Origin of the sequence: Paenarthrobacter sp. R1 (assembly GCF_030264015.1) — a bacterium.
In the GTDB taxonomy this organism is placed as follows: Bacteria; Actinomycetota; Actinomycetes; order Actinomycetales; family Micrococcaceae; genus Arthrobacter; species Arthrobacter ureafaciens.
This window is the reverse complement of the sequence record NZ_CP127115.1, coordinates 4,509,986-4,625,328: the sequence shown is the minus strand read 5'-3', so window position 1 is coordinate 4,625,328 and position 115,343 is coordinate 4,509,986. Positions and strand designations below refer to the sequence as shown.

Below are 115,343 nucleotides of genomic sequence, written 5' to 3'. Positions count from 1 at the left end.
GACGGGCGTATCAGTTGTGCTCACGACGGCAGTCACTCTGTTCTATGCTCTCGGGGTTTGCGCAGCGGCAGCGTCCTGATTCGCGGAATGAACCGCGGGCGCGCGAGCCGCTGGAGGCCTCCAAATATCATACCGTGGCCGGAAGCGGGCCCATGTCCGCAAAATACGCCAATGTTTCTGACTCTTCACTACCGGCTGACGCCATGGTGATTCATAAAAGCTGTTTTTCTGTCCAGTTAGTGGGATTTCCTGAGCTTTGGACCACATTTAGGGCTAAGCTGTGAAGCAGATCAGCGCGCGTCGATCTTCCGGGAAACCGTATTCTCGGACTGTCCGTGTGTCTGGAAGAAAGATCAACGTTTCAATGGTGAACGGCTGGTAGACACATTGCAGCGGGCGCCATCTGAGCTTCCTGCGCGGTCGTGTATCCGCTATCCCGCCGTCAGCACAGAGAGGGGCTCGGTTTTCGTGCCACATTTGGAAGAGCAAGAACTGTCCTGGACCGATCTGGACCAGAAGGCTGTTGACACCGTTCGCGTGTTGGCTGCCGACGCTGTGGAGAAGGTCGGGAACGGCCACCCGGGTACGGCCATGAGCCTGGCGCCCGCGGCTTACCTGCTTTTCCAGAAGCTGATGCGCCACGACCCCAAGAACCCTGAGTGGATTGGCCGCGACCGGTTCATCCTCTCCCCCGGCCACACTTCGCTGACGCTCTACATCCAGTTGTTCCTCTCGGGTTACGGCCTGGAACTGAAGGACCTTGAGGCGTTGCGTACCTGGGGCTCCCTGACCCCGGGCCACCCCGAGTACAAGCACACCGCAGGCGTGGAAATCACCACCGGCCCGCTGGGCCAGGGCCTCGCGTCCTCGGTCGGGTTCGCTTACTCCCAGCGCCGCCAGCGCGGCCTGTTCGACGCCGATGCTCCCGCCGGCGAGTCGCCGTTCGACCACACCATCTGGGTCATCGCTTCCGACGGCGACCTGCAGGAAGGCGTGACCTCCGAGGCTTCCTCGCTGGCCGGCCACCAGGAACTGGGCAACCTCGTAGTGATCTACGACGAGAACCACATCTCGATCGAAGACGACACCGACGTTGCGTTCACCGAGGACGTTCTGAAGCGTTACGAAGCTTACGGCTGGCACACCCAGCGCGTGGACTGGACCAAGACCGGCGAGTACGTCGAAGATGTCCAGGAACTCTACTCGGCCCTGCTGAAGGCCACGGCAGAGACCACCAAGCCGTCCATCATCTCGCTGCGCACCATCATCGGTTACCCGGCCCCGAAGAAGCAGAACACCGGCAAGATCCACGGTTCGGCCCTCGGTGCCGAAGAGGTTGCCGCTCTTAAGACCGTTCTTGGCTTTGATCCTGCGAAGTCCTTCGAGGTCGATGAAGAGGTTCTCGCCCACGCCCGCAAGGTTGTTGAGCGTGGTTCCGAAGAGCGCGCTGCCTGGCAGAGCAAGTTCGAGGCATGGCAGGCGTCCAACCCGGATGGTGCCGCACTCCTGGAGCGCATCGAGGCAAAGAAGCTGCCCGTGGGCATCGACGCAGCCCTGCCGGTGTTCGAGGCGGGCAAGGACGTTTCCACCCGTGCAGCTTCGGGCAAGGTCCTGAACGCGATCGGCCCGGTCCTCCCGGAACTCTGGGGCGGTTCTGCCGACCTCGCCGAGTCCAACAACACCACGATCGAGGGCTCGCCGTCGTTCATCCCCACCTCGCGTTCCACCGACGCCTGGAAGGGCAACCCCTACGGCCGTGTGCTGCACTTCGGTATCCGCGAGCACGCTGCTGCCTCGATTGTGAACGGCATCGCCCTGCATGGCCGCACCCGTGCGTTCTCCGGCACGTTCCTGATCTTCTCCGACTACCAGCGCCCGGCCATCCGCCTCGGCGCGCTGATGGGTGTTCCCTCGCTGTACGTGTGGACGCACGACTCCATCGGCCTGGGCGAAGACGGCCCCACCCACCAGCCTGTGGAGCAGCTCGCTTCGCTGCGCGCCATCCCGGGCCTGGATGTTGTCCGCCCGGGCGACGCCAACGAGGTTGCCGCAGCCTGGAAGGTCATGCTCGAGAACCACGAGAACCCGGCAGGCATCGTCCTTACCCGCCAGAACATCCCCACGTACGCACGTGGTGAAGGTGAAGCCAGCGGTGACACGTTCGCGTCCACCGCCGGCGTGGCAAAGGGCGGCTACGTCCTGGCCGAAGCCTCCAAGGGCGGCGAAACTGTTGACGCCCAGGTGATCCTGATCGGCACCGGTTCCGAGGTCCAGCTCGCCGTCGCAGCCCGCGAAGCCCTCCAGTCCGAAGGCATCGCCACCCGCGTTGTCTCCATGCCGTGCGTTGAGTGGTTCAACAAGCAGGACGAGGCATACCGCGAGTCCGTCCTTCCGTCCGACGTGAAGGCACGCGTTTCCGTCGAAGCCGGCCTTGCCCAGGGATGGCGCGAATTCGTTGGGGACGCCGGCCGTTCCATCAGCCTTGAGCACTTCGGCGCCTCCGCCGACTACAAGCGGCTCTTCACGGAGTTCGGCATCACCGCCGAAGCCGTTGCAGCCGCTGCCAAAGACTCGCTCGCAGCCGTCAACGCATAACTGACTGCGAACTTCGAAGGAGATAAAAGACATGACCAGCACTCCCACGCAGCAACTCTCCGACGCCGGCGTTTCCATCTGGCTCGATGACCTCTCCCGCACCCGCCTGGACACTGGCACGCTGCAGAAGCTCATCGACGAGAAGAACGTCGTTGGCGTAACCACCAACCCGTCCATCTTCCATGCCGCGATCACCGCCGGCACGGACTACGATGCGACCATCGCAGCGAAGGCTGCAGAGGGTGCCAGCGTTGAAGAAACAATCTTCGCCATCACCACCACCGACGTCGCCGACGCCTGCGACCTCTTCGCACCTGTCGCTGCCGCCACCAACGGTGTCGACGGCCGCGTTTCCATCGAGGTGGACCCCCGCCTCGCTTGGGACACGGAAGGCACGATCGCCGAAGCGAAGCAGCTGTACGCCACGGTGAATAAGGACAACGTCCACATCAAAATCCCCGCCACGCTCGAGGGCCTCGAGGCCATCACGGCCGTCCTGGCCGAGGGCATCAGCGTCAACGTGACCCTGATCTTCTCCCTGGAGCGTTACCGGGCCGTCATCAACGCTTTCCAGTCCGGCTTGGAGCAGGCGAAGGAAAACGGACACGACCTCTCCAAGATCCACTCTGTGGCATCCTTCTTCGTCTCCCGCGTGGACACCGAGATCGACAAGCGCCTGGACGCCATCGGCACCGAAGAGGCCAAGGCACTCAAGGGCAAGGCCGGCGTGGCCAACGCCCGTCTTGCCTACCAGGTCTACGAAGAGCTGTTCTCCACCGAACGCTGGGCAGTTCTGGCCGAGGCCGGAGCCCTTCCCCAGCGTCCGCTGTGGGCCTCCACAGGCGTCAAGGATCCGGCCTACCCGGATACCCTCTACGTCACCGAGCTTGTTGCCCCCGGGGTCGTCAACACCATGCCGGAGAAGACCCTCGACGCAACCTTCGACCACGGCGTGGTTACCGGGGACACCGTGACCGGTACCTACGAAGAGGCCAACAGCACCCTTGATGCCCTCGAGAAGCTCGGCGTTTCCTACAACGACGTCGTGGCCCTCCTTGAGTCCGAAGGTCTGGATAAGTTCGTGGCCAGCTGGAAGGAACTGCTGGCCGACGTCGAAGGCGCACTTGCAACTGCACGGAAGGCTTCCTAACCAACAATGAGCACAATCAGCTTTGACGCCAGCGGTGCCGCACAGCAGGCAATCGCCAAGCACATTGACAGCCTGGTCGAAGACCGGATTGCCACGCGGATTTTCGCGAAGGACCACACGTTGTGGGGCCCGGACGCGGAGTCGGAGTCGGCTATCCGCCTGGGATGGGTTGAGGCTCCGGCCGTATCCCAGCCCCTGGTAGGCCAGATCCTGGAACTGCGTGATGCCCTCCGCGCCGAAGGCGTCTCCCATATTGTCCTTTGCGGCATGGGCGGTTCCTCTCTGGCGCCGGAGGTCATTGCCGGCACCGCTGGCGTCGAGCTGACTGTTCTCGACAGCACCGACCCCGAGCAGGTTGGTGCTGCCCTTACAGACCGGTTGGCGGAAACGGCGATCGTCGTTTCTTCCAAGTCCGGTTCCACTGTTGAGACCGATTCCCAGCGACGGGTCTTCGAAAAGGCGTTCAACGACGCCGGCCTGGACGCCAAGAGCCGGATCATCATTGTGACGGACCCCGGTTCACCCTTGGACAAGGCCTCGCGGGAGGCGGGTTACCGTGCGGTGTTCAACGCGGATCCGAACGTTGGCGGACGTTTCTCGGCCCTGACGGCCTTCGGCCTCGTGCCCTGCGGCCTCGCCGGCGTCGACATCCAGGCCTTCCTCGACGAAGCCGAAGAAGCCGCTGAAGTGCTCAACGAGGACTCCGCGGACAACATCGGCCTGTCCCTGGGCGTCGCTCTGGGTGGAACCACTCCCCTGCGCAACAAGATTGTCATTGCTGAGGACGGCTCCGGCATTGTCGGTTTCGCGGACTGGGCAGAGCAGCTTATCGCCGAATCAACCGGCAAGCTCGGCACCGGCGTACTTCCCGTAGTGGCGGGTTCGGACTCCCCGGAAGCCCGGGGTGGCGCTGAGGACGTCCTGGTCGTCAGGCTTGTGGATGCCGATGCCGATGTTGAACTGCGTGAGAACGAGGTCGCCATTGCCGGCGGCCTGGCGACCCAGATGTTTGTTTGGGAATTTGCCACCGCCGTCGCCGGCCGCCTTTTGGGCATCAACCCGTTTGACCAGCCCGACGTCGAAGCAGCCAAGGTGGCTGCCCGCGGCTTGCTGGACGCCCGCCCGGAGCCGACGCCGGCTGCTTTCACCGATGGTGCCGTTGAGGTCCGCGGCGGTGAGTGGTTGGGCCAGGCGGCTACCGTCAGCGAGGCCGTGCAGGCGCTGCTGAACCAGCTGGGACCTGATGGGTACCTGAGCGTTCAGGCCTACCTTGACCGCATCAGCCACGCGCCCCTCGAAGGCATCCGTGAGGAGCTTGCCGCTGTGAGCGGACGTCCGGTGACCTTTGGGTGGGGACCCAGGTTCCTGCACTCCACCGGCCAGTTCCATAAGGGCGGCCCCGCGATCGGCGTGTTCCTGCAGGTCACTGCGGCATCCTCCACCGATCTTGAAATTCCTGAGCGCCCGTTTACCTTCGGGGAACTTATCTCCGCCCAGGCATCGGGCGATGCCCAGGTCCTCGAAGGACACGGCCGGCCCGTCCTTCGCTTGCACCTCACAGAGCGTGCAGCAGGCGTGGCACAACTCCAGGACGTCGTCGCTGCTTTGGCCGGCCAGGCCAGCGCACTCGAAAGCTAAGGCACAAAAGCAAACATGCCAGAAACTGAAAACGGCAGGAAGAACGCCGGCCTGCGCAATCCGTTGCGTGATCCGCGGGACCGCCGCCTGAACCGCATTGCCGGGCCGTCGTCGTTGGTGTTCTTCGGGGTTACCGGTGACTTGGCCCGGAAGAAATTGATGCCGGCCGTCTATGACTTGGCCAACCGTGGGTTGTTGCCTCCGAGTTTTGCGTTGGTGGGTTTCGGTCGTCGGGATTGGGATGATGCTGACTTCGCGGCCGAGGTGAAGGAAAACGTCAGGGCCCACGCGCGGACGAAGTTTGACGAGGCGGTGTGGGAGCAGCTTGCTTCCGGTATCCGTTTCGTCAAGGGTGAGTTCGACGACGACGACGCGTTCGAGCGCCTCGGGGATGTCCTGGACGAGCTCGATCAGACCCGGGGTACCCGCGGCAACCATGGCTTCTATCTCTCGATCCCGCCGAAGGCCTTCGAGCAGGTCTGCCGGCAGCTGTCCAAGCACGGGTTGGCGCAGGCCAGGCCCGGGCAGTGGCGGCGTGTAGTCATCGAGAAGCCGTTCGGTCATGACCTCGAATCGGCGCGGGCGCTCAATGACATTGTGGAGTCGGTGTTCCCGCCGGATGCGGTGTTCCGGATCGATCACTACCTGGGCAAGGAAACAGTCCAGAACATCCTGGCGTTGCGTTTTGCGAACCAGTTGTTCGAGCCGTTGTGGAACGCGAACTACGTTGACCACGTGCAGATCACCATGGCCGAGGACATCGGCACCGGCGGCCGCGCAGGCTATTACGACGGTGTGGGCGCGGCCCGTGACGTGATCCAGAACCACCTCCTGCAGCTCCTGGCCTTGACTGCGATGGAAGAACCTATCTCGTTCAATGCCGATGATTTGCGGGCGGAGAAGGAAAAGGTCCTCGCTGCGGTGAAGTTGCCCGAGGACCTGTCCACGCATTCGGCGCGGGGACAGTTCACCGGTGGTTGGCAGGGCGGTGAGGAAGTCCTGGGCTATCTGGATGAGGACGGCATCCCCGCCGATTCCAAGACCGAAACGTATGCCGCGATCCGGGTGGACATCAATACGCGGCGGTGGGCCGGTGTGCCTTTCTACTTGCGCGCAGGCAAGCGCCTGGGCCGACGCGTGACGGAGATCGCCGTGGTCTTCAAACGCGCCCCGAACCTGCTCTTCCGTGACCACGCCGAGGACGACTTCGGGCAGAACGCTGTGGTGATCCGGGTCCAGCCTGATGAGGGTGCCACGATTCGTTTCGGGTCCAAGGTCCCGGGCACGCAGATGGAAGTGCGTGACGTGACCATGGACTTCGGCTACGGGCATTCCTTCACCGAGTCGTCCCCCGAGGCGTATGAGCGGCTGATCCTGGACGTGCTGCTCGGTGAGCCGCCGTTGTTCCCCCGGCACCAGGAAGTGGAGTTGTCCTGGAAGATCCTTGACCCGTTCGAGGAGTACTGGGCCGGGCTGGACGAACAACCGCAACCTTACGCACCGGGCAGTTGGGGACCGGCTTCGGCCGATGAGCTCCTGGCCCGTGACGGACGAACCTGGAGAAGGCCATGATCGTAGATCTTCCCGATACAACCACCTCGAAGATTTCCAAGAAGATCACCTCGTTGCGTGAGCAGGGCGGGGTGATCGCGCTGGGCCGGGTGCTGACGCTGGTGGTGGTGACCAAGTCCGGGCAGGAAGAAGAAGCCATCGAGGCCGCGAACGAAGCTTCCCGGGAGCACCCCTGCCGGATCATCGTGCTGGCCGACGCCGGAGCGCAGGCCCCGGACCGGTTGGACGCGCAGATCCGTGTCGGTGGCGACGCGGGCGCCTCGGAAGTGATCGTGCTGCGCGGGTACGGTCAGATGGCCCACGAAAGCGAGTCCCTGGTGGCTGCGCTGCTGCTCCCGGACGCCCCGATCGTGGCCTGGTGGCCGAACGGGGCACCCGAAAGCGCGTGTGAGACCTCCATCGGAGCGATCGCGCACCGCCGGATCACCGACTCCGCAAACGAACCGGACCCCGCCCAGGCCCTGGAGAACATCCGCCGAACCTACAAGGCCGGCGACACCGACCTCGCCTGGACCCGACTGACCAACTGGCGCATCCAACTCGCTGCGGTGCTGGACCAGGTGGACAGCGATCCCGTGTCGGCCATCGCCGTTGAAGGCGCGTCGGATTCACCCAGCACGCTCCTGCTGGCGGCGTGGTTGACCTTGGCGCTGCAGGCACCGGTCACTATTGTGGCCGACCCCGCAGGAACGGGCATTCGGCGGGTGCGGTTGACGCGGGCCAGCGGCGACGTGCAGTTGTTCCGGCCGGGCCTGTCCGTGGCGGAACTGACCCAGCCGGGACAGCCTGCCCAGCGCATTGCCCTTCCGCGCCGCAGCCTCAAGGACTGCCTCGCAGAAGAACTCCGCCGGCTCGACCCCGACGAAGTCTTCGAAGAAGTGATTACGATGGGACTTCCACTTACCAGTCAAAGGAGAGTCCAGACCAGTGCGCGCTGAGCCAAGAGTTAGCATCCACCCCGACTCCAAGGTTCTGATGGCAGCCATTGCGGCACGCCTCATCACCAAGCTTGTGGACGTCCAGGACAAGCACGGCGAAGCTACGGTGGTCCTCACCGGCGGAACCGTCGGTATCGGCACGCTGAAGGCCGTGGCGGAGTCGGCCGCGGCTCCGGCAGTCGACTGGTCCCGGGTGAATTTCTGGTGGGGGGATGAACGTTTTGTGCCCGCCGACAGCGAGGACAGGAACACGCGTCAGGCCTACCAGGCTCTGTTGGCACATCTGCCCGTAGATCCGAACCGGGTCCACGAACCTGGCTCGTCTGACGATTTTGCGACTGCCGACGAAGCTGCCCAGGATTACGCAACCAAGCTCAAGGAAGCAGCGGAAGCCGAGCACGCAGCCGACATGTCAGATGATCGTCCGGAAGAGCCCGCAGCACTCCCCCGCTTCGACGTCTTGCTGCTGGGTGTCGGTCCGGATGCGCATGTGGCTTCCCTCTTCCCGGAACAGGGTGCAATCAGGGAGAAGAGCCGAACGGTAGTGGGGGTCGAGAACTCGCCGAAGCCGCCGCCGTCGCGTATTTCGCTGACGCTCCCCGCCATCAACACCGCCCAGGAAATCTGGATGGTGGTTGCGGGCGAGGACAAGGCCGGCGCGGTAGGCCTGGCCCTGGCCGGTGCCAATCCAGTACAGGTGCCCGCAGCAGGCCCCGTGGGCCAAGCAAGGACACTGTGGCTTATCGATGAGAATGCGGCTTCACGCGTCCCCCAGCAGCTGGTCCGGAAGGACCCCGCGGGCGCGTAGGCGTTCAAGCGCTCCTGCCAAGACCTTTTCCGCGTCTTGGCTGGAGCGTCTTTCTTTAACGTAGTCCAGGTGCGACTTGAAAATCTCGTCCTCGGAACGTGCCGAAGCCGGGTGCAGCGGATCCCTGGAGGCGGGTAGCCCGCACTTCGGGCAATCCCAGCTCACTGGTATCTGATCTTCGGGCAGCTTAAGAAAAACAAGCCGCGTCTCGTGTCCCTTGGCGCACCAATAGGGAACACGAATACGCGGCAGTTGTTCTCCATCACTATGATCACTGTGATTTCTGGGAGGCGACCCCTGGGCTACGCCCACCCGGGTGCCCCGGTAACCTTGCGTGCCATGAACCATTTCGATCCCCTAGCGACTCGGTGATCGGCCTGAAAGGCCAGTAGGCCTTTCAGGCCGACACGCTCAGTCTAATGCCAGGGCGCGGACGGCGGCACCCTTCGGATGAAGGCTAGGAATCCCCACCGGAGGTGAAGCGCATGATCAGGCCCAGCCCGATGATCACCACACCCCACGTAACACCCAGGATGATGGTAAACCTGTTCAGGTTCCGCTCAGCGACGCCGGACGAACTCAGCCCGGAACTCATGCCACCGCCGAACATATCCGACAAGCCGCCACCGCGGCCCTTGTGCAGGAGGATGAGCAAGGTCAGCAGGAGGCTGGTGATGCCCAGCAGGATCTGCAGGATGACTTGAAGAACGTCCACGACGGCCTTTCGAAGAAACGGAAAACGGGAGCCCGACTAGCCCTTGGCGACGTGGCTCTCGAACCTGACAATGTTAGCAAACTCGGCCGGGTCAAGGCTGGCGCCACCCACAAGCAGGCCATCGACGTCGGTCTCGGCCATGATGGCCGCAGCGTTGTTGGCCTTGACCGATCCGCCATAGAGCAGCCGGGTCTTCCCTGCCACATCGGCGTCGAACAGTTCCGCAAGTTCAGCGCGGATGGCTGCGCACATCTCCTGTGCATCGTCCGGGCCAGCCACTTCGCCGGTGCCGATGGCCCACACGGGCTCGTACGCAACCACAAGCTGAGCTGCCTGCTCTGCCGTGAGGCCCTCGACCCCGGCCCGCAGCTGGGCCAGCGTGTGGTCCACATGGGTGCCCGCTTGGCGCACCTCGAGGCCTTCACCAACGCACAAGACGGGGGTGACCTCGTGGCGGAACGCGGCCTTGACCTTGGCGTTCAGGACCTCGTCGGATTCGTTGTGGATGGTGCGGCGTTCGCTGTGCCCAACCAGGACATAGGCGCAACCCAGTTTGTTCAGGAATTGACCGGAGATGTCTCCCGTGTACGCGCCGGAATCAAACTGGGAAAGGTCCTGGCCGCCGTAGACGACGTCCAGTTCGTCGCCCTGGACGAGCGTCTGCACACCGCGAAGGTCTGTGAACGGAGGGAAGACGGCAACTTCAACACGGTTGTAGTCATGTTTGGCGTCCGAAAGCGTCCACGCCAGCTTCTGCAACAAGGTGATGCCCTGGACATGGTCCATGTTCATCTTCCAGTTGCCGGCGATGAAGGGTTTGCGGACGAAGTTGCCGTTGGCAGAAGTAGTCACGTGAACTCCAAGATTGCTTGTGAAAAGTGAACGGCCGGCGGAACGCAGGGGCGTCCCGCCGGCCGGATTGCTGATTTAGCGGTCCAGGACGCTGAGGCCCGGAAGTTCCTTGCCCTCGAGGTACTCAAGGCTGGCACCGCCGCCGGTGGAGATGTGGCCGAACTGCGAGTCCTCGAACCCGAGGGTACGAACGGCCGCAGCCGAATCGCCGCCGCCAACCACCGTGAAAGCCACGGTGTCCGTCAGGGCCTGGGCGATGGCACGTGTGCCGCCGGAGAAGGCCTCGAACTCGAAAACGCCCATGGGGCCGTTCCAGAAAACGGTCTTGGCACCCTCGATCTGGGCAGCAAAGGCGGAAGCTGATTCCGGACCAATGTCCAGGCCGATACCGCTCTTGCCGAAAGAGCTTTCCTCAATGGCGTCGGCCTTCACTACCTCGTGCTCCGCGTCTGCGGCGAACTTGGAAGCGACCACGACGTCGGTCGGGATGACGAATGACGTACCGGCGTCGGCAGCGCGCTTGAGGTAGTCCTGCACAACGGGAATCTGGTCCTCTTCCAGCAGGCTGCCCGCCACCTTGTGGCCGGCCGCTGCCAGGAAGGTGAACAGCATGCCGCCACCAACGAGGATGGTGTCCGCCTTGCCCAGGAGGTTGTCAATAACCGCGAGCTTGTCCGAGACCTTGGAACCGCCGAGCACCACCACATACGGCCGCTGCGTGTCCGTGGTGAGCTTCCGGAGGACCTCAACCTCGGTGTGGACGAGGTCGCCCAGGTAAGCGGGCAAGCGGGTAGCGACGTCGTAGACGCTGGCGTGCTTGCGGTGGACGGCGCCGAAAGCGTCATCCACGAATGCTCCATTGTCCCCGGTCAGCGCTACAAGCTCGTCAGCAAAGGAGCCACGTTCGGCGTCGTCCTTGCTGGTTTCGCGTGCGTCGAAACGGACGTTCTCCAGGATGAGCACCTCACCATCCTGCAACGCCGCAGCGAGGGCCTTGGCGGACTCTCCGACGGTATCTTCGGCCAACTGGACCTTGAAGTCGGCGAGCTCAGCAAGACGGGCTGCAGCAGGCTTGAGGGAGTACTTTTCCTCGGGAGTTCCCTTGGGGCGTCCGAGGTGGGCGGTTACGAGCACGCGGGCACCGGCGTCCGAGAGCTTCTTAAGGACCGGAAGGGAAGCCTTGATGCGGCCGTCATCGGTCACTGTAGAGCCGTCGAGCGGCACATTCAGGTCACTTCGAACCAGAATGTACCGCCCGCGGACACCTTCAGCGATGAGTTCGTTGAGGGTGTGAGATGTCATGTGTCTACCCTAGCCCAGCTTGGATGCAACGAGCTCCGTGAGGTCTACGAGGCGGTTGGAGTAGCCCCATTCGTTGTCATACCAGGAAACAACCTTGACCTGGTTGCCGATGACCTTGGTCAGGCCCGAGTCAAAGATGGACGACGCCGGATCCCCCACGATGTCAGAGGAAACAATCGGGGCGTCTGTGTAGGTGAGGATGCCGGCCCACTGGTCGGACTCGGCAGCAGCCTTTACAGCCGCGTTGACTTCCTCAACCGTCACTTCGCGGGACACGGTCACAGTCAGGTCTGTAGCCGAACCGGTGGGGACGGGCACGCGGATGGCGTAGCCGTCAAGCTTGCCCTTGAGTTCGGGAAGCACCAGGCCGATGGCCTTCGCAGCGCCGGTGGACGTGGGCACCATGTTGATGGCAGCTGCACGTGCACGACGCAGGTCCTTGTGCGGGCCGTCCTGAAGGTTCTGGTCTGCCGTGTACGCGTGCACGGTGGTCATCAGGCCACGCTCGATGCCGAAGGCGTCGTTGACAACCTTGGCCAAGGGGCCGAGGCAGTTGGTGGTGCATGATGCGTTGGAAATGATGTTGTGTGCGGCGGGGTCGTAGAGGTCGTCGTTCACGCCCATGACGATCGTGATGTCCTCGTCGCTGGCAGGCGCCGAAATAAGAACCTTCTTGGCGCCGGCGTCGATGTGCTTCTGCGCTGCCGAAGCTGCGGTGAAGAAGCCTGTGGACTCGATGACGATGTCAACGCCGAGGTCGGCCCAGGGAAGGTTGGCGGGATCACGCTCTGCCAGAACCTTGATGGACTTGCCGTCAACGACGATGTTGCCGTCCACAACTTCCACGGACTGGGTCAGACGGCCTCCGACGGAGTCGTACTTCAGGAGGTGCGCCAGGGTCTCAGGGTTGGTGAGATCGTTGACTGCCACGATCTCAAGGTCTGCGCCCTGTGCCAGCGCGGCGCGGAAGTAGTTACGGCCGATGCGGCCGAAGCCGTTGATACCAATACGGGTGGTCACTGTTTGTCAATCTCCTTGGTGCTCTTGCAAGCACGCCTCGTGAGTTGGATTTGGGTCCAACCAACAGACCCCGCACGTCATTGGGCAGAGGTGATTATCAGATCGGAGGGCGACCAGCCACGTTGCTGAAGGCTAACCGCCTTCCGTGATCCATCTTACGTTTAACTGAGCCTGCCCCCGCAACTGCGGAGGCAGGCATTTCAGCATTTGGGCCTATTTCACTGAAATGTGACTTTTGTTACACCTCAATGAACGCGGCCTCACCAACTAGAGAACGATGAGCCCCGTGGCGTTGGCGCGGGCTGCTTCGAAGCGCTTGGCTACGTCCGCCCAGTTGACGATGTTCCAGAAAGCCTTCACGTAGTCAGCCTTGACGTTGACGTAGTCCAGGTAGAAAGCGTGCTCCCACATGTCGAGCATGAGCAGCGGGGTGGTGCCCACGGCAACGTTGCCCTGCTGATCGTAGAGCTGTTCGATCACGAGGTTGCCGCCAATGGGCTCGTAGGCAAGGAAGGCCCAGCCGGACCCCTGCAGGGCAAGTGCTGCAGCAGTGAACTGAGCGCGGAAGGCATCGAACGAGCCAAAGGCATCCTCGATGGCTGCCGAGAGCTCGCCTTCGGGCTTGTCGCCACCGTCCGGGGAGATGTTGTTCCAGAACACGGAGTGGTTGATGTGGCCGCCGGTGTGGAACGCCAGGTCCTTGGAGAGGCGGTTGATGTTGGCGAAATCACCCTTTTCGCGGGCTTCCGCCAGCTGTGCGAGGGCGTTGTTGGCGCCGGCAACGTAGGCGGCATGGTGCTTGCTGTGGTGCAGCTCCATGATCTTCGCCGAAATGTGCGGCTCCAGTGCTGCGTAGTCGTAGCCGAGCTCGGGCAGGACGTACTCTGTCACGAAATCCTCCAATGTAGTGGACCGAAGTCCGGTTGGTAACTCTCGTTCTGTTCATCCGGCCGATGAACCGGCCGGAAACCCTTGGGCGGAGAAGCCTCCTGTTGAGTCTACGGGCGACAACCCGACTGGCCCCCGGAGTATTTCCCCCGCACCCTGTCGATTCTATGGGCGGCGGCTATTCGTCCATCATTTCCGGAGTCACATTTGCCTCTGTACCCGGGATGCCCAAGTCGAGAGCGCGTTTGTCCGCCATGGCCAGCAGACGCCGGATGCGTCCGGCGATCGCGTCTTTGGTCATAGGCGGATCGGCAAGCCGGCCCAGCTCATCCAGGCTTGCCTGCTTGTGGGCAACCCGCAGCTCCCCCGCGTATTTCAGGTGCTCGGGAACGTCGTCGCCGAGGATCTCCAAGGCCCTGTCGACCCTGGCGCCGGCAGCAACGGCCGCTTGGGCGGAGCGGCGCAGGTTGGCGTCGTCGAAGTTGGCCAACCTGTTGGCCGTGGCGCGCACTTCCTTCCGCATGCGCCGTTCTTCCCACACCATCAGTGCATCGTGGGCGCCCATCCGGGTCAGCAACGCGGCGATGGTGTCGCCGTCGCGGATGACCACACGGTCAACTCCCCGTACCTCGCGTGCTTTGGCCTGGATGCCAAGGCGGCGTGCTGCGCCGACCAGTGCCAATGCGGACTCGGGACCCGGGCACGTCACCTCCAAGGAGGAGGACCGTCCCGGTTCCGTGAGCGAGCCGTGGGCGAGGAAGGCCCCGCGCCACACGGCCTCCGCATCCGCCGCCGAACCGTTGACGACCACCGACGGCAGCCCCCGCACAGGCCGGCCCCGGCCGTCCAGGAGGCCGGTTTGCCGGGCCAGCGCCTCGCCGTCGCGGACCACGCGCACGACGTAGCGGCTGCCGCGGCGGAGGCCACCGCCGGAGACGACGATGATTTCGCTTTGGTGGCCGTAAACCTCGGCAATGGCCGCCCGAAGCCGCCGGGCGGTGGAAGCCAGGTCCACCTCGGCCTCGATGACGATCCGGCCCGAAATAATGTGCAGGCCGCCCGCAAACCGGAGCATGGCCGAGACTTCGGCCTTGCGGACTGAGGACTTCTTGATGTCCAGCCGGGACAGTTCGTCCTTGACCGACGCGGTAAGTGCCATCGCGTATGTATTCCTAACTGTTCCCAAAGATATCGTGGTACGCCGCCGCCAGGAGCAGTGGGTCATGGACGGGCCTGCGTCTCGACGCCCCTACTCTACCCAAGACGACTTCGGCCCCGATCATCCCGGCGGCCTTCTCGAAGGCTTTGAGGTCCTGTACGGCGGCCGGGTCGGCAAGCACAACGTCCACGCTGAATTCCGGGGCGTAGCGCCGCAGGACATCCAAATGGTCGGCGGCGGTCATGCCTGAGGTTTCCTTGGTCTCGACGTCGAGATTCATGGTGAGGCAGCGTTTTGCGGTTGTCTCCCCCAATGCCTGGCGAAGTTCGGGCAACAGGAGGTGCGGCAGTACCGAGGTGTACCAGGAGCCGGGGCCCAGGATGACCCAGTCGGCCAGCTCAATGGCGGTCAGCGCTTCGGTGCAGGCCGGTGCGTCCTCGGGAAGGAGCCGGACCTCCTCGAGCTTTCCGGCTACCGCGCATTTGGCCTGGCCGCGCACCGTCTGCAGCTCATGACCGCCTCCGGGAAGTTCCACCCGGGCTTGCCCTTCGATGGTCAGCGGCACGCTGGACATGGGCAGGACCTGTCCGCGGGCACCCAGCAGCGCGCCGGCCCACTTGAGGCCTGCCACAGTATCGCCCAGCAGTTCCCACAGCGTCACGATCAGCAGGTTGCCCATGGCGTGATTGTCCAGTGAACCACCTTTGGCGGTTCCCGCGTTGAACCGGTGCTGCATGACATCGCGCCAGGTGCGGCCCCAATCGGTGTCATCACAGAGCGCACTGAGTGCCATCCGCAGGTCCCCGGGCGGGAGGACGCCGTACTCGTCCCGCAGGCGCCCGGAAGAACCGCCGTCGTCCGCTACCGTGACGATCGCCGTCAGCTCGGAGGTCAGAAGGCGCAGGGCGGACAGGGAAGCGGCCAGCCCATGGCCGCCACCGAGGGCGACGACGGAGGGGGTCTTGTCCTGCTGGCTGCCGGGAACGCCTTTGGGCGGGATCAGCGGCAGCGGACCGGTGAGGACGCCCATTACTCGCGACCCAGGTCTCGGTGAGTGGTTGTCACGGTCACCCGCGGGTACTGCGCGAGCCGCTTGGAAAGCTCGACGGCGACAGCCACCGAGCGGTGCTTGCCGCCGGTACAGCCCACGGCCAGCGTGGCGTAGTGCTTGTTCTCCTGGCGGTAACCGTCAAGTACCGGCTCCAGGGCGCTGACATAGCGGTCGACGAACTCGTGGACACCGTCGGCTGCCAGCACGTAGTCGCTGACGTCCTGGTCCAATCCCGTATGCGGGCGCAATTGCGGAACCCAATGCGGGTTAGGAATGAAGCGGGCATCGGCAACGAAGTTCGCATCCACGGGAAGCCCGTACTTGAAGCCAAAGCTCATGACGTTCAGCCGGAGGGTGACCGGGCCGGTGTCGCTGAACAGTTCGGTGATCGCCGTAGCCAGGCCATGGACGTTGTAATCGCTGGTATCCAGGACGATGTCGGCGTGTTCCTTGAGTTCCCGGAGGACCTCACGCTCCACTCCGATGCCGTCCAGGATGCGTCCCCCGCCCTGCAGCGGATGCGGCCTGCGGCCCTGCTCGAACCGGCGCACCAGGACTTCGTCCCTGGCGTCGAGGAACAGGACACGGAACGTCACGCCGCTGGCACTCAGGGCACCCAAGGCGGTCTGGATGTCCGTGAAGAGGTCCTTGCTCCGGACATCAACGACGACGGCCAGTTTGGGGATCGATTTGGGGGCATGGGAAACGATCTCGGCGAGCGTGCCCAGCATCTGCGGGGGAAGGTTGTCCACCACATACCAACCGTGGTCCTCCAGCGCGTCCGACGCGGTGCTTCGGCCTGCCCCGGACATGCCCGTCACCACCAGCAGTTCGGCCTCCGGCGGCTTGACGGGGGTCATCCCGTCCTGCTCCGCGCCCGATCCTGCCGTTGCCTCGTCCATCCGTCGTCCCCGTTTCCCTGAAAGTGGTGTGTCCCACAAAGCGCCTGTTTAAGGTAGGCATATGCGCCGGCGGCATCGCGAACGCGGCCACCGGTCAAGTTCTTACCCTAACTAAGATTCCAGGATTTCGCCGGTGGTCATGTTGATGGCCGGTGCGGCGTCCTCTGTATTCTCTGCGGAACCGAGGTGCCGGACAACAGCGGCAGCCAGGGCGGGCCCGATCCCCTTGGCCGACGTCAGTTCTTCGACGGAAGCGGCCTTGATCTTCTTCAAGGACCCGAAATGCGCCACGAGGGCCTTCCGCTTGGCTTCTCCCAGGCCGGGAACACCATCCAGTGCCGAGACCGTCATGGCCTTGCCGCGCTTTTGCCGGTGGAACGTGATGGCGAAGCGGTGTGCCTCATCGCGGATACGTTGCAGCAGGTAGAGGCCTTGGGACGTGCGCGGAAGGATCACCGGAAAATCACTGTCCGGCAGCCACACCTCTTCAAGCCTTTTGGCCAAGCCCACCACGTAGACGTCGTCAATCCCCAGCTCGGCCAAGGCCCGCGCAGCGGCGTTCACCTGCGGTTGTCCGCCGTCCACCACCACCAGGTTGGGCGGGTAGGCGAACTTGGCTTTCGGCGCCGGTTGGGACGGGTCCGACGGCGACTCTTCGGTAGCGCCCGTCACCGCCTTTTGGAGCGGGTTGACGATCTCACCGGACACGGGCACCTGCTCGGCCTTGTCGTTGAGATAGTGCCTGAACCTGCGGGTGAGGACGTCGTGCATTGCCGCGGTGTCGTCCGCGGCAGCCGCTCCGGTAATGGAGAACTTGCGGTAGTCGGACTTCTTGGGCAGGCCGTCCTCGACCACCACCATGGATGCAACCACATTGGTGCCCTGGACGTGGGAGATGTCGAAGCATTCGATCCGAAGCAGCGGAACAGGCAGTTCCAGTGCTTCCTGGAGTTCCTGCAGGGCGAGGGAACGCACCGTGATGTCCCCTGCCCGGCGGGTCTTGTGCAGCTTCAGGGCCTGTTCCGCGTTTTCCTTGACGGTGGACATCAAGGCGGCCTTGTCCCCCCGCTGCGGCACCCGGATGTCCACCTTGGCGCCACGCAGGCCGGCCAGCCATTCGGAAAGTTCGTCATGGTTGCTCGGGATTTCAGGAACCAGGACCTCGCGCGGAATGCGGCCCTGGACTTCGCTGTCCTCGCCGTAAACCTGCTGGAGCAAGTGCTCAATGAGCTCGGGAGTGGTGGCGTCTTCCACTTTCTCCACCACCCAGCCACGCTGGCCGCGGACCCGCCCGCCGCGCACGTGGAAGACCTGGACGGACGCTTCGAGTTCGTCATCGTGCAGGGCGAAGACATCGGCGTCCGTGTCTTCGGACAGGACCACTGCGTTGCGTTCAAAGACCTTGCGAAGGGCGATGATGTCGTCCCGGAGGCGCGCTGCCCTCTCATAGTCGAGTTCGGCAACCGCGGCGGCCATGTCCTTCTCGAGCTTGTTGATGAACCGTTTGGCTTCCCCGCCCATGAAGGAGCAAAAGTCCTCGGCCAGGCCCCGGTGTTCCTCCGGGCTCACCCGGCCCACGCACGGCGCGGCACATTTGTCGATGTACCCCAGGAGGCACGGCCTGCCGCTGGCCTGGGCGCGTTTGAAAACGCCTGCGCTGCAACTGCGGACCGGGAAGACCCGGAGCAGGGTGTCCATGGTCTCGCGGATGGCGCCTGCGGTGTAGGGGCCAAAGTAGCGTGTTCCCTTTTTCCTCTCGCCACGCATGACCTGGACCCTGGGGTACTTCTCCCCCATGGTCACTGCGAGGTACGGGTACGTTTTGTCGTCCCGGAACACCACGTTGAAGCGCGGCTTGAACTCTTTGATCCACGTGTACTCGAGTTGCAGCGACTCCAGCTCGCTGCCCACCACCGTCCATTCGACGCTGCTCGCGGCGTGCACCATGGCGTGCGTCTTGGGCAGCAGGCCCGCCGGATTGGCGAAATACGAATTCAGCCTGGAACGGAGGTTCTTTGCCTTGCCCACGTAAATGACGCGGCCGTGCGGGTCGCGGAAGCGGTATACGCCGGGGTTGGTGGGGATTTCGCCTGTTTTAGGGCGGTAACTTGCTGGATGTGCCACGTTTCAAGTCTAGTGATCGGGGCGGACAGCATACGCCGCCGCCGTGCAGCATGGTCAGTGCAGAGGATGGGCGGCGCACTGGATGGCGGGTACCCGGGCGGGCTACTCCACCGCCTTGCTCTGGTTATAGCTGGTGGAGCGCTCCTGCCCGCTGAGCGCCGCAATGGCATCCATGATGCGGTCAGTAACTTCGCGCCGGGCCGGCAGTGAATGGTCAGGGCCGGTCTTTTCGAAGTACAGCGGTTCGCCCACCTTCATGGTGAAGTGCTGGGGGCGCACAGCGTTCCTGCCTGCCGGCTGCAGCTTCTCAGTGCCGATGAGTCCCACCGGAATGACAGGTGCGCCAGTGGTCAACGCCAACCAGCCCACTCCGGTCCGTCCGCGGTACAGGATCCCGTCCCGGGATCGGGTTCCCTCAGGGTAGATGCCAATGCCCTTGCCATCCTCGAGGATATCCAGCAGGGTCTTCAACGCCTGGACGCTGGCTGCCTGTTCGCCGCGTTCGACGGGGATGGAACCCACAGCTTCGAAGAAGGACTTCATGACGGCGCCCTTGACGCCCTTGGTGGTGAAGTATTCGGCTTTGGCGAAGAAAGCTACCGGCCGAGGCATGAGCGCCTGGACAATGACGCTGTCCAGGAAGGAAAGATGGTTGGGTGCGACGATGAAGGGGCCTTCTTTGGGCACATTCTCAAGGCCGATGACCGTTGGCCGGCACGTGGTGGAAATCAGTCCACGGGTAGTCCACCGGATCGCATCAAATACTGCCATCGTTATGTACCTCGCTCAGGGCCGCCGCTCGGACAGCATCAAGTTCTTCAATTTTGCTTCGCAGTTCCAGCGTCGTGGCTACCACGGCCACAGCCCCGGCTTCCTCAAGTTCGCCGTCGGGAGCGAATCCCCACCTGACACCAATGCAGTCCAGGCCGTTCGCCATGGCCCCGGCGACATCCTGGTGCCTGTCGCCGACCATGACCGCCGGCTGGCTGTGCAGTGAGGCCAACGCGGCCCCAACGATGCCAACCTTGCCGGGGGCGGCATTCGTACCGAGTGATTCGTCGTCCGGAGCTCCGTGAATGGCAACGAAGAAGTCTGCGATGTTGTGGTGCTCAAGAACCAGCCGCGCAATCCCTTGCGGTTTCTGTGTTGCCACAGCGGTAGGCCGGCCCGACTCGGCGTAGAACTCCAAGAGATCGAAGATGCCGGGGTAGAGCTTGCTCTGGGCAATTCCGGCTTCCCGGTAATGGCTCCGGTAGCGGTGGATGGTCTCATCCACCAGGGCCGCGGGCACCTGCGCAAGATTCAGCAACGCGTCGCTGAGCTTGGGTCCGACCATCGAATTCAGCACGGCCTGGTCCGGAACCGGTAGTCCCATTTCCCGCAGGGCAGTCGAGATGCCTCCCGTGATACCGCCTGCTGGATCGACAAGGGTGCCGTCCAGATCGAAAATTACGGGCACCTTTGTATGAGTCACCGGCTTAGTTTCCCACACGTAGCGGCATGCCTGAAACTCGCATGCCGCTACGGGAATACTTCGACCGCAGTAAAGGGCCGTTAACCGAGAATCTCGGCCAAGAACTTTGCCGTGTGGCTCTCGGTCGACTTGGCCACCTGCTCGGGCGTGCCTGTGGCCACCACCCGGCCGCCTCCGGAGCCACCGTTTGGACCGAGGTCAACGATCCAGTCGGCGGACTTGATCACGTCCAGGTTGTGTTCGATGGTGATCACCGTGTTGCCCTTGTCCACCAAGCCCTGAAGGACCATGAGGAGCTTCCGGATGTCCTCGAAGTGCAGGCCGGTGGTGGGTTCATCCAACACGTAGATGCTGCGCCCGTTGGAGCGTTTCTGGAGCTCGGCTGCCAGCTTCACGCGTTGCGCTTCGCCGCCCGACAAGGTGGTGGCCGGCTGGCCAAGGCGAACATACCCGAGGCCGACGTCCACCAAGGTCTTCAAATGCCGGGCGATCGGAGTGAACGCCGCAAAGAACTCGGCAGCTTCCTCGATCGGCATGTTGAGGACATCGGCGATGGTCTTGCCCTTGTAGTGCACTTCCAGCGTTTCCCGGTTGTAGCGGGCACCATGGCAGACCTCGCAGGGCACATACACGTCCGGCAGGAAGTTCATTTCGATCTTCAACGTGCCGTCTCCCGAGCAGGCTTCGCAGCGGCCGCCCTTGACGTTGAAGGAGAACCGTCCTGGCAGGTAGCCACGAACCTTGGCTTCCGTTGTTTCCGCAAAGAGCTTCCGGATGTTGTCGAAGACCCCGGTGTAGGTTGCCGGGTTGGACCGGGGGGTCCGGCCGATGGGGCTCTGGTCGACGTGGACCACCTTGTCCAGGTGCTCCAGGCCGTTCACTGTCCGGTGCCTTCCGGCTACCTGCTTGGCACCATTGAGCTTGTTCGCGAGGACCTTGTAAAGGATCTCGTTGACCAGAGTGGACTTTCCGGAGCCGCTGACGCCCGTCACGGCAGTAAACAGACCCAGCGGGAAGGTCGCGTCCACGTTGTTCAAGTTGTTTTCGCGTGCCCCAACGACCTTCAGCTCACGCTTCTTGTCGTACTTGCGGCGCTTGGCGGGGACGTCGATCTTCCGGCGCCCGGACAGGTAATCACCGGTCAGGGATTTCGTGTTCGCCAACAGTTCCTTGTAGGTGCCCGAGTGGACCACCTGACCACCGTGCTCACCTGCGCCCGGACCGATGTCCACTACCCAGTCGGCCTCATGGATGGTGTCTTCATCGTGTTCCACCACAATGAGGGTGTTGCCCAGGTCCCGCAGCCGGGTCAAGGTCTCAATGAGGCGCCTGTTGTCGCGCTGGTGGAGGCCGATGGAAGGCTCATCCAGTACGTAGAGGACGCCCACCAATCCCGAACCGATCTGCGTGGCCAGGCGGATACGCTGGGCCTCTCCGCCGGACAAGGTGCCGGACGGGCGCTCCAGGTTCAGGTACTCCAAGCCGACGTCCAGGAGGAACGTCAGGCGGGCCTGGATCTCCTTGAGGACCTGGTGTGCAATCTGCGCTTCACGGCCGGTGAGCGTCAGGTTGCCGAGGAAGGAAGCGCACTCCCGCATGGGCAGCGCAGCGACTTCGGCGATGGATTTGCCGTTGATGAGCACCGAGAGGGATGCCGGGTTGAGGCGGGCACCGTTGCACTCGGGGCAGGGAATCTGGCGCATGTACTCTTCGTACCGGTCCCGCGCCCAATCGGAGTCCGTCTCGCCGTGCTTGCGGTGCACATACTGGATGGCGCCCTCGAAGCCGGTGCTGTACTTGCGCTCACGGCCAAAGCGGTTCCGGTACTGCACAACCACTTTGTGGTCCTTGCCGTGCAAGACCGTGTTGCGGACGTCCTTCGGCAGTTTTTCCCAGGCCGTATTCATGGAGAAGCCGAGCTCCGAGGCAAGACCTTCCAGGAGCCGGTTCCAGTACTCCGTGGTGGCACTGCCCATCGACCACGGCGCAATGGCGCCCTCGGCCAAGGAGAGTTCCGGGTTGGGAACGATCAGTTCCTCGTCCACCTCAAGCTTGGTACCGATACCGCTGCAGGCAGAACAGGCGCCGAAAGGGTTGTTGAAGGAGAAGGAGCGGGGTTCGATCTCGTCAATGGCCAGTGGATGTTCGTTGGGGCATGCCAGGTTCTCGGAGAAAGCGCGAATCCGTGCGGGGTCCTCGGCGTCGAGGTCAACGAACTCGACCAGTACGCGGCCCTCGGCCAGGCCCAGGGCGGTTTCCACGGAGTCGGTGAGGCGCTGGCCAATATCTTCCTTGACCACCAGGCGGTCCACCACAACCTCAATGGTGTGCTTGAACTGCTTTCCCAGCTTGGGAGCTTCACTGAGCTGGACCAGTTCACCATCCACCCGGGCGCGGGAGTAGCCCTTGGCCGTGAGCTCCTTGAAGAGATCCACGAATTCGCCCTTGCGGCCGCGGACCACCGGGGCGAGGACCTGGAAGCGCGTGCCCTTGTCGAGCTCGAGCAGCTGATCGACAATCTGCTGCGGAGTCTGCCGCGTGATGGGCTCACCACAGACCGGGCAGTGCGGACGTCCCACACGGGCCCACAAGAGGCGCATGTAGTCGTAAATCTCGGTGATGGTGCCAACGGTTGAGCGCGGGTTCTTGCTGGTGGACTTCTGGTCGATGGAGACCGCGGGCGAGAGGCCTTCGATGAAGTCGACGTCGGGCTTATCCACCTGTCCCAGGAACTGGCGCGCATAGGCGGACAGCGACTCGACGTAGCGGCGCTGGCCCTCAGCAAAGATGGTGTCGAAGGCAAGGGACGACTTACCGGATCCGGAGAGCCCGGTGAAGACGATCATCGCATCCCTGGGAAGATCGAGGTCGACATTGCGGAGGTTGTGCTCACGCGCACCCTTGACCACCAGGCGCGACAGATCCGGGCGCACGGGCTTGGCGTCAGGTGCGACGGAAACACTGTTCAGGTCATGGACGGCTGTATCTTCAGCTAAGGCTTTGGGCACCCAACAATGCTAGTCGAAAACGTCTTCGAATTTCCATGTCGTTGCTCACACCCTACCCGGCGGTATCAGTCGGCATCATAGGCTGCGGCCAGAAGCTGCACCGCCTCCGCGAACGATGCCCCCTGGGCCTTCGCGGCTGCCGCATATTGGGCGGCGACTTCGGCCAAAGCGCCCCACCGGTCGTCGCGGGCGCAGATCACGGTCCCATTGCGGCCCCTGGTGGCAACGACGCCGGCGGCTTCGAGTTCCTTGTAGGCCCGGGCAACAGTGTGGGGCGCAACATCAAGGACCCCGGCAAGGTTCCGCACCGGGGGAAGCTTGGCACCCACGGCCAGGACGCCGGAGTCGGCCAGTTCGATGATCCGCAGCCTCAACTGCTCGAACAGGGCAACCCCGCTGTTGGTGTTCGGACGCCAGTTTCCAGGAAACTCACCGTTGCCGGTCATTGCGGGCACCGGCAGGGCGGCACCTGGGCGGCGGTGCCTTGATCAGCGAAACGTCCTTGGTCCATGCCGAAAATTAGACCAGCGTCGAAGTGCCGGGACAAGCTGTGACGGCTCGCGGGAAAGCGTACGGCGCTGTTGCCTGTCACGGATTCCTCTGTGCCACGGCGAAGATCCGCCTGAACGGAAACACGGTGCCATGCTTCGATGGAGGGTAGGCCTGACGCAGCATAGCGGCGTATTCGTGCTCGAATTCGGCTCCCTCGGCCGGAGACAGGGCTGCCAGTACCGGCCGGAGTCCAGTGCCCCGCACCCAATCAAGGACAGGGTCCCCGCCCGGGAGCACCTGCAGGTAGGTCGTTTCCCAAGCGTCAGCCGTGCAACCGGCGTCGAGCATGATGTTCAGGTAGTCAGCAGGGCTGCCGACGGCGTCGTGCCGCAGTACCCCGGCCAGGCGCGGCGCCCAGGCGGGCGAGTCGGCGAGTTCACGCATCAGGGTGTGAGACGGCGAGGTGAAATTGCCGGGGACCTGCAAGGCAAACCAGGCCCCTGGCTGCAAAGCGCGCAACCAGGAAGCCAGCATTTCCTGATGGCCGGGGACCCATTGGAGTGCTGCATTGGTGACGACGACGTCCACGTCCGGCTCCGGCTGCCAATCGGCAATATCGCCGTGCTGGAAGCCGAGGCGGCCGGGCTCGACCAGCGCGGCAGCTTTGGACAGCATTTCGGCAGACGAATCGATCCCCGTCACCCGTGCTTCCGGCCAACGCCTTCCCAAGGTGGCGGTAAGGTTGCCGGGCCCGCATCCAAGGTCCACCACCCGGGTGGGGTCATCGGCCCGGATCCGGGCAACGAGGTCATGGAAGGGACGGTCACGATGGTCACCGAACTGGACGTATCTACTGGGATCCCACTTCATTCGACAACCCTTCAGGCAAGCTCCGGACCGGGTACTGCTGACCTGAGCGAGCCTAGTGCGTCCGGGCACTAAGCTGGAAACCAATGAAACTTCCAGAGCAGCTTCCAGCTTCCACCGGCGCCGGGCCCCTCGACCCTGACGAGATCTACACGCGGTTTGTCGAATGGACGGAGAGCCGCGGGTTGCAGCTCTATCCCGCTCAGGACGAGGCCATCATGGAACTCGCCGCAGGCAACAACGTCATCCTGGCGACGCCCACGGGTTCAGGAAAGTCGCTGGTGGCGATCGCGGCCCACTTCGAGGCCATGGCCCGGGGCCAACGAAGCTACTACACCGCTCCCATCAAAGCGCTTGTCTCCGAGAAATTCTTTGCCCTCTGCGAGATTTTCGGCGCGGAGAACGTCGGCATGATCACCGGCGATTCCGGGGTCAACCAGGACGCCCCCATCATTTGCTGCACGGCCGAAATCCTGGCCAACACCGCGCTGCGCGAGGGGGCGGCTGCGGAACTTGGCTCAGTGGTGATGGACGAGTTCCACTTCTACTCCGACCCGCAACGCGGCTGGGCGTGGCAGGTGCCGCTGCTGGAACTGCCGCAGGCACAGTTCCTGCTGATGTCCGCCACCTTGGGCGACGTCACCCGGTTCGAGCGCGGCCTGACGGAGTTGACCGGGCGGCCCACAACCACCGTGAGCTCGGCGGAGCGGCCCATCCCGCTGCATTACTACTACCACGTCACCCCCGTCCACGAGACCTTGGAGGAGTTGCTCTCCACCAAGCAGGTGCCGGTCTATGTGGTGCACTTCAGCCAGGCGGAAGCGATCGAGCGCGCGCAGAACCTGATGAGCATCAACATGTGCAGCCGCGAAGAAAAGGACCGCATCGCCGAGCTGATCGCGAACTTCCGGTTCGCGGCCGGCTTCGGGAAGACCTTGAACCGCCTTGTCCGCCACGGAATCGGGGTGCACCACGCGGGAATGCTCCCCAAGTACCGCCGGCTCGTGGAGCAGTTGGCCCAGGCCGGACTCTTGAAAGTCATCTGCGGCACGGACACCCTGGGCGTCGGTATCAACGTCCCTATCCGCACGGTGCTGCTCACCGCTTTGAGCAAGTACGACGGCGTTCGCACCAGGCTGCTTAACTCCCGCGAGTTCCACCAGATTGCCGGCCGTGCGGGCCGGGCCGGGTACGACACCGCCGGGACAGTGGTGGTGCAGGCTCCGGACCACGTTGTCGAGAACACAAAGGCCATGGCCAAGGCGACCGCGAAGTTCGGCAACGACCAGAAGAAGCTCCGCCAAGTGGTGAAGAAGAAGCCGCCTGAAGGTTTTGTCTCCTGGGGGGAACCGACATTCAACAAACTGGTGGAATCGACGCCGGAACCGCTGAGCTCGAGCTTTACGGTCACCCACGCAATGCTGTTGAACCTGCTGGAACGGCCGGGCGACCCCTTCCTGGCGACGCGCCGGTTGCTGACGGAGAACCACGAAACCAGGGCATCCCAGCTCAAGCTCATGAAGAAGGCTTTGGGTATCTACCGCGAACTGCTGGCGGCAGGTGTCGTTGAGCGCGTTCCTCCCGGGGAACAGGACGCTGAGGGCCGTTCCGTGCGGCTGACGGTCCATCTGCAGCCCAACTTTGCCCTCAACCAGCCTCTCTCCCCCTTCGCGCTGGCTGCCTTGGAGCTGCTCGATCCGGAGTCGCCGTCGTACGCCTTGGACGTCGTCTCGGTCATCGAGGCCACGCTTGAGAAGCCGCGCCAGATCCTTTCTGCCCAGCAGAAGAAGGCCCGCGGCGAGGCCGTCGCAGCCATGAAGGCGGATGGCATCGAGTACGACCAACGCATGGCCATGCTGGAGGAAGTCACGTACCCGATGCCCCTTGCCGGAATTCTGGGCGAGGCCTTTGAGGTCTACCGCAAGGCGGCACCGTGGGTGGGTGACTTCGAGTTGGCGCCCAAGTCGGTCATTCGCGATATGTACGAGCGCGCCATGAATTTCGGCGAGTTCGTCCAGTTCTATGGCCTGGCACGTTCCGAAGGGATCGTCCTGCGGTACCTCGCCGACGGCTTCCGGGCCCTGCGGCAGACCGTACCCCAGGACGTGCTGCGGGAGGACCTCGAAGACCTCATCGCATGGTTGGGGGAACTGGTCCGCCAGGTGGACTCGAGCCTCCTTGACGAATGGGAGGAACTGACGGCCGGGCTGGCTCCGACGCCGCATGATGCTCCCCCGCCGCCTCCGCCGTCGTTGACATCCAACGCCAGGGCATTCCGGGTGATGGTGCGCAACGAAATGTTCCGCAGGGTGGAGCTGTTTGCTGACGAAGACTCGGCCGCCTTGGGCGAACTCGACGGCGAGGGCGGTTGGGACGGCGATCGCTGGGAAGAAGTCCTGGACGACTACTTCGACGAACACGACGACATTGGAACAGGTCCCGATGCCCGCGGACCCGGGTTGCTGATCATCACCGAGGAACCCGGGAAGTGGCTCGTCCGCCAAATCTTTGACGACCCCGCCCGCAACCACGACTGGGGTATCTCGGCGGAAGTCGACCTCCAGGCCTCCGATGAAACGGGAACCGCCGTGGTCCGCGTGACCGACGCCGGCCGCTTGTAGCGGGTCATAGCGAAGAGGCGCGAATGCATCCTGTTCCCAACCTGGCCGACAGCCTCCGTACACTGGAGGCCGTCAAGGACGTGCCTGTTGCGGAATGGTCCGGGCCGCGCCTGTGGTGGCGCGGGCCCTTGGATGTGGAGGGCCTCGCCATTGGGTCGGTCCAGGCTGCGGCGACCGCCCTCAACGCCTTGACAGGCACGTCGGCCTATTCGGTCCCGTCAGCGGGGACCGCAGCCGCCTTTGACTCGCTGCGGCACTTGCGGATCGCCGGAAAGCAGCCGGAAGGTTTCGCGCCCCTCTCCGGCTTCCGTCCGACGTCGGACGGTTGGGTCAGGTTGCATGCCAACTATCCGCACCACGCGGCCAGGCTTTTGCAGGCCCTTTGCGTTTCCTCAACCGCCGACGTCGGCCCCGCCTTGAGGGAGCTGACAGCGTCGGAAGCGGAATCAGTGATTACCGCCAAAGGCGGCGTTGCCGCGGCTGTTCGAACCCGAGCGGAATGGACCCGCTCCCCCATGCACCAGGCGGCAAGCCGCGGTCCCTGGATCGCGCTGAGGGAGTCCGGGGGATCCTCAGGGGAACGCCGCTGGGTGCCGGGGGGCGATGCCGCCCGTCCGTTGAAGGGCTTGAGGGTCCTCGACCTGACACGGGTCATAGCGGGACCAACGGCCACCCGGCTCCTCGCCGCGCTGGGGGCGGACGTCCTCCGGATCGACCCGCCCGGACTTCCCGAACTTCCCGATGCGTTCCTCGATTGCGGATTCGACAAACGAAGCGTCGTGGCGGACTTCTCGGTGCCTTCGGTTCTGGACGAGGTGCGCGCTGTGGTGGCACGGGCCGACGTCGTGGTCACAGGCTACCGATCCGGAAGCCTGGAGCGCTTCGGACTGGGAACGGGTGATCTGGCACGGGACAATGGTGGACTGGTGGTGGCGACGCTTAACGCCTGGGGTGCCGGTCCGTGGCAGGAGCGCCGGGGTTTCGACAGTATTGTCCAAGCCGCCTGTGGCATCGCTGCTGACTACGGAAGCGACGGCGACGCCGGATGGCGGCCGGGTGCGCTTCCGGTCCAGGCGTTGGACCACGCAACGGGCTACGGCCTGGCAGCGGCCATTCTGGGATTGCTTGCCGAACGGACCCGCACGGGCCGGGGCGGTGTGGCCACGATGTCGCTGGTCCGCACCGCTGAGGAGCTTTTCGGGGCCGGACTCCTTCCGGCCCAGGTTCCCGGCCACAAGCCGGCGTCACTGCCGGAGCCACTGCCGGAACCTGGATACCACGGGATGGAGAGCGTCCACGGCCATCTCCGGTTCGTCGGTCCGCCGCTGCTGGCCGACGGTGTTCCTGTCAGTTACACCCGCGCGCCTGTGGCCTATGGCTCGTCACAGCTCTTGTGGGGCAAGGCCTGAGCTTTGCGGCATCAGGCACCCGGGGCCGGGCGCTAGTAAGCTCGGAACCATGAGTGTAATCCGCCCCGCAACCGCTGATGATGTCCCCGCGATCCTTGGCATGATCCATGACCTCGCCATCTACGAAAAAGAACCGGACGCCGTCAAGAACACGCCCGAAAAACTCACCGAGGTCCTCTTCGGAGACAACCCCGGGGTGTTCGCAAACATGGCAGAGAACGCGGCCGGCGAGGTCCAGGGATTTGCCCTGTGGTTCTTGAACTATTCGACGTGGGAGGGCGTCCACGGCATCTATCTCGAGGACCTCTATGTCCGGCCCGAAGCCCGTGGCGAGGGCCACGGAAAGGCGCTGCTGCAGTACCTGGCCGCTACCGCCGTCGAACGCGGATACGCACGCGTGGAGTGGAGCGTCCTGGACTGGAATGAACCGTCCATCAAGTTCTACAAGAAGCTGGGCGCGCTACCCATGGAGGAGTGGTCCACGTTCCGCCTGACGGGCGAAGCCCTTCATACTTTCGGATCGGCAGCCGGGGCGCCGGACAGGGCGTTGGCGCGTGGCTGAACTGCACAGCATCCGCGCAAGGCACGAGTTCCGGGGCCTCCGCACCGTGGAACACTTCTTCACGGTGCCCCTTGACCATGGCCCGGTGGAGGCTTGGGCGGGCCATAACGGCCGCGAGGCAATCCCTGGCGAAGAGTCCATCACGGTCTTCGCCCGCGAGTACACCTCCACGGAACACTCGGCGGAGGACGCGGCACGCTTGCCCTGGCTTTTGTACCTTCAGGGTGGACCGGGCGGACGCGGCAACCGGGTAACCTCCCTGTCCGGCTGGATGAAGGCTGCGGCCAAGGATTTTCGCATCCTGATGCTGGACCAGCGCGGTACCGGCCTGTCCACGCCCATTGAATTCCAATCGTTGGCACGTCGCGGAGACGCAGAGCGGCAGGCCGAGTACCTGGCGCACTTCCGGGCTGACTCGATCGTGGCCGATGCCGAGATGATTCGCCGGATCCTCGGGGCGGAACCTTGGACGGTGCTGGGCCAAAGCTTCGGCGGATTCTGCGCACTCACTTACCTGTCCTTTGCACCGGAGGGACTTCGTGATGTCCTTATCACCGGCGGCCTCGCTCCCCTCCAAGGGCCGGCCGAACGGGTGTACCGTGCTACCTTCCGTCGCGTTGCCGCGCGCAACGCCGAATACTTCGCCTGGTACCCCGAAGACCGCGGGCGTATTACCCGGATCATGCGCCATCTGGCGGACCAACCAGAGCATCTGGCCAGCGGCGAGCGGCTCACCCCGGAAAGGTTCCAGATGGTGGGCTCATTCCTCGGTGGCAACACGCGGGTAGATGCCCTGCATTACCTCCTGGAGGACGCGTTCATCGAAACAGCCACGGGACCCCGTCTGTCAGAAGCGTTCCTTGAGCAGGTCCGTTCGCTTGTGAGCCGTGCCGGCAACCCGCTGTACGCCGTACTGCACGAGTCCATCTACGCGCAGGGCGAGGCCACCAAGTGGGCAGCCTGGCGGGTCCTGGAGGAGTACCCGGAGTTCGAATCCTCCGCGGACGAACCCCTTCTCACCGGCGAAATGGTCTATCCCTGGTACTTCGTGCAGGATCCTGCGCTTGTGCCTTTCCAACCGGTCGCGGAGTTGCTTGCCAGCAAGGCGGACTGGGGTCCCCTCTATGACACGCAGAGGCTCGCGACGAACACTGTTCCTGTAGCCGCCGCGGTGTATCAGGACGACATTTACGTGGACCACGCATTATCCATGGAGACTGCGTCGGCGGTACGGGGCCTCCAGCCTTGGGTGACCGATGCCTTCCACCACGACGGTATCGGCGAAGACGGCGAAGGCATATTCCGGCGCCTGTTGGGGCTGGTCCGTCCCGGCAGCTGATAAGCCGCGGAGTTGCTTCACCTAGGCGGAGGTGGCCGACTTCCGACGGGTCGCAGCGGTGACCGCGAACGCGAGCACCGCTGCGGCCAGCACGCCCCCGGCTGTATTGAGGCCCTGATACCCGGCCGAGGCCAGGACCAGGCCTGACGTCGCGCCGCCCAAAGCCCCGGCAGCACCCATGAGAGTGTCAGAGACACCCTGTACGGTTACCCGTTGGCTTTCCGGGACGCTTTCGGCAAGGAGCGTGGAGCCTGCGATCGTGGCACCCGACCAGCCAAGCCCCAGCAGGATCAGGCCTACGGTCACCAGCGACGGCTCATGCTGGCCCAATCCGGCGACGACGACGGCGACGAGCAGCAGCCCGTGTCCCGCGATGATGCTCGCATAGCGGCCCGCTTTGTCAGTAAGCCAACCCCAGACCGGGGACAACGCGAACATACCGGCAATGTGGAGGGAAATAGTCAACCCGATCACTACCAGGGCGTCGGTGCTGTCGCTCACCGAGGCGTGCTGGTGCCCGGACGCAGTGGAGGTTCCTGCGATGAGTTGCTGCAAGTGCAGGGGCGTCATGGACATGACGGCGACCATGACGCCGTGGGCAGTAACCACTGCGCAGAGTGCCAAAAGGGCCGGTCGCGACGCGCGGATTGCGGCCAATCCCGAACGGACGGTACCCCGGGCCGGGGGAAGGGCGCTTTTTGACCCTTCCGAGGCCAGGCGGCGGGAAAGGAGCAGCGGGTCCGGCCTGAGGCCAAAGAAGAGCAGCGCGGCTGCGAGGAACAAGCCCGCTGCGGAGAAGACGAAAGGGCCGGCAATTGGTGGCATCCCCAGCGCGGTTCCCACCACTGCGCCGGGCTGGATGAGGTTGGGCCCGGCCACTGCACCGATGGTAATCGCCCACACCACAGTGGAGAGCGACCTTCCGCGATGCTCCGCGTCCGCAAGATCGACGGCGGCAAACCTGGCCTGGAGGTTGGCGGCGGTGCCGAGGCCGAGGAAAGCCCCGCCCAGAAGGAGCAGCAGGAACGATCCCGCCACCACTGAAGCCATCATCAGCAGCGCACCGGCCAGTGCAGCAACCAGCCCGGCGACCAACCCCGTCCTTCTCCCCCGCTGCTCTGCGAGCCTGGCAAGTGGCAAGGCGAACACAGCGGCTGAAAGGGTGAGGATGGTGGTGACGGACCCGGCCCAGACTTGCGAGCCGGAAAGGTCGACGGCCAGCAGGGAGCCGATGGACAACGTAGCGCCGTTTCCGATGCCGCTCAAGAGCTGGGCACCGCTGAGCAGGGCAACAGAACGGCGCTGGACCCGTTGCGGATCCAGCGCCGTTGATGAAGTGGTAGTCACCCCAAGAGACTACAGCCAAGCCATGCCTAGTCGGCTTGGCTCATGGACTTCTTTGCATCCTCTTCCAACCGGGCGTCGATCTTTGCCCGCCGTGCCGCCGGGCTGAGCAGGCTGGCGACGACGGCGACGACGATGGTTCCGACGATCACTGCCAGGGAAACGAAGGTCGGAATCTCCGGAGCCCACTCGATGTGCCGGCCGCCGTTGATGAAGGGAAGCTCGTTAACGTGCATGGCGTGCAGGACAAGCTTGACGCCGATGAAAGCGAGAATCACAGACAAAGCGTGCTTCAGGTAGACCAGGCGGGTCATCAGGCCGCCGAGCAGGAAGTACAGCTGGCGCAGGCCCATCAGGGCGAAGATGTTGGCGGTAAACACGATGAAGGCGCTCTGCGTCAGGCCGAAGATTGCCGGAATTGAATCAACGGCAAACAGCAGGTCCGTCATGCCGATCGTGATGAACACGATCAGCATGGGCGTGAAGACCTTCTTGCCGTCCACGGTGGTCCGGAGCTTGCCGCCGTCGAACTTCTCGGACATCGGCAGGACCTTGCGGAGGCGGGCAATCAGCGGGTTCTCGACGTCCTCTTCATCCTCGCCGGAATCCGTCGCTTGCTTCCAGGCCGTCCAGAGAAGGAATGCGCCAAAGATGTAGAAGACCCAGCTGAACTGTTCGATGACCACGGCGCCCAGGGCAATGAAGATACCCCGCAGGACAAGCGCGATGATGATGCCCACCATCAGTACTTCCTGCTGGTACTTCCTGGGTACGGAGAACCTGGCCATGATGATGATGAACACGAAGAGGTTGTCGATGCTGAGACTGTACTCAGTGACCCAACCTGCGACGAACTGGCCGCCGTATTCGGGGCCGGTGAAGTAGAACATGGCACCGGCAAAGACCAAAGCCAAAGCCACATAGAAGGCGACCCACAGGCCGGCTTCCTTCATGGACGGTTCGTGGGGACGCTTGACCACCAAAAGCAGGTCTATGGCCAAGATGATTCCGAGGGCGACGAACGAGCCGACCTCGAACCAGACAGGGAGCTCCATTAAAGAAGGCCTTTCGCAGGGTACGGGAAAATGGTGTAAGTCTCTCCGGCCTGCCGATGCGCTCCAAGGCGCGATGTGGCGGCCCGCTAGGCCCGGCGAGGCATCTGTGCCTTGCGTGTTGACGGACGTAGCGCTTGGGATACTCCCCTACGTTGAGCCAACTTTACCCTAGGCGTGGCCGGCCGACTGCATCTGGCGTAACTCGCGCTTCAACTCCTTGACTTCGTCCCGGATCCGGGCTGCGACTTCGAACTGAAGCTCAGCAGCGGCACCGTGCATTTGTTCCGTGAGCTGTTCGATCAGCCCCACCAGGTCTTCGGCAGGCGCTGCCGCAAGACCGTCCTGGCGGACGGTGTCGGCAGCCTTCGTCGAGGATTTGCCCCGCTTGCCGCCCTTAGCGAGCCTGTTGTTGTTCAGCAGCTCCTGGGTGTCGGCGTCTTCCTTGGCCAGCTGGTCGGTGATATCCGCGATCCTCTTGCGGAGCGGCTGGGGATCGACGCCGTGATCCTTGTTGTACTTCACCTGGATGGCCCTGCGGCGGTTTGTCTCATCGATGGCCTGTGCCATCGAATCAGTGATCTTGTCCGCGTACATGTGCACCTGGCCTGAGACGTTACGCGCCGCACGGCCGATGGTCTGGATCAGGGAGGTGGAGGACCGCAGGAAGCCTTCCTTGTCCGCATCGAGGATGCTCACCAACGACACTTCCGGCAGGTCCAGGCCTTCGCGGAGGAGGTTGATGCCCACCAGGACATCGAAGACACCCATCCTCAGCTCGCGCAGCAGTTCCACGCGGCGCAGGGTATCGACGTCCGAGTGCAGGTACTCCACTTTGACGCCGTGGCCCATGAGGTAGTCCGTCAGGTCCTCGGCCATCCTCTTGGTGAGCGTGGTCACCAGGACGCGCTCGTCCTTGGCGGTTCGAATCCTGATCTCGTCCAGGAGATCGTCAATCTGGCCCTTGGTCGGTTTGACCACCACCTCGGGGTCCACCAGGCCCGTAGGCCGGATGATCTGCTGGACGTACCCGTCCGCCTTGCCGAGCTCGTACTTACCCGGCGTTGCTGACAAGTAGACGGTCTGGCCGATGCGTTCGAGGAACTCGTCCCACTTCAGCGGCCGGTTGTCCATGGCCGAAGGCAAACGGAAACCGAAGTCCACCAGGTTGCGCTTACGGGACATGTCGCCCTCGTACATGGCACCGATCTGGGGGATGGTCACGTGGGACTCATCAACCACCAGCAGGAAGTCATCCGGGAAGTAGTCCAGCAAGCAGTGCGGAGCCGTGCCCGGTTCACGCCCATCAATATGCGCGGAATAGTTTTCGATGCCGTTGCAGAAGCCCATCTGCTGCATCATTTCGAGGTCGTAGGTGGTCCGCATCCGCAGCCTCTGGGCCTCAACAAGCTTGTTTTGGCTTTCAAGGACCTTCAGGCGGTCGGCGAGTTCGTCTTCGATCCTCTTGATGGCCCGGGACATCCGTTCGGGACCGGCAACGTAGTGCGAGGCAGGGAAGACATACATTTCCTCCTCGTCGCGAATAACCTCACCGGTGAGCGGGTGGAGGGTCTGGATGTTCTCGATCTCGTCGCCGAAGAATTCGATCCGCAGCGCCAGTTCCTCGTACATGGGAATGATCTCCACGGTGTCGCCGCGGACCCGGAAGGTCCCGCGGTGGAAGTCCATGTCGTTCCGTGTGTACTGCATCGAGACGAACTTGCGGAGGAGGTGGTCGCGGTTCATCTCAGCGCCCTTGCGCAGCGTGACCATGCCCGCAATGTATTCCTCGGGAGTTCCCAGACCGTAGATGCAGGAAACCGTGGCAACCACAATCACGTCCCTGCGGGTCAGCAGCGCGTTGGTGGCCGAGTGGCGGAGCCTTTCAACTTCCTCGTTAATGGAGGAGTCCTTTTCGATGAAGGTATCCGTCTGCGCTACGTAGGCCTCCGGCTGGTAGTAGTCGTAGTAGGAAACGAAGTACTCCACCGCGTTGTTGGGCAGGAGCTCACGGAACTCGTTGGCCAACTGTGCTGCCAGCGTCTTGTTCTGGACAAGGACCAGCGTGGGTCGCTGTACCTTCTCGATGAGCCAGGCAGTGGTGGCGCTCTTGCCTGTACCGGTGGCCCCCAGGAGGACAACATCCTTTTCGCCGTTGTTGATGCGCTCCGTAAGCTCGGCAATCGCCGCCGGTTGATCGCCGGCAGGCTTATACTCACTGACTACTTCAAACGGTGCGACGACGCGGTTGATTTCCTGGGCAAGGCTCATGAATTCAATCTACCCCCGCCTGCGGACACCTGCTGTCCGGAATAGGCATCTTCAGCCAAGGGAGAACCGTCACATTGCACTCTTCGCAGGCTAGTGGGAATACGGCTCCGGAAGCCAGCCCGTCCGGGCGGCCCACTCCTCCATCAGGGGCCAGGCTACGTCAGTGAACCAAGGTTCCTTCGCTTCCGCGTACCCGTCCGTGCCTGAATCCCCGGCGTACTCGTTAGCGAGCTTGAGTTTGTGGGCTTCATAGAGGGCGCGCCCCTCGGGATCCGCCCTGAGCCAGTCACGGAACATGAGCGCGTAGCGCCACCCCGGTGAGCCGGCGACCCGGACGTGGAGGTTGACCGGCCGTCCGGGGTCGGCATTCGCGTGGAACCGCTTTTGCCAGCCGGCGGGGTCGGGATGGGACGGTTTGGGGGTATCCCCTGTGACGCCGGGAACGGCCGGAAATCCGACGGCGGCAAGGAGCGGTGCGATGCGGTCTGCCGTCTGCAGATCCTTCACCGCAAGTTGCAGGTCAATGACGTCCTTCGCAGGCAGCCCGGGTATGGCGGTGGATCCAACGTGGTCGACGGCAAGGGCATCCAGTACCGCTGCCTTGATGCGGCCGATAAGGCGGTCCGCAGCCGCGCTCCAGTCGGACTGCGGCGCTGCAATAACCGGTCCGGCAGTGCGGGGCGCACGTGTCCCCTGGGTGAGATGGGCGGCGAAGGGCACGAGCCGTTCGTTCCAGAGGGAATCGACTTTGGTGAGCAGCTCTTCCCGGCTGCCGGCGTTGTCAAGGACGACGTCGGCAGCCGCCAGCCGATCATCACGGCCGGCCTGCGCAGCCATCCGGGAGCGGGCGTCCGCGGGCGTCATCGCCCGGTCATCGACCATGCGCTGCACCCTGAGGTCCTCCGGCGCGTCCACCACGACGACCAGGTGGAAGGCACTCCCCTGCCGGGTCTCAACAAGCAGGGGGATGTCCTGCACCACGATGCCCCCCTGGGTCACGCCGGCCAGCATCTCGGCTGCGGCGGCACGGACCAAGGGGTGGATGATGCCGTTGAGCACCTCCCGCCTGGACGGGTCCTGGAACACAATCGCGCCCAGCGCGGGGCGGTCAAGGGTGCCGTCGCTCCGGATCACGTCCGGACCGAAGGCGTCGGCCACCTGGGCCAGGCCGGGCGTGCCGGGTTCCACCACTTGCCGCGCGAGGACATCGGCGTCGATGAGTACTGCTCCCAATTCGCGCAACCGCGACGCCACCAACGACTTCCCTGAGGCGATACCGCCCGTCAACCCGATCTTCAGCACCCCTCCACACTAGACTGAAGCGGTGGAAACCCAGGACGACAGCCGAGCAACCAGCTACACAACCCTGCCGGCCGGGTCCGATTTCCGCCACGAACTCGAGATCCGCCGCTCCCGTTTCATTACGGTGCTCCGCCGTTCGCCGGATGAGGACACTGCCCGGTCCCTGGTGGCCGATCTCCGCCGGGAATTCCACGATGCCCGGCACCATTGCTCCGCCTTCGTCATCGGCCCGGACCGTATGATCCAACGGTCGTCCGATGACGGTGAGCCCTCCGGCACGGCCGGAATTCCCATGCTTGAGGCGCTCATCAAGCGCGAGACGGCGGACGGGGTCACCGACCTGAGCGACGTCAGTGCCGTCGTCGTGCGTTATTTCGGTGGAATCCTGCTGGGAGCGGGCGGCTTGGTCAGGGCCTATTCCGAATCGGTTTCCAAAGCCCTGGACCTTGCTCCCTTGGTGGAACGGAAACGCCTGCGCCTCTGTGACATCGGCGTGCCGCACGCGGACGCCGGACGACTGGAAAACGAACTTCGCAGCGGGGGCTTCGTCATGGCGGAAACGCTGTACGAAGCCCGGCAGGCCGTACTCAGGGTTGCCCTGCCTGACGAGCCCGCCGTACTGGAAGAAGCCCAGGACCGGGTTGCGGCCTTGACGGCGGGTGCCTCGGTGCTGAATCCGCAGGGAACTGAATGGGTTGACGTTCCCCGCTAGGTTCCTGCCTGCCCGCCGGTGCGGAACGGCCGTTGTGCCGCACCACCGTCCGGACGCAGAAGGACCCCCACCGAATGCGGTGGGGGTCCTTCTTGGGCTATTCAGCTCAACCCCGAAGGGCGGGCCGAATTAGTTGCCGGTGAGCTTCTCGCGCAGTGCAGCGAGGGCCTCGTCGGAAGCCAGCGTGCCTGCGTTGGACTCGGCAGCAGCCGGCTCCGAGGAGTAGCTGGTAGCGCCGGAGTCGCCTTCGCCGGACGTTGCAGCAGCGGCGTCGTCAGCAGCGTGCTGTGCAACCTGCTTCTTGTGTGCTTCCCAGCGGGTCTGGGCGTCAGCGTACTGCTGCTCCCAGGCTTCGCGCTGTGCTTCGTAACCCTCGAGCCATTCGTTCGACTCGGGGTCGAAGCCCTCGGGGTACTTGTAGTTGCCCTCTTCGTCGTACTCTGCGGCCATGCCGTACAGAGCGGGATCGAACTCGGTGCTGTCAGCGTCAACGCCCTCGTTGGCCTGCTTGAGGGAGAGGGAGATGCGGCGACGCTCGAGGTCGATGTCGATGACCTTGACGAACAGTTCGTCGCCAACGGAGACAACCTGCTCGGCGAGCTCCACGTGGCGGACAGCCAGCTCGGAGATGTGCACGAGGCCTTCGATGCCGTCTTCGACGCGAACGAACGCACCGAACGGAACCAGCTTGGTGACCTTACCCGGAACAACCTGGCCGAGGGCGTGGGTGCGGGCGAAGGTCTGCCACGGATCTTCCTGCGTAGCCTTGAGCGACAGGGAGACACGCTCGCGGTCCAGATCCACTTCGAGGACCTCGACGGTGACTTCCTGGCCAACCTCGACAACCTCGGACGGGTGGTCGATGTGCTTCCAGGAGAGCTCGGAAACGTGGACGAGGCCGTCTACGCCGCCAAGGTCCACGAAGGCACCGAAGTTGACGATGGAGGAAACGACGCCCGGACGAACCTGGCCCTTTTCCAGCTTGTTGAGGAACGTGGAGCGGACCTCGGACTGGGTCTGCTCGAGCCATGCACGGCGGGAAAGAACAACGTTGTTGCGGTTCTTGTCCAGCTCGATGATCTTGGCTTCGATCTGCTGACCGATGTACGGAGCGAGGTCGCGGACGCGACGCATCTCGACGAGGGATGCCGGCAGGAAGCCGCGCAGTCCGATGTCCAGGATGAGGCCACCCTTGACAACCTCGATGACGGTACCGGTAACGACACCGTCTTCTTCCTTGACCTTCTCGATGTCGCCCCAGGCGCGCTCGTACTGTGCGCGCTTCTTGGAGAGGATCAGACGGCCTTCTTTGTCTTCCTTGGTGAGAACCAGGGCTTCGACCTGATCGCCAACGGCGACAACTTCGCCGGGGTCAACGTCGTGCTTGATGGAAAGCTCGCGGGAAGGGATGACACCTTCGGTCTTGTAACCGATGTCGAGCAGGACTTCGTCGCGGTCGACCTTGACGACAGTACCTTCGACGAGGTCTCCGTCGTTGAAGTACTTGATGGTGGCGTCGACTGCTGCGAGGAAGTCCTCAGCGGTGCCGATGTCGTTGATCGCGACGACGGGGGCACCGGGCTTCTCGGTGGAGGTGATGGTCATGTAGTAGGGGCTCCGTTGTGGATAGTATGTCGGTCAGGCAAACCGCTGCCGCCCGGCTCCGGACGGCAGAACACGGCAAAGTGCCGGGTCATCCTGATTTGTGGATTGTTACAAAATGGCTGCGCGCACGTAGTACACGCCCGTTTATTGTAGTTGATTCTGCAAAGCAGGGTCAAAAGGACGTGTGCGCTTCCCCTAGAAGTGCGTCAGGCAGTGCGCCGGCCGTTCAACCGCGAACAACTGCTGGGCCCGGAAAGCTGCCTTGGGGCTCAGTTCCTTGACGCGGCCGGCCGCAGCCAGCGTGACAGGTGAAACGGCGCCGAGGTAGATCGAAGCCAGGTCGGCCACGTCCAGTTCGAGGTCCGCCTCACGTGCGGTGACCTTGCGTACGGTTGCCGCCGGTTCGCCGTCGGAATCAAGCTCCCAGGTACCGTGCGCATGTCCGAGTGCATCCGCAACCCGCAGGACGAGCTTGTCCGCCGCTGCGTACTGCCGCGCCGACAACGCGGCGGGCACGTCCAGGATGCGCAGCCACAGCATGTCACGGACATCGGAGTCCACCAGGCAGCGGGGATCCTCCATGGCCCATGCCAAAGGATCATGGACCGGTGCTTCCGCCCACATCAGCACATCAACAAGGTCGATGCTCCCCAGGAAGCGCCACAGGTCAAGGTAGGCCGCGTCACTGCCGGCGACGAGATCCACGATTTCCATGGTGTAGGGCTTGGTGTCCCAGCCCTTGAAACGGTAGGAGACGTAGCCGTCAGGAGCGCCGTCGGCACCGTAGTGGAGGGCGCACCGCACAGCGGTGTCCGGTTTGCCGTCATGCCCGATGGAGCCCGACGCCAGGAGGCGGTAATACTCCTGGCGCCCGATGGACCCCGGCGTGGCACGCTGCACACGGTCGAAAATTTGCGGAGCAAGCTCCAGCAGGACAGCAGGATCAGCAACCTCCACCGTCCCCGTCATGCTGCCCCGAAGCCGGAAGCGGGCGCCGGAATCCACCGTGATGTTCCGCTCGTAGGTGGCCACGCCGAAACCGAAGCGTCCGTAGATGCTGCCTTCGGAAGCGGTCAGGGCTGCGATCGCGATGCCGTCGTCCTTTGCGGCTTCCAGGTCCGCGGTGATCATTCCGCGCAGGATGCCTTGGCGCCGGTGGGTTCCCCGGACGGTGACGGCCGTTACCAGGCTTGCCTCCAGTTGCCTGCCAAAGCCGATGTTCAGTGGCTTCCGCATGGTGGCATACGTGGCGACAGGGACGTCTGCGGCGAGGGAATGCGGGGGCACGTCGCCGTTGACGTAAATGCCTGTCAGGGTGCGCTGGTCCGCCTTGTAGGCCGCCAGCGTTTTCCGGATGTAGTCTTCGTCCCGCCGGTTTTGGTGGAACCCGTGGGAGACCGCCTGCACCCATGCGGCGCTACGGTCGAAATCGGCGCTGCCCTGCGTGGCGGCAGCGAATTGGTGGACGGTGTATTTTCCTGGTTTTTCTTCCTTGGGATCAGCCACGCACCCGAGCCTAGCCAGAGCCGAAGGGGCGCGCCAGCCTTCCGGCGGCGCGCCCCTTGGCCGGACCTCTTGGTGGGACGTGCTTAGTGGCCTGCCTCGTACCAGCTGGCACCGATGCCGATCTGGACATCAAGGGGAACCGACAGATCCGCCGCCGCGCCCATCTGCTCGGCTACGAGCTTCTCCACGGCTTCCCGTTCGCCGGGGGCAACTTCCAGCACCAGCTCGTCATGAACCTGCAGCAGCATGCGCGACTTCAGGCCCTGGCCGGCGAGTTCCGCGGCCACGCCGAGCATTGCCCGCTTGATGATGTCTGCTGCCGACCCCTGGATTGGAGAGTTCAAGGCAATGCGTTCGGCCGCTTCGCGGGCCTGACGGTTGGTGCTTGTCAGGTCCGGAAGGTAGCGCCGCCGACCCTCGATGGTTGCCGTGTAGCCGTCCACGCGGGCCTGGTCCACAACGCCCCTCAGGTAATCGCGGACACCGCCGAAGCGGTCGAAGTAGTCCTTCATGAGGGTCCGGGCCTCGTCCACGGAAATCTCCAGTTGCTTGGACAAGCCAAAGGAAGTGAGTCCGTAGGCAAGCCCGTAGGACATCGCCTTGACCTTGGAACGCATGGCGCTCGTGACTTCCGCAGGAGCCACGTTGAAGATTCGTGAACCGACAAAGCGGTGCAGGTCCTCGCCGTCCCGGTACGCCTGGATCAAAGCTTCGTCCCCGGACAAATGCGCCATGATGCGCATCTCAATCTGGGAGTAGTCGGCGGACAGCAGGCATTCGTAGCCGTCGCTGACAACGAAGATGCTGCGCACGCGCCGGCCTTCTTCGCTGCGGACAGGGATGTTCTGCAGATTGGGGTTGTTGGAGGAGATGCGGCCCGTTGCTGCGATGTTCTGGGCATAGGTGGTGTGGATCCTGCCATCCTCCGCCACGGACTTCTTCAGCGTCTCCACCATCTGGGCGAGCTTGGACGATTCACGGTGCGCCATGAGCTGGACCAGGAATTCGTGCCCGGTCTTCTCCAACAGGGCCTTCAGCGAAGCGGCATCGGTGGTGTACCCCGACTTGATCTTCTTGGTCTTGGGCAGCCCGAGTTCCTCGAACAGGACTGTTTGCAGCTGCTTGGGCGAACCAAGGTTGACTTCATGTCCGATCGCCGCGAAGGCCTGTTCCTGGGCGTTCTCGATCACCTTGGTGAGATCGGCGAGCTGCTCATTCATCCGGTCCATGGAGACGTAGATGCCGGTGAGCTCCATCTGCGCCAGGACGCGGGCCACGGGAAGTTCCAGCGTGGTCAGGAGGGCATCGGCCTTCCGCTCGGCAAGTTCCTTCTCGAAGTGCTTGCTGAGGGCATGCACGACGGCGGCATGCTGGACCAGCGCTGCGGCGGCAGCCTGGTCGCCGGCGAGGTCCAGCTCCAGTTGGCCGGAAGGCGCAGCCACGGGGCCTAGGGTGATCTTCAGGTGGACCTGGGCCAGCTCGGCGAGATCGTAGCTGCGGCGGTCCGGCTGGATGAGGTAGCCGGAGATGGAGGTGTCATCCACCACTCCCTCCAGTCCCAGTCCCCTGTTGTGCAGTGCTTTCAGCGCGGCTTTGAACTCGTGGACCACCTTGGCTTCCTCAGGGTCCTGCAGCCACGTTGCAAGCACTGATTCGGCGGCGGCGTCCAAGGAGGTCAGCTCGATGAAGGCGGCACCGTTGTTGCGGACTACGGCAACCGCAGCAGCGTCCTCGCCGATGCGGCCCGGAATCTGCTGGATTGCGAGGGCGGAGCGGACACCCGATCCGGCCGCAAAGAACTCTTCCAAAGCGGCCGCGTCGGTGAGCGTGTTGAATTCGGGAGCCTCGATGGTGTCCGGCGCTGCACCTGCGGTGTCGTCGCCGTAGAGGTCGAAAAGGCGGGTGCGGAGCGTGCGGAACTCGAGTTCCTCGAACAGCTCCTCAATGGCTTGCCGGTCCGGGCGCGGCTCATGGAGGTCCGCCAGTGATACGGGCAGTTCCAGATCCGTGAGCAACTGGTTGAGCCTGCGGTTGCGCTTGACGTTCTCGACGTTCTCCTTGAGGGCGCCGCCAACCTTGCCGCCGATGGAATCGAGGTTCTCGAGGATTCCCTCCAGGCCGCCGTAGAGGTTGATCCATTTTGCCGCCGTCTTGGGGCCGACGCCGGGCACGCCCGGAAGGTTGTCCGCGGATTCGCCCACCAGCGCGGCGAGGTCAGAGTAGAAAGCCGGTTTGACGAAGTACTTTTCCTCGATGGCTGCAGCATCGAGTTTGGGAATGTTGCTGACTCCCTGCTTGGGATAAAGCACGAAGACGTTGTCATTGATCAACTGGAAGGAATCCCGGTCTCCGGAGACCAGGAGCACCTCGAAACCCTCGGTGTCGGCCTGGGCGGCGAGGGTTGCGAGGATGTCGTCGGCTTCGTAGCCGGGCAGGGCTATGGTCTTGATTCCCCATGCTCCCATCACCCGGGCGATGAGGCCGATCTGGCCTTGGAATTCGGGCGGTGTGGCGTTGCGTCCACCCTTGTATTCGCTGTATTCGGCCTTCCGGAACGTGGTGTCGTCGGAGACATCGAACGCCACTGCCACGTGCGTGGGCTTCTGGTCCTTGATGAGGTTGATCAGCATGGACGTGAATCCGTGGACTGCGTTGGTGTGCTGCCCCCGGGCGGTGGAGAAGTTCTCCGCAGGGAGCGCGTAGAAGGCGCGGAAGGCCATGGAGTGGCCATCCAGGACCAGCAGCCTGGGCCGCTCCTCCCCCGTGATGTTCGCTCGGGATGCGGAAGAGGGGGCTGCCGTGGCGATGGCAGAAGCTTGGGCCGTTGGAACCTGGTCCGGTTTGGTTGTTTCACTCACAGGTGCCAGCCTAGTTGGCATGATGGACAATTTCACGCCGAACCAGTTTGTGGATGAGCTCAGGCAAGCAGGCGTACCGGAAGAATTCCACGAGTGGCTATCGGCCGGCGGCGTGGGCGCACTGGTGGTCAAAATGGGCATCCGCTTCAGCGAACTGGGCGCCGAACGCAGCGTCGCCACCATGCCGGTGGAGGGCAACACCCAGGTAGCCGGCATCCTTCATGGCGGGGCGCACGCAGTCCTCGCCGAGACCTTGGGTTCCTTCGCGGCATCCGTTCACGCAGGTCCAGGCCGCCATGCAGTGGGCATCGAGCTCAGCGCAACCCATCACCGCTCCATTGCTGCCGGAACCGTCACAGGAACCTGCACGGCAATCCACCTTGGCGGCACGCTGGCAACGCACGAGATTGTGATCACTGACGAGCAGGGTCGGAGGCTCTCCACCGCGCGGATCACCAACATGATCCGCGATAACCGTCACTGACCGCTTGTCGGGCGGAGCCGGCGGGCAAAGTGCCGGCAAGGCGTCAGCCGCGCTTTTCCGGCATCCTCTTTTCCGGCATCCTGTAGTGCAGTTCGGCCGCGGCCCCGCCAAGGATCTTCGATGAGACCAACTCCAGCGGCGCCGTCGGGCCGTTAAGCGGCAGCAGCCGCTTACCCGCTCCCAGCACCACCGGAATGATCGTGACGATCATCTCGTCCAGCAGCCCCGCGTTGGCAAATTGGGCTACCAGGTCCCCGCCGCCGACCAGCCACACGTTCTTGTCCCCGGCATCCGCCAACAGGTCCGGGGCGAATTCGCGGACGTCGCCACGGACGAATGTCACGTCGGCGCCTGCCGGGGCGGAATATTCGTGATGGGTAAAAACCCAGCACGGGATGTTCGGGTAAGGCCACTTCCCGGCCTCGTGCGCCATGAGCCATCGGTAGGTGTCCCCACCCATCGCAATGCACCCGACGCCGGAGAAGAAGGACTCATAGCTTCCGCTTACACCTTCCACCTTGTCGAATTGGAGCAACCAGCCCAGATCGTCATCCGGGGAAGCGATGAAGCCGTCAATGGTGGACGCCACGTAGTACTGGAAGATCGACATGGCCCCAGACTAGCCAAAACCCACCGACAATTCAGTCCGCGCTTGCGTTGCCGTATTCCACCCGCACGCTCCCGTCGTCCCTCAGCACCACCACGCGGCCTTGGGCCAGGGTCCACCGATCGTTGAGCAGGAAGATCCGCCCACCGCTGACCACGAGCAGCCGCAAGCCGGAATAGCGGTACAGCGGAGCCGCATCCGTTCCAGCTGACTCCTCACGGACGTTGGGTGCAGTGACGCCCAGGCGCTCTTTGCTGTAGACCACTGCGGTGGGCAAAAGCCCGGAGCGCTCCTGGTAGTCGAAGGCGGCGCCGCGGCCCAGTGCCTGGGCGTAGTCGGAGGTGCCCCAGAACAGCAGGAGGGTGACAAGGACAAAAACGAGGGACCGTTCCAAGGCGCGTGGCGTGACCCGCAGTGTGCGGACGGCAGGAGCCGCTGCACGCCGTCGGACACTCAGGCCCCAGGCCCCGACTATCAGGCCTGCAGCAATCAGGAACGGCACGTACAGCAAAGTCCGGCCCGGCTGGGTAACAACGACCACCCACATCACGGCAGCAAACGCGAATCCCAGCACCAAGACCACCAGCGCTGTGCGGTGCAACAGCGTCCTGTGCCTTGAGGCGTCCAGAAGCCGGGAAACAGCCCGGTCCAGCATCAGCCACAGCAAGCCGATCACCGCGAGCCATGCCAAGGGCTGGAAGAGCGACTGGATGCTCCGAAGAATGAAATCCTGCACGGTGTAGCCAAAGAGGCTGACGTCGAGGCCCATTGCCTTTGCCTGCGCGTCGGTACGTGCCCAGCCGAAATAGACCAGCAGTGCCGTGGCCACCGTCAAGGGCGGACCAATCACGGACAAAACGTCCAGGGTCCGCTGCCACCGGGTGTTGACGAGGCTGCGATCGTCCTCCTCCGGAGCTCCTGCCGCCGTTTGTCCGCTCACGGCAACGCCGTGGGTGACGCTTCACTGGGAGCGGTACTGGGCGAAGGGGCCGGTTGTGTCCCGCCGGGCTGTGTCCCGCCCGGTTGCGTCCCACCCGGCTGGGGCGACGGCGTTTGGCTTGGCCCGGTGGAAGGCGGAGGTGACGAGGGCGCGGTGTCCTCATAGTAGAAGGTCACTGTTCCACTGATATCCACTGTGTCAGTGATGGAAATCCGGAGGGTGTCCCGCCCGTTGGCCGGAGGAATCCTGAGGTACATCGTCTGGTAGTCGCCTCCACCGGACACAATTTCCGGGAAGGCGGGTTCTCCGTCAAAGAGGATGTCGCCTACGCGGACGTAGTAGCCGTCCAGCCGCACGATTGTGCCGCCCGAACGTGGTCCGGAGGCCCGGAGTTGGCCCGGCACCGCCGTCAGGTCCTCGTTCACTACTGTCAGGCCGCTAAGGTGGCGCGGGCACGCCTCGCCGGGAGGCGAGGTGGCCTTGATGGGCAGGCCCGGGCTGGCCCGGTGCTGCGCAATGACTGCGGCGGATGTTGCTGCAACCGTGGACTCCAGGCACTGCGTCTGCGGGATGCGCGGAGTCGCCGCGACCGCCACTGACGCTTGAAGCCAATCCTGCTCGGAACCGCTCTGCACTGCGCGGCATACGGCCGCTGCCGCTTGCCAGACAGTCACGTCTGCCGCCCCTTGGACGCTGTCCGGCCGGACGCTTTCAGCCAGGGCGTCGCACTGGAACTGCTGCAGCAGCAGGTAACGCTGTCCCGCCGTCGGGTCATTGGGTCCGACCGGTCCGACCGGCACCCAGCGGACCACCGGCGCCTCAGCTTGCGGGGCCGCGGGACCGGCCGGGCCGGCGGGCTGCGCCGCTGTAGGTTCGACGGCGGGAGGCTGGGTGGTTGCCGCAGCAGAGGTTGGTTCCGGCGCCGGGTTGGGTGAGGGGCTGTTGAAGTCGGAACCGGGGGGAAGGCAGGCAGAAAGGCCCAGCATCAGGACCGGCGCCAAGGCCAGTCCGATGAGGTGGCTTAGGGATCGGCTCTTCATGACAGCCCCGCATCTGCCGGATCACCAGGGTGCAGTGATGTAATTTCACTGCCGATTATTCTCCCGAATGGGCTTTACTGCCAGAGAGCGGGCTACTTTCCGAAGTAAGGAACGATCAGGTAGATCCCGAACAGCACAGCCAGCCCGCAGATGCCGAAGCAAACGTAGGCAAGGCTTTTGAAGAGTGCCGGCGACTTCTGCTGTACGTCGCCTGCTATCGCGGTCAGCCGGACACCCAGCGAGTAGAGGACCACGACCGTCACCGCGGACACGAGTGTCACCCCGGCAACCAGCAGCAATTCCAACCACTTCATCGCTGTGCACCTTTGTTCTTGTTGGACTTGGACTTTTTCTTCTTGCGGAACACAACCGCGTGGCCGGCTTCATCCACCTCGACGGCGTTGTGGTGGCCGACGTGCTCCCTGCGGGAGACCACGAACATGAAGAGAATGGCGGCGGTGCCTACGACGGCCGCAATGACCAGGCCAACGACGCCGGTATTGACCAGAAGCGCCGTCAGCCCACCGACGATCGCGGATGCCGGCAAAGTGAAGAGCCAGCCCAAGGCGATCTTGCCAGCGGTACCCCAACGGACCGAGGTGCCTTTGCGTCCCAGGCCGGAGCCGATGACCGAGCCGGAGGCCACCTGCGTGGTGGAGAGTGCGAAGCCGAGGTGCGAGGAGGCAAGAATGGCCGTCGCGGTGCTGGTTTCGGCCGAGAATCCCTGGGCGGGCTTTACTTCCGTCAGGCCCGAGCCCATGGTGCGGATGATGCGCCAACCGCCGGCGTACGTACCAATGGCAATGGCGAACGCACAGGCTGCGATGACCCAGAACTGTGGGCCGGAGCCGGGAGTCTGGGTGCCGGCGGCGATGAGTACGAGGGTGATGATGCCCATGGTCTTCTGTGCGTCGTTGGTTCCGTGGGCCAAGGCCACGAGGCTCGATGTGAAGATCTGGCCGGTCCTGAAGCCCCCACGCTTCTGGGTCAGCTTGTCCCCGGTTTCGGGATCGTGCCGCGAGGTCAGCGCGTAGGCGAGCCTGGTACAGATGTAGGCCACGGCTCCTGCGATCAGCGGAGCGAAGAGGGCGGGAAGGATCACCTTCAAAAGCACTGTTTCGAAGTTAATGGAGTGGAGGCCGATACCCGCCACTGCCGCACCGATCAAACCACCGAACAGGGCGTGCGAGGAACTTGATGGAAGGCCCTTGAGCCAGGTGATCATGTTCCAGAGGACGGCGCCCATGAGCCCGGCAAAGATGATGTCCGGAGTGATATGGATACCGTCGGCGCCTTCCCGGATCAGGCCCCCGGAAATGGTCTTTGCCACCTCCGTGGAGAGGAACGCGCCCACCAGGTTCAGCACGGCGGCCAGCGCTACCGCAGTCTTGGGTTTGATCGCCCCCGTAGCAATGGGAGTTGCCATCGCATTGGCTGTGTCGTGAAACCCGTTGGTGAAGTCAAAGAAGAGGGCCAACGCTATGACAAGCGCGACCATGAAGGTGATTTCCACCTGTTGCCCAATCTGCAGAGTCGACGTTCAGCAGTTTCACTTCCCCATACCTGCCAAGCACAGCATAGTTCAGCAGCTGTTCAACTGGCTGGACTTGCCGGCTTCATCGTGCGGGCTGAAACCTTAAGAATCCTACGTGCCAGCCACCCTCCGGCCAAACGTGCGCCCCGGCGTGATCAGCCCAGGAAGGCCCTGACGGCAGCAAGGTGGCTGCGCGACAGGCCCTGGCGGGGATCCGGTGAGATACACAACACGCGGTCTTCCTGGTAGTCGGCCCAGGATTGTGCGTCCGCGTCCCGGCCCAGTTGATCGTCAAGCCACACGAACCGGTCCGAGCCCGAAGACGCGAGATCCTTCTGCAGGGCAGTAAGCTTCCACCATTCGGGGCCTTCGTCCCAGCCTTGGCTGGACAGCACGGGCCAGTCCTGCCCCTTCAAACCTATGGCCGGACAGAGGAACTCCGGGGCAAGCCGCTCCCACGTGGTGAGCCACACGAAGCGCGCGGCAGGGTGGGCGGCCAGGTCGTTCAGGGCCTCGACGACTTCCGGCGCGAAGGCGACCTCCAGGATGCCGGCGTCCGCGATGCACCAGTCACCGCCCCAGTCGGTGGTGCCGACAGGGCTGAACGGGTTCACCACGCCGTCGACGTCCAAGTAGATGGATACCGGCCTGACGGACGATGCCATCCGCGTTCTCCCTTCCCCAAAGGTTAAGGTCAGCCTACGGCACAGCCGGCAGGAGGACCGGCGCAAATCATTTCCTTGACGCTCGTCAACTCAGTGATATTCTGGATGCATGGAAAACCCCGCCGCGCAATCGGCCGCCCCTGCTTCCGAATCCCCGGGTTCACGGAACATACGTCCCATCGAGGACACCGTCCATACCGATTTCCGGCACGCCATGTCCTACGGCAGCTACCTGGACCTTGACCGGCTGCTCAGCTCCCAGCACCCGGTGAGCAAGCCCGAACACCATGACGAACTGCTGTTCATCATCCAGCACCAGACCAGCGAGCTGTGGCTCAAGCTGATTCTTCACGAACTCCTTGAAGCGCGCCGCTTGTTCGACCAGGACAACCTCGGAAAGGCCTTGAAGTGCATCGCCCGGGTCAAGGCGATCCAACGGACCATGACCGAACAATGGTCTGTACTGGGGACACTGACGCCCCGGGAATATGCGCAGTTCCGCGGTTTCCTGGGCAACTCCTCCGGTTTCCAGTCCTATCAATACCGCGGCGTGGAATTCCTGTTGGGCAACAAGAACCGCGGCATGCTTCGGGTTTTTGAAAGCGACCCCGAAGCCCACGCGCTGCTGAGTACGCTCTTGTCCGAGCCCACCCTTTACGACTCTTTCCTGGCTGTCCTTGCCCGCGCCGACTACGACATCCCTGCCGACGTGCTGCACCGCGACACCTCGGAACCGTGGGTCTTCCACAAGGAACTGGTGCCGGTGTTCCAAAAGATCTATGAATCCGATGACACACCCTGGGGTTTGTACGAAGCCTGCGAGGACCTGGTGGACGTGGAGGACAACTTCCAGGCGTGGCGATTCCGTCACCTCCGCACCGTGCAGCGGACCATCGGCTTCAAGGTGGGTACCGGTGGATCGTCAGGGGTCGACTTCCTCAAACGTGCACTGGACCTGACGTTCTTCCCGGAGCTTTATGCCGTCCGGACGGAGATCGGCAGTTGAACCGTTCCTGACAGCGGCTCCATTTCCGGACGCCACAGCCTCCCTACGCGCAGCCCCCTACCCACCTCCGCAGGAGAACCCATGACCACCGCACACCAAACCCTTCGGCCCACCTCGGCGCAACTCGACGCCGCTGATCCGCTCGCCGCACAGCGGGCCGCTTTCTACACGCCCGACGACGGCCAACTCACCGCGTACCTGGACGGAAACTCGCTGGGCAGGCCGCTGGACATCACAGTGGCCTCGCTGCAGTCATTCGTGCAGGACGCGTGGGGCAGCCGGCTGATCCGCGGCTGGGACGAGCAGTGGATGGACGAACCAACGCGGGTCGGCGACCGCATCGGCGAGGTGACACTGGGTGCCGCCGCAGGACAGGTAACTGTTGGGGACTCTACGTCGGTGATGCTGTACAAACTGATTCGCGCCGCTGTTGATTCACAGCCAGGCAGGGACGAAATCATCATTGACCGGGATAACTTTCCCACCGATCGTTTCATCATCGAGGGTATCGCCAAGGAACGCGGCGCCAGCATCAGGTGGATTGCCGCGAACCCGGCCGCGGGGGTTCGTCCGCACGACCTCGACGGGCTGCTGGGCGAGCGGACCGCCGTCGTGGTTCTGAGCCATGTGGCCTACCGCTCCGGGTTCCTTGCAGACGTCAAGGCGATCACGGCCAAGGTGCACGATGCCGGGGCCCTGATGCTGTGGGACCTGTGCCATTCGGTGGGTTCGGTGCCCATGGAACTGGACGCCTGGAACGTCGACCTCGCCGTGGGCTGCACGTACAAGTACCTCAACGGCGGTCCGGGTTCTCCTGCGTTCGCCTATGTGAATAGCGCCTGCCAAGATATCCTCCAACAACCGATCTGGGGGTGGATGGGGGCTGCCGATCCCTTCGGCATGACTGACGCCTACCAGCCTGCACAGGGCATCCGCCGCTTCATCACAGGCACTCCCCCGGTACTTGCCATGCAGCCCCTCAAGGACATGGTGGAGCTCATCGCCTCCGTGGGCATGGATGCTGTTCGGGAGAAGTCCACTAAGCTCACCGAACATGCCATGAACCTCGCCGATGAAATGCTGGTGCCCCTGGGCGTTGCCATCGCCAGCCCCCGGGACCCTGCCGAGCGTGGTTCGCACGTCACGGTGGACCATCCACTCTTTGCGGACGTCACTGCGAAGCTCTGGGAACGCGGGGTAATCCCCGACTTCCGCCCGCCGCACGGCCTGCGGATCGGGCTCTCGCCGCTGAGCACCAGCTACGCGGAAGTGGAGCTTGGAATCACGGCAATCCGTGATGTCCTCCTGGAACTGCAGTGAGCGCTGTCCTTGACGATATGGACTCCCGCCCCGGGAGTACTACGTCACTGCTGCGGACCGTCGTCGGCTTGTACATGCGCGAGGCGGGCGGTTGGATGGCCACCAAGGACATCGTTGCCTTGATGGAAGCGTTGGGTACGTCAGGGACGGTCACCCGGACGGCCCTCGGGCGCCTCCGGAAGAAAGGTGTCTTGGTTCCGGACACCCGCTCCGGCCTGGCGGGATTCACCCTCACCCCCGGTGCCGCGTCCATGCTGGCCCGTGGTGACAGGAGAATCTTCACGCCACGGACCATGGCCCCGACCGATCCTTGGTGCCTGGTGTCCTTCTCGATACCTGAAACTGAACGGGACAAGCGCCACCAACTCCGCCGCAGGCTGTATTGGATAGGGTGCGGGACAGTTGCAGCCGGACTTTGGATTTGTCCGGACACGCTCCGCGGTGAAGTGGAAGAAATCCTGGCTGATCTTCAACTGCGCAGCATGGCCACGATCTTCGTGACGCAGCCTCCCTTGCCGGGAGGAGGGCTGAAAGAAACTGCCGCGAAGTGGTGGGACCTGGATGCACTGGCACAGCTGCACCGCGATTTCATCAGGGAGCATTCCTCCGCAGTCGCCTCACCCGAAGGCTCGGCGGGCGCCGGGCCTTCGGCTGAGGCCTTCGCCACCTATGTCAGGAGCATCGACCGTTGGCGGATCATCCCGTACCTGGATCCCGGATTGCCCGCCTCTTTCCTGCCCGATGATTGGCCGGGGATCGATGCCGCCGGGCTGTTCTCCAAGATTGTGGAGCTCTACGCCGTGCCGAGTGCCGAATTCGTCGGTAACCTCGTGGGTGTCAGCGTCACATGACCAGATTCATGCCGCATTGGCGGTGCACCAGCGTTGGTGTACCGCCCCAGCTCCCCGCCCCGCGGCCCGATCGGAAGGATTGCCCTTGCCTTTCCCCCTGCAGCACCCCGCCCGGCAGTCCCCTCCCACCTCTGGGGTAATACTGTGAGCCCGGCAGTACTGGGCCTCCACATAGGTGGTTCCAGGACACACGCGCTACGACACGAGCCCGGGAGCACGGGGCCGTCCCGGAGTGAACCGGACGCCCCGGAGATCACCGAAACCAGCGCCAACCTGTCCTCCGTGGGCCACCACGGCGTGGATGCGGTCCTACGCCGGATAGCCGCCGCCGTCGGAAAGGATGTCCGGGCCGTCTGCGCCGGAGCAGCGGGAGCCGATACTCCAGCCAGTAGGGCCGTGCTGTCCGCCTTGCTAGCCGAGCACTTTCCCGGCGCCGTGATCGACGTCGTCCATGACACCCGCATCATCCTCGCAGCAGCAGGCCTCGACGCAGGGGCGGTCCTGGTGGCCGGTACGGGCTCGGTTGCCTGGGGCCGGAACCGGGAGGGAAGGGAAGCCCGCAGCGGCGGCTACGGCTACCTGTTGGGCGATGAGGGCGGGGGCTATTCGGTGGTCCGGGACGCAGTCCGCGAGGCATTGCGTGAGCATTACGCCGGGCTGGAACCGGGTCCCCTGGTACAGGCAGTGCTGACTGCAACACAGAGCGCGGACGCGCTCCAGTTGATGGACCGCTTCTACGCCAAACCTGAACCGGATTACTGGGCGTCGATGGCACCACTGGTTCTGGACCTGGCAGTATCCGGGGACCCCGCGGCCCTGCGTATCCAGGCCGAAGCGGCGCACTCGCTGGCCAGCATGGCACGCCAGGTCCTCGGGGAACTTGGCTTGGACTTGCCGCTGGTGATGGCAGGTGGACTCCTGGTTAATCAGAGGCAACTGGCCGATGCAGTGGCACGCAAGCTCTCCCTGGACGATCCTTCCGCGGTACGGATCCTGGATCGCTCCCCTGTCCAGGGAGCAGTGACGCTGGCCGAAGGTCTACTGGGTACTTAGTGCCGGTATCCGGAGTAATCTGGATGCATGCCTTTCACTAGCGGTGGTCGGTAGCAATGGCGTGGGCAAAGCAGCGGTGGCTGCCCGCCTTGCTGATTCCACTTGCCCTCCTTGCTGCGGTGTTGGTGAGCACGGTGCAAGCCGGCGCAACTCCCACCCTGCCGCCCAAGTCAGCGGAGGAAATCGTGGCCATGATCGCCCGGACCGAGGTCCGCGCGTTCTCGGGCACGGTGTTGCAGAGTTCCAAGCTGGGACTGCCGGACCTGAACGTAGGCGCACTCGGCGGAGGCCAGGAAGAGCCTTCCCTCTTCGAATTCCTCACGGGTTCGCACGAGGCCCGCATCTACGTGGCCGGTCCTTCGAAAGCGCGCCTGCAAGTCCTGGACCGGATGGCTGAGCGCGACGTGGTGGTCAACGGCACGGAGGCCTGGTTCTACAGCTCGGCGGACAACAGCGCCGTTCACACCACGCTGCCCGCACGTCCGGAGGCCGCCACCAGCCCCGCAGCGCCTGACGACAACGCGCGGAACCTCCCCAGCCCCGAAGCACTCGCGGACAGGTTCCTCGAAACCATGGACGACCACACCGAAGTGAGCGTTGGCGAACCTGCAACCGTGGCTGGCCGGGGCGCATACACCCTGATGCTCGTGCCCCGGAGCACGGACACCCTGGTGGATAGGATCGCCATCAACGTCGATTCCGAAACGGGCTTCCCCTTGGGCGTGACAGTGCGGGCGAAAGGGCAGGCAGACCCGACCTTCAGCGCCAGCTTCTCAAGCTTTGATCCGGGCGTTCCGGACCCTGCGTTGTTCACATTCACTCCCCCGCCCGGTGCCACCGTAAAGGAGGCCGCCGTGACGGAAAAGGAAGCACCAACGTGGGCACCTCGTCCGAAAACCTCCGAAAGTTCGGGCCCGGCAGGGCCACGCCACCCAAGCAAAGACGTCTCCGGCCAGGGCTGGGACTCGGTGGTGGTACTGCCCGCAGGTTCGGCCCCACAAGGCCTCGTGACCAATCCGCAGCTTGCCCAGGCCCTGCAGCCGGTTGCCGGAGGACGTGCCCTGACTACCTCCCTTGTGAGCGTGTTGATCCTCGACGACGGCCGCGTGTTCGCCGGAATGGTTCCCTTGGAACGCCTCCAGGACGTTGCCGGTGCGCGCGGGACTGCTGCCGGCTGAGGACGGTTCCATGGCGGAACCCGGGGGCGGCAACAGCACGGCACTGGCCATTCAGACCAGAGGATTGGTAAAGCGGTTCGGCCAACGAGCCGCCGTGGCCGGCACCGATCTGGCCGTTCCCCGCGGTTCCGTGTTTGGCTTTCTTGGCCCGAACGGTTCGGGAAAGACCACCACCATCCGCATGCTGTTGGGCCTGGTGTCACCCGACCAAGGCAGCATCACCGTGTTGGGCAAGGACATGCCGCAGGGGCTTGCCAGCGTACTCCCCGACGTTGGGGCGTTGGTGGAAGGGCCGGGCTTCTATCCTTTCCTGTCCGGAGAGGGGAATCTGCTGCGCTTGGATACTGCCGACCGGCATGCCGAGGCGGCGACCCGGAAGAGGCGGGTTGCCGCAGCACTCGAACGGGTTGGCCTGGAACATGCAGCCCGGAAGAAGGTCCGGGCCTATTCGCTGGGCATGAAGCAGCGGTTGGGCCTGGCGAACGCGCTGCTGCGGGACCGGTCACTGCTGGTCCTCGACGAACCCACTAACGGTTTGGATCCACAAGGAACCCGGGAGGTCCGGCATCTGGTGAGCTCCCTCGCGGCCGACGGGACCACGGTCTTTGTCTCCAGCCATCTCTTGTCCGAGGTGGAACAGATGTGCACCCACGTGGGCATCATGAGCGCCGGCCGGCTGGTTGCCCAGGGGCCGCTGGAGCAGTTGCGCTTTGCCGGACAGTCCCGGGTCACGGTAAAGACGCCCGACGTCGATCAAGCCGTCGGTGTCCTGGCGCGCCTTGGCCTGGTGCCCGGCACGCCGTCGGCAGGAACGGCGATGGCCACCGGGATGGACGGCGTTGCCCCTGAGGAGATTTCGGCTGCCCTGGTCCGGGACGGTGTCAGGGTGCGCGGTTTCTCGGTGGAAAACGCAAGCCTCGAGGAACAGTATGTTGCGCTTACGGGCGCTGGGTTCGATGTCGTCGGTTGAAACCCGGAGGCAGCCCGACGGCGGTTCAGGCGCCTCGGGCGGTCCGGGGCTGGCACTCCTGGGTTCAGAGCTGTCCGTGTTGTTCCGGAGGGTGCGGACGTGGGCCATGCTCCTGGCCCTGGCAGCTGTGCCGATCCTGATTGCCGTCGCCGTGAAGCTTTCCAGCCGGGACGTGCCGCCCGGTCGGGGTCCGCTCTTCCTTGACCGCGTCAGCCAGAACGGACTGTTCGTTGCCTTTACCGCCTTGGTGGTGTGCGTTCCCCTCTTTCTCCCCCTCACGGTAGGTGTCGTAGCGGGAGACACCATCGCCGGAGAAGCCAACCTCGGGACGTTGCGGTATCTCCTGATCGCGCCGGCAGGGCGCGTCCGGCTACTGCTGGTGAAGTACACCGGCGCCGTTGCCTTTTGCTGCGCAGCGACGTTGATCGTGGCCGCGTCAGGTGCCTTGGCCGGCGTCGTACTTTTCCCGGTGGGTCCGGTGACCCTACTGTCGGGTGACACCATCGGTGTGGGAGAGGCCGCGGTGCGCACGCTCCTCATTGCCGCCTACATTACGGTTTCCCTGCTGGGGCTGTCCGCGATCGGCCTCCTGGTGTCGACTTTCACTGATGTCCCGGTTGGCGCGATGGCCGCCACGGTTGTTCTGGCGGTGGTTTCGCAGGTACTGGACAACCTCCCGCAGCTCGATTGGCTGCATCCGTGGTTGTTCAGCCACCACTGGCTTGGCTTCGCCGATCTGCTGCGGCAACCCATGTCCTGGAACTCCTTTGGGGAGAACGCGCTTCTCCAAGCGGGGTACGTGGCGGTTTGCGGTGCCCTGGCGTACGCGAAATTCTCCAATAAGGACGTTCTGTCTTAGCTTTGACGTAGGCTCATTCCATGGCCAGATTCTTTGACGTCCACCCAGTTGACCCACAGCCGCGCGCCATCAGCCAGGTTGTGAACATGGTCCAAAACGGCGGCCTCATCGCCTACCCCACTGATTCCTGCTATGCCTTGGGAGCCCGGATAGGAAACCGGGAGGCGCTGGACCGGATCCGCACCATCCGGCACCTTGATGACAAACACCACTTCACCCTGGTCTGCAAGGACTTTGCGCAAATGGGGCAGTTCGTCATGTTGGACAATGACGTCTTCCGGAGCATCAAGGCCGTCACCCCCGGTAGCTATACGTTCATTCTCCCGGCTACCCGGGAAGTTCCCAAGCGCCTCCTGCATCCCAAGAAGAAGACGGTAGGGGTGCGAATTCCGGACCATAAGGTGGTTCAGGCCATCCTCGCTGAGCTCGGGGAGCCGCTGCTGTCCAGCACGCTTCTCCTGCCCGACCAGGAAGAACCACTGACCCAGGGATGGGAAATCAAGGAGCGCCTGGACAACGAGGTGGATGCAGTCATCGATTCCGGCGATACGGGGTCGGAACCGACCACCGTCATCGACTTCTCCAGCGGTTTCGCCGAGGTTGTCCGCCGCGGAACCGGCGATCCGTCGCGTTTCGAATAGCCCCCGGGTTATCCAAAGCGGAACCGGCAGCCCGCGTTGAGCACCACTTGGGCGAGGCTGGTGATCTCCAAAGCTACGGCCGACGGTGCTTCCGCCAAAGGCGCCGGCGGATACGCCACGGCGATAGTGATCTGCCTGTTGGCGTCAGCGCTGCTCAGCGACATCACTCCGTACCCAGGCACATCGCCCGCATGGCCGTAGTAATTTCCGTTGGTGCAGGGATCCTGCCACTGGTCCAGGCCTAGTCCGTACTCTGCCAGGACGCTCCCTTTCATCAGGATAAGGCTGGAGGGTGCCACGAGCTTGCCGCCGAGGAGGCCCGAGTAGAAAGCGTTGATGTCCCCCACCGTGCCAAACAACTGCGCACCGCGGGACCCCAGCGCTCCGGTCTCCATCACATCAACGGTTTTCCCATTGAGCTGTACGTAGCCGTGCACCACCCCGGGCGGTATGGGTTCAGGGCCGTAGACAGCCACCGTGCGAAGGCCGAGCGGATCGAGGATGTCCCGGGCCAGAACTTCGGAGTACCCAGTGCCCCGCAAAACCTCCACAACCCGGCGCAGCAGCAAGTCCGTACGCCCGCTGTCCGGGTCCGCGAGCAACCCGCGGATGGTCGCGGCCGCACCGCCAGGAGGGATGTCCGCAGGCGCGAGGTAAGCGGAGGCCGGGGCGTCCAGAACCAGGATCCCTTCCTCAGCGAGCTTCAGCACGGAAACCGCGAGCATGCTGCGGGACACCCCACCCATCACCATGGGATCATCGGGCCCGGCCGGTGTGCCTGTTGCAGCGTTCCTCAAGCCCGCCGCGTGCTTCCAGACCTGGGCACCGGACCTCGCCTCCACGATGACAGCCGGGGCGCCGAGCGCGATCATCTCACGGCTGAAAAGTTCAATGCTGGACTGCAACTCACGGAAAGCCGCCGATGCTGTCATTGCGTCAGTAGGTACTGCCGGCGACCAGGACGCCTCAGGAGGGTCCGACGTCGGACCTGACCGGGTAGGCGACGGTCCAGTTGCAGTAGTTGCCGGCGAGGGGACGTCAGGCGGCGGCTGATCCGGCCAACCGGTGCAGGCGGTCAGCAGGCCGAGTCCAAGAAGTGCAGCCGAAAGACGCGCCCCCACGCAGCGGCGGGGGCCAGGCCGTGCCGCAACTACCGCTGGAGTCAGCCCCCTTCTCACTGTCCGACCCCGCCTACTCCTCCGGCTTGCGGGCCCGGCTGGGTTGCACGCGCATCGGCTCGCCCGGCATCTTGGGAAATTCCGGGGGGAACGGCATTTCGCCCTGGCCGTCCTTGACGTCACGCTCCCACCACTGCAGCAGGACATCGATGTTCCCGGGGGCGTCGTGCATGGTGGCCCACGGGTCCCCTGACTTCTCCAGCCGTTCCGGGACAGTCCGGATGGTGTACTTGGCGGGGTCGGCATCCTCCAGTTCGTCCCACCTCAGGGGGCAGGAAACCTGTGCCTGGGGAACCGCCCTCGGGCTGTAAGCCCCGGCAATGGTGCGGTCCCGGTTCGCTTGGTTGAAGTCCACGAAGATCCGGGTTCCGCGCTCTTCCTTCCACCACGCCGTAGTGACCTTGTCCGGCATCCGGCGCTCCAGCTCGCGTCCGGCGGCAATCACGGCATGGCGGACTTCGAGGAACTCGTGCTTGGGCTCAATAGGTGCGTACACGTGGAGGCCGCGGTTGCCGGACGTTTTGATAAAGGCGGTCAGTCCTGCCTCGTCAAGGACCTTGCGCAGTTCCTGCGCCGCCGGGATCGCATCGGCAAAGTCCGTGCCGGGCTGGGGGTCCAAATCAATGCGGAGTTGATTGGGGTTGTCCGGGTTATCTGCTTTGGAGGCCCACGGGTGGAAGACGACGGTGTTCATCTGGGCTGCCCACACGGCAGCTGCAGGCTCGTCGATGACCAGTTGCGGATGCGACCGTCCGCTGGGATAGGTCACCATCACCGACCTGACGTAGTCCGGGGCACCCTTGGGCGGGTTCTTGGAAAAGAACATGTCGCCTTCGATGGTTCCGGAATACCGTTGGAGGCTGACGGGACGGTTGCCGTTGGCGGTCACGAAGGCCTCACCCACTGCCACCAGGTAGTTCGCAAGATCAAGTTTGGTGAGACCCGCTTCCGGCCACACCACCCGGCCCGGGCTTGAAACCCGCACCTCCCGTGGGCCATCGGGACCGGGCACTGTGATGGTGGTGGATTCGCTCGCCATGCCCACAAGCTACCGTGTCCGGGCCGTGCGCGTCTGCAGCTCGGAGGCATTTCGCGCAATGCGCCGGAATATGGCCACGCGTCCTTCATGATGGATGCATGCCCCTAACGCCCCGCGCAGTGTCCATCCACGTCGGCGACGCCGAAGTTTCCGGCCTTTCGATCCGCCCCTCCAAGCCCCTCGCCACGATGGTGGTGGCCCATGGAGCGGGTGCCGGGATGGAGCATCCCTTCCTGCAGGGTTTCTCGGAGGCAATGGCCGATGAAGGCGTGGCGACCCTCCGGTTCAACTTTCCCTATCGCGAAGCCGGCAGGCGGTTCCCGGACCGGCCACCGCTGGCCATCGCTGCGTGGACCGCGGCAATGGAGGCAGCAGCCGGACTGTCCGAGGGCGAACCGCTGTGGGCGGCCGGAAAGTCCTTTGGGGGCCGGATGGCGTCCATGGCCGTCGCGGAGGGCATGAAAACGCGCGGTCTGGTGTATCTCGGCTATCCCCTGCACGCCCCCGGGAAGCCCGACAAGTTGCGCGATGAGCACCTGTACGGCATCGCTGTTCCGATGCTCTTCCTCCAAGGCACCCGGGATACCTTTGCAACGCCTGAGCTGTTGGAGTCGGTAGTAGAACGCATTGGACCGACGGCGACGCTCCAGTGGTGTGAGGGCGGGGACCACTCTTTCGCGGTCAAGGGTGCCAAACGGAGTGCGGAGGAGATCGGGGCTTCCTTGGCACCCGCCGTTGCACAGTTTGTGCGGGACAATCCCTGAGCGCTTGGCGGCAGTACCAACCTGCCCTACTTGGGGACGGGTTCATGCCGAAGGTAGGACCGCCGGAAGCGTCCGGTGCCGGAAGTCAGGGCCCTCAACTCCACTGCGTAGCGGAGAAGTTCCTGGTCCGGCACTTCCGCGCTGATCTCGGCGCCCTCGCCGGGAGCTGCGTCAGTGCCCGTCACGCGTCCCCTGCGGCCCGAGAGGTCGCTCATGACCGCGCCCACGTACTCGTCGGGAACATTGACCACCACACTGGAAACGGGTTCCAGCAGCTGGATCCTGGTGGCTGCTGCCGCTTCCCGAAGGGCCAGCGCGCCGGCTGCCTGGAAGGCGGCATCGGAGGAGTCCACGCTGTGGGTTTTTCCGCCGGTTAGCGTCACCTTGATGTCCACCACAGGAAAGCCCTCAGCCACGCCCTTGAGCATCTGGGCCCGAATGCCCTTTTCCACGGAAGCCACGTAGGTGGCGGGGATGACCCCTCCGACGATCTTGTCCACGAACTCGAACCCCGCACCGCGCGGCAACGGTTCCACGTCGATGTCGCAGATGGCGAATTGTCCGTGGCCTCCGGACTGCTTCACGTGGCGTCCATGACCGGATGCGTTGCCGGCGAAAGTCTCCCGCAACGGCGTGATGACATCGACGGTCTGGAGTTTCACGCCCTGGGCACGCAACCTGTCCAGGACCACCTCAGCGTGGGCCTCGCCCATGCACCAAAGAATCAATTGGTGGGTGTCCTGGTTGCGTTCCACCCTCAGGGTGGGGTCTGCCGCCGCGATCTTTCCGATGTTCTTGGCGAGGGCATCCTCATCGCTGCGTGAGGCCCCTTCGACCGCGATGGGCATCAACGGTTCGGGAATGTTCCACGTCTCGATGAGCAAGGGGCTTTCGCGGTCCGACACCGTGTCCCCGGTCTCAGCTCCGGCCAGTTTGCTGATGGCGCAGATATCTCCCGCGATGCAATAAGGAACAGCTTTGAGGCTGGAACCCACGGGCGAGTACAAATGAGTGACGCGTTCGTCGGAATCGTGGTCCTCGTGGCCCCTGTCCGCCAAACCACGACCGCCGATGTGGATCGACGAATCCTCCCGCAGGGTTCCGGAAAACACCCTCACGAGGCAAACCCGGCCGAGGAACGGATCAACCGTCGTCCTCACCACTTCCGCAGCCAACGGCCCGTCAGGGTCGCAGCTCAGCGGTTTCAGGGATGACCCGTCCAGCTTCATGGCCGGCGGCGCGGGACGCGCCGGGGGCGACGGCAGGGCATCGACGAGCAGCGACATCAGCTCCTGCAACCCAAGACCGGTTTCGGCCGAGGTTGGCATGACCGGGAAGAAACGGCCCCGCGAAACCGCTGTCTCCAAATCCTGAATGAGGTCCGACAGAGGGAGTTCTTCGCCGCCCAAGTACCGGTCCATGAGGGTTTCATCCTCACTTTCGGCGATGATGCCCTCAATGAGCGGCCCACGGGCAGCTTCGAGCGCGGACTCAAGCGCCGGGTCTGCGGAGCCCGGGGGGTCGAGGACGCCGGCCACACCGTCAGGAGTGGGCAGGTACATCGGCAGTACGGCCTCTCCGAAAGCGTCCTGGCTGCGTTCGACGGCGGCGTGGAAGTCTGCCCGTGGGTGGTCCAGCCGACTGATGACCACGGCCCGGGGAAGCTGGATCTTCTCGCATTCGCCCCACAGCGCGACGGTCGCGCCGTCGATCCCGTCCACGGCCGAGACAACAAAAAGGGCCGCGTCCGCGGCCCTCAAACCGGCACGCAATTCGCCGGTGAAGTCGGTGTAGCCGGGGGTATCTATCAGGTTGACCTTCACGTCGCCCACGAGGATCGGCGCTACGGAGAGCGTGACGGAGCGCTGTTGGTGGACAGCGGACGGGTCCGAGTCGCTCACAGTGGTTCCATCCGTGATGGACCCCATCCGTGTGATGGCCCCCGTTGCCGCGAGGAGCGCTTCAACGAGCATCGACTTCCCGGCACCCGAATGTCCCACGAGTGCCACGTTCCGGACGTTGGCGGGTTGGCTGGCTGCGAGGGCTGTCCCGTTCTCGGACCGGCGGGGCTCGGGTCCGCCCTGGACTGTGGTTTTGGCCGCTTCGCGCGTACCTTTCGCGGACATGGGCACCTCCTGGGTGGTAGCCAAGTTCGTGTCCGAGCTCAGGCGGTTCGGACATGTACAAGGATTGGACACCCTCAAGCGACCACAGGGCAAGCACTAGGGACGCACAAAATCCAGCATGCCCCACAACAACCAGCCGGACACCAGCACACTTGCCGAGATAACAACCGTAAAGGCGCTCAACCAGACAAACGCCGGTGCTCCCGTGGTTCTGGCCAGGATCCACGCGTCAGAGGACTGGATCCGCGACCTGTGACGGGTGTGCACCCCGGCCAGTTTGAAGAGGTCCCGCACGGCCCCCACGGACAGCGCGATGCCGAGGGCAAGCACGACGTAGTTCACTGTCCCGGGGTCGGCGAACACCAGCAGCAGCTGGGCTACTCCCGCGCTGATGACGGCAACCAGGATGCCTGTCAGGTTACGGAGGAAGATCAAGGAGACCAAGAGGATCACAGCGCCGACGGACATGGCGGCTCCGGCCCGGCCCGCAGAGAAGGCGGCGATCAGGGCCAGCCCCACAACGGCAGGTGCGGGATACCCCCAAAAACCGGACCACGCGGCTCCGAACGCGCTGCGTCCACTGCTGACGAGCCGGCCGGAGTGGTCCAGTCCGATCCGGAGGCTGTGGACGAAGCGGCCTGTCATCAGGGCGGCGTAGGCGTGGCCGAGTTCATGGACAAACGTGACATACAGGCCGAACCAGCGCCACGTGAGACGGGGAAGACTCAGCAGCGTCGCGCCGCCGATAATGGCCAAGAGAACCGGCAACGGCACCGTTGTGGTGTGGACGTCCGTAAAACCACGGACAACGGCCGACCACCATATTCCGGGCACGCTGGAAGAATCGACAGGGGTTTGAGTCACCGTCGCAATGCTACGCAAGAAGTCCGGGAGCTACATGCGGTTCTTGGTCCTGGCCGTGGCGGGCGCGGTCCAAGGGTCCTCCGGCCAGGGATGTTTCGGGTAGCGTCCCCGCATCTCGGCACGGACTTGGGAATACGGACCCGACCAGAACGAGGCCAAATCGTCCGTCACTGCCAGCGGCCTGCCCGCCGGCGACAAGAGATGGAACAGAACCGGTACCCTGCCGTCGACCAACCGTGGCGTGCGGTCCCAACCAAAGCATTCCTGAAGCTTGACTGCCACCACTGGCCTGCCGCCGTCGTCCGCTGCTCTTTCCGCAACCTCCGGGTAGAGGATGCGTACGCGCGAGCCGCTGGGAACCTCCAGCCGCTCCGGAACGAGGGCGTCGAAGTGAACCGCCTCCGGCCACGGCAAAAGGCGCTGCAGCGGTTCTGCCAGGTCGACTGCGTTCAGCGGCTTGCCGCCCGCAAGGGCCTCGAGTTCGGGGGCAAGCCATTCGTCAAGGCGCGCCAAGAGGCCGGCCTCACTGACGTCGGGCCACGGCCCGCCCAACTCCCGGCGCAACAAGGCCAGCCGTCGACGAAGCGAATCAGCCGCTTCCGACCAGCCAAGCATTGCCAGGCCGCCCCTGCCCAAAGCCGTGGCAATGGCTTCCCGCCCCGCTTCGGGAGAAGGCCGGATGGGCGTCGAGGAGACCACGATCGCACCGATGCGCCGCTCCAAACGGGCGCTGAGGCGACCTTGATCAAACCGTGCCTCCACGATTTCCTGCACGAGGCTCGGAGCCGCTGCCCGGGCCAAAGATTCTGACAGCGGAGCAGCCGAACGAATCACGGCCCCGGTCCCGGCAGTATCGCGCCCCTGGGCCCGCGATACTTCCGCAACCGCGAGCCACTCGTGCGCGGCGAGCGGACTTCCCGCCGGCAACCCGGCGCGGGTCCCCGAGGTGAGCTGATAGCTGGAGCCGTGGTCCGATGCCCTCCGGGCGATCCGATCCGGAAACGCCAGGGCGACAACGTATCCGGGCGCCTGGTCCCCAGTCAGCTTGAGGGACGTATCGGACGGAACGACGGCGTTGCCCACGTTGCGGGTCATGGATTCCAGCCGCCGGGCTTCTTCTGAAAAACGCCGCGACGCCGGAAGGGATCCACTGCGCATCGCCCTGAGGAGTTGCACCAGGTCTCCGCCCGGGGCACGCTGATCTCCCGACACGAGGGCCACGGTCTCTGCAGCAAGCTTCCGCCCGACGGTGGAAGACCCGTCCAGCAAAGCCCTGGCCAGCCGGGGGTCCGCGGGTATTCGTGCCAGCACCTTGCCGAGATCTGTTGCCAGTCCAGCATCGGTGAGGGCCCCAAGTTCCCGCAGGACCTCCACCGCGTCATCCATCGAAGCCCGCGGCGGGGCATCGGGTAGGGCAAGGCCTTCTCCCCTGGGCGCACCCCAGCAGGCAAGCTGCAGGGCCGCTGAGGTGAGGTCGGCGACGGCGATCTCCGGGGTCAGGTGCGCTGGAGCGGCTGCATAAGTTTGCTGCCCGTAGCAGCGAACCACTGTACCGGGACCTTGGCGTGCGGCGCGGCCCGCCCGCTGCTCGGCCGACGCCCGCGACGTTGATACAGTGACCAGTCCCGACATGCCGCGCCCCGAATCACGCCGGGGCTCCCGGGAAAGCCCTGAGTCCACCACCAACCGGACTCCCGGTACAGTCAGCGACGACTCCGCGAGGGCGGTGGACACGATGATCCGCGGAGGGTCCCCGGGCCGCCGGCCGGATACGGCCCGGTCCTGCTGATCCGCAGACGCCTGCCCGTGAAGCTCCAACACCTCGGTTCCGGGAACGAGCCCGGAACGAAGCCTCGCCGCCACGTCCGAGACTTCACGGACGCCCGGGAGGAAGACCAGCGCGTCCACCGAGGGATCCCTGCGCAAAGCCCTTGCGTGGGACACCGCAGTTGTCTCCGCAATGTGGTCGAGGAATGCACGGGTTACGCCACGTTCGTCCAGTCGCTGTGACGGCGCTGGAACCCATTCCACCGTCAGGGGGTGGAGCGCCGACGGGCAGTCGACGACGGGCGCCGGCCCGCCGCCGTCGGAGGTTTGCCCGCCGTCGGAGGTTTGCCCGCCGTCGGAGGTTTGCCCCAGCAGGGCCGCGAAACGTTGCGCGTCAAGCGTGGCAGACATCGCCACCAGGATGAGTTCCTCACGCAGCTGCCTCACTTCGGACAACATGCCCAGCAGAAGGTCCGTTTCCAGGCCGCGTTCGTGGACTTCGTCAAGGACCACCGCGTCAACGCCGTCGAGGCCGGGGTCTGCCAGGAGTCGCCGGAGGAGGATGCCCGGGGTGACGAATTCCACTACAGTCCCGGGACCCGTCCGCGACTCGCCACGGACGGTGTAGCCTACCCGGTCTCCGAGCGGACTTCCGTCCAACGTGGCAAGGCGACGGGCGGCGGAGCGGGCAGCAACGCGACGGGGCTGGGTCACCACCACCCGCGGAGCTGTTCGGCCCCGCCGCGCTGCGACGTTGGCCACCAACGGCGGCACAAGAGTTGTCTTGCCGGTTCCCGGGGGTGCCTGCACAACGGCCGTGCCGCCGTCGTGCCCGCTTTCCAAAGCGTCGGCGAGTTTGCCCAGGGAACCGGCGAAGACCAGGCCGCTTCCGATGGCATCCAGTGAAAAAGTCACCAGCCTATTGTTTCAGGAGTTCGGGGGCGTCCCCATGCTGGCTGGCTTGGGTGCTGCGTGCCTCGGCGTTGGATTGCCTCGGCGTTGGATTACCTGGGCGATGGAGTGGCTGGGCGATGGCGTGCCTAGGCGATGGTGGCCGCATCGATGACGAAGCGGTACCGAGCGTCCGAGGCGAGGACGCGCTCGTAGGCTTCGTTGATCTTCTCCGCGGGAATGACTTCGATCTCGGCACCGAGGCCATGCTCGGCACAGAAATTGAGCATTTCCTGGGTTTCGCGGATGCCACCGATCGCAGACCCGGCGAAGGACCTGCGTCCGCCGATCAAGGCGCCCGCGTGGACAGGGAGCGGTTCTGCGGGGGCTCCCACGTTGACCAACGTTCCGTCCAGGGCGAGCAGCTTCAGGTAGGCGCTGATATCAATGGATGCGCTGACGGTGTTGATGATGAGGTCGAAAGTTCCCCCGAGCTTCTCGAAGGTGGCGGGGTCGCTTGTGGCGTAGTAGTCCTTGGCCCCGAGCTTCAAGCCGTCCTCCATCTTCTTGAGGGACTGGGACAGCACCGTGACCTCAGCACCCATGGCGCTGGCTAGCTTGACAGCCATGTGGCCCAAGCCGCCGAGTCCCACCACAGCGACCTTCTTGCCGGGTCCCGCGCCCCAGTGACGCAGGGGTGAATAGGTGGTGATTCCGGCGCACAGCAGCGGGGCTGCGACGTCGAGGTCCAGCGATTCCGGGATGGAAACAACGAAATCTTCGTTCACCACCACGTCGCTGGAGTAGCCGCCCTGGGTGATGGTGCCGTCGAGGTCCACGGATCCGTAGGTGCCGACGTTGCCGTTCAGGCAGTACTGCTCTTCGCCTGCTTCGCAGTTGGCGCATTCCTTGCACGAATTGACCATGCAGCCCACGCCGACGCGGTCGCCGACCTTGTGCTTGGTCACCTCGGAACCTACTTCAGTAACGATCCCGGCTATTTCGTGTCCGGGTGCCAGAGGGTACTGCTGCGGGCCCCATTCGCCGCGGACCGTGTGGATGTCCGAGTGGCAAATGCCAGCGAATTTGATGTCGATGTGGACGTCGTGCGGGCCGACTTCGCGACGCTCAATGGTGGTGAGGGCGAGGTCTCCTGTGGCCGAAGGGGCAGCGTATGCGGTAGCGGTAGGCATGTTTCTCCTGCGTTATAACGATGTGCGGATACCTCCATCTAACCCTGTATTCCGAAGTCGAGGGAGGCACTGTTGAGACTGGGATGGAGAGTCCTACCCAGTACGACGTACCGAATGTGTACCCATCCGAGGGTCCATTTACCGGAGTCTCGGGGAGGTTTCGGCTGGTTTCCTGGCTTGTTTTTCCACATAGGGGCTGAGGGCTGGTTACAGGGTTTGGGTGGGGTGGAAGGCTTGGTTTATGGGTTTGAGCGGGCAGGTTGTGGTTGAACGGGCGGGTAGGCCCGGTGCTGCTGCTGCCAACGGCGGTGGACCTCCCGGCGTCGGTGACCTTCCCAGCAAATACCCTTCCGGCGGCGGTGGGGTCGTTGAGGATGTCATGGAGGCGTTGGAGGACGGGGCGGCGGTGTTGGAGGCTGCCCGTGCCCTGGCGTTACCGGCAGGACGGGTGTTCGATGTTCAGGAAGCAGCAGACTTCGCTGCCCGGGTCGAGGACCTCTCCCGAAGCATCGGCTACCTGCAGATCATCGCAGCCCACGCGGTCGAACGCACCCGCACCGAAGCCAAACACAACCCCGCACAGACCGTCCCGGGCTGGCGGACCGGCTGGACCGAAACCCCACACCCCGCCCACCCGCACACCCCCGGCACCACTGCCCGGGCCGGCCGTCCGGCCTCCGTTGCCGGTGCCGGTGCCGTGCTTGGAGCCGTTGCGGGGTCCGGGCCTGTCACGTCTTCTGTTGCGGGGCCTGGTTCGGTACTCGATGACGGGTACCGCAACGCCGCCGAGTTCCTGCGCGCCAGGCTCCGGATCGATATCCGCGAAGCCCGCCGCCGCCTGACCCAAGCCGCGCTCCTGCTGCCCGGAACCACCCTCACCGGCGAAACCACCACCCCACGCCACGAACACCTCGCCACCGCGTTCGCCGCCACCGACGTGCCCTCCCGCTCAGCGACCATCATCACCACAGCCCTCGAACGCGTCGCCTTCATCGCCCACCCCGACACCCTCACCACCATGGAACACGCCCTGACCCGCACCGCCACCCACAACGACCCCGACTTCCTGGCCAAAACCGCCCAACACTGGATCAACCGCGTCGACCACGACGGACCCGAACCCACCGAAAAAGAACTCCGCACCATCCAAGGAGCCTTCATCCGCAAACCCCGCCGCGGACTCCACCACATCGAAATCTTCGCCACCGACGAACAATACGAAACCCTCATCACCACCATGAACACCGCCACCAACCCACGCCTAACCCCACACAACAACCCCAACACCACCAACAACCCCAACACCACCAACAACCCCGGCCACAACACCCCCACCAGCGCGGGCACTACCGCCATCCACAGCAACACCAACACCGGCCTCCCCAGCGCGGACAGCAGCGCGGGCATTACTGCCAGCCCCAGCAACAGCACCACCACTGCCGGCGTCCCCGCCACGGACCGCGACCAACCCGGCATCACCACCACCAGCACCGTCAGCGCCGCCAGCGTCAGCAACACCAGCACGGTCAGTGCCGTCGGGGTCAGCGGGAGCAGCACACCCGGGCCCGAGCTGGACCGCCGCTCCCGCGCCCAGAAACTCCTCGACGGTCTCATCACCGGCTGTAACTACGCCTTGCGCACCGGCAGACTCCCCGCCAACGGAGGCCTCAAACCCCAACTCACCGTCACCATCGACGCCAACGACCTCTACCCCCGACTCCAAAACCCACCACACCAGCCAACCCAGCCAGACCAGCCAACCCGGCCAGCCCGGCCAGACAAGGGCGGCTCCTCAGCCCGGCCGGGCAGCGCAACAGCAACCTTCACCGGCCCCATCCACGCCAGCACCATCCGCAAAATCGCCTGCGACGCCGACATCCTGCCCGTCCTCCTCGGAACCAACGGACAAGTCCTCGACATCGGCCGCACCACCCGGATCTTCCCACCCCACATCCGCAAAGCCATCGCCGCAAGAGACCAAGGCTGCACCTTCCCCGACTGCACCATCCCCGCACCCTGGTGCGAAGCCCACCACATCACCTACTGGTCACAAGGAGGCACCACCAGCACCAACAACGGCACCCTCCTGTGCTCACACCACCACCACCTCATCCACAAAGAACAATGGAAAATCACCACCCACCAAGGCATCCCATGGTTCACACCACCACCCCACATCGACCCCACCCAAACACCCCAACGAAACCACCACCACACACCCAACCGAACATGACACCCTGTCCAAAACAGGAAACACCCACGGCCACCCCGACACACCCCGGTCACTTGGCGCGCCCCCAGCCACCCCTCCGCGCCTCCAGCAACCCCTCCGCGCCCCCAGCCAGGGAGCCTGGGCGCCTTGGGACAACAAAACAACAGGACCCTCCGCAATCACGAAGGATCCTGTCACTCAGAACCGCTATGCCCTGGTATTCAGTCAGTTGTCCTGCAGTGGGGAAACGGGTGCGCTACGGCTTCCGAACCCAATGGCTCACCTGGCCCCTCACCGCGCCCGGCGGGACTACGTCAGCGGGCTCCCCCTCCAATGACTCCTGCCTCCACGGCTTTGGTCACTGCGTCGGCCTCGGCCTGGGTTAACTTGCCGTCGGTGACGGCTTTGTCGAGCCTGGATTTGAGCTCGGCGGCACGGTCTGACTTCGCCTCCGAACGTATCTCTTCGAGGGCCGCCGTGACCTTCGATTCCTCAACACCCAAGGAGGAAGCCAACGACTTTGCCAGCGCAGCCTCCATCGCTGCCCGGTCCTGCCGTCCGGTTTCGGATCCCTTGGACTGCTCGGTTCCATCCGACGGCGTGCTTCCCTCCGAGGGTTTAGTGTCGTCAGACGGAGCCTGAGCGGGTTTGTTGGCGTCGCGGAACGCCTTCAAGGCGTCGGTGACTTTGGTTTCATCAACCCCCAGCTTGGTAGCCAGTGCAGAAGCCAGGTGGCCTGCATCCCGTCCGGGGCCGCCGTGACGGCCATGTCCCTTGCCCGGTGCCAACCCGTCACCTGACGTTTGGCCTGGCGTTGCCGCCTCACTCGGCGTCGACGTTGCGCCGGGGTCCGGCGTCGTCGTTGCCGAAGCCATGCTCGTAACACCAAGTCCGGTGCCGAGGGCCAATGCTCCCGCCGCTAGACCCAACGTGATTTGCTTGGTTCTTGACATAACTAGTCCTCACTTCGCAACCGCCAGGTTGCGTCACCGTTGTTGCTGGTGGGCAGCCGGGTTGCTGCCCTGACTCAAGAGTGCGGTGACCACCCCGGCGGAGGCTGATGCGAAGCTGTTCATTGGCTGTGAACGTTTGGACAAAGCTGTGAGCCGACCAGCCAGGGCATCACCGGGGAGCGTCGAAGGCGTCGAGCAGGCGTTTCACGGCACCGCCCAGGTTCCATTCAGTGCTGAGCTCCTGTAACTGGTCACGGGAAGCCCCGTTCACCGGTTTCAACTGTGCGCCTACCTCGTCGAGGGAAGGCAGGTCGAGGTCACGGACCACGTTGACCACCGCAGGAGCTACCTCCAGGTAGTCGGCGGCCGCGGCGAGTTTTGCTTTAACGCCGGCGGACAGCCCGCCGTCGGCCGCTTCTGCCGCCTCGAGGAGGCCGGCGAGTGAACCATGTGTGGCGAGCAGCGACGCAGCTGTCTTCTCGCCGATGCCGACCACGCCCGGCAGTCCATCGGACGAATCTCCCCGGAGCGTGGCGAAGTCGGCGTATTGCTGCGGCAGGACGCGATACTTGCGCACGACGTCCACCTCTGTCAGTACCTCAAGGTTCTTCATGCCTCGGGCCGTGTAGATGACACGGATCGACTTCTCGTCATCCACCAATTGAAAAAGGTCCCGGTCCCCCGTCACAACGTCCACCGGCATGGACTGTCGGCCCGCATAGCTTCCGATCACGTCATCGGCCTCGTGATCGTCGACGCCCACCACCGCGATTCCAGCCAGTTCAAGCACGTGGCTGATGAGGGGAATCTGCGCTTGAAGGGCTTCGGGGACAACCTCGACGTCGGGACTTGAACTTACCTCTTCCGCCACTCGGTGGGATTTGTAGCTGGGTATGAGGTCCACCCGCCACTTGGGCCGCCAGTTGTTATCCCAGCACGCGATGAGATGCGTTGCCTGATAATCCGTGGTCAGCCTGGCAATCATGTCCAGAAGGCCGCGGACGGCGTTGACCGGGGTGCCGTCCTTTCGGCGGATGGTGTCCGGAACGCCATAGAAGGCACGGAAGTAGAGCGAGGCAGTGTCCAGGAGCATAAGTCGGGCCATACCTGATCCTGACATGCGGTGACGCTGTTTGGAGTGATTCGGACTTGTTCGGTGATGTGAGCCGGACTACTATGGTATTCGCAATAATCGAACAGCACGTTCTATTATAGAACATCACGGCATCCCCAGGTTGCCCCGTCACAAAGAAGTGAGGAAAGCCCGTGCATTTCCACCACCACGGTTACGTATCCGGCGACCCCAGAGTTGAACCTGCAGCCGGCGTGGGGATCAACCGGCCGGAGGATCTACCCGATGAGGTCGACGTGCTCATAGTTGGGTCAGGCCCCGCAGGGATGCTGACGGCGGCCCAACTGGCCCAGTTTCCTGATATCACAGCGCGCATCGTGGAACGTCGTCCGGGCCGCCTGGCCATCGGGCAAGCTGACGGCATCCAGGCCCGCAGCGTCGAAACCTTCCAGGCTTTCGGTTTCGCTGAGCGGATCATCGCCGAGGCCTACCGCATCACCGAGATGGCGTTCTGGAAGCCGGACCCGGAGGACCACTCCAGAATCGTCCGTAGCGCGCGGGCAGTTGACGACCCCACCGGAATCAGCGAGTTTCCCCACCTGATCGTGAACCAAGCACGCGTGCTGGACTACTTTGCCGAGTTCATGGCCAACTCCCCCGCAAGGATGAAGCCGGACTATGGCTACGAATTCCGCAGCCTTCGGGTTACTGACAACACCGCCTACCCCGTCTCCGTGACCCTCGTTCACAGTGCAGGCCCCTTGGAAGGGCAGGAACGGGTTATCAACGCCAAGTACGTAGTAGGTGCCGATGGTGCCCGGAGCAAGGTCAGGGAGTCCATCGGATGCCACCTGGCCGGGGACCAGGCCAACCACGCGTGGGGCGTCATGGATGTCTTGGCGGTGACAGATTTCCCGGACATCCGCACCAAGTGCGCCATCCAGTCCGGCTCGGGCGGCAGCATCCTGCTCATTCCCCGCGAGGGTGGCCACCTGTTCCGTATGTATGTGGACCTGGGCGAGGTTTCCCCGGAGGACCACGGCGCGGTCCGTAAGACGACCATCGAGGAGATTATCCACAAAGCCAACCAGATCCTGCATCCCTATACCCTGGACGTGCGCAATGTCGCCTGGCACAGCGTTTACGAGGTGGGCCACCGGCTGACGGACAGGTTCGACGACGTTCTGCCGGAGGAGCGCGGCAAGCGTACCCCTCGCGTGTTCATCACCGGCGACGCCTGCCATACCCATTCCGCCAAGGCCGGGCAGGGCATGAACGTCTCCATGCAGGACGGATTCAATCTCGGTTGGAAACTCGGCCACGTACTGGAAGGCCGGAGCCCGGAGTCCCTGCTCGATACCTATTCCGGTGAACGGCAAGTGGTAGCCAAGAACCTCATCGACTTCGACAAGCAATGGTCATCCCTCATGGCCAAAAAGCCCGAGGAATTTGAGGACCCCACGGAACTGGAGAACTTCTACACCAGCACCGCAGAGTTCCCGGCCGGCTTCATGACCCAATACACCCCCTCCATGGTGGTTGCCGAGGCAACCCACCAGGACCTTGCAACTGGCTTTCCGGTCGGCAAGCGCTTCAAGTCCGCCCCCGTGCGACGGGTCTGCGACACCAACCCGATCCATTTGGGCCACCATGCCAAGGCGGATGGGCGCTGGCGCATCTATGTCTTCGCCGACGCGACACCGGCAGGCGCCCCTGGCCCAGTGGCCGACTTTGCCGAGTGGCTCGAGACGGCACCGGACTCACCACTGGCTGCTACGCCGTCGACCCTTGACCGCGATGCCTGGTTCGACGTCAAGGTGATTTATCAGCAAGACCACACGAACGTGGACATCAATGCCGTCCCCGCGGTCTTCAAACCCGCCGTCGGACCGTTCAAACTGACCTATCTGGAGAAGGTCTTCGGCACCGACCCGGCAGCGGACATCTTCGACGAACGCGGACTCAGCCGGGACGGGGTGGTGGTGGTGGTCCGGCCCGACCAGTACGTCGCCAACGTCCTGCCGCTGAGTGCGACGGCGGAACTCGCCGGATTCTTCGCGGGCCTCAGGTCGGCGCCGAAGGCCCATGAGGTGCACGTACCTACGACGGCGGAGGCGCCTGCCGCTGCAAGTACCGCCGCGGCAAGCACCGCCGTGGTGGAGCACGCCTGATCCTCACAGGACCCAGGTACACAGAGCGGGCAAAACGCAGGTAAACAGGGCGGGCCCCGAGGCTCTCCGGCTCGAATGGCCGGCAGATCGCCCCGGGTGCCCGCCCCATCATCGAGCGGGCAAGTACTCCCCCGCGAAAAAACTGCGTACCCGAAGCGGCGACCAGTAACCACACCGCACATATTCGAGTAGCGACTACTCGTGCCCTGCTATGACGGCCCCCAATAGCTTGGACCCCAACGTCACGTTGTCTGGCTCATTGGAGGTTCTTCATGGATCTGCTGCACCTGCACATGGCACCGTCCGCGCGAGGGACCACCATGGCACGGACGGAGATGTGATCTCCATGCCCGCGCACACACGCATTGAACGCTCGCTGGCCGGTGACGCACCCTGGCTCTTCCTGTCTCCCCATCTGGACGATGCGGTCCTTTCCTGCGGGGCTCTGATCGAGGCTCAGGCCGGTGGCAGGGAAATCATCGTGGCTACCTTGTTCACCGAAGCAACCCCTGGCCCGCACACCCGGGCAGCCCGGTCTTTCCTGCGGCAGTGCACGCATTCAAGCGCACTGGACCTGTTTGAAGCCCGCAAGACAGAGGACAACAAGGTCCTGACGGAGATGGGTGCCCGCCCCTTGCACATGGGCGGCGTGGACGCCCTCTTCCGCCGACGCCGGCTCCCGCGGATCGGCAACCCGGCGTGGGGCAGGGTGCGGCCCGGACTTCCCCATCGTTATCCGACCTTCCGGTTCGACGTTGCCCTGGGTCGTATCTCCCACGCAGAGAAGGCCTTGATCAACCGGCTGCAGGGGGACGTCGCCGAGCTCATGGCACTCACAGGCGCCGAACTCCTGTTTTGTCCCGTGGGCGTGGGCAAGCACGTGGACCACCTGATCACTCGGGAAGCCGGTATGGCGCACCAGCAGAACCTGGTGCTGTATTCGGACTTTCCCTACGATCTGGTGTCCGGCCCGGACACTTCGCGGCTGGATCGCCTCGGCTACGTGCCCTGGTCATGGGACCGGGGGCTCGCCTCAAAGCAGGGGCGGATTCGCCAGTATGCCACCCAGGCTGACTCGCTTTTCCCCGGCGGCAAGATTCCACCGCGGGCCGAGACGTACTTTGTTCCTGCCCAAGGCAACTGAGGTTCAGGCGCAGGCAACTGAGGTTCGGGCACAGCTGACTAAGCTGCGGAGAACAGCTAGCACCCCTCTTTGTTGTTGACCGCCTTGTTTCCGGGCCCGTCGCCAAGCCTGAGGCTTCCTGTGTGGCAGTAGAGGTTGTCCGCGACGTTGATATTCTGCAGCTCACCATGGAACGTCAGCCACGGCCCCGGCATCTCCGCGAAAGAGTTTCCCACCACGTGGATGTCCCGGACCGCTGCAAATCCGTCGTAGTAACCGGTCTGGATTCCGTTGGGTGAATTGCGGAAGGTGTTGTTTTCCACCGTGATGTTCCGGATGGAGTGCTTCCCGACAGCCAGCTGCAGACCGGAGCCATGCGGACCGCCGCGGACGTTGTTGTTCCTGTAGACCACGTCGAAGACCTCGGCGCCGATCGTTTGGGCCACCAAGCCGTCGTCGCCATCTGCTCCCTGCCCCTGATCCACGGTGTTGCCTTCCACCACGCCGCCGTGGGAGTCGGTGATGTGGATCCCGTCCAGTTGGTCATAGGAGCCACTGCTGTCCGCTACGGTCTGGTTGTTGCGGACACAAAAATCGCTGCTTGCCACCACGGCGATTGAGTAGGTGAAGGGATTTTGGGTCCGGATCCCCTCCACCAGCGCGTTCCTGGAATGCCGGACGTCCACGAGGAATTCGGAGAGCCGGCCGCGGGTATTCCCGTCGAGCTGGTCCCCGCTGTGGTCCGCGGTCAGCCCGGCGATGGTCACGTTGTTGGCCCCATTGGTGGTGATAAGCGGATGTCCGCCGAAAGGACCCTCGGAAGACAGGAAACCGGGTCCGGCCTTCAGTACTGTGCCGGCGCCCTGTCCCCTGAGGGCAACGTTGGATTTGAGCAGCAATGGCTCAGCAAGCATGAATGTTCCTTCGGGCAGCTGGACAACGGCCTCCGCCGTTCGCCGCAGCGTCAATGGCCTGTTGCAGCGAGCGGGACGTGTCTTCCGGGTCCTTATAGCCATCGACAACATACTGGTTCACCCGGGTGGCCTGGCTTCCGGGCGCAAGGCAGTATTCGGGTCCTGCCGGACCCATGCTTGGCTTGGATGACAGGCCCGCAACTCCCACGCCCGCGACGACCACGACGGCGACCCCGGCGGCTGCCTTGACGGCGGCAGATCTCATGGGGTCATTTTATCCTGCGGTCCGGGCACCCTATGGCGGCAAGGGTCCAACGGTAAGACAATGGGCTCGTGGCCCCTCCTCCCTCCACAGGCAGCGGCGACACCATGAACGATGCCGCCCGCGCGATACAGCGTGTCTATCTGACGCTGACTCTGGGCAACACCATCGCGGCATCCTTCATTTGGGGCATTAACACCCTTTTCCTGCTGGACGCGGGGCTGAGCAACCTGGAGGCCTTCGCCGCGAACGCGTTCTTCACCGCGGGCATGGTCCTGTTCGAGGTACCTACCGGCGTGGTGGCCGACGGCTGGGGCCGGCGTACGTCGTTCCTGCTGGGCACCATGACGCTGGCCGGGTCCACTTACCTGTACTACGTGCTCTGGCAGATCTCCGCACCGTTTTGGATGTGGGCGGTGGTCTCTGTGCTGTTGGGGCTGGGCTTCACGTTCTTCTCAGGCGCAGTGGAAGCCTGGCTGGTGGATGCCCTGCGATATTCGGGGTACGAAGGCGGACTGGAGACTGTCCTGGGCCGCGGTCAGATGGCGCAAGGAATCGCAATGCTGGTTGGCTCCGTGGCGGGAGGGGTTATTGCCCAAGCCACGGACCTTGGCGTGCCGTTCCTGCTCAGGGTCCTGGTGCTCGTGGCCATGTTCGCGGTCGCGTTCCGGTTGATGCACGACGTCGGGTTCTCGCCTGATAGGTCGGCGCGTCCTGTGGAGGCCACCCGCGCAGTGCTGTCGGCCTCGCTCGAAAACGGTTTGAAGAACCGGCCTGTCCGGTACGTGATGCTGGCTGCTCCCTTTACCGCCGGCGTCGGGATTTATGTTTTCTACGCTTTGCAGCCTTTCCTGCTGGAGCTGTTCGGCGACCCCAAGGCTTACTCGGTCGCGGGGCTCGCCGCCGCGATCGTTGCCGGTTCGCAAATTCTGGGTGGCTGGTTGGCGCCGCACCTGAGAGGTCTGTTCCACAAGCGAACCTCGGTGCTGATCCTGACGGGTGTGATCGGCGGTGCCATTCTGCTGGCCTTGGGGTTCACGCGCCTGTTCTGGGTTGCTTTGGTGCTGCTGGCGTTGTGGGCGGTGATGGGTTCGGCGGCCCTTCCAGTGCGGCAGGCGTATGTCAACGACATGATCCCTTCCAAGCAACGCGCCACGGTCTTGAGCTTCGATTCCCTGATGGGTTCCAGCGGCGGCGTGGTGGTCCAACCCCTCCTGGGCCGTAGCGCGGACCTGTACGGCTACCCAGCGTCGCTGGCGATTGCCGGTGTCATCGAGTTGCTGGCCGTCCCGTTCCTTCTCGCTAGTCGCAGGCAGGCGCCCGTTGCCGACGGTGCGACGACGCCGACGACGACGCCGACGTCGGGGCAGGACGGACCGGAGACCACGGGTTAGTTCTTCGTGCGCCCCGATGCGTGCCGGACGCAGAACGGGGTCCAGGGCCGGGCTTCGAGCCTGCCCTCGGGTATTGCTTCCCCGCAGACAGCACAGTGCCCGTAGGTGCCGTCGTCGATGCGGGCCAGCGCCGCCTCAATCTGCTCCAATCCCGCACGGCTTTGCTCCATGAGCGCCCCGGCCTGTGACAGCTCGAACGCTATGGTGCTGCCCTCGGGGTCGTGTTCGTCGTCCACATTGGAGTCCACCCGGGCGGCGCTGACTGAGCGGATGTCGCCGCGAAGCGAATCAAGAAGGGTTCGTTTCTGCTCCCTCTCCTGATTCAGGATCGCGCGGAACCGCTCTGCATCAACCATTGTTCAGAGATCCACCGTGTTGCTCTCGCCAACGCTCATCCGGGAATGTGTCACTTTGGATTTGACCTATTGCAACACAGTGGCCGCGGTACCGCCGGGGCTGGTCCAGTATTCGGCGGAGTCGGAATCCACACGGAGCAGGCAAGCCTCGGGAGTCTCCGGTCCGTCAGGGAACCATGCCTCCGCAGCCTGGCTCCATTGCTCGCGGATCTGGGCCCGGTCCGTCACGACCTCCGCCGTTCCCGCCACAGAGACCCACTCAGTCTTCCGACCAAACGATACGTTGACCCGGGGATCTGCTTTCACGTGGGCCACCTGGGATGTCTCGAGGGACGTCAAGAACAACAGGTCGCCGTCTTCCCGGACTTCCTGGACGGCGAGAGGCCGGCTGACAAGCGCTCCGGACTCGTTGATGGTGGTGAGCATCCCGATCCTGGAGTCGTTGATGATTTCCGTGACCCTGCTGATGTCGTGTTCTTCAGTCATGTTCGCCTCTTTCCTCTGGTCAGGGAAGGTCCCCACGTCAGACTATTAGTAAGTTGCCTTATTTTCTAGCCGGGGGCGGGTCTTCCAGGACCGTGGGGATGTACTCCAGCAACTGGGCCCGGCCATCAAAAGTCCTGCTGTTGACCAACTCAAGGGCAACGTCCGGGTAGCCGTCGTAGATCCTTTCGCTTCCCGTACGGCCCGTGATCACAGGGAAGATGACCAGCCGGAACCGGTCCACGAGCCCGGCTTTCAGTAGGGACCTGGACAGGGAGAGGCTGCCCAGCGTGGACAACGTCCCGGTCCGGGTGCGCTTCATCCCGCGTACGGCTTCCACGGCATCGCCGCGAATCAACTCGCAATGTGGCCAGGCAAGGGGCTCTTGCAGGGTAGAGGAGAAGACGACCTTCCGCATGTCAGCCAAGCCACCCAGGCTGGCGCCTTCATCTTCGGAGAACGCGGCAGAGTCGTCCACCGCCTGCTGGGACAGTCCAGCCATCACCCTGTAGGTATTCGCTCCCATGAGGGTGGTGAAATCCTTCTTTCCCTCTTCTTCGAGCCAGGCAAGGTATTCCGGTCCTTCAAGGCCCCACCAGCCCGGCCAACCCTCGCCGGAGGCGTAGCCGTCCAAACTGATGATCAGGTCCACCATTAACTCTGCGCCGGACTTTTCGTTTGCTTCACTCATAATTGGCTCCTTGTGCATCTGCATGTGCCGTTGCGACCCGCCTTCGCGGCGCCCGCCGATCCGCTGCGACCCGCCTTGCCGGGGCTCACCAATCCAGACGCGGCTACCATCCGGAGGCGGCCATGCTATCGCCATGGCCAAGGGCGCTCAAGGGTCCGCACCTGCACTGCAGGCTATGGTCCGCACCGTCCATCGTTGCTAGCGTGGCGCCATGACTCCGTCCAAGACCCCGGCCGAGATTCTTACGATCGACGATGTGGACGTCCGCATCTCCAGTCCGGACAAGCTGGTCTTCCCGGAGCCCGGCCTGACCAAGTTGGACCTCGTCCGGTACTACTTGTCGGTCGCCGAAGGCGCACTCCGCGGAGCCGGCGGACGGCCCATGGTCCTTAAGCGCTTCCCGAAGGGCATCGACGCGGAGCCGTTCTTCCAGAAGCGCGTACCGGAGAACCACCCACCCTTTATTGACACGGCAACACTGCATTACGCCTCGGGCACGTCTGCCGAGGAAGCGGTGATTCGCGACGCTGCGGGTCTGGCGTGGGTAGTGAACCTTGGATGTCTGGACCTCAATCCCCACCCGGTGCGGGCCGAGGACCTGGACCATCCGGACGAGCTCCGGATTGACCTTGACCCGATGCCGGGCGTGGATTGGAAACAGATAGTGGACGTCGCGTACGTGGCACGGGAGGTGCTGGACGACGTCGGACTGGTGGGCTGGCCCAAGACCAGCGGCTCCCGCGGACTCCACATCCTGGTCCGGATAGTCCCGGACCATGACTACCGGCAGGTCCGGCTGGCTGCCGAGTCCCTGGCCCGGGAAATCGAGAACCGGGCACCGGGGCTGGCCACGGCCCGGTGGTGGAAGGAAGAACGGGGTGAGAGCGTCTTCGTGGACTTCAACCAGAACGCCAAGGACCGCACCGTGGCGTCCGCCTACTCCATCAGGCCCCTGCCGGACGCCAGAGTATCCACGCCACTGACGTGGGAAGAAGTGGCCACCATCCGGCCGGACCAGTTCACTGTCCTCACGGTCCCTGAAAGATTCAAGGACATCGGCGATCCCCACGACGGCATCGATCAGGCTGCAGGGAGCCTCGACGGGCTCCTCGCGCTGGCGGAGGAGTTGGGCCCGGCGGAGAAAGCTCCCCGGGGCGGAGACGGGTCCGGTCGCCGGAAATCGACCATGCCGCTCATCGAAGTGGCCCGGACCAAAACCAAGCCCGAAGCCCTTGATGCCCTGGAGAAGTGGAAAGCCAACCACAAGGACGTTGTTCCGGACCTCCATCCGGCGGACATCCTGGTGGATGGCATGCGCGGCTCTAGCTCGCTCTGGTACCGCGTGCGCGTGAACCTCCAGCACGTAGCCGAGGGTAGGCGACCGGAGCAGGAGAAGCTGATTGCCGACTACGATCCGTGGGCCGGAAAGGAATGGTCCGGCGGGCCGGAGAGGTAAGCCCCGGCCCGCCGGAACCAGGGTCCTAGCGGCGCGGAATGTTGCGGAGGTTGCTGCGGGCCATGCTGACGGCCTCCCCCGCTCCGCGGTTCAGCACCACCTTGGACATGGCCGTAGCAAAACCGATGACCTGTGAGCCGGAGATCTTCGGAGGGATGGACAGCGCCTGCGGATCGGTGATCAGTTCCACGAGTGCAGGGCCGGGATGTGCGAACGCTTCCCGGTAGGCTGACTCAATGTCTGCCGGGTCCATCACCCGCACCGCGTGAAAACCGAGTGCTTTGGCCACAGCGGCATAGTTGGCATCCGGTACGTCCACCCCGAAGTCGGGCAGGCCATCCACCAGCATCTCCAGTTTCACCATGCCCAACGTGGAGTTGTTGAACACGACCACCTTCACGGGCAACTTGTGGGCAGCCACGGTGATGAGTTCACCCAGCAGCATGGACAGTCCCCCGTCGCCGGAGACCGACACCACCTGGCGGCCCGGATAGGCCAATTGCGCTCCAATGGCGTGCGGGAGGGCATTGGCCATGGAACCGTGAAGGAACGACCCAATCAGCCGGCGGGTCCCCAAAGGGTTGATGTAGCGCGCCGTCCACACATTGCACATGCCGGTGTCCGCAGTGAAGATCGCATCCTCGGCGGCCACCTGGTCCAACAACGACGCCGCGTATTCCGGGTGGATGGGCTGCTTCTTCTCCACCTTCCGCGTGTAGGCTCCCACAGCCTTGTTCATCAAGCGGTCGTGCTTCTTGAGCATCTGGTCCAGAAAGCGGCGGCTCGATTTCGGCTTCACCAGGGGCAGGAGCGCAGTGAGGGTGGGGAGCACATCACCCTGGACGGCGATGTCGACGTCGGTCCGCCGCCCCAATCGCTGGGCGGCGCGGTCTACCTGCGCCGTGCGGGTCTCCGGAAGGAACTGGTCATAGGGAAAGTCCGTTCCCAGGAGGACCAGCAGGTCAGCGTCTTCAATGCCTTCGGCCGCGGCTCCGTAGCCGAGCAGTCCCGTCATCCCAATGTCGAACGGGTTGTCGTACTGGACAAAATCCTTGCCGCGCAGGGAATGCCCGATCGGAGCCTTCGCCAACTCAGCCAGGGCAATCAACTCGCTGTGTGCTCCCTCGACGCCCGCGCCGGCAAAAATGGCGACCTTGCCGGCGTCGTTGATGGCATCGGCGAGTTCCTGCACGCTGGCCGGATCCGGAACCAAACTGGCGGGGCGGAACGTCGCCGGAAGTGGCGTTGAAGCCGTGGCTTCCAGGCCCGCAATGTCACCGGGCAGAGTGACGACGGCGACGCCCCTCAACGCGACGGCATTTTGGATGGCGCTATGCATGACGCGCGGCGCCTGGTCGGTGGTGCTCACCAGTTCGGAGTACACCGAGCATTCGTTGAAGAGCCGGTCCGGGTGGGTCTCCTGGAAGAACCCGCTGCCTATTTGCTTGCTTGGGATGTGGGAGGCAATCGCCAGCACCGGGGCGCCGGTACGGTTGGCGTCATAGAGGCCATTGATCAGGTGGAGGTTGCCGGGGCCGCAGGAACCGGCACACACGGCCAGCTTTCCGGTGAGTTGCGCTTCGGCCGCTGCGGCGAACGCGGCAGCTTCTTCATGCCGGACGTGGATCCAATCGATACCCCCTTGGGCGGAGCCGCCGGTCTGCCGGACAGCATCGACGAGGGGGTTGAGGCTGTCGCCCACGATCCCGTAGATACGCTGCACTCCGGCAGCTTGGAGTTGTTCGATGAGTTGGGTTGCAAGCTCTTTGGCCATAGTGCTCCTCCTCGCCAGCGCTACTTCTTCTCGGTCAGGGCCGAGGCTTTATGCGCCGCACGGGCACCGGTCTTGTCCGACTCCACGATGTATTGCGGCTCATCCTCGCTGGCCCGGTGCGTGTTGCCTTCGAGTTCGAAGTCGGACGTCTTCTTCTCGACGATTTTCCCGTGCGTCGCGCCCTGGGACGTGTTCCATTCGACGTGCGTGCCTTTGCTTAGCGTCATGGCTGCTCCTTGCGTCTGGAGGGCAACCGCCCTTTCAGGCGGACCCGGGTGTCCAGCCATAGTAAGCACGTTGGGCCCTTGACACCTTCCCGCAGATGAGCCAGAATAATCGTATACGATTTCATACTCGATGAGGAGTGGGTTTGGAACAGGTCACATCGGACACCCTGGCGGCAGCGCGCAAGGTGATTGCGGTCCACATCAACTACCCCAGCCGGGCTGCGCAGCGTGGGCGGACTCCGGCGCAACCGTCGTACTTCCTGAAGCCGCCGTCGTCGTTGTCCCTGGGTTCCCCCGACGCTCCCGGAACTGTTGAACGCCCTGCCGGCTGTGAGCTGCTCGGTTACGAGGGCGAGATCGCACTGGTGATCGGCAAAGCTGCCCGCCGCGTTGGCTTGGAGGATGCGTGGAGCCACGTTGCCGCCGTCACGGCTTCCAACGACCTCGGCGTGTACGACCTTCGCTACGCGGACAAGGGTTCCAACCTCCGCTCCAAGGGCGGTGACGGCTTCACGCCCGTTGGCCCGGCGCTCATCCCGGCAGACGCCGTCGACCCTTCCAAACTGAGCATCCGCACCTGGCACAACGGTGACCTGGTCCAGGACGACACCACCGAGGACCTCCTCTTCCCCTTCGCGCAGCTCGTCGCGGACCTCTCCCAGCTGCTGACGCTCGAGGAGGGCGACATCATCCTCACCGGCACCCCCGCTGGAGCTTCCGTGGCTGTCCCGGGGGACGTCGTCGAAATTGAGGTCACCGGAGGTGATTTCAGCACCGGCCGCCTCACCACCAAGGTGACGGAAGGTACGACGCCGTTCGCGGACTTTGGTGCCGGCCCCAAGACCGATGACACGCAGCGGGAAGAGGCCTACGGTTCCCGCGAAGCCGCCGGGCTGGCACCGGCGGAGCCGGCGGCTGCCGCGAGTGTGCTGACGCCGGAGTTAAAGGCGAAGCTCGAATCGGTGGCCACCGCTACACTGTCGTCGCAGCTTCGCAAGCGCGGGTTGAACAACGTCAGCATCGACGGCTTGCAGGCCACCCGCCCGGACCGCAAGGTGGTGGGTTTGGCCCGGACGCTGCGCTATGTACCCAACCGTGAGGACCTTTTCAAGACCCACGGCGGTGGCTTCAACGCCCAGAAACGCGCGATCGATTCGGTGAATGAAGGCGAAATCCTGGTCATGGAAGCCCGCGGAGAAAAGGGCACCGGAACAGTGGGGGACATCCTCGCACTGCGGGCCCAGGTCCGTGGAGCCGCGGCGATCATTACCGACGGCGGTGTCCGCGACTATTCTGCCGTGGCGGACCTGGACATGCCGACATACTTCGCGAACCCGCACCCGGCCGTGCTCGGACGGCGCCACATCCCGTGGGACACCGACATCACCATTGCCTGCGGCGGCGCCACTGTGCAGCCGGGCGACATCATCGTTGCCGATTCCGACGGGATCCTGGTCATTCCCCCGGCCATCGCCGAGGAACTCGTGGACGACTGCATCGCCCAGGAAAAGGAAGAAGTCTTCATCTTTGAGATGGTCAAGCAAGGCAACAGCGTGGATGGTCTTTACCCCATGAACAAGGAGTGGCAGGCCCGCTACGCCGAATGGCTGTCCCTGCAAGCCACGGAAGGAGCCCACGGTGACTGAAACCGCCGTCGGGAGCAAATCCCAGCAAGCGTATGAGGCCGTGAAGGCCCGGATCGTCGAGGGCGCCTACACCCCCGGCTACCGGCTGGTGCTGGCCAAGATCGCCGAAGACCTGGGCTTCAGCGTGGTCCCTGTCCGCGAAGCCATCCGCCGGCTGGAGGCCGAAGGCCTGGTGAAGTTCGAACGGAACGTCGGCGCGACGGTCTCCGGGATCGACCCCACCGAGTACCTGTACACGATGCAGACCCTGAGCATCGTGGAAGGTGCGGCCACCGCGTTGTCCGCACCGCTGATTGATCCGGCCACGATCGCCCGCGCCCGTGCAGTGAATGCCGAGATGGGCGAGTGCCTGGAACACTTTGACCCCGTCCGCTTCACCGCCCTGAACCAGGACTTCCACAGCGTCCTGTTCGAGCACTGCCCCAACCCGCACATTCTTGACCTGGTCCACCGCGGCTGGAACCGGCTGGCGTCCCTGCGCTCATCCACGTTCCGGTTCGTGCCCGGCCGGGCCCAGGAATCGGTGCGTGAACACGAGGCCCTGCTCCAACTCATCGAGTCCGGAGCAGACGCCGACACCATCGAGAAAGCTGCCCGCCAACACCGCGCCGCCACCCTCGACGCCTACCTCGCCCACGCCGTATCCAGTTAGGAACTCAACGATGACGACCTCCACCGAAACCACCAAGCACTACGTTCCCGAGGACCTGCCCACCCATATCCAGCACTACATCAACGGCGAGTTCGTTGACTCCGTCTCCGGGAAGACCTTCGACGTGCTGGACCCGGTGTCCAACCAGAACTACGCCACCGCCGCCGCGGGCCAGAATGAAGACATCGACCTCGCCGTCGCCGCAGCGCGCGAAGCGTTCGTCAACGGTCCCTGGCCGAAGATGAAGCCCCGCGAGCGTGCCCGGGTGCTGAACAAGATCGCCGACGCCGTCGAGGCGCAGGAAGCGCGCCTCGCCGAGCTCGAGACGTTCGATACCGGCCTGCCGATCACCCAGGCCAAGGGCCAGGCACTCCGGGCGGCGGAGAACTTCCGCTTCTTCGCGGACCTGATCGTGGCCCAGTTCGACGACGCGATGAAGGTCCCCGGCTCGCAGATCAACTACGTCAACCGCAAGCCGATCGGTGTGGCCGGCCTGATCACGCCGTGGAATACCCCGTTCATGCTCGAGTCGTGGAAGCTCGCTCCGGCCTTGGCCACCGGCAACACCATGGTCCTGAAGCCAGCAGAGTTCACGCCGCTCTCGGCGTCCTTGTGGGCGCAGATTTTCAAGGACGCCGGCCTGCCCGATGGCGTGTTCAACCTGGTCAACGGCCTGGGTGAGGAAGCCGGTGATGCGTTGGTGAAGCACCCGGACGTTCCGCTGATCTCCTTTACCGGCGAGACCACCACCGGCCAGACGATCTTCCGCAACGCTGCAGAGAACCTCAAGGGCCTGTCCATGGAACTCGGCGGCAAGTCCCCGTGCGTCGTCTTCGCCGACGCCGACCTGGACGCCGCGATCGATTCGGCCCTGTTCGGCGTGTTCTCGCTCAACGGCGAACGCTGCACCGCCGGCTCCCGCATCCTGGTGGAACGCGCCATCTACGACGAATTCTGTGAAAAGTACGCCGCCCGGGCCAAGAACATCGTGGTGGGCGATCCCCACGATCCCACGACCCAGGTCGGGGCACTGGTCCACCCCGAGCACTACCGGAAGGTTGCATCGTACGTGGAGATCGGCAAGTCCGAAGGCCGGCTCCTGGCTGGCGGCGGCCGACCCGACCACCTGCCCGAAGGCAACTACATCGCACCCACCGTGTTTGCCGACGTCGCACCTGACGCGCGGATCTTCCAGGAGGAAATCTTCGGTCCCGTCGTGGCCATCACCCCGTTCGAGAACGACGACGAAGCCCTCGCCCTGGCGAACAACACCAAGTACGGCCTGGCCGCCTACATCTGGACCCAGAACCTGACCCGGGCGCACAACTTCTCCCAAAACGTCGAGGCCGGCATGGTGTGGCTCAACAGCCACAACGTCCGCGACCTGCGCACCCCGTTCGGCGGCGTCAAAGCCTCCGGCCTGGGCCACGAGGGCGGCTACCGCTCGATCGACTTCTACACCGACCAGCAAGCCGTGCACATCACCCTCGGCTCCGTCCACACCCCCAAATTCGGCGACACGCCCAAGTCCGGCGCCTAGCACCCAACCAGGTCGCAATAGAGCGCGTTTTCAGCCCTCAAAGCGCGCACAAATGCGACCCAGTTGGGTACCCACAACCATCCTTTCGACGAAGAAAGACCATCATGACTACTCCCTTCACCGGCCCCATCCCCACCCCGACCGTTCCGGCTCCGGACATCGTCCGCTGCGCCTACCTCGAACTCGTGGTCACGGACCTGGAAAAGTCGCGGGCGTTCTACGTGGATCTCCTTGGCCTGCACGTCACCGAGGAAGACGAGAACACCATCTACCTCCGTTCCTTCGAGGAATTCATCCACCACAACCTCGTCCTGCGGAAGGGCCCGGTGGCCGCGGCGGCCGCGTTCGCCTACCGGGTGAAGTCCCCCGCCGAGGTGGATGCCGCCGAGGCCTACTACCGTGAACTCGGCTGCCGGGTGGAACGGCGCAAGGAAGGCTTCACCAAGGGCGTGGGCGATTCCGTCCGCGTGGAGGATCCGCTGGGCTTCCCGTACGAGTTCTTCTTCGAGGTTGACCACGTTGAACGCCTCACCCAGCGCTACGATCTGTACTCCGCGGGCGAACTGGTCCGCCTGGACCACTTCAACCAGGTCACCCCGGATGTTCCGCGCGGCCGCAAGTACCTCGAGGACCTGGGCTTCCGGGTCTCGGAAGACATCAAGGATTCCGACGGCGTCACGTACGCCGCGTGGATGCACCGCAAGCAGACTGTGCATGACACCGCCCTGACCGGTGGCAACGGACCCCGCCTGCACCACATCGCGTTCTCCACCCACGAGAAACACAACATCATCCAGATCTGCGACAAAATGGGTGCCCTGCGCATCAGCGACCGCATCGAACGCGGCCCCGGACGCCACGGCGTCTCCAACGCCTTCTACCTCTACATCCTGGACCCGGACGGCCACCGGGTGGAGATCTACACCCAGGACTACTACACCGGCGACCCGGACAACCCCACCGTCACCTGGGACGTCCACGACAACCAGCGCCGTGACTGGTGGGGCAACCCCGTGGTCCCGTCCTGGTACACCGAGGCCTCCCTGGTCCTGGACCTCGACGGCAACCCCCAGCCGGTCATTGAACGTGAAGAGAAGTCTGAAATGGCAGTCACGGTTGGGGCCGATGGTTTCTCCTACACCCGCCCCGACGAGGCCACCGGAGCCGAAGGATTCAAACTGGGAGCGCAGGTCTGAGGATGTTGGATGCCCGGACAATCGAAGCCATTGCCGACGAGCTCGTCGAGGCGGGCAGGAACCGCAAACCGGTCCCACGCCTGACCGCGCGCTATCCGGAGATGACGGTTGAAGATTCCTACGCCGTGCAGAAGCTGTGGCGGCAACGTAACGAAGAAGCCGGCCGCACGCTGGTGGGGCGAAAGATCGGCCTCACGTCCAAGGCCATGCAGGCCGCCACCGGCATCACCGAACCGGACTACGGAGCGATCTTCGATGACATGGTCTTCGAAACCGGCTGCTCCGTGGAGTGGGACCGGTACACCCACCCGCGGGTGGAGGTGGAACTTGCGTTCGTGCTCAAGGACGGCCTCAAGGGACCCGGCTGCACCATCTTCGATGTCCTCAACGCCACAGACTACGTGGTTCCTGCCCTGGAGATCCTGGACTCCAGGATAGAAATGGAGGGCCGGACCATCGTGGACACGATCTCGGACAACGCTGCCATGGGCGCCATGGTGATCGGCGGGCGCCCCGTGAAGCCCGACGCCGTCGACCTGCGCTGGGTCTCGGCCATCCTCTACAAGAACCAGACCGTGGAAGAAACCGGAGTGGCAGCCGGCGTCCTGGACCACCCGGCCAACGGGGTCCATTGGCTGGCCAACAAGATCGCCGCCCACGGCGACTCCATGAAAGCCGGCGACATCATCCTCGCCGGCTCCTTCACCCGCCCCCTGTGGGTATACAAAGGCGATACCGTCCACGCCGACTACGGACCCTTGGGAGTTGTGACATGCCACTTCAGCTAGACCCCCGGTTCTACACAGTCCTCCGGGAATCGGACCGCCCCCTGGTGGGAATGTGGGTATGCTCCGGCAGCCCGTTGGTGGCCGAAATCTGCGCCGGCTCCGGCCTGGACTGGCTCCTGATAGACGCCGAACACAGCCCCAACGGCCTCGAATCAATCCTCGCCCAGCTCCACGCCACCAGCGGCTACCCGATCCAGGTCATGGTCCGCCCTCCCGTCAACGACACCGTGGTGATCAAGCAATATCTGGACCTTGGCGTGCAGAATCTCATGATTCCCATGGTCAACTCCGCTTTCGAAGCTGCCGCCGCGGTGGTCGCCGTCCGTTACCCGCCGCACGGGGTCCGGGGCGTCGGGTCCGCACTGGCACGCTCGGCGCGCTGGAACCGCATCCCGGACTACCTCGCCACTGCTTCGGACAGCATCAGCCTGACGGTCCAGATCGAATCCGAGGCGGCAGCATCGGCCGTCGAAGAAATCCTCGCCGTGGATGGGGTGGACGGAATCTTCCTTGGCCCCTCCGACCTCGCCGCCTCAATGGGCCTGCTGGGCCAGCAGGAGAATCCCTTGGTAAGGGCCGTCGTCGAGCATTGCCTTGAAGCCGCCAAAGCGGCGGGCAAACCGGCCGGCGTAAACGCCTTCAACGAAGCAACAGCCAGGTCCTACCTCGACGCCGGCGCCTCGTTCGTGCTGGTAGGCGCCGACGTCTCGGTCCTGGCCCGGGCTTCGGAGGGGTTTGCGGAGAAGTTCATCCGCTAGCAGCCGCCGGTGGCGGGGCGCATGCCCCGCCCCCGGACCGGATGCACCTAGGATCGCTGTTCCTCCGGCAAGGTCTCCGGATCAACATTCGGCCGCCACTGGCTGGGCGGGTTGATGACGAACCTGCGGCCGCTGATGTCCGACGGCGTCACCCTCACCAGGATGTCCTTGCTGCCTGGTTGCCACGGGGAAAGTCCCGAGTCCACGGCTTCCTGGATCTCGTACGGGTCCGAAACGAACTCGGCATTGCCCTTGACGATCACGCTCCAGGCAATGGTTCCGTAGCTGTTGAAACCGTCTGCCTCAAGTGCCACGCGCGACCCGCCCCGTAGAGCGGCCTCCTTGGTGCCTTCCCCGATGCGGAAAATGATCGTTCCGTAATTGGAGACGAAGTTAAGGGGGAAGATCTCCGGGTTTCCATCGATGACAAGGCCGATCCTGCAGACCGATGTGGATTGCAGATACTTCCAGCAGTCATGGACGCTGAGCTCTTTGGTGTCTTGTACTGAAGCAGTGTTCTCCATGGCGTTGAGCCTAGTGCTTGAATTCCGGACTGAGTAGGGTTTGACGTCGCGATTCACCTAACGCCGACGGCGGATGGTCACCGATATGGCAACCACCCGCCGTCGTGAGTCCCCTGGAAGCAGGCGACGCTAAGCTGACGTTCCCGCAGCCGGGAACCGCTCCCAGGCCCTGTGCGTGGACAGGAGCTCCTGGAGGGCAGGGATCACAGCGCCCGGATCATCCCCGGCCACGATCCCCGGAGCGTCCTGGGGTATGCCCGCAGCATCGAGGCAGGAGGCTCCTGAACCCCACGCACCGATTGCCTTGCCGTGGCGGAAGGCTTCCGAGGCCATAAGCACGACGCGGGGGTCCACCGTGGCTCCGGGCTCCCCCGCCTTGGCGTCCCGACCGGGCATGGCGTCCGGAGCCGGCGAAGCCCCGCCTACCAGGACGAGGGCGTCGAACTCGGTGGACCGCGCCGTCAGATAGGTCCGCTGGACCGTCAAGGCAGGACCGTCGTCCGCTCGGAGGTGGCCACCCACCGGCGCAACAAGCAACGGTACGATGCCCTCTGATTCCAGCGCTTCACGGGCCGCAGCGACCAGCGAAAGATCGCTGCCTGCGTCGGCCACAATCCCCACTACGCGGCCTGCGACGGGCCATGTGCCGCCCAACTGGGACAGCGCCGGGCTGGGCTCGGAGTCGGGGACATCCACCGTGGCGCCGGGAACCGGCATGCCAAGGCCTTTGGCGACGGCCTCGCACAGTCCGGCGTCGATGTTGGCCAACGCCATCAACTGCCGCTCCCGGACAGCAGCTTCATAGCATTTGCCGAGCTCGAAAGTGTAGGCCTGGATGATGTGGTCCTGCTCCACCGGTGTCATGCTCCGGAAGAACAACCGGGCCTGGCTGTAGTGGTCATCGAAGGATGCAGGGTTGCGGCGCTCCTTGATGGCCTCAGCGATTTCTTCGGGAACCTCCACGAACGCACCGACGTCCTGCCCCGCCATGAACGGGCATCCGCCATCAAGTGAGTTCGGGTGGTAGGGAGCCACGCCGGAGTGGACCGCCGTCTGGTGCATCCCGTCACGGAGCATGTCGTTGACCGGAGCGTGCGGCCGGTTGATGGGAAGTTGCGCGAAGTTCGGCCCACCCAGTCTGGAGATCTGGGTGTCCAGGTAGGAGAAGAGCCGCACTTGGAGCAGCGGATCATTCGTCACATCGATTCCGGGCACCAGGTGTCCCGGGTGGAAGGCGATCTGCTCCGTCTCGGCAAAGTAGTTGGTGGGATTGGCGTTCAGGGTCATCAGGCCGATTGGCTGGACCGGGGCGAGTTCCTCCGGGACGAACTTGGTGGGGTCCAGGAGGTCGATGCCCTCGAACATCTGGTCTTCGGTATCCGGGAATGCCTGGATACCCAATTCCCACTGGGGATACGCACCCGCCTCAATGGCGTCGGCCAGATCCCGGCGATGGAAGTCGGGGTCCATGCCGTTAATGATCTGGGCTTCCTCCCAGACCAGTGAATGGACACCTTGCTTGGGCTTCCAGTGGAACTTGACCAGCGTGGTTTCGCCGTCTGCGTTCACCAGCCGGAAGGTGTGGACACCAAATCCCTCCATGGTCCGGTAGGACCGCGGAATGCCGCGGTCGGACATGTTCCACAAGGTGTGGGCCTGCGCCTCGGTGTGCAGTGAAACGAAGTCCCAGAAGGTGTCATGGGCACTCTGGGCCTGCGGGATCTCCCGGTCCGGGTGGGGCTTGGCAGCATGCACGATGTCCGGGAACTTGATGCCGTCCTGGATGAAGAAAACGGGGATGTTGTTGCCTACGAGGTCGTACGTGCCCTCATCCGTATAGAACTTCGTCGAGAATCCGCGGGTGTCGCGGACAGTATCCGCCGAACCCCGTGAACCCAGTACGGTGGAAAACCGCACAAAGACCGGCGTTTCGACGTCGGCTGCCAGGAAGCCGGCCTTGGTCACCTTCGATGCCGTCCCGTAGGAACGGAAGACGCCGTGTGCGCCGGCTCCACGGGCATGGACTACGCGCTCCGGGATCCGTTCGTGGTCGAAGTGCGTGATTTTTTCTCGCAGGTGGTGGTCCTGCAGCAGGGTGGGCCCGCGTGAACCCGCTTTGAGTGAGTGGTCCGTGTCGGCGAGCCTCAGCCCCTGGGCAGTTGTCAGGTATTGGCCGGACTGGGCCCGGGCGTTTGCCGGCGCACCTGTGGGGCTACCCGTGGGCGAGACAGCCTCGGGCGCCTGCTGGTCGGGCTTGGGCGGCAATGGTTCACGGGGACCGGTTGGCTCTTCCACGCTTGCGGGCTCACTTGACGGAGCGCCGGGAATCCGGACGTTGTCTTCGTTTGGCACGATGGGTTCTCCTTGGGTTTGTGGCAAAGCCGGCAGCCCAGCAAAAAAGCTAAGCTTCCTTACTACCCTAGAGGCCCCCTGCCGGCACCGCAACGGAGCCACGCGGCGCGGAGCGGCCTTGGTGGCCGGTCAGCTCCGCAAATCAGCTCCCCGACAGATCAGTGATGAAGCTGCATCCGCTGGAGCACCGTGGCCGAGATTTCCTCCACCGACATCGTGGCCGAGTTCACGTACGGGATGTTGTTCGCCCGGTACATGTCCTCTGCGTTCCGGAGTTCAAAACTGCATTGCTGCAGCGAGGCATAGTTGCTGCCGGGGCGGCGCTCCTGGCGGATCTGGCTCAGCCGCACGGGTTGGGAGGTGAGGCCAAAGCACTTGTCCGCGAACGCCAGCAACGGTTTGGGCAACGACATCGTGTCGAAGTCTTCCTCCACCAGGGGGAAGTTCGCCGCGAGGATGCCGTGCTGCAATGCCAGATACATGGTGGTGGGGGTCTTGCCGCAGCGCGAAGGCGCTATGAGGATCAGCTCGGCACGCTCCAGCGCCCGCAGGGACTGGCCGTCGTCGTGCTCTATCGCGTACTCGACCGCGGCCATGCGGGACTGGTAGCGAACAGCGTCCCCGACGCCGTGCGCTTGCCCGGGAGCGCCGCTGGCGGCAGTGCCCAACGCGTCTTCCAATTGGCCGATGTGCGCGTCGAAGAGGTCGAAGAAGCGGCCTGCGCTCTGGGCGAGGACAGCACGCACCTCCGGATTGACCGTCGTCGAGAAAACCAGCGGCCGGGTGCCCGAAGCCGCCACCCGGTTGATGCCGTGGACCACCGCGCGGGCCTGTTCAACCGTGGTGATGAACGGGATGGTGCGGCGTTCCAAGCGGTGCGCCGGGAACTGCGTCAACAGCGTATTACCGAGGGTCTCGGCGGTGATGCCGGTGCTGTCGGAGAGAAAGAACACCGTGGGAGCGGGCGCGGAGCCCGCCCCCACGGCATGCGTATCCGTCATCTACAGCGCCGCGCGGTTACCCGTGCGTGCCAAGCGCAGCCACGTTTCCGTGACGGCGTCAGGGTTCAGGGAGATCGAACTGATTCCCTGCGCCAGCAGCCACTCCGCGAAGTCCGGGTGGTCGCTGGGACCCTGGCCGCAGATGCCCACGTACCGCCCCTTGGCCCGGCAGGCGCTGATGGCCATTTCCAGAAGCTTGGTGACAGCGGGGTTCCGCTCATCGAAGCCATCGGCCACCAGGGCTGAGTCGCGGTCCAGGCCCAGGGTGAGCTGGGTGAGGTCGTTGGAACCGATGGAGAACCCGTCGAAGTACTCCAGGAACTCATCGGCCAGCAGCGCGTTGGCGGGAAGTTCGCACATCATCACGATCTCCAGCCCGTTCTCGCCGCGGCGCAGGCCGTTCTCCGCCAGCAGGTCGATGACGCCGCGGGCTTCGTCCAGGGTCCGCACGAACGGAACCATGAGCTTGATGTTGCTCAGGCCCATCTGGTTCCGCACGTACTTGAGGGCCTCGCACTCAAGCTCGAACGCCTGCCGGAACGACTCCGACAAGTACCGGGAAGCGCCCCGGTACCCGATCATCGGGTTCTCTTCCTCGGGTTCGAACGCCGGGCCGCCGATCAGGTTGGCGTACTCGTTGGACTTGAAGTCCGAGAGCCGGATGATCACCGTTTCCGGCGCGAACGCGGCGGCAATCGTGGAGATGCCTTCGGCAAGGCGACGCACGTAGTAGTCCCGCGGTCCGTCGTAGGCCGCGATCTTCTCGCGGATCTGCCTGACGGTGAAATCGTCCAGGGACGCCGGGCGCGGAATGTCGCCGGCAACGGCCAGCAGGGCGTTGGGGTGGATGCCGATCTGGCGGTTGATGATGAATTCCAACCGGGCCAGGCCCACTCCATGGTGCGGGAGCCTGGCGAAGCTGAACGCCTGCTCCGGGGTGCCGACGTTCATCATGATCTTCACCGGTGCCTCGGGCATGGTCTCCAGGGACGTTTCCTGGAGGGTGTACTCGAGCAGCCCCTCGTACACCAGGCCGGCTTCACCTTCGGCGCAGGACACCGTCACCGGCGTTCCGTCCTTGAGGATCTGGGATGCGTACCCGGTTCCAACGACGGCGGGGATGCCCAGTTCGCGGGCGATGATGGCGGCGTGGCACGTGCGCCCGCCACGGTCCGTGACGATCGCGGCGGCTTTCTTCATGATCGGTTCCCAGTCAGGGTCGGTCATGTTCGCCACCAGGACATCGCCCTCCTGGAAGGAAGCCATCTGGTCGATGGAGGACAGGACGCGCACCTGCCCTGCACCGATCCGCTGGCCAATGGCGCGGCCTTCCACCAGCACGGTGGAACGCTCGGCGAGGGTGTAACGGGAGACGGAACCGGCCGCTTTGCGGGACTCCACCGTTTCCGGGCGGGCCTGCAGGATGTAGAGCTCACCGTCCACGCCGTCCTTGCCCCACTCGATGTCCATGGGCCGGCCGTAGTGCGCCTCGATGGCCATGGCGTGCCGGGCCAACTGCTCAACTTCGGCGTCATTCAGGCTGAACTTGCTCCGCAGGTCCGGTTGAACGGGTATGAAGTCCACTGTCCTGCCAACCTCGCGGGATTCGGTGTAGACCATCTGGATGGCCTTGTCACCCAGGCCGCGCTTCAGCACGGCCGGCCGGCCCGCAGCAAGGGCAGGCTTGTACACATAGAACTCATCCGGGTTCACGGCGCCCTGCACCACGGCTTCGCCAAGTCCGTACGACGAGGTAACGAACACGGCGTCATTGAAGCCCGACTCGGTGTCCATGGTGAACATCACGCCGGATGCCCCGACGTCCGAACGGACCATACGCTGCACGCCGGCCGACAACGCCACTTCCGAGTGGGTGAACCCGTGGTGGACGCGGTAGGCAATCGCGCGGTCGTTGTACAGCGAAGCGAAAACATCCTTGATGGCAACTAGGATGTTCTCAATGCCCCGGATATTAAGGAAGGTTTCCTGCTGGCCGGCAAAGGAAGCATCGGGAAGGTCTTCGGCCGTGGCGGACGAGCGCACAGCCCAGGACACATCGTCGCCATGCTCTGCGGTCAGGCGGTGGTATGCGGCGCGGATTTCCTCTTCGAAACCGGCCGGGAACGGTGTTTCACGGATCAAGTCACGGATCTGCTGGCCAACGCGGGCCAAAGCGGCCACGTCGCCGCTGTCCAGCCCCGCAATGATGGCCTCGATCCTGGCATCCAGGCCGGATTCGCTGAGGAAACGCCGGTAAGCGTCCGCCGTCGTGGCAAAACCGTCCGGAACTTTTACTCCCGCCGAGGCGAGGTTGCGAACCATTTCGCCGAGGGAAGCATTTTTGCCGCCAACCTGGTCAAGGTCGGACAAGCCAAGATCAGAAAACCAGAGAACGTCAGTCATAAATGGTGTCCTTCGTTGGGCACGCGCTGACAAGCGCTGAAAAATAGGGTGATGCAAGACTGTGGGGACCAGGCCCCCGGAAGCAAACTCATGTGATCAGCGCAACTTAACGCACACGTCATGAATCGGACATGACTTGTTGCGTCGGGGGCCTGCCGGGTAAAGGGGAAAAGCCCGACGTCGGCACCCGGGGTGGGGTGCCGACGTCGGGCTTTTTGCCGGTATTGCTTCCCGGAATTGTTACGCTCCGGCCCTGACCGCAGCAACGAAGTGTTCCGGCCAGGGTTGGGCCGACGTGGCGCCGGGCGGGACGTGGGCGGTGGTGACGGAGCCGAAGGCGGCAACCTCCCCCGCGTCCCTTGCCGCCCCGGCGGAATGGCCACGGACTTCGAACTCCATGGTCATGGAGGTCCGGCCCAGGGCCGCGATCCGCACTGTTGCGGTCACGCGCTGCCCGAACCACAGTTTCGCTTTGTAGTTGATGACCTGTTGGACCCGGGGTGCGCTGGGAAAGTAGTCCGGGAGGTCAAGATTCCGGAACAGCTCAGCCTCTGCGGACTCCACCCAGCGCAGGATTGCCGAATTGTGTTGGTGGCCGGAGGCATCGGTGTCCACCCATTCGACCATGCGCTCTACCTTTGCCTCCGGTCCCCCGTCCACGTACGTGTCTTCGCGGACCAGGCGCGCGTTATCGGGCACCGATTGCGGCATTTCGGCCGTCCGGGTCCTCTGCGGCCACGGGCTGCTCCGGCTGCGGCTTAGGAATCAGTGCGACAGCGACCGCCGCCAGGACCGCAATACCTGCGAAGATGGCGAAGTTGGCTTCGAAGGGAAGTTTCGACCCGGCAATCCAGCCACCGATCAATGGTCCGGAGATGGCACCGAGGCGGGCGAAGCTGAGGGCCCACCCCGTGGCCGTACCGCGGACCTTCGCCGGGTAGTAGTCGGCGATGTAACCGGTGAGGACCAGCGACGTGGAGATGGAGCCTATGCCGGCGAAGGCCACGAACAGCAGGTTCACCACCATGGTGTTGGGGAACACCAGGAGCATGATGCCCAGGCCGCCGAGGATGTAGAAGACCACCAGGATCAGCTTCTTGCCGTACTTGTCCGCAGCCCGGCCCAGGAGCAGGCCGCCGATTGCCGAGGCGAGGCTGAAGACCAGGAGGAAGGTCAGGGAGGAACCGAGGTCATAGCCGGCCTTCTTCATGATGCTCGGAAGCCAGGTGTTCAGGCCGTAGACCAAAAGCAGGCCACAGAACAGCGAAATCCAGAAGAACACCGTGGAGCGGAGGTACCGCATGGAGAACATGGCGGTGATCGTCTTCCACCACGGATCCGCAGCTTGCGCGGCAGTGGGTGCCACCGGGACGACCGGCTTGTAATCAGTGATGCCCAGCTTGGCGGCCAAGGCCTTTGCCTCGGATCCGCGACCCTTCGACTCCAAGTACTCCAGCGATTCCGGCAGGAACTTCCAGATCACCGGCAGCAGCACCACAGGGGCAGCGCCGATCGCGATGACCATCCGCCAACCACCCATGGGGAGGACCAGGAGCGCGGCAAGCGCAGCGGCCACGATCCCCAGCGAGTAGCCCGAGTACATGAGGCCATAGTTGTAAGAGCGCTTGTTGGGCGCCGAGTATTCGATGGTCAAGGCCGCGGCAACGGGAATCACGCCACCCATGCCGAGCCCGCCGACCAGGCGGAAGAACCCGAAGAGTTCCGGAGTCGGTGCCCAGGCGGCACCTGCCTGGGTGACGGTGAAGATGATCATGGAGGCGAGCAGCATTTTCTTGCGGCCCACCAGATCGCTCAGCGTGCCGATGAACAAGGCGCCGATCAGCATGCCGATCAGGGCGTAGGAACCCAAGCCGCCCAATGCCAGCGGGGAAAGGTTCCATTCCTTGTATTCGGCCAGTGCCGGGAGGACAGCTCCCAGCACGCCGACGTCGTAGCCTTCGGCGAGGATCGCCAGCCAGCAGCAGAAGAGCACTACGCCTGTGGTGCGCTTGGGCACGTTCCAGGTGTTGACGGGTGCGGCGGCCATGGCTACTTCACCAGGACCGATGCTGCAGCGGAAGCGGGCGTCCAGCGGAGGTGGCTGGTGGTTTCTTGGGCATCGGGCTCCTTCAAGAGGGATAGGCGGGGACGTACGGCATCGGTGCGTGAGCTCGGTGGCTTGCGGCGTCCGGCGCGGAATTGCGGAATCCACTGGGCGCCGGGGCCTTGGTATTCCTGCTCGGCTGCTGCGTGCAGGGTCCATTGGGGATCGTACAGGTGCGTGCGGCCAAGGGCGATGAGGTCGGCGCGGCCCGCAAGCAGGATCGAGTTCACGTCGTCGTAGCTGGAGATGGCGCCGACGGCGATCACTGCCACGCCTGCCGGAGCGGCGACTTCCTGCCGGATACGGTCGGCGAACGGGGTCTGGTAGCTGCGTCCGAACGCGGGCTTTTCTTCCTTGGCCACCTGGCCGGTGGAGACGTCAAGGCCGGCGGCTCCGTGCTCTACGAAAGCCTTCGCGATCTGCAGTGAGTCGTCGGAGGTGTTGCCGCCGTCGATCCAGTCCGTGGCGGAGATGCGCACCGTCAGAGGTTTGCTTGCCGGCCACGCGGCGCGGACGGCGTCGAACACTTCCAGGGGGAACCGCAGCCGGTTTTCCAGGCTGCCGCCGTATTCGTCGGTGCGCTGGTTGGAAACGGGCGACAGGAAGGAGGAGAGCAGGTAGCCGTGGGCTGCGTGGATCTCCAGGAGGTCGAAGCCGGCTTCGTCGGCCCGCTGCGTGGCAGCGACGAACTCGGCCTTGATGGCGTCCATCCCGGCACGGTCCAGTTCCACCGGGGTCTGGTTGTCGGGGCCGTACGGCAGGGCGGAAGGCCCGACGGCGGTCCAGTTGCCGGACTCGAGCGGCTGGTCGATGCCCTCCCACATGAGCTTGGTGGAGCCCTTGCGGCCGGAGTGTCCCAGCTGGGCGCCGATTTTGGCGGTGGAGCGGGCGTGGACGAAGTCGACGATTTCCTTCCAGCTGTCCTTCTGTTCGTCGGTGTAGAGGCCGCTGCAGCCCGGGGTGATGCGGCCGGTTTCGGAGACGCACACCATTTCCGTCATGACCAGTCCGGCGCCGCCCAGGGCCTTGGAGCCGAGGTGGACCTTGTGGAAGTCGCCGGGGATGCCGTCCGTGGCGGAGTACATGTCCATCGGGGAGACGACGATGCGGTTCTTCAGTTCCAATTCGCCAATACGGAACGGCTGGAACATGGCAGGGGCGACGTCGGTGAGCCCTTGGGACTCTGCGAAGTTGCGGTCCACGGCGTCGGCAAACTCAGGATCGCGCAGGCGCAGGTTTTCCTGGGTGATGCGCCGGCTGCGGGTGAGCAGGTTGAAGGCGAACTGCGTCGGGTCCTGGTCCTTGTACTGGCCGATGCGTTCGAACCACTCCAGCGAAGCCTGCGCGGCACGCTGCGTGGAAGCGACCACGGGACGCCGCTCGGTTTCGTAGGCCTCCAGTGCCTCTGCCACCGTGGGGTGCTCGTGGAGGCAGGCAGCCAGGGCAAGGGAGTCCTCCATGGCCAGCTTGGTGCCGGAGCCAATGGAGAAGTGCGCCGTGTGGGCGGCGTCGCCCACCAGGACCACGTTGCCCTTGCGCCAGCTCTGGTTGCGGACGGTGTTGAAGTTCAGCCACTTGGAGTTGTTGGAAAGGACCTCGTAGCCGGCGAGTTCCTCGGCGAAGATCTCACGGATCTTGGCGATGGCCTTCTCATCGGAAACACCCGGAGGGAAGACTTCGTTGGCGGTCTCATCGAAGCCCGCGGCGTGCCAGACGTCCTCATGCATCTCGACAATGAACGTGGAGCCTTCGTCGGAGTACGGGTACCCGTGGATCTGCATGACGCCCCACTCGGTCTCCTTCACGAAGAACTTGAAGGCTTCAAACACTTGGTCCGTTCCGAGCCACATGTATTTGTTGGTGCGGGGGTCCAGGTCCGGGCCGAACGCGTCGGCGTACTTGGCGCGGATCTGGGAGTTAACGCCATCGGCGGCCAGGACCAGGTCGTAGTTGGCTTCGAGTTCCTCGATGGCAGGGGCCATGGTGCTGAAGCGGACGTCGACGTCGAGTTCGATGCAGCGGCGCTGGAGCAGTTCCAACAGTTCCTTGCGGCTCATGGCGGCAAAACCCTGGCCGCCGACGGTGATCATCTCGCCGCGGAAGTGGATGTCGATGTCGGACCAGCGGGCGAACCGGCGGCTCATGTACTCGGCCACGACGGGGTCGGCGTTGCCGATTCCGCCCAGGGTTTCATCGGAAAATACGACGCCGAAGCCGAAGGTGTCGGACGCGGCGTTCCGTTCCCAGAGGGTGATGTCGTGGGACGGATCCAGCTGCTTCATCAGTGCTGCGAAGTACAGGCCGCCCGGGCCGCCTCCGACGATTGCGATCTTCATGGTGTTTGCTCCTTCTACGCCTGGCTCTGGCCTGCGGCGGTGAGTTGTTGGGTGTTCCCCGCGGTGGAAACCCCTGAGCCGTCCTCTGCACGGACGCGATCGCGCAACTTGAAGTGCTGCAGTTTTCCGCTGGGGTTCCGCGGGAGTTCGGTCACGAACCGGACGTCGCGCGGGTACTTGTAAGGGGCGATGGTGCGCTTGACGAAGTCCTGGATTTCCTTGCGCTTGCCGGCGTCGCCGGTGACGCCTTCACGCAGCACAACGAACGCGCAGACGATGCTGCCCCGTTGCTCATCCGGGATGCCGATGACTGCGTTCTCCACAACGTCGGGGTGCTGGTCAATGGCTGCTTCAACCTCGGGGCCGCCGATGTTGTACCCGGAGGAGACGATCATGTTGTCCGAGCGCGCCTGGTAGGTGAAGTACCCGTCGTCGTCCATGGAGAACGTATCCCCCGTGACGTTCCAGCCGTTGACCACGTAGTTCAGCTGCCGGGGATCGTCCAGGTACCGGCAACCCGTGGGGCCGATGATGCCAAGGCGACCGGTCTGGCCGGGGCCAAGTTCATTGCCCTCTTGGTCCAGGATGGTGGCCCGGTAGCCGGGCACGGCTTTGCCCGTGGTGCCGGGGCGGATATCGTCCCCGGCCGCGGAGATGAAAACGTGCAGCATTTCCGTGGCGCCGATTCCGTTGACCAGCCGCAGGCCGGTGGCCTCGTGGACGGCTTCCCAGGTTTCCTTGGACAGGTGCTCCCCCGCGGAGACGGCAACCCGGAGGTTCTTCAGAAGGTCGCCGCGGTTCTCCTTGAGGATGGCACGGTACGCGGTGGGGGCGGTGAACAGGACGGTGGCGCCGGCTTCTGCTGCGCGCTCGGCCAGTTCGACGGGCCCGGCTTTCTCGGTCAGCAGGGCCGACGCGCCGAACCGCAGCGGGAAGACCACGAGTCCGCCGAGGCCGAAAGTGAAGGCCAGCGGAGGCGAGCCGGCGAACACGTCATCCTCGGTGGGCTCCAGGATGTACCGGGCGAAGGTGTCCGCGTTGGCCAGGATGTCCCGGTGGAAATGCATGGTCACCTTGGGCACGCCCGTGGTGCCGGACGTCGGTCCCAGCAGGGCAACGTCGTCCGAGGCGGTGTCCACCGCGGTGAACTCCCCGCTCTTGCGCAAGCAGCGGGAGGTGAGGTCGCCGTCGTCGTGCGTTTCCGTGTCAGCACCGTAGGTCAGGATGGTGACGTCCTCCCCTGCCGCGACCGCGAGTTCGTCCACGAACCGGTGATCGGAGATGGCGACCACCGGTTTGGTGAGCCCGATAATCGTGGCCACCTCGGTGGAGCGCAGCATGGGCATGGTGGTGACCACCACGGCGCCGGCCTTCAAGACGCCGAGCCAGGCCGCGACGATCCACGGGTTGTTGGGTCCGCGCAGGAGCACCCGGTTGCCGGGGACCACACCGAGCTCCTCCGTGAGCACCTGGGCCACTTGGTTGGCGTGGGTCTGCAGCTCGCCGTAGGTCCAGACTTCGCCGTCGGGGGTACGGAGCGCCGGCCGCGCGGCACCGTACCGGGCGACGGCGTCGTCGATCAGTACGGCCGCGGCGTTGAGCCGGTCCGGGTAGTTCAGTTCGGGGAGGGTGAATTCGAACGCCGGCCAGGTATCGGCGGACGGCAGGTGGTCGCGGGTGAACGTGTCCACGTGGGCCGATGGCAACATGCTCATGGCCGTTCCTTTCAGTGGTGCGTCGTTGGGGCTTGGGTTGGTGGTGCCGGGGGCTGACTACGCGCCTGCGCGGATCATGCCTTCCTGGGCGACGGTGGCCAGGAGCCGCCCTTGGCGGTCGAAGAACCTGCCCATCGCCAGGCCGCGGTTGCTTTGGCCGGAGACGGCTTCCTGGGCGTAGAGCACCCAGTCGTCCACGCGTCCGTCGCGGTGGAACCACATGGAGTGGTCAAGGCTGGCGGTGGCGAGTCCGGGGCTGGACCAGTTGAGGCCGTTGACCCGGAGAAGCGGTTCCAGGATGGTGTAGTCGCAGACGTACGCGAGGGCGGTGCGCTGGAGGTTCGGGTCGTCGGGCAAGGCATCGAACGCCTTCACCCAGATCGCTTGCTGCGGAGCGGTGCCGCCTTCCAGCTGGACGTACAGCGGACCGGGAATGTGCCGCATGTCGAAGCTGCGCCCGGTTGCCCAGTACTCGGCTGCCTTGCTGTCCACGCCTGCCAGCGCATCTTCGGCTGTGCGCAGCGATTCAGGCTCGACGGCGGCAGGCGCCTCGGGCTGGAACCCGGGTCCGTCTTCGGGGACCTGGAAGGATCCCATGGCGGCATAGACCGGCTTGCCGTTCTGGAAACCCCGCACGGTTCGGGTGGAGTAACCGCGGCCGTCCCGCAGCCGTTCCACCTCGTACCGGACAGTGGAACCGATATCCACGGGCCGCATGAAGTAGCTGTGCATGGAATGCAGCTGCCGGTCAGCGTCCACCGAGCGCATCATCGCTGCTGCGGCCTGGGCAACCATGTCCCCGCCATAGGCTTTGGGCCACGGCACGTACTGGGTGGTTGCCTCGTAGGCTTCATCGAATACCTGCGCGTCCGTAGCGGTGAGGTCTACGGCGCGGAGGAAGGTTTCCGACGTCAGGGTTCCCGTGATCATGGCTATGCCCGGCGGTAGTCGGCGAGGGTCTCGTCCGGGACGTCGTCGAGGTTGACCACGAGGTTTTCCGGAGTGCGGGCGGTCAGCCACACGAGTTCCTCGGTGACAGACATGTTCGCCTCCACGTGGGGCATGAACGGCGGCACGAAGACCCAGTCGCCGGCCTTCATGTCGATGAACTCTGAGTAGTTTTCGCCGAAGTAGATCCGGCCGTGGCCGCGGAGGACGTAGCCGCCAGTTTCCGCTTCGCCGTGGTGGTGCGGGAGGGAACGGTAACCGGGAACGTTGGACACCTGGCCGAACCAGATCTTGGTTGCCGGGGTGTGCTGGATGCTGACGCCCGAAACACGGATGCAGTCACCGGACTGGGCCGTGTTGGTGTCCTCTTCTCCCGCACGGGTGACGACAGGAACTACCTTGCCGTCTGCCTGGGCGTAGATGGAGTTGTCGCCTTCGAGGCGGTAGTCGGTGGTGGCCTGGCTCATGGAGTTCTCCTTCTGGGTTTTTTACAAGCTTCTGGGGTTCAGGCTGTTGGGGTTCACGCTGTCGCAGGGACGGGCGCGTGGATGCGGAAGGTGTTCTCCAGCCGTCCGATCCCGCCGATTTCGGTGACCAGGATGTCCCCGTCCTGCAGGAAGCGCGGCGGGTTCATGCCCATGCCCACTCCCCCGGGTGTCCCGGTGAGGACGAGGTCGCCGGGGCGCAGGACGGTGAATTGGGAAATGTAGGACAGCAGCTGCGCGGGACTGAAGACGAGCGTCCGGGTGTTGCCGTCCTGCACCAGCTCTCCGTTGACGTACCCGCGGACCTGGAATTCTTCGCCGGCCTCGTCCGGGGTGACCATCACGGGCCCCACGGGAGTGGTGGCGTCCCAGGCCTTGCCTTGGAACCACTGCAGCGTCCGGCTCTGCCAATCGCGCATGGACACGTCGTTGGCCACCGTGTACCCGGCGATCGCTTCGCGTGCCTGGTCAACGTCGGCCTGGTACAGCTCCGAACCGACGACGACGGCGAGCTCGGCTTCCCAGTCGACGCGGCCGCTGCCGCGGATCTCCACGGCGTCGTTTGCACCCAGGAGCGTGTCCGCGTACTTGGCGAAGAGCGTGGGGTACTCGGGAAGCTCCCGGCCCATCTCCCGGATGTGGTCGCCATAGTTCAGTCCGCAGCAGATCACCTTGCCGGCATGGGGAAGCAGCGCTGCGAAATCGGGTGCCGTCAGGGCTTCCCCTTCCGCGGATTCCGCTAGGGCCCGCCAGTTTTCGAGGCCAAGGAATGCACCGACGTCACTGGCCGGAAGCGCCACGTAGGTGTCGTCGCCCGTAGCGAGTGCCGCCGTCGTACGTCCGCCGGAGGTTCGCAGGGTGGCAAGTTTCATGGAATGTGTCCCTTCGGGGTTTCGAGACTTGATGTGTCGACTTTTTTACGATCGTCACATATGCTCAACGTAGCACGGCGGAATTGATCTGCACAGGGGCTTTTCAGAATTTTTTGCGGCTGCCACAACGAGGAGGAACAGCATGGCGCACAAGACCATCAATCCGGAGTCATTGCCCAAACCATCGGGCTTCGCCCACGGCATTCTCGCCGGGAACGCCGTCTTCCTGGGCGGCCAGACCGCCCTGGACAAGGACATGAACATCGTCCCCGGCGGCATCGTCGAACAGTTCACCCAGGCGTTTTCGAACGTCCTCACCACCCTGCGGGAAGCCGGAGGACAGCCCGAGGACCTGGTCAACGTCACCATCTACCTCACGGACGTGGACGACTACATGGCCAATGGCCGGGAGATCGGGCGCATTTGGCGGGAAATGGCCGGCTCGCAGTACCCTGCCATGGCAGGCATCGGCGTCACGCGCCTTTGGCAGAAAGAAGCCATGATCGAGATCCAGGCCATCGCCGTCATCGCCGACCGCTGAGGCACTGTACGGAAGGTCCGGCACGACGGAAGATCCCGCACTACAAAGAGGATCCGGCAAGCCCTACGGCTTACCGGTTCCTCTTTGTCGTTATTCAGGCCGCTTCGGCTTCTTCCACGAGGGACATCGCGTAGCTCTCGGCCATCGGCCCGATCAGGCGGTGAACACCGAAGAAGATCCTGCGCGCCTCGGGACCCTGCCATCCAACCGGCAGGTACTCAAGGGGAAGCCCGGGATCCCGGTAGGGCAACCGCCGCCACAAGGTGAGCATAGGCACGTAGTAACGGAAGGCACTCCGGCGCAGCTCCGGCGACGACGCACCGAACGCCGCTCCGGGATCCTCGCCCACCAGCGCGGTCCATTCCTCCAGCGAACCGCCAAAGGTGTCCATGAACTGCGAAATCTGACTGCCCAAGGCCTCAAGATCCCACCATTGGGCCACCTTGGCCCTCATGTCCGATTCCGAGGAGTAGTCACCGGTGAAGAACTCCACATACTTGTCCAGCCCGCGGGCCTCGAGGCGCTGCTGCGCGCTTTCGCGCACCCCGGAAGGAGCAATCCACACTCCGGCTCCCATGGAGCCAAAACCGAGCCTGGTGAGCTCCGCACGCAATTGGTGGCGCCGTTCCCGTTTCGACTCCGGGACGGAGAATATGGCCAGGACCCACGGTGCGCCGGGATTGGCCCGGGCTGGCGCGAAGATGCGCTCGTCGCCTTCGCTGATCAGCTTCAGGGACGCGTCCGACAGCTCGTAACGGGCCAATCCCCCGCCCTTGACGCTGGCCAGCACGCCCTTGGCCTTGAGGCGGGAAACAGCAGAACGGACCGCAGGTGCGTCATGGCCGAGGTCGCCCAGCATCTGGATCAGGACTGAGATTGGCAGTTGCCCGCCTGCGCGGCGCCCGTAGAGACCATAAATGGTCAGGATGAGCTGCTGCTGGGGCAGCGCAGGTGCGGGAACCTCAATCACCGGAGTAGCTTTCGATTCTGTTGGGGCCGTGGTCCTCACCAGCATATTTCACACGCGCCGCTCTTGATGTTCAGTGGCCTTTGAACGCTTCCGCCAACCACCAGGCGCCTCCATCGGAAGCAATTTTGGCGTCGATCACCAAGGGCACATTCCGCGGCCCTGAAAGCCATTCCTCAACGCCGGTAAGATCTCCGACGGTCCGGACCGTGATCGCTGCGGCGCCGTAGCCGCGGGCGATCGATGCAATGTCCACCGGCGGAAAACGCACGACGTCAAGGTCAGCGTCGTCAACATCGAAGTGGTGCACCTCGGCACCGTAGGCCGAATCGTTGTACACGACTGCCACGAGGGGAATGCGTTCCCTGACCAGGGTCTCCAGTTCGGAGATTGCCATGAGGAACCCGCCATCGCCCGCGCCGAGGACCGGCAAGCGGTCCGGCCGGGCTTTGGCTGCTCCGATAGCCGTATAGAGGCCCAACCCGATCGACTGGAAGGCCTGCGTGAAGCAGAATCCGAACTCGTCCGGGACGGCGAGGTAAGCGCTGGGATAGCCCATGAAGTTGCCGGAGTCTACCGACACGATCCTGTCCGCGGGGAGGATTCCGTCCAACGCCCGGCTCAACACCCTCGGGTCAAGGGCATCCGGCGTGGAAAGGTCCTCCGTGCGTTCGGTGTTCCAGCGGGAGCGCTCGGCAATCTGCCGGGCCATGTCCGGAGTGCGCAGGCCAACCGCGTGGTATTGAGCCGACTGCAGCGTTGCAAGTACCGCAGCTGCGGTTTCCCCGCAGTCGCCGAGCACGCCAAGGTGGATGGGGCGGTTGGCGCCGAGGGCCCGGTCTTCCACGTCTACCTGGACCACCGTGGCCGCATCCCCGATCAAGGACCCGTGCCGCATGGTCCACATGTTCAAGGCACACCCCCAGCCGACAATCAGGTCGGCGCCCGAAATGGTTTCGGCCGTGAACGGCGACGAAAAACCGCCGGAAATACCCAGGTTGTAAGCGTCTCCATGGAAGAGGCCATGCGCGACGGCGGATGTCGCCACGAGTGCCCCCGACGCCTCCGCGAGGGCGGCAATTTCGGGACCGGCCCCCCGGGCGCCCCGCCCGGCGACGAACACGGGCCGCTTTGCTTTGCGGATGAGCGCGGCGAGTTCCGCGGCGGCTGCCGCCGAGGGGGCAATGCGCTGGGGAAGGGGCAAGGGATCAACCTCTGCCAGTCCGTCCGGAACGGGTGCGGCCTGGATGTCCGTGGGGAGGGACAGGACCACCGTGCGGCGTTCATTGACGGCAGTCCTATAGGCGCGGACGGTGTCCGCGACAGCGCTGGCGGGTGAATGGATCCGCTCCGGCACAGCACCGACGCTCCGGGCCAACGCGTCCTGGTCAATCCTGAAGTTCGAGCCAATGGCGGAGCCCGCTGTGTCTGCCGTGACCACGATCATTGGCGTTCGGCTCTTGGCCGCCTCTCCGATGCCGGTGGTGGCGTTGGTCAAACCGCACCCTTGGTGCGTGGAAACGACTCCTACCTTGCCGGACATGCGTCCATAGGCGTCGGCCATGGTTGCAGCGCCGCCCTCATGGCGGGCGGCGGTGTACGGAACACCCGCCCGGCGCAGCGCATTGGTCACCACGAAGTTTCCGCTGCCCACTACTCCAAAGACATGCCCGGCCCCAAGCCGTGCGAGCGTGTAGCCAACAAGCTCACTGACGTTCCGGGGTGCGGCCACTGGAAGGCCCACTGCTTGTGCGCCGTTCTCTTCCGGCCTGCTGGTCACAACAGTCATGGACTTTTCTCCTTTGAATAGCATGTGAAACTGGACAGCAAGTGGACTCCGGACAGGCGCCGGACCATGAAAGTCACCTCGGGCTGCGGCGCTGGCCCCTGATACGTGTCCACTCAGGTTATAGTGCATTTTTTACGAGCGTCAATAGATCGACACATTCCGGATGTGGAGTCTGACCCGGAACACCCGGAGCCCTCCGATAATGTGAACCCATGTTGATCAATGTTCCTGCCGCTGACGGCAGCGCCGAGGCTTTTGTCGCCCGACCGGTAACCGGGGACGGAGAATTTCCCGGCGTCATCTTCTACATGGACGCGTTCGGGCTCCGCCCGCGCATCGAGGAAATGGCCCAACGCATTGCCGACTGGGGTTATGTTGTGCTGGCGCCGAATGTCTTCTACCGCGAAGGGACCATATCCGACCTCGCACCGGCCGGAGACATGAGGACCCGGGAGGGCAGAACGGCTGCGGGCAAGATCGCCTTTCCCCGGGTGGGCCGCTTGACGTCGGCCAAGGCGGAGCCGGACATCGATGCATGGGTATCCGCGTTGGCCGGATTGGACGGCGTCAAGCCCGGGCCTATCGGAACCACGGGATACTGCATGGGCGCCAGGTTGGCCGTCCGTACTGCCAACCTGCACCCACAAAGAGTGGCCGCCTGCGGTGGTTTCCATGGTGGCGGCCTGGCCACTGACGAGGCGGACAGTCCGCATTTGGGGCTGGTCAACGCCCGCGCCCGATTCGTTTTCGGCCACGCCGACAAGGACCCCGGCATGGCTCCCGACGCTGTGGCCCTCCTCGGGAAAGCCTTGGCGGATTCCGGACTTGAGGCGTCGAACGAGATCTATCAAGGGGCGCCGCACGGCTACACGATGGCGGACACTTCGGCCTTCCATGACGAGGCAACCGAGCGGCACTTCCAGGAATTGCGAGCCCTCCTCGACAGCGCCCTCAAGCGCTAAGCCGTGCAGACCAAGGTCTTGGATACCGCGGCAGGCCTCGCGGACCGAATCCGTAGCCGTTCCGCCGATCGCCAAATCATCGGGATCGCCGGTCCTCCCGGGACCGGCAAATCCACACTGGCCGGACGCCTCAGCGAACAGTTGGGCGACGAAAGTGTGGTCGTCCCCATGGACGGCTTCCACCTCGCGACCCCGATCATCGACGGCACTCCGCTCCGCGACCGCAAAGGAGCCATCGACACTTTCGACGTTGGCGGCTTCCTTTCGCTCCTCGAGCGTCTCCGCCGCAACGACGAGGACGTCATCTATGCGCCGGCCTATCGCAGGGGGCTGGAGGAACCGATCGCCGCATCGATAGCCATAGCAAGCTCCGTCAAATACGTCCTTGTTGAGGGCAATTACCTCCTGGCCACCGAAGGCCGATGGAGCAAGGTACGCACCTGCCTTGATGTGGCCTGGTTCGTCGAGACGGCTCCAGAGACCCGAATCCCGCGGCTCATCGAACGGCACATAGCGTCCGGCATGGACCCTGCCGCCGCTGAAGCGTGGGCCAATGCGCCCGACGAAACCAATGCGAGGTTCATCGAATCGACCAAGGCCGGCGGCGACCTGATCATTCACTGGTCAGCATGATCTCCAGGGGGCGGATTGCTACTGGCAGAGCCGATCCATGGTCTCGAGCAAAGCTGACCTCATTTGGTCGCTCCAGAGTGCCCGCTCCCTTTCCACGTCAGGATCTTCGAAGGGCGTGGGGGCAGGCGGGGAAGCCACGGTCATCGTCGCTTGGTAGCGCCCGTCGGCGGAGCTAAGGGCAACGGTCTGGAAGTCGAAGAAGTCGCCGCGTGCGAAATAGCGCGGAGCGCCCGTACAGTCCTCAGACCATTCGAACAACCCCAGACCGTAGGGGCCCACAACCGGCCTCTTCATCTCCGCCAAGGCGCCGGCTGAGATCAGGCGGCCCGTGAAAAGCCCGGCAAGGAAATCGTTGACGTCGGGTACGGACGAAACTACGCCATGCGACGGCGAACCCAGTTGTTCCTGGGTGACCCCCGCTTCCTCCCGATGACCCTTAATGGTGACGTACCCCTTCACGAGGTCCGGGGCTGCGACCAGGGGGTCGTCCACCGTGGTTTTAACCAGACCCAACGGCTCAACGACGTCGTTCCTCAGGACTTCGGCGAAAGGCTTGCCGCGCAGTTTTTCCAGGATAAGTCCCAGCGCGGCGTAGTTGGAATCCGAATAGCGGAACGAGCCCACCATCCTCGCTTCCCACGGCAAAGTGCTGGTGAGTTCCATGACGCGGTGCAGGGACAACCGCTGGTTGGACACCGGGACCAGGTCGTCAATGCCTTTGTACAAAGCCTCTCCGTACGACGGCATGCCCGAGGTATGGGAGAGCAGTTGCCGCAGGGTGATCGGGCCGGGCGGCATCAGCCCGGCTTGAAAGGCTTCCAGCATGCCGTTGACCGGGTCCTCCAACCCGATGAGCCCTTCATCGACCAGTTTCAGCACCGATACGGCGGTCATGGTCTTCGTCACGCTGGCTACAGGAACCCTGTCGTCGGGCCGGGCGGGTTCTTTGCTGTCCAGGTCACGTACTCCGTACGATTTTGACCACTCCCCGCCCGGCCACCGGACCTCAGCCAGAACGGCTACGGCATCCTCATTCATGAAGGACGTCATGGCGTAGTCCAACGTATCCGTTGCCATGAGTGAACTCTGCGAGGGGGCCGGCTCCGGCTCGGAGCCCGTACACCCGGAAAGTATCAGCGCCATCAGAATGGCGGGAAGGACCAGCAAACGGGTCGGCGGTTTCATTGAATGACCAGCCGTTCGAATAACCAGTAATCAAAGTAGTGCCAGGGCTCGACCCAGCGCCCATGGGCCTAGTATCGCGCACGCCCGGGCTGTTGTCAGTACCCTCACACAAACTCAGGTGCGGCTGCTTCCCACGCCGGATTCCCGGCACCTGACAGCAGAAGAGTTAGCCCTCCGGAGGATCTCCTCAGCCACGAGGCGAAGTTTCTTGTTGCGTGCGCTTGATGCTCGTTGGAGCGTTCTGAACGCTTCCTCCTGGGTGCAGCGCTCCTGCATCATGATCATCCCGCACGCGGTGTCGATGACGGATCTGCTCCGCATGGCGGCATGCAGATCACTGATCAGGTCCGAGCCGGCGGCCGTCTTCAAGGCGATCTGCAGAGCTTGGTGGGCGGTGTGGTTGAATCTGTCGATGACCGGCGTAGCGTCTTCGGTGAAGGCGCCCGGCGTCGCCGCCAGGAAGACCATCAGAGCGCAGGCCCCGTCCCGGAAGGCGAAAGGGACAAGTAATGCATTTGCGTAGCCGGCAAAGGCCAAGGTCTTGCTGTGCAACGGCCAGCGTTGCTCCATCGCATCAGCCCCCACCAGGACGCGCGATCCCGTTGCCCACGCTTCCAGGCAGGGACCCTCGTCCAGAGTGTCGTGCTCTCCATCCATGAGCTGTGCCGCGATGGTGGTGCTGCCCGCCACGGCGGACGGACGTTTGGGGCGGCTTAGGGAAATCCCGCAGTCAACCGCAATGCCGGTTTCCCGGGAGGCGACCTGCGCAGCCACGTCGCATAGCCCCTGCACGAAGTCCTGCAGGCCGTTGGCAGCAACCAGGAGGTCTTCGATCAGTTCCAAATCATCGACGCGCGGTTTATCGGCAGGCATGGAACCAATGTAGGAAAGCATCACCAGCTCTTCAATCAGCACCCTTGCTACCTGGCACCGTTACGTGGAACAGCTACGTGGCACCGCTACCGCCCACTGCTTCTTCTCACCGGCACTTGATGCTGGTTCCCCGACGTCCGTGCCGTGCCTGAGACGCCTCACCTAGTTGGGCAGCTCCAAACGGAACCCGCAGCGGCACCTCAGGACCCTGGTACCCACGCTGACGCCATCGTCCAGTTCCGGTTCCCTGGCGGGCAACGGGGCATGGATGTTCCTGACCCCGGTTCCCTCGACACGCATAGCCTCACCACAGTGGAAGTACTCCCCCGCAAACCGGAACAGTCCCTCCAAGGTCTTGGTGCGGTTCAGGATGGCAGCGACGTCGCGGAAGCGCGCCCTGTGCTGATAGCTCCCCTGGCAACGACGGCAAGCGTACTCCACCTCGACGTGAAGTTCACCCGGATGCGGAGGCAGGGAATCTATTGATTCGATCGCAACGTACTCGTTGGATCCACAGTGCAGGCATCCCAAGGCCCGGGTTTCCTGGGTGAGCCGGTGAAGGCTCGGGCCGCTAATCCCATACATGATGGCTCCGTTGCTCGGCGGGTAACTGGTTGATCCGGCAGGAAGGCAAACTATATATTCCAGTACCATGACACCATTTGTAAGGCGCCTTATCAATAGGTAGCCGTACGAAAATCGATTTTTGTTCGCGAGGCTCTCAGACGAGCCTACGCCACCAGCGCGGCCGCTCCGGTTCCGGTGTGCATTCCGGCTCCGGTTCCTCGCCCAACGCCAGCGCCGCCTCAACAATGTCATCCGAGGTGAGGGTGACCACGGCCTCACGGCCAAGCGCATCCAGGCTGTGCTCCGCGTCGAGTGACAGCCGCAGCGCCTGCCGATTGAGTGCCTGTTCAAAGAGGGTGCGGGCGAACCGCGCGTTGCCGGACTCCTCCCCCGTGCGGAGTCCGGAGAAAATCCGCCGAAGCATCTGGTCCGCGCCTGGTTCCAGCATGTACTCGTGGTGCTCAAGCATCCGGTGGAAGATCATCTCCAGTTCATCGACGGAGTAATCAGGGAAGGTGATTTCGCGGGCGAACCGGGAGCGCAGCCCGGGGTTGGAGATCAGGAAGGATTCCATGAGCCGGGGATATCCGGCCACGATCACTACCAGCCGGTGGCGGTGGTCTTCCATCCGTTTGAGCAGTACTTCGATGGCCTCGGGGCCGAAATCCATCCGGCCGTCCTCCGGGGAGAGCGCATATGCCTCGTCGATAAACAGGACCCCGTCCAGCGCCCGCCGAATCACCCGGTCCGTCTTGATGGCAGTCTCCCCGACGTATTGCCCTACCAGGCCGGAACGGTCCACCTCCACCAGATGGCCTTTCTGCAGCAGCCCCACCGCACGGTACATCTCGGCCAGGAGCCGCGCTACCGTCGTCTTGCCTGTTCCGGGATTGCCGAGGAACACCAGGTGCTGGGATGTGGCCACTTCAGGCAGTCCGTGGGCTTTGCGGCGGGCCTGGACCTGGAGCAGCGCGACGAGGGCCCGCACCTGCTCCTTCACCGTTTCCAGCCCGATCAGGGCGTCCAACTCCGCCTGCACTTCCGAGAGCGGACGGGCAGGACCAGACCGTGGGCCGATGAGGTCCCCCATCAGGTCATCGACGCGTTCGGAACCGGTCAGCTTAAGCTGACTGGCCAAATGACCAATGGTCTCCCGCAGGTCATCAAGCGGGTTGCGGCTGGTAGCCATAGCTCCACTGTAGCCCCAGGGGTTCCGGCCTCTCCGTCGCGGCGGGTCCGCGGGGTGAACGCAAGGCGTCCTCACCTGCGTCGGCCCGGGGCTCCGTTTCTGGCTAGGCTGGGCAGATGGCGACAGTTATCCTCGTGCGGCACGGCCGCACCACGGCCAATGCCACCGGATTGTTGGCCGGCCGCGCAGCCGGTGTTGACTTGGACGAGATCGGACGCGGGCAGGCTGCCCTGACCGGGGAACGGCTCGCGGCGGTTCCGGTGGTGGGAGTGGTATCCAGCCCCCTTGAACGCTGCCTGCAAACAGCCCGGTTCATTCTTGACCGGCAAACAAGCAGTCCGTACGCACCGGTCGAGTCCGACCTGACGGAGTGCGATTACGGTCAATGGCAGGGCCGGGCCCTGTCCGACCTGGCCACCGAGAAACTGTGGCCCGTGGTGCAGACGCAACCATCCGCCGTCGTATTTCCCGGCGGTGAGGCCATGGCGGCCATGCAGGCCCGCTCAGTGGCGGCCATCCGGCGCCATGATGCAGCGTTCGAAGCCGAGCACGGGCCCGGAGCAGTATGGGTGGCGGTGAGCCACGGCGACGTCATCAAGTCCATCCTCGCCGACGCGTTGGGCATGCACCTTGACCTTTTTCAGCGGATCAGCGTGGGTCCGGCTTCCGTGTCGATAGTCACCTACGGTGCAAACCGGCCGAGCGTCCACGCGACCAACACGGAAGCCGGCGACCTGTCCTGGCTCTCGAGCGGCCTCCGTTCGGGCGACGCACCGGTGGGCGGCGGCGCAGGTGGGCAGACGCCCTGAGCCCGTGTGCCTAGAATACTGACATGCCTACGCGCGTTCACGAGTTTGCCTGGCCCGACCGGGTTGTCATCGGCACCATAGGACAACCCGGAGACCGCACGTTCTACCTGCAGGTGCGCGCAGGAACGCAGATTGTCAGCATTGCCCTCGAGAAGCAGCAGTCAGCCCAGCTTGCGGAGAAGATCGACGAGATCCTCGACCAGCTCCTCACGATCGATGGCAACCCCTTCAGCGTTCCCACCAGCACGCCGGTCGAACTGGTGGACAATGACCCGCTTGAGGACCCCCTGGAGCAATTCCGCACCGGCGCGATGAGCCTGGGGTGGGATCCGACCACGGCCCAGATAGTCCTGGAGGCTTACCCGATCAGTGATGTCGACGGCGATGAGCCCTTTGACCCGGACGGCGCCGACGAACCGGAAATGCTGCTGGTGCGCATGCCTGTAGGCACCGCCCGCGCCTTCACCAAGCGCACCCGGGAAATCGTGGCGGCCGGACGTCCCTTGTGCACTATCTGCGGCTACCCCATTGATCCCGACGGGCACACCTGCACGCTTCCCGAGGCCTGATGCCAACACCGGACCTGGTCGCCGCAGAGCTGACGCTGACCGGCCGCATTACAGCGGCCTCAAATGCCACCTTCCTGGGCAGCATCGACGACGTTGCCGTGGTCTATAAACCGATAGCCGGCGAAAGCCCCCTCTGGGACTTTCCGCACGGCACCCTGGCCCACCGCGAGATGGCGTCCTTCCTGGTCTCCCAGGCCATGGGTTGGGACATCGTGCCGCGCACCTGGCTGCGCGACGGACCACTGGGCCGCGGGATGGTGCAGCTCTGGCAAGAGCAGGACCCCTCCCAGGATCCGGTGGACCTGAGGCCAAGCGATGACGTTCCGGAGGCCGGTTGGAAACAGGTCCTCGAGGGGCAGGACGACGACGGGCGGATAGTCGCCCTGGTCCACGAAGACTCACCTGCGCTCAGGCGCATGGCCGTGTTCGACGTCGTCGTCAACAACGCCGACCGCAAGGGAAACCACATTCTTGCCATGGCGAACGGGCATCGCCACGGCGTGGACCACGGACTGACGTTCCATACGGACCACAAGCTGCGCACCGTGCTTTGGGGGTGGCTCGGCCAGGCCTTGTCTGCCGAAGAACGGGAAGGCGTAGAGCGCGTCAGCGAAGGATTGCGCGGCGGGCTGGGCCGGGAGCTGGCAGAGCTGTTGAGCCCCGAAGAAGTCTCAGCCCTCGCGCTCCGTTGCGAACGCCTGCGTTCGGCTGGAAGGTTTCCGGCGCCGCGGGGCGGCATGCCGGCCGTGCCCTGGCCTTTGTTCTAAGGCCCGCTCCACTTTCATTCGTGGCTAGACTGGCCGGAAGCGGAGATTGTCGATTGCAGCACTGGAGGGGAAAATGTTCAGGCCGGATGCGCCCATCGAAGAAATCGAGCAGGACGTCGAGTCGATGATTGTTGAACTCGTGCATGAGCTGGGGAGGGTCGCGGAGGCTGACCCCAATCCGGTGGGTGCCGAAGAGCGTGCCTATATCCAGGCATTCTCTGACGCGCGGGCCAACAGTGACCGGGACCAGGCGGCTCTTTTGGCCACTGCCATATCCCGGCCAAACCTGGCCGAATCCCTTCTGTACTTGAACCGCCGGCTTGACCAGGAAGACCTGGCCCCGGACGAACCGGTGGGGATCATCGGGATCATCGTGCGCCTGGCCATGGACGGGCTCTGGGTCAGTGACATCCTCGATGACACACGCTTCAACCAACGGGAGCGCGAAAAGATTACGTCCCTTCTGACGGGCATGACCTACCTGACCGATGATCGCTTGAATGCTGTCCTGGCTGACATCGCCCCAGGCGGCGATGCCGCCCGGGGCGGCTCCCAGGGGCAGAAGCGCTGACTATTCCTGTTCCGGAATCCAGTAGGGAGCATCCACACCGGTGCCCGTGAGGACATCGCAGCGAACCAGTTGCGTGCCTATGCGCTCCAAGGGGCAGTTGCTGTAGGTGAAGTAGTCGGTGGCTTGCTGTGTGCCTGCTTGCGCAGTGCCGGCTTGCTCAGTGCCGGCGTTTGCCGGAGCTGCCGGCAGGAAGAGGAAGGGCAGCAATATCGCGATGCCCATGATTCTTGAATGGCTGGCTGGATTGAACATGGTGATCCTCGGGTGACAGTGGGTGTCTATTGACTCCTTCACAGTGCGCTCCGGACCCCTCGGGGAACATCCGGAAGGTGTCCTGAGATTTGGCGCCGGGACCCTGACATTTCACGTCGCCGGCTCTTTTCCGGCCCGGCGCTCGGTGCCACCCTTGAAAAATGACGGGCATCATCGATTCGGGTTCCCCTCCTTTGGTGGGCAGGATGAAGGAATTGTCGCGGCTCGGTGACGCACTGCAGCAAGTCCGCAGCGGCCGGCAAAGAACCGTTTTGGTCACTGGCGACGCCGGCATCGGGAAGACCGCTCTGATCTACGAAGCCATTGCGGGACTCCCGGGGAACGTTATTGTCCTATCCGGTGCTGCCCTTCCCCTTCACAGTATCGAGATCCCGTACCAACCCTTGCGCGCGGCCTTCAGGGGCACTGCCGGCATCAGAACGCCGGAACCATTTAGTGAGGACAGCGCGGCCGGGCATCCGGCAAGCACTCCCCTCTTCCTGGATCAATGGTTGAGTGCGGTCACAGCCGCGCATCCGGTGCTCCTCGCGATCGATGACCTGCACTGGGCGGACCAGGGCACGTTGGATACGTTGATGTTTCTGATTGCGGGACCGTCCGATCGGCGGCTGGGGCTCGTAGCAACAGTCAGGGCGGATGCGGTGACGGAGGGTTCACTTCTGGAGGGGTGGCTTGCCGATGTGCGGCGGATCCCCGGTGTGAGCATTGAACGCCTTGGCCCCTTGGACCGCCCGGCCACGTCCGCATTGATCGCATCGCTGCTGGGTCGCGAACCGCATCAGTCCCTGATTACGGAAGTGTACGGGCGCGCGAATGGAAACCCGTACTTCACCAAACTCCTGGTGGAGCCACTGGATCCGGCCGCGTCGTCCCTTCCGCCCGGACTCCCGCCCGACCTGCGGACCGCAGTGCTGCGTTCCTGGCGGGCCCTGCCGCAGTCTGCCCGACGGGTTACCCAGGTCCTGGCTGTTGGCGGCAAGAATGCTCCGGTTGAAGTGTTCACGGTGGTCGTGAAGCGGGCGCTACCCGGGGAGGATGCCCTTTCTGTTCTCCTGGCTGCGTCGACAGCCGGGATCCTCGACCGCCAACCCGACGGCAGCTACTGGTTCCACCACCCGCTCATCGCCGAGACCC

The 115,343-nt window shown here is 64.1% G+C and carries 101 protein-coding genes and 1 pseudogene (2 of these 102 running past the window's edge); 40 read left to right on the top strand and 62 right to left on the bottom strand.

Translation table 11 applies throughout. The features are described 5' to 3' along the window. A protein-coding gene (locus QN084_RS21915) for a heme o synthase (protein WP_069694402.1) crosses the window boundary here: on the bottom strand, positions 1-36 show its start. 927 nt of this gene lie to the left of the window's left edge; 36 of the gene's 963 nt are visible here — the first part of the coding sequence; the start codon lies at positions 34-36; its stop codon lies off the left edge, out of view. A gap of 441 nt (positions 37-477) precedes the next feature. Between QN084_RS21915 and tkt the strand changes: the two genes are divergently transcribed. The 6 genes from tkt to pgl are packed head-to-tail and all read left to right on the top strand — an operon-like array spanning position 478 to position 8,701. Continuing rightward, positions 478-2,595, top strand: coding sequence for a transketolase (tkt, locus tag QN084_RS21910; protein WP_069694401.1), 2,118 nt, complete (start codon positions 478-480; stop codon positions 2,593-2,595). 31 nt (positions 2,596-2,626) lie between these two features. Beyond that, a complete protein-coding gene (gene tal / locus QN084_RS21905; RefSeq protein WP_062096849.1) occupies positions 2,627-3,745 on the top strand; it encodes a transaldolase in 1,119 nt (372 codons plus the stop codon). A 6-nt stretch (positions 3,746-3,751) separates the two neighbouring features. Beyond that, entirely contained in the window at positions 3,752-5,383 is a 1,632-nt protein-coding gene (locus tag QN084_RS21900) for a glucose-6-phosphate isomerase (RefSeq protein WP_069694400.1), read from the top strand. Between the two features lie 15 nt (positions 5,384-5,398). Continuing rightward, positions 5,399-6,955 (top strand): glucose-6-phosphate dehydrogenase, encoded by a 1,557-nt coding sequence (zwf, locus tag QN084_RS21895; RefSeq protein ID WP_021470414.1) that lies wholly within the window; start codon positions 5,399-5,401, stop codon positions 6,953-6,955. Next, positions 6,952-7,893: a glucose-6-phosphate dehydrogenase assembly protein OpcA gene (locus tag QN084_RS21890; RefSeq protein ID WP_069694399.1), complete on the top strand. Its 942-nt coding sequence runs from the start codon at positions 6,952-6,954 to the stop codon at positions 7,891-7,893. The genes zwf and QN084_RS21890 overlap by 4 nt, the downstream gene beginning before the upstream one ends. Positions 7,894-7,930: 37 nt before the next feature. After that, on the top strand, positions 7,931-8,701 hold the full coding sequence (pgl, locus tag QN084_RS21885; RefSeq protein ID WP_052474108.1) for a 6-phosphogluconolactonase: 771 nt from the start codon (positions 7,931-7,933) through the stop codon (positions 8,699-8,701). Here pgl and QN084_RS21880 read toward each other — a convergent pair. The 15 genes from QN084_RS21880 to QN084_RS21810 all read right to left on the bottom strand — a co-directional run bounded on the left by QN084_RS21880 (position 8,654) and on the right by QN084_RS21810 (position 24,558). Further along, positions 8,654-9,049, bottom strand: coding sequence for an RNA polymerase-binding protein RbpA (locus tag QN084_RS21880; protein ID WP_079941385.1), 396 nt, complete (start codon positions 9,047-9,049; stop codon positions 8,654-8,656). The genes pgl and QN084_RS21880 overlap by 48 nt on opposite strands. A gap of 109 nt (positions 9,050-9,158) precedes the next feature. After that, entirely contained in the window at positions 9,159-9,416 is a 258-nt protein-coding gene (secG, locus tag QN084_RS21875; RefSeq protein WP_021470411.1) for a preprotein translocase subunit SecG, read from the bottom strand. A gap of 36 nt (positions 9,417-9,452) precedes the next feature. Next, positions 9,453-10,268 (bottom strand): triose-phosphate isomerase, encoded by an 816-nt coding sequence (gene tpiA, locus QN084_RS21870; RefSeq protein ID WP_069694398.1) that lies wholly within the window; start codon positions 10,266-10,268, stop codon positions 9,453-9,455. 75 nt (positions 10,269-10,343) lie between these two features. Continuing rightward, the gene (locus QN084_RS21865; RefSeq protein WP_062096845.1) at positions 10,344-11,570 is read right to left on the bottom strand and encodes a phosphoglycerate kinase; all 1,227 of its coding nucleotides are present in this window, start codon (positions 11,568-11,570) and stop codon (positions 10,344-10,346) included. A 9-nt stretch (positions 11,571-11,579) separates the two neighbouring features. Further along, complete coding sequence (gene gap, locus QN084_RS21860; RefSeq protein ID WP_062096844.1) at positions 11,580-12,590, bottom strand: type I glyceraldehyde-3-phosphate dehydrogenase; 1,011 nt, start codon at positions 12,588-12,590, stop codon at positions 11,580-11,582. A 267-nt stretch (positions 12,591-12,857) separates the two neighbouring features. After that, positions 12,858-13,481 carry a superoxide dismutase gene (locus QN084_RS21855; RefSeq protein WP_021470407.1) on the bottom strand — a complete coding sequence of 208 codons (624 nt, stop codon included), beginning with the start codon at positions 13,479-13,481 and terminating at the stop codon, positions 12,858-12,860. Between the two features lie 175 nt (positions 13,482-13,656). Continuing rightward, complete coding sequence (whiA, locus tag QN084_RS21850; RefSeq protein WP_021470406.1) at positions 13,657-14,637, bottom strand: DNA-binding protein WhiA; 981 nt, start codon at positions 14,635-14,637, stop codon at positions 13,657-13,659. 13 nt (positions 14,638-14,650) lie between these two features. After that, positions 14,651-15,667: a gluconeogenesis factor YvcK family protein gene (locus tag QN084_RS21845; RefSeq protein ID WP_062096843.1), complete on the bottom strand. Its 1,017-nt coding sequence runs from the start codon at positions 15,665-15,667 to the stop codon at positions 14,651-14,653. Continuing rightward, complete coding sequence (gene rapZ, locus QN084_RS21840; RefSeq protein WP_021470404.1) at positions 15,667-16,590, bottom strand: RNase adapter RapZ; 924 nt, start codon at positions 16,588-16,590, stop codon at positions 15,667-15,669. The genes QN084_RS21845 and rapZ overlap by 1 nt, the downstream gene beginning before the upstream one ends. Before the next feature lie 111 nt (positions 16,591-16,701). Next, positions 16,702-18,714, bottom strand: a complete 2,013-nt coding sequence (gene uvrC, locus QN084_RS21835; RefSeq protein ID WP_021470403.1) for an excinuclease ABC subunit UvrC — start codon at positions 18,712-18,714, stop codon at positions 16,702-16,704. Positions 18,715-18,816: 102 nt separating this feature from the next. Then, the gene (locus QN084_RS21830) at positions 18,817-19,485 is read right to left on the bottom strand and encodes a lysophospholipid acyltransferase family protein (RefSeq protein ID WP_021470402.1); all 669 of its coding nucleotides are present in this window, start codon (positions 19,483-19,485) and stop codon (positions 18,817-18,819) included. Beyond that, on the bottom strand, positions 19,472-20,188 hold the full coding sequence (locus QN084_RS21825) for an HAD hydrolase-like protein (RefSeq protein WP_062099190.1): 717 nt from the start codon (positions 20,186-20,188) through the stop codon (positions 19,472-19,474). Before QN084_RS21825 ends, QN084_RS21830 begins: the two co-directional genes overlap by 14 nt. A gap of 80 nt (positions 20,189-20,268) precedes the next feature. Further along, positions 20,269-23,196: an excinuclease ABC subunit UvrA gene (uvrA, locus tag QN084_RS21820; protein WP_069694396.1), complete on the bottom strand. Its 2,928-nt coding sequence runs from the start codon at positions 23,194-23,196 to the stop codon at positions 20,269-20,271. A 65-nt stretch (positions 23,197-23,261) separates the two neighbouring features. Then, positions 23,262-23,642 carry a GntR family transcriptional regulator gene (locus QN084_RS21815; protein ID WP_021470399.1) on the bottom strand — a complete coding sequence of 127 codons (381 nt, stop codon included), beginning with the start codon at positions 23,640-23,642 and terminating at the stop codon, positions 23,262-23,264. 142 nt (positions 23,643-23,784) lie between these two features. Beyond that, entirely contained in the window at positions 23,785-24,558 is a 774-nt protein-coding gene (locus QN084_RS21810; protein ID WP_069694395.1) for a trans-aconitate 2-methyltransferase, read from the bottom strand. Positions 24,559-24,641: 83 nt separating this feature from the next. Between QN084_RS21810 and QN084_RS21805 the strand changes: the two genes are divergently transcribed. Genes QN084_RS21805 through QN084_RS21790 form a run of 4 tightly spaced genes read left to right on the top strand, consistent with a single transcriptional unit; the run spans position 24,642 to position 30,486 of the window. After that, complete coding sequence (locus tag QN084_RS21805; protein ID WP_069694394.1) at positions 24,642-27,176, top strand: DEAD/DEAH box helicase; 2,535 nt, start codon at positions 24,642-24,644, stop codon at positions 27,174-27,176. A gap of 23 nt (positions 27,177-27,199) precedes the next feature. Then, positions 27,200-28,585: a CoA transferase gene (locus tag QN084_RS21800; RefSeq protein ID WP_069694393.1), complete on the top strand. Its 1,386-nt coding sequence runs from the start codon at positions 27,200-27,202 to the stop codon at positions 28,583-28,585. Positions 28,586-28,634: 49 nt separating this feature from the next. After that, entirely contained in the window at positions 28,635-29,147 is a 513-nt protein-coding gene (locus QN084_RS21795; protein ID WP_069694392.1) for a GNAT family N-acetyltransferase, read from the top strand. Next, positions 29,140-30,486 (top strand): alpha/beta fold hydrolase, encoded by a 1,347-nt coding sequence (locus tag QN084_RS21790; RefSeq protein ID WP_069694391.1) that lies wholly within the window; start codon positions 29,140-29,142, stop codon positions 30,484-30,486. The genes QN084_RS21795 and QN084_RS21790 overlap by 8 nt, the downstream gene beginning before the upstream one ends. A gap of 21 nt (positions 30,487-30,507) precedes the next feature. Here QN084_RS21790 and QN084_RS21785 read toward each other — a convergent pair whose 3' ends face one another. The 4 genes from QN084_RS21785 to coaE all read right to left on the bottom strand — a co-directional run bounded on the left by QN084_RS21785 (position 30,508) and on the right by coaE (position 36,455). Further along, positions 30,508-31,833: an MFS transporter gene (locus QN084_RS21785; protein WP_062096836.1), complete on the bottom strand. Its 1,326-nt coding sequence runs from the start codon at positions 31,831-31,833 to the stop codon at positions 30,508-30,510. A gap of 26 nt (positions 31,834-31,859) precedes the next feature. Beyond that, positions 31,860-32,885, bottom strand: a complete 1,026-nt coding sequence (locus QN084_RS21780; protein WP_021470392.1) for a TerC family protein — start codon at positions 32,883-32,885, stop codon at positions 31,860-31,862. Between the two features lie 168 nt (positions 32,886-33,053). Beyond that, positions 33,054-35,153, bottom strand: a complete 2,100-nt coding sequence (uvrB, locus tag QN084_RS21775) for an excinuclease ABC subunit UvrB (RefSeq protein WP_069694390.1) — start codon at positions 35,151-35,153, stop codon at positions 33,054-33,056. A 90-nt stretch (positions 35,154-35,243) separates the two neighbouring features. Then, positions 35,244-36,455 carry a dephospho-CoA kinase gene (coaE, locus tag QN084_RS21770; protein WP_069694389.1) on the bottom strand — a complete coding sequence of 404 codons (1,212 nt, stop codon included), beginning with the start codon at positions 36,453-36,455 and terminating at the stop codon, positions 35,244-35,246. Between the two features lie 22 nt (positions 36,456-36,477). Between coaE and QN084_RS21765 the strand changes: the two genes are divergently transcribed. Then, complete coding sequence (locus QN084_RS21765; protein ID WP_021470389.1) at positions 36,478-37,167, top strand: IMPACT family protein; 690 nt, start codon at positions 36,478-36,480, stop codon at positions 37,165-37,167. Between the two features lie 129 nt (positions 37,168-37,296). Here the strand turns inward: QN084_RS21765 and rpsA are convergent, their stop codons facing one another. From rpsA to polA, 3 genes are all read right to left on the bottom strand, one after another. Next, positions 37,297-38,772 carry a 30S ribosomal protein S1 gene (gene rpsA / locus QN084_RS21760; protein WP_285750798.1) on the bottom strand — a complete coding sequence of 492 codons (1,476 nt, stop codon included), beginning with the start codon at positions 38,770-38,772 and terminating at the stop codon, positions 37,297-37,299. A 195-nt stretch (positions 38,773-38,967) separates the two neighbouring features. After that, complete coding sequence (locus tag QN084_RS21755; RefSeq protein WP_069694388.1) at positions 38,968-40,278, bottom strand: GNAT family N-acetyltransferase; 1,311 nt, start codon at positions 40,276-40,278, stop codon at positions 38,968-38,970. An 83-nt stretch (positions 40,279-40,361) separates the two neighbouring features. Beyond that, positions 40,362-42,998 carry a DNA polymerase I gene (gene polA / locus QN084_RS21750; RefSeq protein WP_069694387.1) on the bottom strand — a complete coding sequence of 879 codons (2,637 nt, stop codon included), beginning with the start codon at positions 42,996-42,998 and terminating at the stop codon, positions 40,362-40,364. 157 nt (positions 42,999-43,155) lie between these two features. Between polA and QN084_RS21745 the strand changes: the two genes are divergently transcribed. Further along, on the top strand, positions 43,156-43,620 hold the full coding sequence (locus QN084_RS21745) for a hotdog fold thioesterase (protein WP_031215923.1): 465 nt from the start codon (positions 43,156-43,158) through the stop codon (positions 43,618-43,620). Positions 43,621-43,663: 43 nt separating this feature from the next. Here QN084_RS21745 and QN084_RS21740 read toward each other — a convergent pair whose 3' ends face one another. The 6 genes from QN084_RS21740 to QN084_RS21715 all read right to left on the bottom strand — a co-directional run bounded on the left by QN084_RS21740 (position 43,664) and on the right by QN084_RS21715 (position 48,406). Continuing rightward, complete coding sequence (locus tag QN084_RS21740) at positions 43,664-44,230, bottom strand: dihydrofolate reductase family protein (protein ID WP_069694386.1); 567 nt, start codon at positions 44,228-44,230, stop codon at positions 43,664-43,666. A gap of 31 nt (positions 44,231-44,261) precedes the next feature. Next, the gene (locus tag QN084_RS21735; RefSeq protein WP_021470383.1) at positions 44,262-45,167 is read right to left on the bottom strand and encodes a hypothetical protein; all 906 of its coding nucleotides are present in this window, start codon (positions 45,165-45,167) and stop codon (positions 44,262-44,264) included. Next, entirely contained in the window at positions 45,164-46,207 is a 1,044-nt protein-coding gene (locus QN084_RS21730; RefSeq protein ID WP_021470382.1) for a hypothetical protein, read from the bottom strand. The genes QN084_RS21735 and QN084_RS21730 overlap by 4 nt, the downstream gene beginning before the upstream one ends. Before the next feature lie 92 nt (positions 46,208-46,299). Next, positions 46,300-46,521 (bottom strand): hypothetical protein, encoded by a 222-nt coding sequence (locus tag QN084_RS21725; protein ID WP_021470381.1) that lies wholly within the window; start codon positions 46,519-46,521, stop codon positions 46,300-46,302. Then, a complete protein-coding gene (locus tag QN084_RS21720; RefSeq protein ID WP_021470380.1) occupies positions 46,518-47,720 on the bottom strand; it encodes an inorganic phosphate transporter in 1,203 nt (400 codons plus the stop codon). The genes QN084_RS21725 and QN084_RS21720 overlap by 4 nt, the downstream gene beginning before the upstream one ends. Before the next feature lie 176 nt (positions 47,721-47,896). Then, entirely contained in the window at positions 47,897-48,406 is a 510-nt protein-coding gene (locus QN084_RS21715; RefSeq protein WP_021470379.1) for an HAD domain-containing protein, read from the bottom strand. Positions 48,407-48,515: 109 nt separating this feature from the next. Between QN084_RS21715 and kynA the strand changes: the two genes are divergently transcribed. The 8 genes from kynA to QN084_RS21675 all read left to right on the top strand — a co-directional run bounded on the left by kynA (position 48,516) and on the right by QN084_RS21675 (position 56,284). Further along, positions 48,516-49,412: a tryptophan 2,3-dioxygenase gene (gene kynA, locus QN084_RS21710; protein WP_069694385.1), complete on the top strand. Its 897-nt coding sequence runs from the start codon at positions 48,516-48,518 to the stop codon at positions 49,410-49,412. An 81-nt stretch (positions 49,413-49,493) separates the two neighbouring features. Continuing rightward, positions 49,494-50,732, top strand: a complete 1,239-nt coding sequence (locus QN084_RS21705; protein WP_069694384.1) for a kynureninase — start codon at positions 49,494-49,496, stop codon at positions 50,730-50,732. Then, positions 50,729-51,583 (top strand): PaaX family transcriptional regulator, encoded by an 855-nt coding sequence (locus tag QN084_RS21700; RefSeq protein WP_139126718.1) that lies wholly within the window; start codon positions 50,729-50,731, stop codon positions 51,581-51,583. The genes QN084_RS21705 and QN084_RS21700 overlap by 4 nt, the downstream gene beginning before the upstream one ends. 144 nt (positions 51,584-51,727) lie before the next feature. After that, positions 51,728-52,636: an N-acetylglucosamine kinase gene (locus QN084_RS21695; RefSeq protein ID WP_069694383.1), complete on the top strand. Its 909-nt coding sequence runs from the start codon at positions 51,728-51,730 to the stop codon at positions 52,634-52,636. Between the two features lie 56 nt (positions 52,637-52,692). After that, positions 52,693-53,814, top strand: coding sequence for a LolA family protein (locus QN084_RS21690; RefSeq protein ID WP_069694382.1), 1,122 nt, complete (start codon positions 52,693-52,695; stop codon positions 53,812-53,814). Positions 53,815-53,824: 10 nt separating this feature from the next. Next, positions 53,825-54,784, top strand: a complete 960-nt coding sequence (locus QN084_RS21685; protein ID WP_069694436.1) for an ABC transporter ATP-binding protein — start codon at positions 53,825-53,827, stop codon at positions 54,782-54,784. Further along, positions 54,771-55,643 (top strand): ABC transporter permease, encoded by an 873-nt coding sequence (locus QN084_RS21680; RefSeq protein WP_021470372.1) that lies wholly within the window; start codon positions 54,771-54,773, stop codon positions 55,641-55,643. The genes QN084_RS21685 and QN084_RS21680 overlap by 14 nt, the downstream gene beginning before the upstream one ends. Positions 55,644-55,663: 20 nt before the next feature. Continuing rightward, on the top strand, positions 55,664-56,284 hold the full coding sequence (locus QN084_RS21675; RefSeq protein ID WP_021470371.1) for an L-threonylcarbamoyladenylate synthase: 621 nt from the start codon (positions 55,664-55,666) through the stop codon (positions 56,282-56,284). An 8-nt stretch (positions 56,285-56,292) separates the two neighbouring features. Here QN084_RS21675 and QN084_RS21670 read toward each other — a convergent pair whose 3' ends face one another. Together QN084_RS21670 and ligD (QN084_RS21665) are read right to left on the bottom strand one after the other, a co-directional pair. Beyond that, complete coding sequence (locus tag QN084_RS21670; protein WP_083261862.1) at positions 56,293-57,216, bottom strand: serine hydrolase domain-containing protein; 924 nt, start codon at positions 57,214-57,216, stop codon at positions 56,293-56,295. 259 nt (positions 57,217-57,475) lie between these two features. Next, positions 57,476-58,501, bottom strand: coding sequence for a non-homologous end-joining DNA ligase (gene ligD / locus QN084_RS21665; protein ID WP_069694435.1), 1,026 nt, complete (start codon positions 58,499-58,501; stop codon positions 57,476-57,478). A 98-nt stretch (positions 58,502-58,599) separates the two neighbouring features. Between ligD (QN084_RS21665) and QN084_RS21660 the strand changes: the two genes are divergently transcribed. Further along, a complete protein-coding gene (locus QN084_RS21660; RefSeq protein WP_031215914.1) occupies positions 58,600-59,265 on the top strand; it encodes an alpha/beta hydrolase family protein in 666 nt (221 codons plus the stop codon). 26 nt (positions 59,266-59,291) lie between these two features. Here QN084_RS21660 and QN084_RS21655 read toward each other — a convergent pair whose 3' ends face one another. The 4 genes from QN084_RS21655 to QN084_RS21640 form a co-directional block, all read right to left on the bottom strand. After that, positions 59,292-61,391 (bottom strand): elongation factor G-like protein EF-G2, encoded by a 2,100-nt coding sequence (locus QN084_RS21655; protein WP_062096822.1) that lies wholly within the window; start codon positions 61,389-61,391, stop codon positions 59,292-59,294. 96 nt (positions 61,392-61,487) lie between these two features. Next, positions 61,488-62,255: a M50 family metallopeptidase gene (locus QN084_RS21650; RefSeq protein ID WP_241650827.1), complete on the bottom strand. Its 768-nt coding sequence runs from the start codon at positions 62,253-62,255 to the stop codon at positions 61,488-61,490. A 30-nt stretch (positions 62,256-62,285) separates the two neighbouring features. Further along, the gene (gene hrpB, locus QN084_RS21645) at positions 62,286-64,940 is read right to left on the bottom strand and encodes an ATP-dependent helicase HrpB (RefSeq protein WP_210731070.1); all 2,655 of its coding nucleotides are present in this window, start codon (positions 64,938-64,940) and stop codon (positions 62,286-62,288) included. 122 nt (positions 64,941-65,062) lie between these two features. After that, entirely contained in the window at positions 65,063-66,106 is a 1,044-nt protein-coding gene (locus QN084_RS21640) for an NAD(P)-dependent alcohol dehydrogenase (protein ID WP_069694379.1), read from the bottom strand. 241 nt (positions 66,107-66,347) lie between these two features. Here QN084_RS21640 and QN084_RS21635 point away from each other — a divergent pair, with 241 nt between their 5' ends. Next, positions 66,348-68,339 carry an HNH endonuclease signature motif containing protein gene (locus tag QN084_RS21635; protein ID WP_182264064.1) on the top strand — a complete coding sequence of 664 codons (1,992 nt, stop codon included), beginning with the start codon at positions 66,348-66,350 and terminating at the stop codon, positions 68,337-68,339. Between the two features lie 293 nt (positions 68,340-68,632). Here the strand turns inward: QN084_RS21635 and QN084_RS21630 are convergent, their stop codons facing one another. Both QN084_RS21630 and QN084_RS21625 read right to left on the bottom strand, forming a co-directional pair. Further along, positions 68,633-69,271: a hypothetical protein gene (locus tag QN084_RS21630; protein WP_031217288.1), complete on the bottom strand. Its 639-nt coding sequence runs from the start codon at positions 69,269-69,271 to the stop codon at positions 68,633-68,635. Positions 69,272-69,440: 169 nt separating this feature from the next. Then, a complete protein-coding gene (locus QN084_RS21625) occupies positions 69,441-70,391 on the bottom strand; it encodes a 5'-3' exonuclease (protein WP_031217289.1) in 951 nt (316 codons plus the stop codon). Positions 70,392-70,537: 146 nt separating this feature from the next. On the opposite strand from QN084_RS21625, the gene QN084_RS21620 reads away from it, so the two are divergent. Both QN084_RS21620 and QN084_RS21615 read left to right on the top strand, forming a co-directional pair. Beyond that, positions 70,538-72,514: an FAD-binding monooxygenase gene (locus tag QN084_RS21620; protein WP_083262084.1), complete on the top strand. Its 1,977-nt coding sequence runs from the start codon at positions 70,538-70,540 to the stop codon at positions 72,512-72,514. A gap of 346 nt (positions 72,515-72,860) precedes the next feature. Beyond that, entirely contained in the window at positions 72,861-73,658 is a 798-nt protein-coding gene (locus QN084_RS21615) for a PIG-L family deacetylase (RefSeq protein ID WP_069696525.1), read from the top strand. Positions 73,659-73,714: 56 nt separating this feature from the next. Here the strand turns inward: QN084_RS21615 and QN084_RS21610 are convergent, their stop codons facing one another. Both QN084_RS21610 and QN084_RS21605 read right to left on the bottom strand, forming a co-directional pair. Next, a complete protein-coding gene (locus tag QN084_RS21610; protein ID WP_069696511.1) occupies positions 73,715-74,551 on the bottom strand; it encodes a right-handed parallel beta-helix repeat-containing protein in 837 nt (278 codons plus the stop codon). Continuing rightward, positions 74,541-74,816, bottom strand: a complete 276-nt coding sequence (locus QN084_RS21605) for a hypothetical protein (protein WP_069696510.1) — start codon at positions 74,814-74,816, stop codon at positions 74,541-74,543. Before QN084_RS21605 ends, QN084_RS21610 begins: the two co-directional genes overlap by 11 nt. Positions 74,817-74,920: 104 nt before the next feature. Between QN084_RS21605 and QN084_RS21600 the strand changes: the two genes are divergently transcribed. Continuing rightward, entirely contained in the window at positions 74,921-76,207 is a 1,287-nt protein-coding gene (locus QN084_RS21600; RefSeq protein WP_021474566.1) for an MFS transporter, read from the top strand. Here the strand turns inward: QN084_RS21600 and QN084_RS21595 are convergent. The 3 genes and pseudogenes from QN084_RS21595 to QN084_RS21585 form a co-directional block, all read right to left on the bottom strand. Further along, the gene (locus QN084_RS21595; protein ID WP_021474567.1) at positions 76,204-76,563 is read right to left on the bottom strand and encodes a TraR/DksA family transcriptional regulator; all 360 of its coding nucleotides are present in this window, start codon (positions 76,561-76,563) and stop codon (positions 76,204-76,206) included. The two genes, QN084_RS21600 and QN084_RS21595, sit on opposite strands and share 4 nt — an antisense overlap. Positions 76,564-76,566: 3 nt before the next feature. After that, positions 76,567-77,049, bottom strand: a pseudogene (locus QN084_RS21590) (pyridoxamine 5'-phosphate oxidase family protein). Between the two features lie 58 nt (positions 77,050-77,107). Continuing rightward, on the bottom strand, positions 77,108-77,737 hold the full coding sequence (locus tag QN084_RS21585; RefSeq protein WP_069696509.1) for a dihydrofolate reductase family protein: 630 nt from the start codon (positions 77,735-77,737) through the stop codon (positions 77,108-77,110). A gap of 211 nt (positions 77,738-77,948) precedes the next feature. Here QN084_RS21585 and ligD (QN084_RS21580) point away from each other — a divergent pair, with 211 nt between their 5' ends. Continuing rightward, the gene (gene ligD, locus QN084_RS21580) at positions 77,949-79,193 is read left to right on the top strand and encodes a non-homologous end-joining DNA ligase (RefSeq protein ID WP_069696508.1); all 1,245 of its coding nucleotides are present in this window, start codon (positions 77,949-77,951) and stop codon (positions 79,191-79,193) included. A 25-nt stretch (positions 79,194-79,218) separates the two neighbouring features. On the opposite strand, the gene QN084_RS21575 is transcribed toward ligD (QN084_RS21580), so the two are convergent. Continuing rightward, positions 79,219-80,967: a pyruvate dehydrogenase gene (locus QN084_RS21575; RefSeq protein ID WP_069696507.1), complete on the bottom strand. Its 1,749-nt coding sequence runs from the start codon at positions 80,965-80,967 to the stop codon at positions 79,219-79,221. Between the two features lie 20 nt (positions 80,968-80,987). Then, complete coding sequence (locus QN084_RS21570) at positions 80,988-81,194, bottom strand: hypervirulence associated TUDOR domain-containing protein (protein WP_021474572.1); 207 nt, start codon at positions 81,192-81,194, stop codon at positions 80,988-80,990. A gap of 143 nt (positions 81,195-81,337) precedes the next feature. Here QN084_RS21570 and QN084_RS21565 point away from each other — a divergent pair, with 143 nt between their 5' ends. From QN084_RS21565 to QN084_RS21540, 6 genes are all read left to right on the top strand, one after another. Then, on the top strand, positions 81,338-82,840 hold the full coding sequence (locus QN084_RS21565; RefSeq protein ID WP_021474573.1) for a fumarylacetoacetate hydrolase family protein: 1,503 nt from the start codon (positions 81,338-81,340) through the stop codon (positions 82,838-82,840). Beyond that, positions 82,833-83,492, top strand: a complete 660-nt coding sequence (locus QN084_RS21560; RefSeq protein ID WP_021474574.1) for a GntR family transcriptional regulator — start codon at positions 82,833-82,835, stop codon at positions 83,490-83,492. Before QN084_RS21565 ends, QN084_RS21560 begins: the two co-directional genes overlap by 8 nt. Positions 83,493-83,502: 10 nt before the next feature. Then, positions 83,503-85,032, top strand: coding sequence for a 5-carboxymethyl-2-hydroxymuconate semialdehyde dehydrogenase (hpaE, locus tag QN084_RS21555; RefSeq protein WP_069696506.1), 1,530 nt, complete (start codon positions 83,503-83,505; stop codon positions 85,030-85,032). Between the two features lie 104 nt (positions 85,033-85,136). Then, positions 85,137-86,228: a 3,4-dihydroxyphenylacetate 2,3-dioxygenase gene (hpaD, locus tag QN084_RS21550; protein WP_021474576.1), complete on the top strand. Its 1,092-nt coding sequence runs from the start codon at positions 85,137-85,139 to the stop codon at positions 86,226-86,228. A 2-nt stretch (positions 86,229-86,230) separates the two neighbouring features. Then, positions 86,231-87,016, top strand: coding sequence for a 2-oxo-hept-4-ene-1,7-dioate hydratase (hpaH, locus tag QN084_RS21545; protein ID WP_062096802.1), 786 nt, complete (start codon positions 86,231-86,233; stop codon positions 87,014-87,016). Further along, positions 87,001-87,774, top strand: a complete 774-nt coding sequence (locus tag QN084_RS21540; protein ID WP_083262082.1) for an HpcH/HpaI aldolase family protein — start codon at positions 87,001-87,003, stop codon at positions 87,772-87,774. The genes hpaH and QN084_RS21540 overlap by 16 nt, the downstream gene beginning before the upstream one ends. A gap of 47 nt (positions 87,775-87,821) precedes the next feature. Here QN084_RS21540 and QN084_RS21535 read toward each other — a convergent pair whose 3' ends face one another. The 11 genes from QN084_RS21535 to QN084_RS21485 form a co-directional block, all read right to left on the bottom strand. Beyond that, entirely contained in the window at positions 87,822-88,298 is a 477-nt protein-coding gene (locus tag QN084_RS21535; RefSeq protein WP_069696904.1) for a pyridoxamine 5'-phosphate oxidase family protein, read from the bottom strand. Positions 88,299-88,427: 129 nt separating this feature from the next. Beyond that, complete coding sequence (locus QN084_RS21530; RefSeq protein WP_069696504.1) at positions 88,428-90,650, bottom strand: catalase; 2,223 nt, start codon at positions 90,648-90,650, stop codon at positions 88,428-88,430. Positions 90,651-90,808: 158 nt separating this feature from the next. Next, complete coding sequence (locus tag QN084_RS21525; protein WP_021474581.1) at positions 90,809-91,651, bottom strand: pyruvate, water dikinase regulatory protein; 843 nt, start codon at positions 91,649-91,651, stop codon at positions 90,809-90,811. Next, positions 91,652-94,054 carry a phosphoenolpyruvate synthase gene (gene ppsA / locus QN084_RS21520; protein ID WP_062096800.1) on the bottom strand — a complete coding sequence of 801 codons (2,403 nt, stop codon included), beginning with the start codon at positions 94,052-94,054 and terminating at the stop codon, positions 91,652-91,654. Between the two features lie 240 nt (positions 94,055-94,294). After that, positions 94,295-94,753, bottom strand: a complete 459-nt coding sequence (locus tag QN084_RS21515; protein ID WP_225740031.1) for an acyl-CoA thioesterase — start codon at positions 94,751-94,753, stop codon at positions 94,295-94,297. Further along, entirely contained in the window at positions 94,743-96,101 is a 1,359-nt protein-coding gene (locus tag QN084_RS21510) for an MFS transporter (RefSeq protein WP_285750752.1), read from the bottom strand. The genes QN084_RS21515 and QN084_RS21510 overlap by 11 nt, the downstream gene beginning before the upstream one ends. Positions 96,102-96,103: 2 nt before the next feature. After that, entirely contained in the window at positions 96,104-98,494 is a 2,391-nt protein-coding gene (locus QN084_RS21505) for a bifunctional salicylyl-CoA 5-hydroxylase/oxidoreductase (RefSeq protein ID WP_069696502.1), read from the bottom strand. Positions 98,495-98,508: 14 nt separating this feature from the next. After that, on the bottom strand, positions 98,509-100,209 hold the full coding sequence (locus QN084_RS21500; RefSeq protein WP_069696501.1) for an AMP-binding protein: 1,701 nt from the start codon (positions 100,207-100,209) through the stop codon (positions 98,509-98,511). 57 nt (positions 100,210-100,266) lie between these two features. Then, complete coding sequence (locus QN084_RS21495) at positions 100,267-101,139, bottom strand: acyl-CoA thioesterase (RefSeq protein ID WP_021472240.1); 873 nt, start codon at positions 101,137-101,139, stop codon at positions 100,267-100,269. Between the two features lie 2 nt (positions 101,140-101,141). Beyond that, on the bottom strand, positions 101,142-101,624 hold the full coding sequence (locus tag QN084_RS21490; protein WP_062096795.1) for a cupin domain-containing protein: 483 nt from the start codon (positions 101,622-101,624) through the stop codon (positions 101,142-101,144). Positions 101,625-101,677: 53 nt separating this feature from the next. Then, positions 101,678-102,514, bottom strand: a complete 837-nt coding sequence (locus QN084_RS21485) for a fumarylacetoacetate hydrolase family protein (protein WP_021472238.1) — start codon at positions 102,512-102,514, stop codon at positions 101,678-101,680. 142 nt (positions 102,515-102,656) lie between these two features. Between QN084_RS21485 and QN084_RS21480 the strand changes: the two genes are divergently transcribed. After that, entirely contained in the window at positions 102,657-103,055 is a 399-nt protein-coding gene (locus QN084_RS21480; protein WP_021472237.1) for a RidA family protein, read from the top strand. Positions 103,056-103,149: 94 nt separating this feature from the next. Here the strand turns inward: QN084_RS21480 and QN084_RS21475 are convergent, their stop codons facing one another. Then, positions 103,150-104,064, bottom strand: coding sequence for a PaaX family transcriptional regulator (locus QN084_RS21475; RefSeq protein ID WP_285750750.1), 915 nt, complete (start codon positions 104,062-104,064; stop codon positions 103,150-103,152). A 31-nt stretch (positions 104,065-104,095) separates the two neighbouring features. Beyond that, the gene (locus QN084_RS21470; RefSeq protein WP_069696499.1) at positions 104,096-105,811 is read right to left on the bottom strand and encodes a thiamine pyrophosphate-binding protein; all 1,716 of its coding nucleotides are present in this window, start codon (positions 105,809-105,811) and stop codon (positions 104,096-104,098) included. 212 nt (positions 105,812-106,023) lie between these two features. Between QN084_RS21470 and QN084_RS21465 the strand changes: the two genes are divergently transcribed. Further along, entirely contained in the window at positions 106,024-106,773 is a 750-nt protein-coding gene (locus tag QN084_RS21465; RefSeq protein WP_069696498.1) for a dienelactone hydrolase family protein, read from the top strand. Positions 106,774-106,776: 3 nt separating this feature from the next. Next, positions 106,777-107,406, top strand: coding sequence for a nucleoside/nucleotide kinase family protein (locus QN084_RS21460; RefSeq protein WP_259362991.1), 630 nt, complete (start codon positions 106,777-106,779; stop codon positions 107,404-107,406). An 18-nt stretch (positions 107,407-107,424) separates the two neighbouring features. Here the strand turns inward: QN084_RS21460 and QN084_RS21455 are convergent, their stop codons facing one another. The 4 genes from QN084_RS21455 to QN084_RS21440 all read right to left on the bottom strand — a co-directional run bounded on the left by QN084_RS21455 (position 107,425) and on the right by QN084_RS21440 (position 111,220). Next, positions 107,425-108,483, bottom strand: coding sequence for a serine hydrolase domain-containing protein (locus tag QN084_RS21455; RefSeq protein WP_259362990.1), 1,059 nt, complete (start codon positions 108,481-108,483; stop codon positions 107,425-107,427). 222 nt (positions 108,484-108,705) lie between these two features. Beyond that, the gene (locus tag QN084_RS21450; protein WP_083262081.1) at positions 108,706-109,506 is read right to left on the bottom strand and encodes a GAF and ANTAR domain-containing protein; all 801 of its coding nucleotides are present in this window, start codon (positions 109,504-109,506) and stop codon (positions 108,706-108,708) included. A gap of 120 nt (positions 109,507-109,626) precedes the next feature. Continuing rightward, on the bottom strand, positions 109,627-110,049 hold the full coding sequence (locus QN084_RS21445) for a hypothetical protein (protein ID WP_062096789.1): 423 nt from the start codon (positions 110,047-110,049) through the stop codon (positions 109,627-109,629). 136 nt (positions 110,050-110,185) lie between these two features. Beyond that, the gene (locus tag QN084_RS21440; protein WP_069696496.1) at positions 110,186-111,220 is read right to left on the bottom strand and encodes an AAA family ATPase; all 1,035 of its coding nucleotides are present in this window, start codon (positions 111,218-111,220) and stop codon (positions 110,186-110,188) included. Positions 111,221-111,336: 116 nt separating this feature from the next. On the opposite strand from QN084_RS21440, the gene QN084_RS21435 reads away from it, so the two are divergent. The 4 genes from QN084_RS21435 to QN084_RS21420 all read left to right on the top strand — a co-directional run bounded on the left by QN084_RS21435 (position 111,337) and on the right by QN084_RS21420 (position 113,936). After that, positions 111,337-112,029 carry an MSMEG_4193 family putative phosphomutase gene (locus QN084_RS21435; RefSeq protein ID WP_021472228.1) on the top strand — a complete coding sequence of 231 codons (693 nt, stop codon included), beginning with the start codon at positions 111,337-111,339 and terminating at the stop codon, positions 112,027-112,029. Between the two features lie 23 nt (positions 112,030-112,052). Next, positions 112,053-112,598 (top strand): DUF3090 domain-containing protein, encoded by a 546-nt coding sequence (locus QN084_RS21430; RefSeq protein ID WP_069696495.1) that lies wholly within the window; start codon positions 112,053-112,055, stop codon positions 112,596-112,598. After that, positions 112,598-113,365 carry an SCO1664 family protein gene (locus QN084_RS21425; protein ID WP_062096786.1) on the top strand — a complete coding sequence of 256 codons (768 nt, stop codon included), beginning with the start codon at positions 112,598-112,600 and terminating at the stop codon, positions 113,363-113,365. The genes QN084_RS21430 and QN084_RS21425 overlap by 1 nt, the downstream gene beginning before the upstream one ends. A gap of 73 nt (positions 113,366-113,438) precedes the next feature. Beyond that, positions 113,439-113,936 carry a TetR family transcriptional regulator gene (locus QN084_RS21420; protein ID WP_069696494.1) on the top strand — a complete coding sequence of 166 codons (498 nt, stop codon included), beginning with the start codon at positions 113,439-113,441 and terminating at the stop codon, positions 113,934-113,936. Here QN084_RS21420 and QN084_RS21415 read toward each other — a convergent pair whose 3' ends face one another. Then, entirely contained in the window at positions 113,937-114,188 is a 252-nt protein-coding gene (locus QN084_RS21415) for a hypothetical protein (protein WP_021472224.1), read from the bottom strand. 161 nt (positions 114,189-114,349) lie between these two features. Here QN084_RS21415 and QN084_RS21410 point away from each other — a divergent pair, with 161 nt between their 5' ends. Next, a protein-coding gene (locus QN084_RS21410) for a helix-turn-helix transcriptional regulator (RefSeq protein WP_069696493.1) crosses the window boundary here: on the top strand, positions 114,350-115,343 show its start. Its footprint extends 1,907 nt past the window's final position; only the first 994 of its 2,901 coding nucleotides appear in the window; the start codon lies at positions 114,350-114,352; the stop codon falls past the right edge of the window.

What these genes read in the sequence shown, in the direction of transcription:
- QN084_RS21495 (WP_021472240.1), bottom strand. Translation starts at nt 101,139, where the DNA reads ATGATCACGGGAACCCTGACGTCGGAAACCTTCCTCCGCGCCGTAGAC.
- QN084_RS21630 (WP_031217288.1), bottom strand. Translation starts at nt 69,271, where the DNA reads ATGTCAAGAACCAAGCAAATCACGTTGGGTCTAGCGGCGGGAGCATTG.
- QN084_RS21595 (WP_021474567.1), bottom strand. Translation starts at nt 76,563, where the DNA reads ATGGTTGATGCAGAGCGGTTCCGCGCGATCCTGAATCAGGAGAGGGAG.
- QN084_RS21715 (WP_021470379.1), bottom strand. Translation starts at nt 48,406, where the DNA reads ATGGCATCGTCCGTCAGGCCGGTATCCATCTACTTGGACGTCGACGGC.
- QN084_RS21445 (WP_062096789.1), bottom strand. Translation starts at nt 110,049, where the DNA reads ATGTATGGGATTAGCGGCCCGAGCCTTCACCGGCTCACCCAGGAAACC.
- QN084_RS21600 (WP_021474566.1), top strand. Translation starts at nt 74,921, where the DNA reads ATGAACGATGCCGCCCGCGCGATACAGCGTGTCTATCTGACGCTGACT.
- QN084_RS21890 (WP_069694399.1), top strand. Translation starts at nt 6,952, where the DNA reads ATGATCGTAGATCTTCCCGATACAACCACCTCGAAGATTTCCAAGAAG.
- QN084_RS21830 (WP_021470402.1), bottom strand. Translation starts at nt 19,485, where the DNA reads ATGGCAGTATTTGATGCGATCCGGTGGACTACCCGTGGACTGATTTCC.
- whiA (WP_021470406.1), bottom strand. Translation starts at nt 14,637, where the DNA reads ATGGCACTTACCGCGTCGGTCAAGGACGAACTGTCCCGGCTGGACATC.
- QN084_RS21705 (WP_069694384.1), top strand. Translation starts at nt 49,494, where the DNA reads ATGACCACCGCACACCAAACCCTTCGGCCCACCTCGGCGCAACTCGAC.
- QN084_RS21880 (WP_079941385.1), bottom strand. Translation starts at nt 9,049, where the DNA reads ATGGTTCATGGCACGCAAGGTTACCGGGGCACCCGGGTGGGCGTAGCC.
- QN084_RS21780 (WP_021470392.1), bottom strand. Translation starts at nt 32,885, where the DNA reads ATGGAGCTCCCTGTCTGGTTCGAGGTCGGCTCGTTCGTCGCCCTCGGA.
- ligD (WP_069694435.1), bottom strand. Translation starts at nt 58,501, where the DNA reads ATGGCGAGCGAATCCACCACCATCACAGTGCCCGGTCCCGATGGCCCA.
- QN084_RS21745 (WP_031215923.1), top strand. Translation starts at nt 43,156, where the DNA reads ATGATGGACAATTTCACGCCGAACCAGTTTGTGGATGAGCTCAGGCAA.
- QN084_RS21440 (WP_069696496.1), bottom strand. Translation starts at nt 111,220, where the DNA reads ATGGCTACCAGCCGCAACCCGCTTGATGACCTGCGGGAGACCATTGGT.
- uvrB (WP_069694390.1), bottom strand. Translation starts at nt 35,153, where the DNA reads ATGAGCCTTGCCCAGGAAATCAACCGCGTCGTCGCACCGTTTGAAGTA.
- QN084_RS21615 (WP_069696525.1), top strand. Translation starts at nt 72,861, where the DNA reads ATGCCCGCGCACACACGCATTGAACGCTCGCTGGCCGGTGACGCACCC.
- pgl (WP_052474108.1), top strand. Translation starts at nt 7,931, where the DNA reads ATGGCAGCCATTGCGGCACGCCTCATCACCAAGCTTGTGGACGTCCAG.
- QN084_RS21685 (WP_069694436.1), top strand. Translation starts at nt 53,825, where the DNA reads ATGGCGGAACCCGGGGGCGGCAACAGCACGGCACTGGCCATTCAGACC.
- kynA (WP_069694385.1), top strand. Translation starts at nt 48,516, where the DNA reads ATGGAAAACCCCGCCGCGCAATCGGCCGCCCCTGCTTCCGAATCCCCG.
- QN084_RS21455 (WP_259362990.1), bottom strand. Translation starts at nt 108,483, where the DNA reads ATGGCAACGGATACGTTGGACTACGCCATGACGTCCTTCATGAATGAG.
- hpaD (WP_021474576.1), top strand. Translation starts at nt 85,137, where the DNA reads ATGACTACTCCCTTCACCGGCCCCATCCCCACCCCGACCGTTCCGGCT.
- QN084_RS21810 (WP_069694395.1), bottom strand. Translation starts at nt 24,558, where the DNA reads ATGAAGTGGGATCCCAGTAGATACGTCCAGTTCGGTGACCATCGTGAC.
- QN084_RS21505 (WP_069696502.1), bottom strand. Translation starts at nt 98,494, where the DNA reads ATGAAGATCGCAATCGTCGGAGGCGGCCCGGGCGGCCTGTACTTCGCA.
- polA (WP_069694387.1), bottom strand. Translation starts at nt 42,998, where the DNA reads ATGGCCTTCCGCGCCTTCTACGCGCTCCCTGCGGAGAACTTCTCCACC.
- hpaE (WP_069696506.1), top strand. Translation starts at nt 83,503, where the DNA reads ATGACGACCTCCACCGAAACCACCAAGCACTACGTTCCCGAGGACCTG.
- QN084_RS21815 (WP_021470399.1), bottom strand. Translation starts at nt 23,642, where the DNA reads ATGACCGGCAACGGTGAGTTTCCTGGAAACTGGCGTCCGAACACCAAC.
- QN084_RS21570 (WP_021474572.1), bottom strand. Translation starts at nt 81,194, where the DNA reads ATGACGCTAAGCAAAGGCACGCACGTCGAATGGAACACGTCCCAGGGC.
- QN084_RS21670 (WP_083261862.1), bottom strand. Translation starts at nt 57,216, where the DNA reads ATGACAGCATCGGCGGCTTTCCGTGAGTTGCAGTCCAGCATTGAACTT.
- QN084_RS21640 (WP_069694379.1), bottom strand. Translation starts at nt 66,106, where the DNA reads ATGCCTACCGCTACCGCATACGCTGCCCCTTCGGCCACAGGAGACCTC.
- rapZ (WP_021470404.1), bottom strand. Translation starts at nt 16,590, where the DNA reads ATGGACGAGGCAACGGCAGGATCGGGCGCGGAGCAGGACGGGATGACC.
- QN084_RS21635 (WP_182264064.1), top strand. Translation starts at nt 66,348, where the DNA reads ATGGGTTTGAGCGGGCAGGTTGTGGTTGAACGGGCGGGTAGGCCCGGT.
- QN084_RS21845 (WP_062096843.1), bottom strand. Translation starts at nt 15,667, where the DNA reads ATGGGCGTCCTCACCGGTCCGCTGCCGCTGATCCCGCCCAAAGGCGTT.
- QN084_RS21680 (WP_021470372.1), top strand. Translation starts at nt 54,771, where the DNA reads ATGTCGTCGGTTGAAACCCGGAGGCAGCCCGACGGCGGTTCAGGCGCC.
- QN084_RS21795 (WP_069694392.1), top strand. Translation starts at nt 28,635, where the DNA reads ATGAGTGTAATCCGCCCCGCAACCGCTGATGATGTCCCCGCGATCCTT.
- hpaH (WP_062096802.1), top strand. Translation starts at nt 86,231, where the DNA reads ATGTTGGATGCCCGGACAATCGAAGCCATTGCCGACGAGCTCGTCGAG.
- QN084_RS21540 (WP_083262082.1), top strand. Translation starts at nt 87,001, where the DNA reads ATGCCACTTCAGCTAGACCCCCGGTTCTACACAGTCCTCCGGGAATCG.
- QN084_RS21730 (WP_021470382.1), bottom strand. Translation starts at nt 46,207, where the DNA reads ATGAAGAGCCGATCCCTAAGCCACCTCATCGGACTGGCCTTGGCGCCG.
- QN084_RS21585 (WP_069696509.1), bottom strand. Translation starts at nt 77,737, where the DNA reads ATGAGTGAAGCAAACGAAAAGTCCGGCGCAGAGTTAATGGTGGACCTG.
- QN084_RS21425 (WP_062096786.1), top strand. Translation starts at nt 112,598, where the DNA reads ATGCCAACACCGGACCTGGTCGCCGCAGAGCTGACGCTGACCGGCCGC.
- QN084_RS21655 (WP_062096822.1), bottom strand. Translation starts at nt 61,391, where the DNA reads ATGTCCGCGAAAGGTACGCGCGAAGCGGCCAAAACCACAGTCCAGGGC.
- ppsA (WP_062096800.1), bottom strand. Translation starts at nt 94,054, where the DNA reads ATGACTGACGTTCTCTGGTTTTCTGATCTTGGCTTGTCCGACCTTGAC.
- QN084_RS21465 (WP_069696498.1), top strand. Translation starts at nt 106,024, where the DNA reads ATGTTGATCAATGTTCCTGCCGCTGACGGCAGCGCCGAGGCTTTTGTC.
- QN084_RS21725 (WP_021470381.1), bottom strand. Translation starts at nt 46,521, where the DNA reads ATGAAGTGGTTGGAATTGCTGCTGGTTGCCGGGGTGACACTCGTGTCC.
- QN084_RS21500 (WP_069696501.1), bottom strand. Translation starts at nt 100,209, where the DNA reads ATGAGCATGTTGCCATCGGCCCACGTGGACACGTTCACCCGCGACCAC.
- zwf (WP_021470414.1), top strand. Translation starts at nt 5,399, where the DNA reads ATGCCAGAAACTGAAAACGGCAGGAAGAACGCCGGCCTGCGCAATCCG.
- QN084_RS21535 (WP_069696904.1), bottom strand. Translation starts at nt 88,298, where the DNA reads ATGGAGAACACTGCTTCAGTACAAGACACCAAAGAGCTCAGCGTCCAT.
- QN084_RS21690 (WP_069694382.1), top strand. Translation starts at nt 52,693, where the DNA reads ATGGCGTGGGCAAAGCAGCGGTGGCTGCCCGCCTTGCTGATTCCACTT.
- QN084_RS21900 (WP_069694400.1), top strand. Translation starts at nt 3,752, where the DNA reads ATGAGCACAATCAGCTTTGACGCCAGCGGTGCCGCACAGCAGGCAATC.
- QN084_RS21435 (WP_021472228.1), top strand. Translation starts at nt 111,337, where the DNA reads ATGGCGACAGTTATCCTCGTGCGGCACGGCCGCACCACGGCCAATGCC.
- QN084_RS21675 (WP_021470371.1), top strand. Translation starts at nt 55,664, where the DNA reads ATGGCCAGATTCTTTGACGTCCACCCAGTTGACCCACAGCCGCGCGCC.
- QN084_RS21480 (WP_021472237.1), top strand. Translation starts at nt 102,657, where the DNA reads ATGGCGCACAAGACCATCAATCCGGAGTCATTGCCCAAACCATCGGGC.
- ligD (WP_069696508.1), top strand. Translation starts at nt 77,949, where the DNA reads ATGACTCCGTCCAAGACCCCGGCCGAGATTCTTACGATCGACGATGTG.
- QN084_RS21805 (WP_069694394.1), top strand. Translation starts at nt 24,642, where the DNA reads ATGAAACTTCCAGAGCAGCTTCCAGCTTCCACCGGCGCCGGGCCCCTC.
- QN084_RS21660 (WP_031215914.1), top strand. Translation starts at nt 58,600, where the DNA reads ATGCCCCTAACGCCCCGCGCAGTGTCCATCCACGTCGGCGACGCCGAA.
- QN084_RS21625 (WP_031217289.1), bottom strand. Translation starts at nt 70,391, where the DNA reads ATGTCAGGATCAGGTATGGCCCGACTTATGCTCCTGGACACTGCCTCG.
- QN084_RS21740 (WP_069694386.1), bottom strand. Translation starts at nt 44,230, where the DNA reads ATGTCGATCTTCCAGTACTACGTGGCGTCCACCATTGACGGCTTCATC.
- QN084_RS21865 (WP_062096845.1), bottom strand. Translation starts at nt 11,570, where the DNA reads ATGACATCTCACACCCTCAACGAACTCATCGCTGAAGGTGTCCGCGGG.
- QN084_RS21420 (WP_069696494.1), top strand. Translation starts at nt 113,439, where the DNA reads ATGTTCAGGCCGGATGCGCCCATCGAAGAAATCGAGCAGGACGTCGAG.
- QN084_RS21610 (WP_069696511.1), bottom strand. Translation starts at nt 74,551, where the DNA reads ATGCTTGCTGAGCCATTGCTGCTCAAATCCAACGTTGCCCTCAGGGGA.
- QN084_RS21485 (WP_021472238.1), bottom strand. Translation starts at nt 102,514, where the DNA reads ATGAAACTTGCCACCCTGCGAACCTCCGGCGGACGTACGACGGCGGCA.
- QN084_RS21525 (WP_021474581.1), bottom strand. Translation starts at nt 91,651, where the DNA reads ATGACGGATACGCATGCCGTGGGGGCGGGCTCCGCGCCCGCTCCCACG.
- QN084_RS21510 (WP_285750752.1), bottom strand. Translation starts at nt 96,101, where the DNA reads ATGGCCGCCGCACCCGTCAACACCTGGAACGTGCCCAAGCGCACCACA.
- tal (WP_062096849.1), top strand. Translation starts at nt 2,627, where the DNA reads ATGACCAGCACTCCCACGCAGCAACTCTCCGACGCCGGCGTTTCCATC.
- QN084_RS21490 (WP_062096795.1), bottom strand. Translation starts at nt 101,624, where the DNA reads ATGAGCCAGGCCACCACCGACTACCGCCTCGAAGGCGACAACTCCATC.
- QN084_RS21575 (WP_069696507.1), bottom strand. Translation starts at nt 80,967, where the DNA reads ATGGCCAAAGAGCTTGCAACCCAACTCATCGAACAACTCCAAGCTGCC.
- rpsA (WP_285750798.1), bottom strand. Translation starts at nt 38,772, where the DNA reads ATGACCATCACCTCCACCGAGAAGCCCGGTGCCCCCGTCGTCGCGATC.
- QN084_RS21605 (WP_069696510.1), bottom strand. Translation starts at nt 74,816, where the DNA reads ATGAGATCTGCCGCCGTCAAGGCAGCCGCCGGGGTCGCCGTCGTGGTC.
- QN084_RS21470 (WP_069696499.1), bottom strand. Translation starts at nt 105,811, where the DNA reads ATGACTGTTGTGACCAGCAGGCCGGAAGAGAACGGCGCACAAGCAGTG.
- QN084_RS21430 (WP_069696495.1), top strand. Translation starts at nt 112,053, where the DNA reads ATGCCTACGCGCGTTCACGAGTTTGCCTGGCCCGACCGGGTTGTCATC.
- QN084_RS21415 (WP_021472224.1), bottom strand. Translation starts at nt 114,188, where the DNA reads ATGTTCAATCCAGCCAGCCATTCAAGAATCATGGGCATCGCGATATTG.
- QN084_RS21800 (WP_069694393.1), top strand. Translation starts at nt 27,200, where the DNA reads ATGCATCCTGTTCCCAACCTGGCCGACAGCCTCCGTACACTGGAGGCC.